The following is a 115,343-nucleotide window of genomic DNA, read 5'->3' as shown; positions in this document are numbered from 1 at the left end:
CCTTCAATATAGCTGTGTGCGCCTGCACCGATTCCATAGTACTCATTGTTTTTCCAATAAGTTATGTTGTGCTTGCTCTCATATCCCACTTTTGCAAAATTACTAATTTCATACTGCTTTAACCCTTCTGCTTCTAAACGTCTCATAAGAAGAGCATACATGTCGGCTTCTGCATCCTCCGTAGGAAGCGGCAGTTGCCCTTTCTTCCACTGATTATAGAAAACCGTTTTTCTCTCTACTTGGAGTGAATAAGAAGACACGTGGGTAATTCCTAAGCTGAGGGCTTTAGTAATCGATTCATCAAATTGATCAACAGTTTGTTCCGGGAGTCCAAACATCAAATCAAGCGAAAGATTTTTAAAATCAGCGGCTTGAGCCATCTGAACGATTTCTCTTATTTCTGCCACACTGTGCCCTCTTCCAAGTCTTGTTAATAAAGAATCCTGGAACGCCTGAGCCCCAATGCTTAATCTGTTAACTCCATTTGCTTTCATAATTCGAAGCTTCTCAGGGGTAACACTTCCTGGATTTGCTTCCATTGAAAATTCGATCTTATCGGAGATGTATGGTCCAAATTGATGTTGGACATCTTTTAAGAATCGTTCAAGCTGTTCTTCGCTTAGTGCAGTTGGGGTCCCACCACCAACAAAAATAGTGTCGATTCCATTAGTAGGGAAACGCTCCAGCGTATGCTTCATTTCTGTATTCATATGTTCTAAATAATCATCAACAGGCTGCCCCTGCATAAATACTTTATTAAAATCACAATAGTGACAAATATAGTCACAGAATGGGATGTGCAAATAAACAGCGTTTGCCATTTCGATCACTGCTTTCTAACATAATGTAAAGACCGCAGAAGCGCTCTGCGGTCTTTTTAACCTGAGGAACCAGGCCTTAACTATTTTTCGTATTATCCTGACGAAGCACGGCCATAAATGCTTCCTGTGGAACTTCTACTTTACCGACGGTTTTCATTCGTTTTTTACCTTCTTTTTGCTTTTCAAGAAGTTTACGTTTACGAGAGATATCTCCACCATAACATTTAGCAAGGACGTTTTTCCTCATTGCTTTAATGGTCGAACGAGCAACAATCTTTTGTCCGATGGATGCTTGAATTGGCACCTCAAATTGCTGTCTCGGGATTAGTTCTTTCAACGTCTCTGTAATGTCTTTTCCGCGGTCATAAGCAAAGTCTCTGTGTACGATAATTGAAAGAGCATCAATTTTCTCAGCGTTAAGCAGGATATCCATCTTAACTAAGTTCGATGCGCGATAGCCGATTAGTTCATAGTCAAATGACGCATAGCCTTTTGTGCTCGATTTTAAGTGATCAAAGAAATCATACACGATTTCAGAAAGTGGAATGTGATAAACAATATTCACACGACTTTCATCCATATATTGCATGTCGATGAAATCGCCACGCTTACCCTGGCAGAGTTCCATGATTGCCCCAACATAGTCGTTAGGTGCCATGATGGTCGCTTTGACATAAGGTTCTTGAACTTCTGTAATGGATTGAGCATCTGGCATCATCGCAGGATTATCGATAATCACTTCTTCTCCATCAGTTAGCTTAACCTGATAAATAACACTAGGAGCGGTCGTAATCAAATCAATGTTAAATTCTCTTTCAATTCGTTCTTGAACAATTTCCATATGAAGCAAGCCAAGGAAGCCACATCGGAAACCGAATCCAAGAGCCTGTGACGTTTCTGCTTCATACTGGAGAGATGAATCATTTAGCTCAAGGCGTTCAAGTGCCTCGCGGAGGTCATTATACTGAGCAGAGTCAACAGGATAAAGGCCGCAATATACCATCGGGTTCATGCGACGATAACCCGGAAGCGGATTTGTTGCAGGGTTCTTCACTGAAGTAATCGTATCCCCAACACGGGAATCCCCTACATTCTTAATTGCAGCAGTCAGGAAACCAACGTCCCCTACTGATAGCTCTTTCTTTGCCTCGGGCTTTGGATTAAACACGCCAAGTTCGTTAACTTCAAATTCTTTGCCGGTTGCCATCATTCGAATTTTGTCGCCAACTTTAACAGACCCTTCGGTAATTCGAATGTAAGCAACAACCCCTCTATATGGATCATAAAGGGAGTCAAAGATGAGGGCCTGTAAAGGTCCTTCTGGATCTCCTTGTGGAGCAGGAACTTTTTCAACAATCTGCTCGAGGATTTCTTCAATACCTATGCCAGACTTAGCTGAAGCAAGTACTGCTTCAGAAGCATCGAGTCCGATCACATCTTCTACTTCCTGACGAACGCGTTCTGGCTCAGCACTCGGCAAATCAATTTTGTTAATTACAGGTAGAATTTCTAAATCATTATCAAGAGCAAGATATACGTTTGCGAGCGTTTGCGCTTCGATTCCCTGTGCAGCATCTACAATGAGTAATGCACCCTCACAGGCCGCGAGACTTCTTGATACTTCATAAGAGAAGTCGACGTGTCCAGGTGTATCGATTAAATGAAAAATGTACTCTTCTCCATCTTTCGCTGTATAAGTAAGCTGAACAGAGTTCAGTTTAATCGTAATGCCACGTTCACGTTCAAGATCCATCGCATCTAGCGTCTGGTCTTTCATTTCACGGTCAGTTAACGCGCCTGTCCGTTCTAGAATACGGTCCGCAAGAGTCGATTTCCCATGGTCAATATGAGCAATGATGGAAAAATTTCGAATCCTGGACTGTCTATTTAACTTTTCTTCAAGGTTCATCTACAATCACTCCTAAGGCGAAACTACGCTATTATAGATTATAGCAATACCGCTGTCCAGATTCAATCAGCAATCCGCCTAACTATTGATCGCAATAAAGGAAATGCCCTTATACGTAAGCCTGAAGCTCGGTTCACATCAAAAAAACGCCATACAAAAAGGCCGCTAAATGCGACCGATTATGATTGAAAAAGAGATAGAAATGCTGTAATGATCGTTAATACAAAAGATAGAACAGCCTGAATGAAAGATGACAGCCATCGACTTAACGCAGCTCCAAGATCGCCCAGGACGTTAAATTCATTCGCATTTTCGAGCGTATCTTGCTTATGTTTAAGGTCTTCTCGAGTAAGAGAAGTTCCGAGAATTTCAGCCTCAACTCCAGTTGAAGCACTTTTCAATTGGAACGCTCCAGCTTCTTCTCGACCCTGCATATGATTCATATTTTTCGACGCCTGTTCCATTCCTAAAAGCACACCAAACAGAAGCAATGAAACAAGGAGAAAGCATTTCAGAAAAAAGGATGCCATTACTCCCAACCCCTTTCTCGGACCTGTCCTACTTCTTATCATTATGCGTTTATAACTTTTTCTATGTCTTAATGTGTGTACATCCCGCTATTTTGCTGATCAACTTCTCCATGAAGCGCACTGTTCAAACCCCCAGAAATGACATTTGCCATATCCTCTATAAAAACATCAACTTCTTTTGGTGTAACCATTAAATTATGCCCCATTGGTGCGAGCACCTCTCGGATTAAGTTCCGCTTCTCGCTATCTTCAAGCGTCCCAACCATACCAAGAAATGTCTGCCTTTTTGCTTCATCAGGAAGATCTTCTTCTGTGTATGTTTTTCTTTCACCAAATGTCATCCCTGCCGGGGCCAATGATTTTGAAGGTTTCCCCTTTTCGTTAAGCTCTCTGCCAAAATGCTTTAGAATAAAATCGATCGTATCGCTCGCAATAGAAACCGCATCGACTACTGTTGGAATTCCGATGGCGATAACTGGAATCCCAAGCGTTTGAAAGCTGAGTTCTTTTCGCTTGTTTCCAACCCCTGATCCTGGATGTATACCAGTATTTGAAATTTGAATAGTTGTATTTACACGTTCGATCGACCTTGAAGCAAGTGCATCAATCGCTAGAACGAAATCTGGTTTAGCTTTTTCAATCACACCGTGAATAATATCGCTCGTTTCGATGCCTGTAATACCCATTACACCGGGTGTAATGGCACTAACCGGTCGGAAGCCCTCTGACACTGTCTCAGGTTGCAGCTCAAATAAGTGGTTCGTAATAAGCAAATTAGAGACAACCAGCGGACCAAGTGAGTCAGGTGTTACATTCCAGTTCCCTAAACCAACAATGAGACAACTTGCCTCTTTCGTGATACCCTGTTGATCTAGAAATGCTGCAAACTCATGCGCAAAGACATCTTGAACGGTTTGCTGAAGCGCAGAATCTTTCCTCCTGATTCCCTGCGCCTCAAACGTTAAATAATGCCCTGCTTTCTTCCCAATTTCTTTCTCACCCTGTTCTGTAACCTCGACCGTCGTAATGGTGACACCCTTCTCATCTCTTTCTTTTACAATTACGCCTTGAAGTTGATTTGGCTGTTCAGATTTTATTTCTTTCGCTTTCTTTTCCTTAACCATTTCCTGCGCTTCAACTGCAAGATCTGTTCGCACCTGATACTTTTCTAAATCAAGCTCCATAAGATCACCTCGTCTTCCATCTGTTACCTGTTAGGGTAACCTCGAAATGAGCTTTTCATTCTCTATTGCATTTAATTGGTCTATTTGATAGAATGTTTCTTGTTCTATGCACGGATATGACATGGAATTGTTAAGCCTTGCAAGGAGGTGAAAGGTATGCCAAATATTAAATCTGCGGTTAAACGCGTTAAAACTTCATCAGATCGTCGCGCAAACAACCTAGCATTCAAATCTGAAATGCGTTCAGCAATCAAGACTTTTGAAGCTAAAGTTGAAGCTAAAGACGTAGAAGCTGCTAAAACAGCTCTTAGTCAAGCTTCTAAGCGTATTGACAAAGCTGCTGACAAAGGAATTATCCATAAAAACACAGTAGCACGTAAAAAATCCCGTCTTACTAAAATGTACAACGAGATTTCTGCGTAATTTACAAACGTTAAAAGCTGTTGGGGCAACCCAACAGCTTTTTTATGTGTTTTTAATTTTTGTTAATAATAGTTCAAGAATAAGCTTTTTATTCATCTTACCTGTTTTCATTTCATAATCTGACTCTGCAATTTGATCCAGAATGAAGAGAAGTTTTTCTTCCTCGAAGCTTTTGCTTTGCTGCTGAGCAATTTTCACAGCATAAGGATGAAGCTTAAGAGTTGATGCCATTTGTTTCTGCCCATAACCCCGTTTTGCAAGTTCACTCACCTGGTAGATAATCCTGAACTGTCTCCCAATCAGTGAAAGAATTTTAATGGGCTCCTCATTTATTTTCAGAAGATCATACAGGATACGGAAAGCTCGATTGAGATCCTTCTTCACAACTCGATCGATCAGTGCAAATATGTCGTTTTCAAGCGTTCTTGCCACAAGAAGATCAACAACTTCCTCATTGACAACACCGCCCTCTCCAACATAGAGCGCCATTTTATCAATTTCCTGCTGAAGAAGTAGCAAATGACTCCCCGTTAGCTGAACCAACCGCTCTTCTCCTGCTTGATCAAGCGTTACGTTAAGCTCCTTTGCACGCTGCTGGAGCCAATCTCCTAGATGACTTTCCTTGAGAGCCTCAACTTTCACGAAAGCACCAGAATTCTTTATGGTCTTAACCAATTTTTTACGCTCATCTAATTTCTCATAAGGCGCTTCAATAATGAGAATGGTAAAGGGGGAAGGATTCCCTGCATACCGCTGAAGGGAATCAAGATCATGTTCTACTTTGCTTTTGTCTTTAGCTGCTGTTAAGAAAAGAGGGTTTTTCAGGATAATCACTCGCTTTTCACCGAGAAAGGGCATTGTTTCGGCATCTTCAACAGCTACTTGAACAGGGGTTTCATTTAAATCATAGTAAGCAAGACCGAACTCCCTCTCCTCTTCTGGAAGAGCTTTTTCAATAATCATTTTCTGAAGCTCATCAATGAGAAAGGCTTCCGTGCCTATCAATAGATAAACCGGATCAAGCCTGTCCTGTTTAATTTTCTTTTTTAAGTCAGAAATGGACATGTATGTACACCTCGATTTTATTCGTCCATTCCTATCCTAATAGGAGACCGCGTTATTGGCAAGCAGAAAAGGGAAGCCGGCTGTAAGAACCAGCCTCCCATTTATAGTAAACGCTGATGAATGGGGCCTAGGACTTCCACCCAGCAACGATGTTCGGTGTGTAGTAGATAGGATATCCTATGCAAAGATAAAGTATCGGTGACAACTCTTTACAGGAAAGGGAGCGAATGATAAATTTTAAAATGTAAAAAGCGCTTCCATAGCTTATAGAGACATCGCACATAAAACATGTTACAATATGGTTTGAAGAGCACCGTTACAGGAAACCCCTACATAAAGACTACATCAGTGGTCATCCGTGAATACTAATGGGGAAGCAGGAGGGAAAGCCAAATGAACGAGTTTGAAAAGGATGTTCAGATGAAGTCCAATGATGCTGTTCAATCAGCAGTTGGATTCGTTGTACCATTTTTATTCTTTTCCATCATTTTCTTCACAGCTGTTATCATTAAAGCAATTGGCTAAATAGACTGCCTCACGCAGTCTATTTTCTATTTAACATCACTTTCCAACATGATCATCTAAATAACGATTTTGGTCTGTTCTTAGCACCTTAATACCAAGCTCATTCAGTCTATTGGTTACTTCAGGATCTGGATGCCCGTAGCGATTATTTACTCCAGCTGAAATGATGGCTAGAGATGGTGATGTTTCCTTTAAAAAGGCTACAGAACTAGATGATTGACTGCCATGATGCCAACTTTCAAAATATCGACCTTACGTAAAAGATCACTGAAAATAAGCCCTTTCTCTCCTGCTTCTTCCAAATCCCCTGTGAAAAGCCACTGAAATCCACCGAGATTTGCCCGAATCACAATGCTCCCATTATTCTCTTCCTCATCTTCAATCGCCTGGATAATTGAAAAGGAGGCATTACCTTCCTGCCATGACTGACCATTTAATGCCCGAGTTACTTTTGTTCCTTCAGCCCTGGCCAGTCGAATTAGATTTGTCTCTATATCCGATTGCTCAGGACTCCTGTCAATCAGCATCCTTTTGACTTCAAGTTCTCAGGTTAAGATTCATTATAGTGATAAAAGCATCATGAAAAAAAGAGATAAGATGCGAGAGAAAAGCCGCTATGATATCAAAAAAGATACCAATTGACAACATTTTCATTAATGCAAGCGTGAGAACCAATGGAAGAATGAAAACAGATACAATCGGAACATAGATGAGATTAAGCGGCAAACTAAGGATGGAAATTTGATGAAAGTGGTAAATAACAGCAGGAAACAAAGCAATTTGAGCAAGTGTTGAAAGGGAGACTAACTGCGCAAATGGCGTTTTATATTGTTTTAATATTACTTGTGAAGACACAATTAGCGCAAATGCGATGAGAAACGAAAGCTGGAAACCAATATGGAAAGCATAATACGGGTTAATAAGTAGGATGAGGATGCATGCAGAGGATATACCATCGAGAGGATGAATGTTCAATCGAAACCGTAAACTGGTTACTACAGCCATCGCCATTAACGATGCTCTCATAACTAAAGGAGTGCAACCGGTCATCACCATATAAAACGGATAAAACACGAATAGAAAAGCATATGTTCGCTCTCTCGGTATGCCGGAACGGATAAGCAACCAGAACAATAGACCACCTATCACACCAACGTGTAAACCGGATACAGCAAGAACATGGCTTAACCCAAGATCCTGATAAGCTTCCTCAATATCTGATGGTAATAAGCTCCGATCACCTATGAGAAGGGATGCCGCAATGCCCTGCAGGTCTTGTGGATACTCTTCAATAATATCAGTAAGGATTTGTTGCCTGAGCTGCTGAATTTTCAATATTAATGAGAGATCTTCCTGTTCACATAACGGTTCATTAGTAGAGTATAAAGCCAGTGGATTTTCTTATGGTAAAGATATTGCTTATAATCGAAGAGAGATGGAACACGAAAAGGAGATGGCGATTCAATTTCACCGGAGAACTGACACGTTAAGCCTACCTTTAGCTGCTGCAAGGCAGCTTTTTCTGCTTCAGAACTGATGTAATAATTCGCCAGTAGCTTCTCATCCGAAGTCTTCAGTTCAAATGTGAGATGATCGCCATCTATAGTAATTACTCGAAAAAAACAGCGTGGAAAGAAGCTGTACTTGCCACGCCAATCAATGCAGAAACTGCTAAAATCCAGAGCATCCCTGCCATTACATTTTGCTATACAGTTTAGAAGCTTTTTCGTATAACGGCTTCACTTCTTCAGGATCTAAACCAGCATCCGTTAGCTTAGAAAGTAAATCAGCCGTTAAATCAAGCTTTTCCTGACTGTTTGTTTCCAGAATCATCTCCTCAAGCTCTACCTGACGTACGGTAACGCCAGCATCTTGAAACAATTCAACCGCATAAGGATGGTTCTTATAATCAGCTGCGTAAATCACCGTTTTAATCCCGGCCTGAATAATCGCTTTACAGCAATTAAGGCACGGAAAATGAGTGACATAGATCTCAGCGCCTGTTGTTTGGACCCCAAACTTAGCACATTGGATAATAGCATTCATCTCGGCGTGGATGGTTCTAACACAATGATTGTCAATCACATAGCATCCTTCGTCTATACAATGGACTCCGCCTGATACAGAACCATTGTAACCGCCGGCGATCATTCGTTTATCTCTTACAATCGTAGCTCCAACCGTTAACCGTGTACACGTGCTCCTTAGCGCAAGCAAATGACTTTGCGCCATGAAATATTGATCCCACGAAATTCGATCCATGGATTTCCCCCCCAATGTTTTATCTTCTATTAGTTTGAGCGAAACACGTCGTCTCGTCAATCTCTCTTACTTTACCGTAATAACATCTTTTAGTTTCTCAAACGTTTTCTCGCCAATGCCACTTATCTTTTGCAAGTCTTCAATTACTTTGAATCCCCCATTTTCTTCACGATATTGAATAATAGCTTCGGATTTTGCATGGCCTATTCCAGGTAGCTCCTGCAGCTGACTGCTATCGACTGTATTGATTGAAATCAGATCACTTTCTCCTACCTGAAGACCTTGAGGAGGCAAGGTCAATTCTCCAACCACAGGAACGTAAATAACCATTTCATCCACAACTTTTCCGGCGAGGTTGAGTTTTGACTGGTCGGCATCTCCTATAAATCCACCAGCCTTTGCAATAACACCTTTCACTCGTCCTGTGGTTTGAAGCTCATAAACACCAGGACTTGCTACCGCCCCCTTGATATCTACCATAACGAAATCTGCGTCCGGTTCCTCATCTATTACCTTTGAGTTTGAAGCAGATTCTTCCTTGTCTCCTCCAAGCTCCTGCTGTACAAACATCGCTTCCTCCTTACCAGCTTTTAGAGGATCAATATATAGAAAAATACTGAGTACTATTCCTGCTATTGCGATCATAAGCAACCCTTTTTCACGAGCTGTAAAGCTTTTGGTAAACTTCATTCCATTGTTATCCTTTCGAATGTTTCGACGTGGTAAACATATAATGTAGTATTCTTACATATGTTTGTATGAGAAATGAGTATGGAAGGAGGGGAAGATGATTGAATATCGGTGTTATAGGTACTGGCAATATGGGAACAATTCTGATTTCTTCCTTTATTGATTCATGCGCCGTGAAACCTTCCCATCTCACAATTGTAAATCGCTCTATCGAGAAGGCATCCGCATTGAAAAAGCAGTATCCTGCTGTTTATTTGGCAGAAAATGCGAAGGAAGTCGTTTGCCGATCTGACATTCTTTTTATCTGTGTAAAACCACATGAATATTTCCCATTGCTGAAGCGAATCCGTCCAAGTTTAAGAGAGAACCACCTTGTTGTCTCGATCACGAGTCCGATTAAAGTAAGTGAACTCGAAGCTTTCGTTTCGTGTGACGTTGCCAGAGCGATCCCAAGCATTACAAACAGAGCGCTAAGTGGCGCCTCATTAGTGACTTTTGGAAGCCATTGCTCAGAGTCAAATAAAGAGAAGTTACTCTATCTCATGTCCCAAATTTCAACTCCAATCGAAACAGATGAAGAAGTCACAAGAGTATCGTCCGACATAGCTAGCTGCGGACCTGCATTCCTTAGCTTTTTAATTCAACAATTTATTGAAGGAGCCGTCGCGGAAACTGAAATATCTACGGAACAGGCAACTGTTCTAGCGACAGAAATGCTAATTGGGATGGGTAAATTACTTGAGAAGGATTATTTTTCATTAGAAACGCTCCAAAAGAAAGTAAGCGTTAAAGGAGGAGTAACCGGAGAAGGATTAAACGTACTAGAAAAAGAAACTGGAGACATGTTTAACAAATTAATTAAAAGAACTCATAAAAAATTTGATGAGGATCGAAGAGGAATTACTGTGCAGTTTAAAGAGGAATCGAGACAAAATTAATCGTGTATATAAGTTATTCTCTACAATATTTCATAAACCCTTCTGTAAAGTAGTAAAAAGGTTGATTTCACTTGAAATCAACCTTTTTGTGGCTTAAACGCTTTGAAAAAAATGCGCTCAGCCGAATCAAATGGCTCTTCCTCAGTGAAATCAGCAGTAATGGAGAGAGCTGTAAATCCCGAATAAGATAACCACGTTATATACTCATCAATCTCAAAGGTACGTTGAAGATGTATTTCGTCAAAGCGTTCATAAAGACCATCTTCATTTTCGAGAAAGAAACTGAGCTCGTGCTCTACGGCACCTGATTCTTCCCCGGCAAAGCTATGCCATATATATGATACGTCCTCCTGATTGTCAGCAAACGTTTGACCAATAAATAAATGGTCCATCTTATAAAGGGAATGGACATCAAAGAGTAAAACCCCACCAGGTTTTAAATGAGTGAAAGCCCGATTTAAAACCGATTGCACCCCTTCACGATCTGTAACATAGTTCAATGAATCACAAAAAATGGTTACAACATCATACAAATCTCCTGTTTCAAGCTCACGCATATCCTGCTGAATAAATTGGATAGGTAACTTACTTGCGATCGCCTTCTCCTGAGCTACAGAAAGCATGTGCTCCGATAAGTCAACAGCTGTGACGTCGTAACCTGCTTCGGCAAGGCGAATGGAACATTCACCAGTACCACACCCCAGATCAAGTACTTTCCCCGCTTTTCTTTCATTCATCACGAGTTTCGCCCACTCATCATAAGGAGCGTCTTCCATTAAACGGTCATAAACATAAGAAAAACGTTCATATGAAAGCATACTATGCTAGAATTTCATCCAGGGATATGTGTGGCGCATCGCCCCAGAGTTTCTCAAGGTTATAATAATTACGTTCGTCCTTATGGAAAATGTGCACGATAACTGATCCAAGGTCGACTAAAATCCAGCGAGCCTGGTCGTACCCTTCAAGACGCTTTACTTCCATTCCCTGTTCAAACGCCTGATCTTTCACTTCTTTCGCGATAGCTTGAACCTGTTTCTCTGAGTTACCATGACAAATTAAGAAATAGTCCGCAATTAACGAAACACCATTCATATTAAGTGCGACAATATCTTCTGCACGTTTATCATCAGCCGCTTTTGCAGCAAGGGTCACCATTTGTTTCTCATTCATTTCGTTTCCTCCTTTTCTTCTCAGGCTTTAGTGCTATTACAATGCTGTTATACGTATAGAATGTCGCCGGATAAACAGGCTGATTCTTTTTCATCAAAAACTGCACAGTATTCCTGAGAGACAACGCAATAGCGCGATCGATATCTTGTTGAACAACTTCCCTAACCTCATCGACGCCCGGAAATGTCCTTCCTGGTTCAATATAGTCTGCAATGAACACACACTTATCTATCAGGGTCATATCGGGACGCCCTGAAGTATGATACGTTATCGCATTAAGTATCTCTTCATCGGTAATTCCAATTTCTTTTCTAACAAGGAAAGCTCCAGCTGGTGCATGCCAGAGTTCTGAAGAGTGATCCAATAAATCTTCAGGAAAATTATTTTCAGCAATGATTTCTCTCATCTCATCTTTCGGACGAAACTTTGCATAATCGTGAAAAATAGATGCAAGTTCCGTTTTCTCACGATTTGCACCATATTTTACCGCTAGCTCGACCGCTGTATCCATCACACCGATCGTATGAATATAGCGATGCTCGGTTAAATGTGGCTTCACTAGCTCTAATGCTTCAGCTCGATTCATATAATCCCTTCTCTTCAATAAAAATACGAACAGACTCAGGAAGTAAGTACCTTCCACTCTTTCCCTCACTCAAGCCTTTTCTAAGGGCACTAGAAGATACATCAATCTGCGCGACATCAATTAAAGAAACCCTATACTGCTCTTTATCTGGGGTATAACCAGGACGATTAACCCCAATAAAAGAAATCATCTCTGACAGCTCGTCAATTCGATACCAGTTTGGAAGGTCCTCAATCATATCTCCACCGATAATAAAATAGAAATCAATTTTCGGATAATCCGCTTTTAATATTTCTATTGTATCAATTGTATAAGAACGTTCATTCCGTTCGAATTCAATTAAAGAAATGTTGAAGTGTGGGTTTCCATGAATTGCACGCTGAACCATTTCAACTCGATGGTGGTTCTCTGTAATGTCCGTTCCACTTTTATGAGGAGGACGGTGACTTGGTACGAACCAAATTTCATCAAGCTGACACCCCTCAAGCACTCCCTGTGCTACCGTCAAATGTCCAAGGTGAGGCGGATCAAATGTTCCACCAAGCAGACCGACTTTCATTCTTTTCTCGCCAGTCATTATGGAAGGATAATTTCTTTATTCTCTTCGGATTCTTTATAAAGTACAATCATATTTCCAATGATTTGTACAAGCTCTGCACCTGTTTCACTCGATAATTGTTCACCTACCGTATTGCGATCTTCATCACAATTTTGAAGGATGCTCACTTTAATCAGTTCTCTTGCTTCAAGAGCTTCCTCAATTTGCTTCGTCATATTTTCATTTACGCCACCTTTTCCAACCTGAAAAATCGGGTTCATTCGGTTGGCCTTCGCACGTAAATAACGCTTCTGTTTACCTGTTAACATAGTTAGCCTCCTAGCTCCTTTAAAACTGTTTTCCTCATACGTTGTCGATCAGGAGAAGCACCGGTCCAAATTTCAAATGCAAGAGCGCCCTGCTCTACGAACATAGAAATTCCGTTATCAGTTACTGCACCCTGTTTTTTTCCTAGCTTCATCCACTGCGTTTCAAGTGGGTTATAAATTAAATCACTGAGAACCGTACCTGGTTTCAATCTATCTACCGACAGTGGTATACGGTCTAAATGGGGGCTCATACCGATAGAAGTCGTATTGATAACAATATCATAGTTTCCGAGAGACTCTTCTGCTTCTTTAAGTGTGATCGCATACGTCTCTGAATACCTCGCACAAACGTTGCTTAACTCCTCTGCCTTTTCGAGCGTGCGATTGGCAATTGTTAATGATCTAACACCAGAATGAGAAATGGAAACAGATACAGCTCTTGCAGCACCACCTGCGCCAATGACTAGAACATTCTTTTCCTTAAGACTCTCTTCTCCAGTCATAGATAGGAGTGACATCAAGTAGCCTCTACCATCTGTATTAGTTCCAACATACTTACCATCCCGTTTGTAAACCGTGTTTACAGCGCCAATGTCTAAAGCCTCTTGTTCCACCTCATCCAACAGTGGCATAATAGCTACTTTATGAGGAATTGTAACGTTAAACCCTTGAATATCTAGCATTTTCATTGCTTCTACACCATCTTCGAGCTGCTCAGGCGAAAGTTCGAATGCATGATAATGATGTGAAAGCCCCAGTTCCATAAATTCACGGTTATGCATGATTGGTGACATTGAATGGCCTATTGGATGACCAATTAGCCCGTATAGTTTCCCCATTTACGACCTCCTAGATAAGCGATTTTCGTATCGATACTCCTACACCGTCCGGTGCATAAGCCTTAACGGTTGTTCCTTTTCCGGAAACTGTGACCCATCCAAGACCAGAAAACACAATATCCATCTTCTCTTCTTTGATTCTAAGCTCATGACTAACAAGCTTTGGAAGTTCTTTTTTGGACTGGTCTCCTGGTGGATAAAGAAGCTCACCTAAATGTTCTTCATATAGTTCATCAGCTTTTTCAATCTTTGTTCGATGTATATAAAGATCGTTCGAAACATGGCAAATAAAGGACTGACGACCGCCTTCTACAAAATCAAGACGTGAGAGCCCTCCAAAGAAAAGAGTCTGACCTTCATTTAGCTGAAACACTTTAGGCTTAATTTCTTTCTTCGGACTAATGATCTTTAGTTCTTCAGCGGTCACAAAGTGAGCCATTTGATGATGATTAATTATCCCTGGCGTATCATATAGCGTATTTCCATCATCAAGTGGAATGTCAATCAAGTCAAGCGTAGTTCCTGGGAACTGACTTGTTGTGATCATCTGTTCTTCGTCTCCACCAAATTCCTTGATGAGGCGGTTTACAAACGTAGATTTCCCAACATTAGTACACCCTATAATATAAACGTCTCTTCCATTTCTCATTTTATCGATTTCAGTAGCAACTTTCATTACGCCATCACCTTTAGACGCACTCATCAGCATCACATCAGCAGGCTTTAATCCATTTTCTTTAGAACTTGTTTGCATCCATTTTACAAGCTTGGATTGGTTAACAGATTTCGGGAGTAAATCGACTTTATTACCCACAAGAAGAACCGGATTAGTGCCCGCAAACCGCTGAATACCAGGGAGCCAACTACCATTAAAATCGAAGATATCAACGATTTTAACTATAAGAGCGTCGGTCTGACTAATTTCATTCAAGATCTTTAAGAAATCATCATCTGTCAGTGAGACATCCTGTAATTCATTATAATGCTTTAAACGGAAACATCTCTGGCAAATAATCACATCGCGTTTAAGTGCAGATGGTGGCGTAAAACCAAGTGCCTCCTTATCTTCTATTTGAATATGAACACCGCAACCGGCGCAAATAATTTCTTCATTTTCCAACCTTATTCCTCCCACTTTATCTTCCCTTTACGCTTCATCCATGCAAGAAATACAGTTTCCATCCTGCGATTGAATTTCGTGAAAAATCCGTCCGTTTTTGCTACTGGTACAACTAAGATCGTGTGAAGGCCCAAACGATTGCCCCCAACGACATCTGTAAAAATTTGATCGCCGATGACAACAGCATCTTCTGCTTTAATGTTCATGTCTTTTAATGCTCTTCGAAAGGCTTTTGTCATCGGCTTTCTTGCTTCATATATAAAAGGTATCTCTACAGGAGAAGCGAACTTTTCAACTCTTGTTCTATTATTATTCGAAACGATTGTAACAAGAATGCCCTCGTCACTCATTTGTTTAAACCATTTCATAAGTTCAGGCGTTGCTTCTGGCCTGTCCCACTCCACAAGTGTATTATCTAAATCAGTTATAATTCCCTTTACTCCTCGTTCCTTAAGCATACTGGGACTTATATGAAAAATATCCCGAACATGCTCGTTTGGCAACATCGTACTTAGCAAATAACAACACTCCTACTGTTTGTGACATTCCTATTGTATCAATATTTTCGCGGCGTACAACTACAATATTAGACCCAAAGCATAAGAATATTAGATCGGATACTAAAATTTTTCGACAAAATCTGATATTTCCAAAAGCTGTGGATAACTTTATGCACATTTTTAACCAACAAATCAACGTGAATACTTTGTCTATAAACACTATACCCACAAATTATCCACTTTTAACTGTGGATAACGGAACGGTTGTTCCATCCAGGTATCCGTGATACGCTAACTGCAAATAAAAGATCCACATAGATTATATGCGGAATATTCGGCTTATAGAACCTTAATCAGGAGGTGCTTAATCTTGGAAAAGTTATCAGATGATTTATTAATTGAATCATATGTTAAAGCGAAAGAACTGAAATTAAGCAATGAATTCATTGGATTGATTCAACGAGAAATTGAACGACGATGTCTAGATAAGCGAGTTACTTTAATTGGAATTTAGCTTGTGCCAGCCTTGAACATATCGGGGTGGCTTTTTTGTTTATTCAGCACTAAAATAATGACCCCATTCTGTCTCCCATTCCTCTCTGCTCACTTCCTCGACATCCTTTATTCGCTTCGCTTTGCGATACTGAGCTGGTTCAGTAAGGAGAACTGCCGCAATGCCCTCTTCCTTAAACCACTTGCTGTAAAGTAAAGGGTCTACATTGTTTCTTTGATAAGCATATGGTTTTAAAGCTACGACGGCCTGGCCATTGTGAGTCAGCACGATCACGTCCTTGACCGAAGGCTCATTCTTTATTTTGTCCTTCAGGGTTTCTACTGCATTTCGAACTTCAACTTCATTAAATATAGCCGCGCCAATTGGTTTAACTCTGTCAATTGAGCGGTAGTATTCTCTAGGGGCAAATGGTGACTTCTCCTCGTTCTGATAGATTGATTGACAGCCAGTAAGTACAGTGATCACCGTTAAAAGTATAGAAATGGATTTTATCATGTGCCTCCTCCTTTCGCAAATAGAATCGGCGAGGAATGGAAAACTTATACGAGAAAGTTTTATTTTCAAACATGAAAAGTTGATAAATGAGGGAGTTTTTGATTACAATTGATTTATTGCAATATGAGTTCATTTGAACTTTTATCATATTGAGCATTAGTAGGGAGGGTTTTGTAGAATGCTTCATGCAGCTGTCTTGCTACCTTTTCTGGCAGCGTTTTTCATCCCGTTGATTTATCGGGGCGTAAAACAGGTTCATTTAGGATGGGTTGTACTAGTAGTTCCGATTATATTATTCGGGTATTTTCTATCATTTATCAACGGTGTTTTACAGGGCGTACATACACTAAAAACGTTTGAGTGGATTCCTTCTCTCGGCGTTAACATTTCATTCTACATCGATGGTCTTGGCCTGTTTTTCGCGCTTTTGATCACTGGGATTGGTTCACTGGTTGTACTATATTCCATTTACTATTTAAACAAAGCCGAAAAACTTGGCCATTTTTATGTTTATCTCCTATTATTTATGGGAGCCATGCTCGGAGTGGTGTTATCGGATAATCTTTTCGTTCTTTACACCTTCTGGGAACTAACAAGTATTTCATCATTCCTTCTTATTGGTTACTGGTATCAAAGGGAGAAATCGACATCCGGTGCCCTTAAATCGATGATGATTACTGTATTTGGTGGTCTTGCTATGCTTGGTGGCTTCTTGCTAATGGCAGACATTACTGGAACGTCAAGTATTAGAGGAATAATCGAAAATGCTGGACTTATAGTCGAGTCACCCCTTTTTCCTTTCATTCTTGTGATGGTTCTACTTGGGGCCTTTACTAAATCAGCACAGTTCCCTTTCCATACCTGGCTTCCAGACGCAATGGAAGCACCTACTCCTGTTAGTGCCTTTTTGCACTCAGCAACAATGGTTAAAGCGGGAATATATCTTGTTGCAAGGTTAAGCCTTGTATTCGCAGGAACAGATCTCTTCTTTTTAATCGTAAGTGGATTTGGGCTATTAACTCTTTGCTGGGGCTCATACATGGCTGTCAGACAAACAGACCTGAAGGCCATCCTTGCATATTCGACAATCAGTCAGCTTGGAATGATTATGGCCATGCTCGGTTTCGGAACAGAAATAGCTGTACTTGCAGCTGTGTTCCATATTCTAAATCACGCTACTTTTAAAGGAAGTCTATTTATGGTAGCAGGTATTATCGATCACGAGACTGGCACACGTGACATTCGTCGGCTTGGTGGATTGTTCACATTTATGCCAATCACTGCTACGTTAGCCTTTTTCGGTACTTTCTCGATGGCCGGGTTCCCGCTTCCATTTCTGAACGGCTTTTTAAGTAAAGAGATGTTCTTTGAATCGTCTCTTCATTTCGAGGATGCATCAACAATCGTGGAAGCTGTTTCACCATTCTTTCCTTATTTAGCGGTAGGCGGAAGTATTTTCACCTTTGTTTATTCCATTATGCTTTTCTTCCGTACATTTACTGGGAAGCAGCGCGACAAGCTTTCGAAGCAGCCGCACGAAGCACCAATAGGAATGTTGCTCTCACCTATTGTTCTTGTTTTGCTCATTATTGTGATTGCTTTCGTTCCAAACCTCTTTGGAAATGCACTGCTTTCTCCAATGGTTGATTCAATTACTGGCGAAGCAATTACTACACACATTAAATTCTGGCACGGACTTGATACAATTGCGCTTTATATGAGCCTGGCAGTCCTTATACTCGGTACCGCTTTCTATTTAACACGAACGAAATGGGCTCGATCTTATGACGTAATACCTGGTAAATTATCTGCAGCAACAGCATATGACGGAATTATCAATGGCTTGATCAATGGATCAAAAAGGGTGACTAATGTCTATATGACAGGGTCACTCAGACATTACATGATCTACATTTTAATCTTCTTCATAGCACTTGTCGGTATTACTTTGGGCGCGACAGGTGGTTTCAAAATCGCATTTGATGACTTAGCGCCAATCGCAGTTCCTGAGGTGCTAATTGCCATTGTTATGGCTGTTGCGGCAATTGGGACTATCTTTATGAAAAACCGCATCGCCGCCATTCTAGTACTTGGTATTGTTGGATATGGATTATCTCTCTTATTCGTATTCTTCCGTGCACCTGACCTTGCATTAACGCAGCTTATTGTCGAGACTGTTACAGTTGCACTATTTCTACTTTGCTTCTATCATCTGCCCGATTTCAGTAAAGAGAAGCTTCCTAAACGTACGAACGTCGTCAACTGGATCATTTCTATCTCCGTTGGTGTGCTCGTCACAATGATCGGTATTGCTTCACATAGCACAAAGCTATTTGAACCAATCTCAGATTATTTTATTAAGAACTCTTACAAGCTCGGTGGAGGAGATAACATCGTTAACGTTATCCTTGTTGACTTTCGTGGTCTAGATACGATGCTTGAAATCCTTGTGCTTGGACTTGCTGCACTCGGGATCTTCACCATGATTAAATTACGTCCTGGCAAGAAGGAGGGGAATGATTAATGGAAATCATTATGTCAGTGCTTGCAGGGTTGCTCTTCACTGCAGGAGTTTACATGATCCTGCAAAAACAAATTCTTAAAATTGTCATTGGTACAGCGCTCTTATCACACGGAGCCCACCTTTTTATTATCACGATGGGAAAGTTGAACCGTGGAAAGCCTCCAGTATTAACTGAAGACGTATCGAACTATGTTGATCCGCTACCGCAGGCACTTATCCTGACTTCCATCGTCATTAGCTTCGGTGTGACATCATTTCTTCTGGTGTTAGCGTATCGGACATATCAGACGAACGGTACCGATAATATGGAGAAGTTGAGGGGTAACGATCATGAGTAATTTAGCTATACTACCAATTCTACTGCCACTATTAACAGGAATTTTTCTTGTATTTCTTAATAAGCGGCTGCCACTTGTTCGATTGATAACACGAATCATGGTGATTGTAAATCTGATTGTTGTCTCACTAATCACATATAATGTAGTTCAGAACGGAACTATTGTTCTTAAAGCAGGCGATTGGGCGGTTCCTTATGGAATTGTTCTGGTAGCTGATCCTCTTGCCATGATTCTTGTTTTAACAGCAAACATCATCTCGGTTGCATGTGCATTCTATGCTTTTAATTCTCTAGATGAAAAAAGAGAGCGATACTATTTCTATCCTCTCTTTCAGTTATTAATTACCGGGGTTAGCGGAGCTTTTCTAACCGGAGATCTCTTTAACTTATTCGTATTCTTTGAGGTTCTCCTCATTGCTTCTTATGGTTTAATTGTTCTGGGTGGTACGAAAGAACAATTTAGAGAGTCTTTCAAATACATTATTATCAACCTGTTTTCATCTATCCTGTTTGTTACGACTGTGTCATTCCTTTATGCTGTTGTTGGAACAGTAAACATGGCACAGCTTGCCGAACGAGTAGGTGAGGTTCAACAGGACGGTATATTAACAACGATTGCTATCCTGTTGCTAATCGTTTTTGCTACGAAAGGCGCGCTCTTCCCGCTATATTTCTGGCTACCGAAATCATATACGGTGCCACCTACCGTCATTTCGGCACTATTTGGAGCGTTACTTACGAAAGTTGGGGTATATTCTATACTAAGAGTATTTACGCTGATTTTTGTCTATAATCTGACCTTTACACATCAGATTTTACTCGTCTTAGCAGGATTTACACTCGTATTCGGAGTAATTGGGGCACTTTCCACTAATAATGTTCAGCTGATTATCGCGTATAACATTATTCCAGCGGTAGGCTATATGATCATGGGTCTCGGAGTATTCTCGACTACTGCACTGGCTGGTACGGTATACTACTTGCTTCACGATATGATTATTAAAGCGGCCCTCTTTTTCCTTGTTGGGGCGATGGTCGCTTATGCAGGTACTTCTGACTTAAGAAAAATGGGAGGGGTTATTAAACATCAGCCTCTTCTTGGCTGGCTTTTCTTCATAGCCACACTGGCACTGGCTGGCCTCCCGCCGTTCAGTGGATTTATAGGTAAATTATTGATTCTCCGCGGAGCATTCGAGGAAGGACATTACGTGCTCGCTATTATCGGCCTTGTGACAAGTTTGCTTATTCTCTTATCCGTGATTCGCATCTTTATTAACGGATTCTGGGGTGAATCGAAGCAAAAAGAAGTTCCACAAGTTAATCCCGTTAAAGGAAAAATTTTGCCCGCTGCGTTTCTTCTAATGTTCACGATTCTGCTCGGACTTGGGGCTGAGCTCATTTATCCAACGGTTCAAACAATAGCAGATCAGATGATAGATCCAGCTAACTATATTGACTCGGTAATGAAGGAGTAGATGGCATGCCAATTCAAATCATAATAAATCTCATTATTGCCGTTCTCTGGATGTTTCTCTTTGAAAGCTACTCATTTAGTACTTTCTTTGTTGGTTATTTATTTGGGATTGTATTGCTTCTCTTAATGGAGCGATTTATACCGGATCGATTCTACTTCTATCGTCTCTGGTCAATTACTAAATTACTGTTCCTTTTTATAAAAGAATTGATTATGGCCAACATACAGGTGGTTAAACTTGTCTATAGTCCGAAACTCAATATGCAACCAGGCATCATTGCTGTACCAATTGACGTAAGAACTAACTGGGAAATCACAATGCTTGCAAATTTAATTACATTAACACCTGGTACACTTTCTGTATCCGTTGCTTCTGATAATATGCATATTTACGTGCATGCGATGGACGCACCAGATGCAGACGAAGTCATTAAAGAGATTAAAGGCACATTCGAAAAAGCGATCATGGAGGTGACGAGATGACATCGTTATTATCAACCGTTTCAACGATCTGTATTGTTGTTATTGCCATCTCTACCCTTTTTCTTCTTTATCGTGCAATCAAAGGGCCATCTAATCCAGATCGTGCTGTAGCACTGGATACAATCGGTATTAACCTGATGGCAATAGCAGGTATTCTGGCAATCAAGCTTGAAACCCCGTATTTTAACGATATTATCCTGTTGATCGGGATTCTTGCTTTCATTGGCACAGTAGCTATTGCTAAATTTCTAGAAAAGGGTGTTATCATTGAAAGAAGTCGTGATTAGCATCATTATGCTTATCGGAACGTTTTTTCTTTTCTCTGGAGCGCTGGGAGTTTTCAGACTCCCAGATGTTTATACACGTCTTCATGCTGCTTCTAAGAGTGCGACCCTTGGTGTAGCCGGCATCTTGATTGCTGCGTTTCTTTTTTTCATTTTTGAGGCGCAAATGGTTAGCGGAAAACTGATTCTTGGAATTATTTTCATCTTGATGACAGCACCAGTCTCCGGCCATATGATTTCCAGAGCTGCCTATCAGAAAGGCGTACCTTTATGGGAGAAGACGACGAGAGATGATCTTGATAAAGCAAAACAAAAGAAAGCGAGCACAAAAGGTTAATCCTTTGTGCTTGCTTTTTTTATGGATAACGAACTTATCCAAACAAAAGAAAGATAGCCCAATTAGACTACCTGTACTTATTATAATGGTTCGTATAATAGTAATAGCCTCCACCAATCACAAGCAACAACACAAGCAATATAACGATTAATGCAAAATATCCACCGCCATAGCCCGGGTAACCATATGGGTATGGGTATCCACATCCATAGCCGTAACTCATGCTCCCCCTCCTTCTCTCCTACTACATCAATCTGCTAGATAATACAGTCTATGAATGGCTAGCCAAAATTGTATGGGGATTTGCGGAGTTTTCTAAATTCATTCCTGCTGCTGTTCATCTCTTCACCAATGCTCTACAATGAAAGAAGGCACTGAGCCACCTATATACATAAAGGGGTCGATTCCTATGACATCAATAATGAAAACTATTACACCTACCTATGACCCATGGGAAGCTTATATGGACGTTGAAGAACACGGAAGCATGGTTCTTTCTAATATTGAACTAACAACTACTACGCTCTGTAATATGAGATGTGAACACTGTGCAGTCGGTTATACACTACAACCTAAAGATCCGTCCCCACTTCCTTTAGAGCTTCTAACTGAGCGTCTTGATGAAGTAGAACAGCTACGAGCGTTGAGTATCACTGGCGGTGAACCGATGCTTTCAATGAAATCAGTCAAACAATATGTGGCACCACTTCTCGAATATGCCCATCGTAGAGGGGCAAGGACACAAATCAACTCCAATTTAACACTCGATCGAGAACGGTATGATCTGATTCTTCCTTATCTTGATGTTCTTCATATTTCTCACAACTACGGAAGCATTGAAGATTTTACAGATATCGGATTCGCAGTTATGGATAGAAAACCATCAATTGCTCAACGTGAAGCTTATTTCCATCGTATGGTAGAGAACGCAATAGACTTAACCTCACAGGGGGTGATTGTATCAGCTGAAACGATGATCAATCGAAGAACACTTCCTAACATTGAGAATATACACAAACAAATTGTAGAGATGGGCTGTCAACGTCATGAAATCCATCCTATGTATCCTTCAGATTTTGCATCTGATTTAGATATTGCCTCACTTAAAGAAATTCGAAAAGGTATTCACCGTCTCCTGGATCACCGCGATCCGGATGTTTGGCTGCTATTTGGTACCCTTCCTTTTTATCCATGTAGTTCTGATCCGGAAGATTTGAGATTGCTTGAAAGACTATATGCTGAACCAAATGTAACGGTACGTAATGACCCTGATGGTCGCTCTCGTTTAAATATGAATATTTTCGATGGGGACATAATCGTAACAGATTTTGGTGATACTCCTCCACTTGGAAATATACATGATACGAACCTTAATGATGCCTATCGAAAATGGAAGGAAAGTAACATTGCGAAGTCACTCAGCTGTCATTGTCCAGCTGTTAAGTGCCTTGGACCAAACCTACTTGTAAAAGATGCTTATTATAAGGACATTGACTTTTTGAAACAAAAAACAAACATTTTCCTTTAACCCTTGAATCAAGGGTTTTTTTTTACTATTTTTCAAAATGACAAGCACTTTTCCCTTTCACCTGGATGAAGATAGGGTATAATGGCTATCGTAATCTATAGGAGTGTGATTGGTTTGAAAAGAAAAACATGGATCCTGGTATTTATCGCCGGGTCTCTCGCTATTTTGCTTGCCCTTGCAGAAAATCAGACTGATTTTCTAAGAACAAACGCAAATGAAATGCCAGAGAACGATTCAGAATCCAGGAAGAAGAACATTACGTATTATACGAAATATTACCAGACGAAGAAAAGTATTTATGATTCTTATACTCATAAAGATAGTGAAACAATCTTCCTTGGTGATAGTCTGACTGATTACTTCGAGTGGAGCGAAGCACTCAGTGATCACGAGGTATTAAATCGTGGTATCGCAGGGGACACAACTACCGGGGTACTAAACCGAATGGAAGAAGTTGTAAAATCAAATCCTGACCGAGTTTATTTGTTAATTGGCCTCAATGATGTGATTGCTGGACAGTCAGTTAACAGAATTGAAACAAATTATAAACAAATACTTGATACGATAAAAACTCGTTCTCCCAACACAGAGGTTTACGTGCAAAGTCTATTTCCGGTTAATACTGCATTAACGGGTCACCCCATTAATAATTCAGTGATTCAAGAGTTAAATGAAAGAATTAAGGATCTATCTCTTTTGTACGACTATCACTATCTAGACTTGTACCCGAAGTTAGTAGAATTTGGTCAACTTAATAAAGATTATACGTTTGATGGAGTTCACCTCAATGGAGAAGGTTATAAAGTCTGGACACGTGAAATTCTCTCTACTTACAACACAAATGAAGAAGCAAAGCAGTAACTGATGGGTTTTCCGTTGCCTATTTCTTGGAAGGTTCCACTCATTCCCTCCATTTTATTAGATTCTCCATAATAATATTAAACACTTTATTGCTTTTTTGCTTTTATGTGTTAAACTAATAGTGACCAACCTTAAAATAGCTTCGGAGGGAGACCTTCGGAGCTATTTTTTTAAAAAGGAGAACGGGAACGTTTCAAGCAAGTATGAGTTTCTTTTACTAGGTACCATGGAAGGGTAAACTGATAAGATGTGATCAATCTTAAATGTTCGAACACTGCGTCTTAAAGGACAGTATCCTTTAACTTCTTCTCCGCTTATCTCATACACTGTGAGAGTTCGCTCCGAAATGGAATTCTTTTTTGATAAATAAATCATATCCACTGGTGACTGAGTGAGTAGTCCTTTCCTCAAAACGTTTAGCATACATGTTCACTCCCATACAATCATACGTTCTTAAAAACTTTTTTTCACCCGTTTGGTATGATTACTGTGAATAGAAAAACAAAAAGAACCCCACTTATTTAGTAGGGTTATGCTCCGTTCTCTTTTTCTTTCCTATTTCGATAAAACTCATGAAATAGCTTCATTAGCGCACGTTTTTCAATACGTGAGACGTAACTTCGTGATATCCCTAGCTGTCTTGCTATTTCACGCTGAGTTAGCTCTTTTTCCAGATTTAACCCGAACCGACCAACGATAACTTCCTTTTCCCTGTCGTCGAGAATATGGATATATTCATAAATCATCTTCTTCTCCATATTAAGCTGGATTAGTTCCACAATATCTTCCGTTTCGGCTTTAAGCACATCGATAAGGGAAATCTCGTTCCCTTCTTTATCCTGACCTATAGGATCATGGAGAGAAACGTCTTTTTTCGTTTTCTTAAGCGCACGGAGATGCATTAGAATTTCATTCTCAATGCATCTTGCTGCATAGGTTGCTAATTTTGTACCTTTGTCTGTGGAATAACTTTCAATGGCTTTAATCAAACCGATTGTACCAATGGAGATAAGATCTTCGGGATCTTCACCTGTGTTTTCAAATTTCTTTACAATGTGTGCTACAAGGCGAAGATTATGTTCTATCAGGCGATTTCTTGCGTCTTCATCACCTTCTGCCATTAATTCTAAATACATTCTCTCATCTTTTCTTGAGAGTGGCTGTGGGAAGGCATTGTTTTTCACAAAAGAGACAAAGAAAAGAACTTCCTTGCAAATGTAAGCAAGCGCTGCCAGTAAAGACACATACTCACCTCCCGATAATGGGCTCCTACTATACCTTAAGTTTATGTATTCGCCTATCGGGTTGTGTCTGTCCATTGTCATTTCTATATCTTAAAAAGAAAAACGCCTTCTGGCAACCAGAAGCGTTTAAAGGTTAATCATCTTCAATTTTTCTTTCTTTTGACCACTTCTCCAACATAACTTCTTCTCTCAAATGTTGATGATGCGAAGAATGACGCCCATATTTCAGTCGGATGAAAGTAAGTATTGCGATAGCTCCACCTATACCTGTGATTTCAAACCATTCCATCACTTTCACACTCCTCTAGTGTCAGTGTATTCAACACACAAGAGAAGTGCTACGTGATTTAATGTTTAAATAACAACTGACGGAGTTTATGATCATTAACAATCAGATCAGCCAGTGTATAGCCATCAAGTACTTCAAAGTAGGCAGAAAGCGCTTCGTGCAGGACATGTTTCAGATGACAGGCCGGACTTATAATACACGCATTGCGCTCACTATCAAAGCATTCCACAAGGTTAAAGTCCTCTTCTGTGCTTCTTATTACTTTTCCAATATTAATGTCCTTTGGAAGTTTTGATAGGCGCATGCCTCCATTTCTTCCACGTATCGTTTCTATATATCCCTTTTTTCCAAGCTCATGCGCCACCTTCATGAGGTGGTTTTTAGAAATTTGATAAGCATCAGCAATTTCTTGAATACTTGTTAGTTTGTCCTCTTTCATACTGCCTAGATAGATCAGCATTCGAAGAGAGTAGTCTGTGTAGTTTGTTAAACGCATATGAGCTTCCCCCATTTCAATCCGATCTTCATAAAACTATTTTATCACACCTGTACTTTAATAAAGAACGAATAGACTCTCAGTAAATTGTGACAAAACCATTAAAGATGTATAAAACATATTGCTTTTATCTTTTGTTCTCGATACGATAAAGATGTATTTTAAATACATCTTTAATGAACCGGAGGTTTACGTATGCTTTCATCAAAAACGATTGCCACTATTAAGTCCACTGTACCTGCTTTAGAAGTTCATGGTACTGAAATTACGAAACTTTTCTATAACATGCTATTTACACATAATCCAGAGCTATTAAATATCTTTAATCATGCTAATCAAAAACAGGAACGTCAACAACAAGCACTCGCTAACGCAGTATACGCTGCTGCAAAAAATATTGATCAGTTAGAAGCCATTCTTCCTGTCGTTAAACAGGTTGCACACAAACATCGTAGTCTCGGAGTGAAGCCGGAACACTATCCTATTGTAGGAAAGTACTTATTACTTGCGATTAAAGAAGTGCTCGGGGATGACGCTACTGACGACATTCTAAATGCATGGGAAGAAACGTATAGTGTTATCGCTGGAGTATTCATAGAGGTAGAACAGGAAATGTACACAGAAGCTGCAACGCAGCCAGGTGGCTGGGAAAACGAACGGAATTTTGTTGTTGATCGAAAAGTAAAAGAAAGTGATGTTATCACCTCCTTTTATTTAGTCCCATCTGACGGTAAAGCTATCGCACCTTTTAAATCAGGACAGTATATTAGCGTAACAGTTGATATTCCAAACGATGACTTCACTCACATTCGTCAATACAGCCTTTCTGACGCACCAGGCAAACCTTATTATCGAATTTCAGTCAAAAAAGAAACAAATCCGTCTAAACCGGATGGGGTAGTTTCAAACTATTTACACGAACATATCGATGCTGGTGATCGTTTAAAAATCACAGCACCTGCTGGAGATTTCTATTTGAAAGACGATTCGAGTCCAGTTGTTCTACTTAGCGGAGGTGTTGGTATCACACCGATGCTTAGTATGTTAAAAAGTAGTCTAAATCAGAATAGAAAAACAACATTTATTCATGCTGCGTTAAACGGAAAGGTTCATGCTTTTCACGATGAAATCATCGGTCTTGATCACCCTTCTCTCGACTATTATGTATGTTATGAAACCCCAACGAATAAGGATAGGGAGGACGGTCTATTCAACAGAGAAGGTTATATAGAGAAAGATTGGCTTGACGAAACGCTTCCAATGGATCCTGACACGCATTATTATTTCTGTGGACCCCTTCCCTTTATGCGCGCTATAAAAGAATCTCTAACAAAGCTTGGCGTAAAAGAAGAAAAGATACACTTTGAGTTTTTTGGCCCGGCTGTAGCACTAGAACCAGCGGAAAGTCAAAAGTAAGAATAACTAACGATTTTCTATACTATGAAAAAAGCACCTCAAATAACGAGGTGCTTTTTCAAATGGAAATGGTCACTGATTGATTTCGCTCTTTAATATAGGAACTAATTTCTTCCCAATCTTTTTCAAAAGGAATGTATGGAACAAACGTAAGCTTCTGATTATTTTTGTTTTCAATTGCCACAACAGGAGAACCGTTTACTTTTCCAAATCGAACCGTTTTAACAGAAGAAAAGGAAACACTTCGACGATTAAAGCCTAATAACTTATGGTGTATCTCATTTTCTGTTAGTTCGATGCGTTGGGTTCTAATACAAAAGCTCAGCAGTATGCAAAACGCAACATAAATGAATCCTATGAGCATAAACGTACGCCATCTTCCGAATGTTAAATCACCTTTTGACCATAGTAGCAGTGTGCCAAAACAAACGACAATACTATACACCAGAAACATGAACAGTTCGATGGCTTTCACCCTGGGATAATACGTTTTGATTACCTTCACTACCTTCACACCTTTATTAAAGTTGCATAGGCTTTTGTCTATTCTAACAAGGTAATCTGATTTCGTATATTATTTTTAGAATAATCTGTTTATTTAACTTGTATAGATTTATGCAATTCGAGAGAACGTTCCATGACAATATCCATAACCGACGAGAGATGAGGGACTAATTTTCTTGCATAATTCCATGCATTTACTTCAATCGAAAGCGTAATCTCTTTCTTTTGGATCAAGGTAGAAGCTGTCTTTCGCCTTTTTGCTAGATCATGAAGAAATGGATCAGCAGCATGACCAAGTTCATGGGCAACGATTACTGCAAAATAATCTAGTACGCGCTCATCTGAACCAAACAATAAAACACATTGCTTTCTCACTACTTCGATATAGATTGTAATCGTATTCGTCTCAATCGAATATTTCCCCCCAATCATTCGTCCTCCAGGAAAGAAACGTTCTAATCGGATAGGAAGTTTCAGTCCTGATACTTCACTTAACTGTTGAATTAGCTTCTGGAATTGATGGTCACTCTCACGCAATGAGCGTTACCCCTTTTAAGTGGAATGGATGAAACACATCACATGCTTACTTATTCATTAAGTATCCTGTTCTATTCCTATTTATACGCAAAAAAAGAGACCTTATTCAGGTCTCTTTCCTTCACTACTTCCACCAGTTATCGAAAATAGTAGCTGCCATATTTCGCTTATGGCGCGTCTTTAAGAAATGACTTTCTATCATTTCGGCTGCCTCCTCAGGAACTTCACGTCCCTCAAGGTAATCATCAATGTGCTTATAACTTACACCCAGTGCTTCCTCATCTGCAAGTGCAGGTCGGTCATCCTCCAGATCTGCAGTTGGAACTTTTTCTACAAGATGATCTGGCATTCCAAAGTGTTCAAGAATGGCACGGCCCTGACGTTTATTTAATCCAAAGAGCGGTGCTATATCACAAGCACCATCACCGTGCTTGGTGTAAAACCCAGTAACAGCTTCTGCGGCATGATCCGTTCCAACTACCAGCTTCTTTTCATCTCCAGCAATATTGTACTGAGCAATCATACGCTCTCTCGCTTTATTATTACCTTTAGTGAAATCCGTAAGGTCATTGCCAGTTGCTTCAAGATAAGTTGAAACTGAAGCATCAACCGCAGGCTTAATATTAATTGTTACGGTATGATCTGGTTTAATAAATTTCAAAGCAGCCTGTGCATCTTCTTCATCCTTCTGCTCGCCATACGGAAGACGCACAGAAATAAATGAAGCATCCGTTCCTTCCTCACGCAACTCTTCAACTGCAAGCTGTGCGAATCGTCCAGCTAGAGAAGAATCCTGACCGCCTGAAATCCCGAGAACAAACCCCGTCATCCCACTCTTTTTAAGATAATCCTTTAAAAAAGTCACTCTTTTGCTAACTTCCTCATTCACATCAATCGATGGCTTTACCCCAAGCTCATCCACAATTTCTTTCTGAAGCTCTCTCATTCTATAACACTCCTTTTCTTACCACTCTTTTTATTTTATACATTCTGCTCTAGTTATCAATACCCATTCAACCTTTTTTAAAAACTAACGAGAAAAGCGAAGACGAGCGTTTAGAAACGGAGATATTGGAGCTCTTGAACGGGAACACGCTTTTGTGTTCCTGTGAAAGAGTGAAATATCAGAGTTTCTGCGAGTCGTAGCTGGATCACGAAAAGCGAAAGTGGCCGATTAGACCCGGCAGGCACTGGAGGCATTCAATTTGAACACGTTTTTTGTGTTCCTATGAATGAGTGAAATATCGGAGTTTCTGCGAGGCGTAGCTAGATCTGAAAAGCGAAGACGATGCGCTTCTCGACGTTCCTATCATTTAATTTTTCTATGTAAAAAAGCAGGGAAGCCCCTGCCTTTCAAATTAACGATGGATATAGAAGCTCTGTTTATATTCGTTTGCTTCGATCAGATTTCTTCTTCGGATACCGTCCAACTCCTGTTCAAGCGATTTCCGATTGCGCTTGATTGAAATCGTGATGGTTGCAAACAATAGATTTAAAGTCATTCCACTCCACTCCTTTCCTTTAAAATCCCTTCAGGTCAAGCCTTTCTCTACTGTGATCCATTCTTGAATAGCTAACTGATTAGGAGCTCTCATCATTGTCCTCATCCTTCCTTTTCTTTGAATTAATACAACCAGGGCTGACTTTCGGCTATCCGCTCAGCTTGACAAGCCATGTGCCCTTTTACATTTAAATAATGCTCTTCTTCTCTTAGTGTTTTTTCATGTACACGAATACCAATTGTGACAAATACTAAATGAATCGTTAACATGATCATTTCTCCTTTATTTTTTAGATTAGGACAGCCACATCGAAGCGCGGTTTCGTTTGGCTTCAGTTTGTTCCAAACGATTTTTAATTGAGCGCTGATGGAGTTCGGAAGATAGGCTTCGATTAAAGACACTCTTCACTCTGGTTATGATCACTAAGTGGAATGACAACATGTTAACGACCTCCCTTCTTTATTAAATGATCAGGGGACCCATTTTCTCCTCTGGTGTTCCTTTTCTTTCCTCGTTCTTACGTTCATTATCTTTCCTCCTCTCAATTTTTGGACACAAAAAGCCGCAGGTCATGTGCCCGCGGCTAAAAAAGCATAGAAATACCGCAGGCGTCGACCTGCGGCTTTTCAATCCGTTAGTAAAAAAGGATTCCTCTTATCGAGGCGCTGGTCGAACAAAATTTACATATTCAGTTACAGCTACTTTGGTGTTCATCAGACTCTTCATCATTCTGTTCGACCTCCTTTTTTCAAATTTGATTTCATAGGTAAGTATATCCATCACTTTCCACTTTGTAAACCTTTTTTACTAAATTACCTAAATATTTTATAAAAAATATGATTTCCGACAATTATCATCAATAATCGATTCCGTCAGGTTCGTTAGTTAGAAAGGAAGAAAGTTCTGATAAAAAAGGACATACATATATACAAAGCGGAGGTGAATATATGCTGAACGTCACAAGTATCGTTCTCTTTATTATTGGGTTTCTGGCCATTTTTGGAATAACAGCCACCATTCAAATAAGTCTTCAAATGAAACGGTGGCTAAGAGATATTGAAAATGCAGAAGTCCAGCAAGAGACAAGTGTCCATACCGCCCCATGGATTCAAAACGTTATGAAAGAATACACGACTTATCATCTAGCAGGGGTTTCACCAGTTAATACTCAAGCACTGATTGAAAAACACTTTTTCAAAGAATCAGTTCCGCTTTTCGGGTTTGCTCGTGTACCTGCAGGTGGAATGATGCGATTCATGCAACAGCTGCCACCGACTTCTATCATCATTGGTATTCTTGGTACCTTTATTGGATTAACGATGGCCATCTCTTCTATGCAAGAAACGCTCATGTTTTTGTCACAGAAACCTGATGATGCTAATCTGAACCTTGCTTCCGTCATTGAAGCCATTTCAAGTCCATTTCAGGGTATGAGTGTCGCTTTTATTACGAGTATTGCCGGCATAGGCAACGCGCTATTTTTGACATTGATACAGAATGGCGTTTTAACAGGAGGACGAACCACTGCGTATTATCTCGAGAAAATCATTTCCGATTGTGAATCGCTGCTTGACCACAATTTAAATGCCAGTCTTAGTAAGGAAAAACCACACGATGAAATGGAACGAATTTTAGACCGACTTGCTGGTAGAATTCAGGACAGTTTTCAAGAAACTCTTGGTGACTTCTCTACGAGTATGGTTACTTTCACGGCAGGGTTAGAGCAGGCTATGAAAGATGTTCAGGCCACTCTCTCCTCACAGCGAGCGTATACCGAACAGTTTGCTTCAAGCACATCAACATTAGAAGCTTTTGGTGTGAAACTTCAGGAATCTTTTACACAGCTTGATGGGGTTCAAGAAAAAGCAACAAATGGTGTCATTGAGCTTGGAAATCGTTTAAAGACGCTCGAAAATCAGCTCCAAGCGTTATCAAGACATCATGAAACCGGGCAGCGGAAATTTGAACAGCTTGTTCAACGATCTGATCAGCTTATTAAAGAAACTCAGAAGAAAGCGGAAGAATCAGGTCAGAGCTATTTAAGAGGACTCGATGAGCAGATGCAGCGGTACCAGGGATCACAAGAGGAACTGGAAAGGCGCGTTCATCAAATGCAAGATGAATGGTATTACCGTTATCAAGAAAAGCAAAATCAATATGGAAGGGCTTCCCAGGAATTTGCTGAGTCAGTTTCACAGCTTGAAAAAGCATGGTATACCTCATTAGATAAAATAAAACGAGAGGCGCTTGAACCCATAATGTATAAAATGGAGCGAGATCAACGAGACCAGCCACTTCAGCATGAACTGAGGGCTCTTTCAACTAGCATTGATTCGTTATATCAGGGGCTCGCGCGTGAGTTGAAAGATATTCAGCATCAGCTGGCTGAATCTCACCAGATTCAACTTCGTCTTTATGAAGAACAAATGAGACGTCAATCAGCAGAGCAGCATATTCAATCCCGAATGATCGGTGATAACCGATGAAAAACCGAAAAAGACGATTTCAAATAGAGAGTGATGAAGAGCATTACTGGCCCAGTTTCGCTGACATGATGGCGATGATCGTGCTTGTTATGCTTTTCATTGCCATTATTGCCTTCGTACAAATGATTTATGACGCTTATGATCAAACTGTCATGAAAGAGGAGCTCGCTAAAGTAGCCGATGTAAAAAAGCATATTAGTGACTTAATTGAACAACAGCTAGAAGAAAATGTAGGAAAAGATAAAATTGTTCGCGGACCAAATAACACAATTTCCGTTGAGGGAGACATTCTTTTTGATACGGGGAGTGCAGAAGTTAGTCCTGAAGGGAAAAAAGTATTAAATGAACTGGCAGATGTGTTTGCAAGTTTAGTAGAGGAAGAAGACATCAGTCAATATCTCTATATTATTTTGATTGAGGGGCATACGGATAAAGTTCCATATGATAATTGGACACTTTCCGCCGATCGCTCTGTTGCCGTTGTAAAAGAGCTAATGAAAGCGAATCCGACACTTGCCACTCCAGAGTATGCAAAATACCTTGCAGCTACTGGCTATTCAGAATATAAACCTGTCGTGGCTGAAGAAACGGAGGAAGCCTTTAAGAAAAATAGAAGGATCTCTTTTCAAATCATTCTTGATGATGAGAAATGGCAGGGTAGGTTGAAGGACATAATGAAGTATTAATTAAACTTACCGTTGACTTCAAATGATTTAAAATAAGTAAATAAGAGGCCATTTCCGAATGGAAATGGCCTCTTATTTAAATGCTTATATTATACAGAATCAGAGCGTAGTCGAACTGACCCGTAACTGCAATCTTTATTTCCCTGCATCTTCATGCTCATTTAATTTCTTTTGGATGGCAATTGCACGCGAATAAAAGAACAATGCAATACCAACTAGAAGGAAGCCTCCACCTGTCAAAATCAGCGTTCCAGCATCCGTTTTCCCCTGAACTGGAAGGAATGAACCAATGTATAAGAAAACACTTAGACTAAGCAAAACAAACGCGAAACGTTTATAATCTGTCATTTTATCTTGTAGTTGTTTCATAACGCGCTCACCTCTCCTGTCTCTTATTCTATCATACGAAGGGCTATTCTGAGAGATGTAACTCTTTCCAGTAAAAAGGAAAATCCCCTTTTCCATTGCCTGAAGAAAAGGGGATTAAAACCATTATTTTAGTGCGTTTGAAAGGTCTTCAATTAGATCATCCGCATCTTCAAGTCCAACAGATATACGAACTAGACCTTCCGTAATACCAAGCTCATTGCGACGATCTTCAGGAATAGAGGCATGGGTCATTCTTGCAGGAACGGAAATTAAACTTTCCACAGCACCGAGACTTTCGGCTAATGTAAAGTATTTTATTTTACTTAACAGTTCATCCGCTTTTTCAGCACTGCCAATATCAAACGAGATCATCCCGCCGAAGCCTCGAGACTGATTAACCGCAATATCATTTCCGGGATGTGTGCTTAGTCCGGGGTAGTATATTTTACCGACTGCAGGATGATCACTTAGAAACTGAACGATCTTAGCCGTGTTTTTCTCATGCTCTTCCATCCGAACTCCGAGTGTTTTTAAGCCACGAATTAACAGCCATGAATCCTGTGGCCCTAAAATAGCACCTGCAGAATTCTGAACAAAATGCACTTCTTCTGCAAGCTCTTTCGAATTAACAACAACGAGTCCAGCAACGACATCACTATGTCCACCCAGGTATTTGGTTGCGGAGTGAAGCACAATATCTGCACCGTGATCAATTGGATTCTGCCAGTATGGCGTGTTGAACGTATTGTCGACAATTGATAATAACTCGTGTTCTTTAGCAAGGTTTGAAATTGCCTGAATGTCAGTCACTTTCAACAGGGGATTTGTGGGTGTTTCTACGTATATAGCTTTTGTGTTTTCTTTAATAGCCCCTCTTACAACATCAAGATCCGTTGTATCCACGAATGTTGATTCAATCCCAAGACGGTTTAACACTTTCGTCATTACGCGATACGTTCCGCCGTATACATCATCTGTCATTACCACATGATCACCGGAACTAAATAGCATCATAACTGAAGAAATAGCTGCCATCCCTGATCCAAATGCAAAACCAGATTCACCATTCTCAAGATCTTTAATAAGTTCTTCAAGTGCATGACGTGTAGGGTTCCCAGTACGTGAATATTCATAGCCGTTGAATTTTCCAACTGCTTCTTGTTTATACGTGCTTACTTGATAAATTGGCACAGAAACCGCGCCCGTTTGTGGGTCACCGGTAATGCCCCCATGAATAAGTTTTGTTTTTGGCTTCATTAGTCAAATGCCTCCCTGATAAATCTTCTTACTTAAGTAACGTTCACTACTATCTGGAAAGATGGTAGCAATATTCGTTCCAGGACTTGCTTGCTGTGCTTCAATAAGTGCTGCCTCAAGTGCTGCACCTGAAGAGCTTCCAACGAGAAGACCTTCTTTTGCAGCAAGTTCTTTAACTCTCCCGAAAGCAACTTGATCCGTAATAGTATGAATACTGTCAAAATATGCAGCGTCCATATATTCAGGTAAAAATTCCATCCCAATTCCCTCGGTTTTATGTGGACCCGAATCTCCCCCATTTAAAATAGAGCCTTCAGGTTCGACAATAACCGTTTTTACTTTAGCGTTCTGTTCCTTCAAGTATCGGGCTGTCCCCATAAAAGTACCCCCCGTTCCAGCACCTGCTACAAACACATCAAGTTCCCCATCAAGCTGATTCCACAACTCAGGACCTAGTGTTTTATAATAGGTAAGTGGATTCGCCGGGTTACCAAACTGCTGTGGCATATAGGAATTCGGGGTTTCTTTATGAAGTTCTTTCGCTTTAGCAATGGCGCCTTTCATACCCAGCTCTGTTGGCGTATTCACAATGACCGCACCGAGCGCGCGCATCAGATCCTGTTTTTCCATACTGAACTTCTCAGGTACGACGAACATCACAGTATAACCACGGTTAACTGCAGCAAGCGCAAGACCAATACCAGTATTGCCTGCAGTCGGTTCGATAAACGTTCCGCCTGGTGCTAATCTTTTGTTTTTAATCGCATCTTGCAACAATTCCTGTCCTAAACGGTCTTTAATACTTCCGCCCGGGTTATAGAATTCAAGCTTTGCGAAAAGTCGAACCCCATCAGGTACAGCAAAATGATTGAGCTCGATGACCGGAGTGCGGCCGACGAGCTCATGTACATTACGAAAGATTTCCATCTTACTAAATCCTCTCTATTCAGCGAATACGATGTTCCATTCATTGCGGTGTGAAAGCATATCTTCAGCGATTTCCTTTGCACCTTCTAAGCTATGGTTTGCAGCCCATCCGCACTGGACTTCATTGCATGCTGGAACTTCATCAGCTTTTAAAACATCCTGCAATGTTTTCTCAAGCACTTCCAGGATTTCATCATAGTTTGAGTGATTTAGAACGGCTAGATAAAAGCCAGTCTGACACCCCATTGGCCCAATATCTACAACATTTTCCATATGATTACGGATATTTTCAGCCATCAAATGTTCAATGGAATGTAGTCCAGCCATTTCCATGTGTTCCTTGTTTGGTTGTTTAAAACGAATATCATACTTATAGATCTCATCACCATTCGGTCCTTTTGTAACACCTACAAGACGAACATATGGCGCAACCACTTTTGTATGATCAAGATTAAAACTTTCTACGTTCATTTTTTTAGCCATTCTTTCTCAACTCCTCCACTAGATTTAAAATTAGGTTTGCTGAATTAATTGCCGCAGTATCAAGAAATTCTTCAAATGAAATGTTAGATTCTTTTCCTGCAATATCAGATAACGAGCGAATGATGACAAATGGTGTACCAAATTGATAGCACACCTGCGCAATCGCTCCCGCTTCCATTTCTGCAGCATCAAGGTTCTCAAGTTTCGACCTAACGTACTCCACTCGTTCAACGTCATTCATAAATGAGTCTCCTGTAGCGATCATTCCTTTTATCACTTTATGTTCTGTCACTTTCTCAGCACTTCTTTCAGCAGCTTCTACAAGCATGCTGTCTGGTTCATAAAGAGCCGGCATTTGTGGAACCTGGCCGTATTCGTAACCAAAGATTGTAGCATCTACATCATGGTAACGAACCTCAGCAGAAATTACGATATCGCCTACTTTTAACTCAGGATTGAATCCACCTGCAGAGCCCGTGTTCAAAATATAATCTGGTTTAAACAGCTGGTTCATTAAAGTGGTTCCTATCGCCGCATTCACCTTACCAATTCCGGATTTAAGGAGAACAATCTCCTGGCCATCTATACTTCCAGTGGTGAATTCCGATCCTGCAATCACCTGTTCTTCGCGATGATCAAGGCGATCCCGCAAAATTCTAACTTCTTCTTCCATAGCTCCAATAATACCGATCTTCATGACGTACTCCTTTACAAGTTCAATTTTTTACTGCTTCCATCAGCCATACAAAATCATTCAATTGGCGAAATGCCACTTGAAATCCATGCTTCTGAAATAATTCCTCAAGCACCGGAATCGTTGTATAATATTCCGTTTGTAAGTCCTGAAGCAAATTGTAAAACCCTTTTGCCTTCATTTTCTCTTGCATCTGAGTTCTGGCATTCTCATCTTTGAACACCGTATCTGCAAATACAATTTTATCATTTTGAGCCAGCAGTTGGCTATATTTGTGAATGGCCTTATCTTTCTCTAGGTCAGTCAGGTGATGAAATGCATAGGTACTCACGATCGTTTGAACCGACTGCTCAAGTTCCGGATAGTTCATAAAATCACCGTCTAGCAAAGCAAGATTCGGAAAACGAGTCTTCGCTTTCTCTCTCATTGCTTTAGATGGCTCTATACCGGTAACGTTAAGTCCTTTTTTTAATAGAACAGCAGTTAGGTTACCTGTTCCAACTCCAAACTCCAAGACATGGCCTGAGGAAGCTTGAGCGACCGCAGATAGAATCCCATCGTAATCTTTAAATACATCACGATATTCTTCATCCTCACCGGATACTGTGGTGTCATATGAATCCGCCCAGCGCTCAAATAAATCAATAAACTCTCTTCCCATTTCTGTCACATCGCTTTCCTGATTTTAATTCATACTATTAAGGTATGAATAATATGCATTATAGTTCTAACTTATCACATTCTTTTTTTAATATCAATTTGTCTGATTCCATATTTATGTGTAAACTATTACCTATATATATATAAGGGGGAACAAAAATGGGTTTTTCACTCGAACGTATAGATGATAAAGTAGAATTTTTCGAAGGATTCTCACTCGAAGAAATTGAAAAAAAGATTCAAACGCAAATTGATAACAATCGTGCCCTCCTTCTGCAAGTGCACTCGGTTCAGCATCATGCACTAACACATGAGAAAACAGGTAGACCTTATTACTCAGTAGTAGTGCATTTTAAAGCAAAATAAACACAAGAAGGAGCACCCCTTATGGAGTGCTCCTTCTTAGTTTATTGTTCAGTTGCACTAACTGCTTTCCAGCCTTTTCCGTCTACCCACTCAAGTTCAACAAGGTACTTAGTGTCGTTAGCACCTTTTTGGCTCACAGTAGCCTTTGACTTCTGGGGACCACCATTCCCACCTAACCAATGGACAACCATTTCTTGAGGTGGAAATCCAACAACCGATTCAACAGCTTTTAGCTTTTCGTTCCAGTCTACGCTACCCTGTGTATAATCTGATGCATGAGGACCAGACTGTGAAGTTCCAACAGGTTGCCATGGACCTTCCAAATTCGGTTCTCCAGGACTAGCTTGTTCTGATTCTTCTTTTTCTTTTTCTTTCTCTTGTTCTTTCTCTTTTTCTTCATTTTCTTTTTTTTCTTCTTTTTCTTTAGCCTTTTCCTGATCTTTATCTTCGTCCTTACTGTCTTCATTCGCACTATCTTCACCAGCGTTCTCGCTATTAGCTGCTGATTCATCTGAAGCTTCTGAATCAGCTTCATCAGATGTAACAGCATCTTCGCTGTTGCTATCGCCTGAATTAGTAGAAGACTCGGATTGCGTTCCCTCTTCTTCACCGGCTGTTTGTTGCCCATTACCAGTAAAAACGATATTTGCAACGAGAACTAGTATAACTGCAATAACAATTCCAATTAAACTATTTAAGATAATATTTTGTCTTCTCTTTGAATGACGGGCACCATACCGCGATCTCACGTCCATCCACTCCTCTATTTAGCTGTTGTGTTTATTCTATCATCTCTAGAGGATTCGTAGAAGACTTGACTTTTATTTCGTTCTTGACCTGTTTTTCATTTAAACTTCTGACGATTTTCGCAAATGCCTCGTAGGTCCTGTATTGCTTATCTTTTCGTTCGAAATCAACAACAACGAGCGCATATTTAGGCGACTGAAATGGAAAGTAACCTGCAAACCACTGATGGTCATAAGGGACTTTTTCTCCGAGCTCAGCTGTGCCGGATTTCCCTGCAACAGGTAAGTCCTTTAAGTACGAACGTCCCGTGCCGCTAAGCACTACTTCTCGTAATGAATCCTGTAATAATTTCACAACGTCAGACGATAACGGATTGGATCCGATCTTCTTTTCATTGAAACTCAAAAAAGTAGTTTGATTTCGATATAAGATATCAGTAACAGTTCTAACTTGCTTCGCCTCTCCCCCCCTCCCGATCGTAGCCATCATGTTCGCTATAGCAAGAGGGCTCAGTTTGACATTTAATTGGCCAATAGCGGTCTGATCAACAGCTTTTTTGATTTGTTTATCTTTATCATCTTTAAAGAAAACTGGATCAGATTCTTCAGGAAATTGTTTAAAATTCTCATAGTGATAAAGGGAATCATTCCATCCAACTGTTTCAGAAATCCCGAGTTTTTCCGCAGTCTTTTCAATAATCATCGAATCTTGCTTTATTAATTCCTCCGCAAGTTCCGTAAACGTAGCATTACAGCTAGCTGCAAAGCTATCCTTAACATTCAGTTTGCCTAGTTGACGATCACCGGGCCCTTCTCGATATAAATTTTGGTTACAATCAAACATTCGCTCGTTCGAAATTCCTTTTTCATATGCAGCAGCAAGAATGACCGTTTTAAATACCGAGCCAGGGAAATAACCTTTTAGCATTTGATTAACAGCACCATTCCCAAGTGGATCTTCCCGCTCAAACATTGGGCGACTTACCATACCAATCAAATTGTTTGTTTTAATATCTACTAGGACTGCTCCACCGTTCGTTATCCCAGCCTCATCAATTGCCCGCTCTAGCATTTTCTGAATATCTAAATCAACCGTCGTCTTAACTTGGAGTGGATAAAACGAATCTGTCGTCGAAAATAGTTTCACATCGAGGCCAAGGAGGGGGTTTCCCATTCGATCAGCATGAAAAAGAAGTTTTGTATCCCCTTCTGAAATCAGGAAAGGATCAAAAGCCCGTTGAAGACCTGATATCCCCAATTTTGTATCCTTGTTAACAAGACCTTCATTCCATTTCTCGGGATATGTTGCTTTTATAAGATGAGGGTTTGGTCTCACACTTCCAATAATGTGAGACCCTATTTCTTCCTCCTCACCGGCTTTAAACACCGCATACACGCCAGGTATACTTAATTGATTGATCTTCTCCATTGCTTCTATTGATAGTCCCTGTTTATATGTAAACGGCTTCTTTTCGCCTTCAAAAGCTTTTTCTATTTCTTCAGGTGAATCCTGTAAAATGGAAGCTACTTTGTCAATCGGCCACTCTCTTTCCTTTAAAAACGGAAACAAAATAAGAGATGGAATAGAACTGGTCATCGGTATACCATTTCGATCGAGCAGGATACCTCTTCCTTCATTTAGAACATATGACTGTGTCCGCTGCTCGATGCTCGATGCAATGAGGTTGATGTTGTGAGTAGAGTAGGACTCTGTATCAATGAGCTGTAGTTGAACAAGACGACCGATTAGTACTAGAAATCCAAATAGAAAAATGATACCTATCCCTACTATTCTTTTCTTCCTCATGCTCTTCACCTCAGTAAGAGTGTTGACGGATGTAATTATTTTCAAACTTAGCAATAAAAATCGAGTAGGAGGGGGTGACTAACCCCCGACCTCTCACACCACCATACGTACGGATCCGTATACGGCGGTTTCATGAAAATCTAACGTGCTTCTAACGATTTTAATCCTAACTGACGCCACTACTTGTCATTGAAGGTACGGTGGAGGATCGGGCTACTGGCAATTCGCCAGTAGCCTTTTCTTGTGTTGCTCCATTCAAAAGCTTTCGCTTTTGTAACACCTAATGAAAGGAGTTCTTTCCTTCTTGTTTTAGGTGTTTTCCATTCCTTCCACCGGATCATTCGTAATCTCCTTCTCAACCATGCCATTAATTCTCTAAAAGTTGATGTCGTTTCAGCGAGCTGGAAATAGTTTCGCCACCCTACAATGAATTTGTTTAATTTCTTGATTCGATCGGACATCGCTAAACTCCACTTTCGTGATGTTAAGCGTCGAAGTTCCTGTTTTGCTCGTTGGATTGATTGTTTCGCGACCCTGATTTTCGAGTCTCGGTGGAGCGTGAAACTAAACCCAAGGAACGTTCGTTTCCACGGGCGGTCAATCGCACTCTTTTCCTTATTAACTTTTAGTTTTAATTTCTTCTTGATAAACTGGCTGATATTTCAAAGGATTCGTTCGGCTGCTCTTCTTGAGCCTACGTAAATCTGACAATCGTCGGCGTATCGAACGAAACGAATACCTCTTGACTCCAATTCCTTATCCAGTTCATTTAACACGATATTTGATAGAAGTGGACTTATAGGACTTCCTTGCGGTGTCCCTGCTTGGTTCGTCTGTGTTAGGCCGTTCTCCATAACCCCAGCCTGGTCGGAACCCGTAGCTTGAGTTGGAAAACGACGGATCGTAGATCCGTTGAAGATAAAGGTTGATAGCTTGTTGGATGAAGCGATCCATGGCTGTTGGAATGCCTAGCTTTCGTTTGCCTCCGTTCGGTTTCAGGATTTCGACACGACGGACGGGTGACGGTTGATAGGTTCCATCCAGAAGTTGGGCTTCAATCTCATTCCAGGACTCCGAGATCTGGGATTTCAGTTCACCATCTCGAGTTTGGAACGGTACTATGACCTCGGCTGACTTCTGATGGTTCAGTGACTTCTCTTGAAGACAGTTACCATAGGTGTATGGCGTGACCGTCAGACCTCCCCGGGTAAGTGCACAAACTTCCTCTCCATTTACCCGCCTCATTTACTGCCATTTCCTTTGGTCATTTGGACTTCGATGTGTGTTGCCATCTCATCCAAAAATGACAGCCTTGTATGAGATTCGTGTTCCTCGGGTCGGAGATTTGCCTCTGGCTTCCTTCAGATTCCGAGTCGCCTCGGACACCCTTGCCTTTGGCTAACGGCTACAATGACCTTTGCCGTTCGGGACTTGAACCCTATAGCGTATGCACATGCCGGGCACACAACTAAAGAAGGACAACCAGAGCTGGTTGTCCTTCACAGTTAATTTATATTAGCTTACTTCTAGAATCTCAACACGAATTTCTCCGCCCGGTGTTTGTACATTAACCTTTTCACCAATCTGACGGCCAAGCAGGCTTCTCGCCATCGGTGAATCGTTAGAAATTTTACCTTCAAACGGATCGGCTTCTGCACTACCTACGATGATATACTCCTCTTCATCACCATCAGGAATTTCAACAAATTTAACACGCTTACCAATTGAGACAACATTCGAGGAACTATGATCCTCCTCAATGATTTCAGCGTTACGAATCATGTTCTCAACTGTCTGAATACGAGCTTCTACAAATGCTTGCTCATCCTTCGCTGCATCATATTCAGAGTTCTCAGAAAGATCACCAAAACTACGTGCTATTTTAATTCGTTCGACTACTTCTTTTCGTTTTTCGGTTTTGAGAAGATCTAATTCTTTCTCAAGTTTTTCTTTCCCATCCTGGGTCATATAATACTTTTTATCCGTTGCCATTTCTTTCACTCCTTCATCTATTAAGGGCATCAATCGTAATAAACTGTATGAAAAAAAGAGGTAATTATACCTCGTTTTATCGTTATAGCATTGCTTTTTCTTCTAGAATTGTATGAATCTTTGTAACCATAAGATCGATGGCTACGATGTTTTGGCCACCTTCAGGGATAATAATATCAGCGTAGCGTTTCGTTGGTTCAATGAATTGAAGATGCATCGGGCGAACAACTGATGTGTACTGTTCTACTACAGAATCCAGCGTTCTTCCACGGTCTCGGATATCCCGGACCATTCTTCTCAAGATTCGAAGATCAGCATCAGTATCAACAAAAAGTTTAATATCCATTAAATCACGAAGACGTTCATCTTCTAAAATAAGGATACCTTCCAAAATAATGACATCTTTTGGTTCGACAGGGATAATTTTATCAGATCTTGTGTGAACTGTATAGTCATAAACTGGTTTTTGAATTGAGTTATATAACATTAACTCTTTCACATGCTGAATTAATAAGTCATTGTCAAAAGCGAGCGGATGATCATAGTTTGTTCCCAGTCTTTCTGGCATTGATTTCTCACTCTGGTCTTTGTAGTAAGAATCTTGTTCAATAACTAACACTGACTGATCAGCAAACTGTTTAAATATTTCTCTTGTAACAGTGGTTTTGCCTGAACCTGAACCACCGGCAACACCAATTACTACGGGTCTATTAACCATAATCCTTCCCCTTCTATTATAGAAAAACCGCTCGTACAGAAGTACGCCGGCTTTCCATCATCATGAGTTTCTACGCTGACTAACAGCAAGTCCATCTCCGACTGGATAAATAGTTGTATCCAGTTCTGGATGTGATATTAAAAATTCATTATATCGACGGAGCTTCTTTACCATCGATTTAAACCGCTTTTCTTCAACTTCTTCTTCCGCTACCATACCGCGAAACAGAATGTTATCGGAAAGCACTATTCCCTGCACTTCTAGAACAGTAAAGAATTCGTCAAAGAATCTCTGGTATTGTCCCTTGGCCGCATCAATAAATAGTGCCTGATATGGACCATATTGCTTCAGTTCATCTGCAAGCTCGAAAGCATCTCCAAATAATACTGTTATTCGATCAGAATATCCCGCTCTTTCGATATTTTCTACAGCTTCTTTATAGCGTATTTCATCTCGTTCTACGGTTATTATAACAGTTTCAGGTAGAGTCTCAGCCATCCTTATGGCTGAGTAACCAATAGCTGCTCCTATTTCCAAAATACGTTCAGGCTTCAAAAAAGTGAGAATCTGTAGCATCACATCAAGGCTAGTTTGTTCCATAATTGGAACATGATTCTCAATGGCATACAATTCCATCTCTTTTATTAATCCTTCCCGTTTTGGCCGCAAAGATTCCAGATATTGTTCCACATGATCGGATATCATGATCGCTCCTCCTTCATGTAACCCGAATAATTTTATCATAATCAAAAGGGGGATGGTAGTATAACTCCCCCTTCCTCTGCAAATTTCTTATTCCTCACTATCTTCTTCTTTCTTCTTGTAGTACACGTCCCATTCTTCTTTGTACTTTGCGACTTTCTTATTATGTTCCTTATTCGTTTCTGAAAACAGGGTTTCGCCGCTTGGACGAGCGTAGAAATACAAAGCATCTGTTTTAGCAGGCTCAATTGCCGCTTTAATGGATTCTTCGCCAGGGTTCGCAATTGGTCCTACCGGAAGACCTTTTTGCTTGTACGTATTGTAAGGTGATGCTGCATCAAGGTCCTTCTGGAAAATCTCACCTGATTGTTCACCTCTAGCATACAGAACCGTCGGATCGGTTTGTAAGAGCATATCCTCTTCGATGCGATTATAAAACACTTTAGAAATTTTTGTGCGATCCGCTTTTGCTGATGCTTCCTCTTCAATCAGTGAGGCTAACGTTATCAATTCATGGATTGATAACTTACTATCTTCAACTTCAGAACGATAATTTTTCAATACGCTATCGGTTTTATCAAGCATTTCTTTCACAACTAATTCAACTGTAGGCTCTTCTTCGAAATCGTAAGTAGCTGGAAACAGGTAGCCTTCTAGAGGATGGCGTATGTCATCTTCTAGAACGGCATCCGTTAAGAACCAGTATTCATTAATCAATGCCTTCACATAATCTTCATCATCAAGCTTGGCCATGACATCCTTTTGTTTCATATCAAGCTCTTTTGCAATTCGGGCTGAAATGTCTTCAAGCCAGATTCCTTCTGGCACAGAAATCTTTGCAACCGTTTCTTTCATCACTTTCCCGCTTTTTATGATGGCAATGATTTCATCCATCGTCATTGAAGGTGAAAGCTCATACTCCCCTGCTTGAAAACCACTCTCGTTTTTGTATTTCACATAGTAGCGGAATGCAGTACCGTCTTTGATAATCCCCTCTTCTTCAAGCGTTTGACCAATTGATGAAGTGGAAGAACCAATAGGTATGGAAACAGCCGTCTGCTGATTGCTTCCCGGTTCAACGGGCTCAAGAATATTTTTTATGTAGAAATAGCCACCTGTTATGATAGCAGCCACTGTTATCGTTAATAACAGTAAAATAATAAAAACGATCTTTCTCACTGTTTTATTCTCATTCTGGCGCTTTATAAGCTTCTCTTTGTACAACTCTTTAAAGTCAGGCAACGCCCTGTCCCCCTTTCAGTATTCTCCCATTATACTATAAGTCGACATATTGTCAGCTGTAATGCCAACGTTCGTCACTTTTTCCCCATTAAGTATTATACAAGGTAAGCAGTAAGGTTTGTAGTCATTTCCTAATAATAGATAAGGAAATGATCCATAAAGTGAAACTACCATTAGTGGTGGTCTTACTGCCCTTAAGGGTGGGATCAAGAAAAAAAGCTACCGATGTATTTACCGGTAGCCTTCTGTTCTATTATTCGTTTTCTTCTTCCTCTTCAGAGAAAGTGTTTAGCATTTCTTCAACCATTTCCCACTCTTTGTCAGACTCAATTGGGAATAGTTTATAATCACGATCTTCATTATCTTCTTCTTCATAACGGAAAGCGTAAACTTCGACTTCTTCCTCGCTGTCCGCTTGATCAGCAGGAACAACTGTCATATAAGATTGTCCATTTTCTGCTACATCGAATGTAAAGAGAACTTCAAATAGATGCTCATCGCCGTTTTCATCTGGAATTATAATGCGTTCTTTCTCTTCCATGTTTTCACCTCATTAATTTTGCTTGCTGTCTAAATATCCTTGCAGAATCATAACAGCAGCCATTTTGTCGATCACTTTTTTGCGCTTCTTGCGGCTTACATCAGCACTAATTAGCATGCGTTCTGCTGCAACGGTTGTAAGACGTTCATCCCACATTTCGATAGGTAAGCTGGTATTCTCCCCGATTAGGTTAGCAAAAGCTTTGCACGCTTCCCCACTCGGACCGATCGAACCATTCATATTCTTCGGGAGTCCAACTACAATCTTGCTGACATCATTCCCGTTAATGATTTCCATTAAACGGTCAGGGATTACATCCTGTTGATCAGGATCACGTTTAACGGTTTCTAATCCCTGAGCCGTCCAACCCATCGGATCGCTTAAAGCAACGCCAATTGTTTTTGTACCGACATCCAAACCAAGTGTTTTCATGCTGTCTCCTTATCCTTGATGATGAGTAAGATACGATTTCACAAGCTCTTCAATCAATTCGTCACGTTCAAGTTTACGAATTAAGCTTCTCGCATCATTGTGTCTCGGAATGTAAGCCGGATCCCCAGAAAGGAGGTAACCCACGATCTGGTTAATAGGATTGTAGCCCTTTTCTTGAAGAGCGCTGTAGACAGTGAGCAACACTTCCTGGACATCGTGATTGTATGCGTCGTCTGGAAAATTAAATTTCATTGTTTTGTCCATCGAACTCATTCCTTACACCTCTTTCTTCGATCCCCATCTAGAATCGTAACTAGTCATGTAATTCTTATTGTACACTACTGAAACCGAATTAGGAAATGGATTTCACCCATTCAGTTGTGTAAGCCAGGGCATCATCTAATTTCTCTGGATTTTTACCACCTGCCTGGGCCATATCAGGACGACCGCCGCCCCCGCCGCCGCAGCGTGTAGCAAGTTCTTTAATCAACTTACCTGCATGATATCCTTCTTTTACAAGGTCATCAGTAATTCCTGCTGCAAGCTGGACTTTTCCTTCAGAGCCGCTTCCGAGTACGACAATCACGCTGCCGATCTGTGCTTTCAAATCGTCTACGATACTGCGCAGGTTGTTCATGTCTGTGTCAATTCGTTTTGAAACAACTTTCACGCCATCCACTTCCTGAACATCACTGGACATTTGCTTTGCTTCTACATTTGCAAGCTTCGATGTTAGCGAATCGTTTTGTCGCTGTAAGTCACGAATCTGACCAAGCAATGCTTCTGTTCGTGTTGGAACATCCTTCACATTTGATTTTAACAAGTCAGCCGTGTTTTTCAAAATCGACACTTGTTGATTCAGAACCTGATATGCTCCCTCACTTGTGACAGCTTCAATTCGGCGCGTGCCTGCTCCGATTCCGGACTCAGATACAATCTTGAAAAGACCGATTTCAGCCGTGTTTAGCACATGCGTACCACCACATAACTCTAGGCTATAATCACCGACACGGACTACTCGTACAGTATCACCATACTTCTCACCAAACAGAGCCATTGCTCCCATTGCTTTCGCTTCAGCAATAGGCTTAACCATTGTGTTAACCGGTATGTTAGCCCAGATCTGGTCATTCACCCGCTTTTCAATCTCTTCAAGTTCATCAGTCGCTATCTGACCGAAGTGTGAGAAATCAAAGCGTAGACGTTCGGAACCAACAAGCGATCCCGCCTGATTAACATGATCACCAAGTACATCTTTTAATGCTTGATGAAGCAAGTGTGTAGCGGTATGGTTTTTCACTATAGCAGAGCGGCTTGTGCGGTTAATTTCTGCTGTTACCTTTGCACCTGTTTTGATTGAGCCAGACTCTACAATAGCTGTATGCACATGCTGCCCGTTTGGCGCTTTCTGTACATCCGTTACTCGAATTTGAACGTCTTCTCCATGAATCACCCCAGGATCTGCAACTTGTCCGCCACTTTCTGCATAGAAAGGCGTTTGTTGAAGAATGACCTGAATTTCATCGCCTTCAGAGGCTTCTTCTGTTAGCTCTTTGTCTTTTACAATTGCAACGATCTCGGTTTCAATCGAACGCTCTTCATATCCAACAAAATCACTTGCAACCGAAATATCACCAAGTGCACCACCCTGGACTTGCATTGAACCCATATCCTGCCGTGCTTCTCGTGCCCTTTTGCGCTGCATATCCATCTCTTGCTCAAATCCAGTGCGGTCAATTTCCATGCCCTCTTCTTCTGCATATTCCTCAGTAAGCTCAACAGGAAATCCATAAGTGTCGTATAAACGGAAAACATCACTACCTGAAATCACTGTGTTTCCAGCTTCTTTTTCCTTCTTCATAATTTCAGAGAGAATCGCCAGTCCTTCATTCAAGGTTTCGTAGAAGCGATCTTCCTCGTTTTTGATCACTTTCTGGATGAATTCCTTCTTCTCTGTCACTTCTGGATAGAATTCAACCATGATATCCCCAACCACAGGAACGAGTTCGTACATGAATGGACGGTTAATTCCAATTTGCTTTGCAAATCGAACGGCACGGCGGAGAAGTCTTCTTAGAACATACCCTCTTCCTTCATTTGACGGAAGTGCTCCGTCACCAATAGCAAAGGTTACTGTTCGAATATGGTCCGCTACAACTTTAAATGCTGTGTCTCCTTCTCTAGAGTCGCCATATTTTTCCGTAGCCATTCGTTCAGTTTCTCGAATGGTTGGCATGAAAAGATCTGTGTCATAGTTTGTTTTTGCATCCTGAATAACAGAAACCATGCGCTCAAGACCCATTCCTGTATCAATGTTTTTCTTTGGAAGCGGTGTGTAAGTCCCATCCGGATTATGATTAAACTGTGAAAAAACAAGGTTCCAAATTTCAAGATATCGCTCGTTTTCACCGCCAGGATATAGCTCTTCTTCAGGGTCCTCTAAACCGTATTCTTCGCCTCGGTCGTAGAAAATTTCTGTATTCGGTCCACTTGGCCCTTCACCTATGTCCCAGAAGTTCCCTTCCAGACGAATGATTCGTTCTTCAGGAAGACCAATTTTTTCTTTCCAGATTGTATAGGCTTCCTCATCTTCTGGATGGATCGTTACTGATAGCTTATCTGCTTCAAATCCGATCCAATCTGTGCTTGTGAGAAATTCCCATCCCCATTCAATAGCCTCTTCTTTAAAATAATCTCCAATTGAAAAATTACCAAGCATTTCGAAGAACGTGTGGTGTCGTGCCGTTTTCCCGACATTTTCAATGTCATTTGTTCGAATCGATTTTTGCGCGTTAACAATTCTCGGGTTATCAGGAGTGACGCGACCATCGAAGTATTTCTTTAGCGTTGCGACACCACTGTTGATCCAGAGCAGTGTTGGGTCCTCATGCGGCACAAGTGATGCACTCGGTTCAACCGAATGATGCTTTTCTTTAAAGAAATCGATAAACATCTGCCTTACATCAGCTGAAGTTAGGTTTTTCAAAATAAACATCCTCCTCTAAAAATGGTTTATGATTGGTCCTTTCAATAGGTGGGGTGTATTTTTCCATACAAAAAAACTCCCATCCCTGAATATATCAGGGACGAGAGTTTTATATATGCTCACGCGGTACCACCCTGGTTATAGGCAAACGACGCCTATCACCTCTAGCGACCGTAACGAGGTCGAAACGGCGGGGATTAATCCGCACTCAGGATTAGCGTTCTGCTGTACTTGTTCCTAAAGCTCTTCCAGCCAGTGGAGCTTCTCTCTGATGAATACATTCGTACTCATAGGAAAAGATTCAACATACTCGATCCGTCAATGTGTTCAATTCTTAATCTCTGCGATTATTATAGTCAGAGCATCATTCGTTTGTCAATCGTTTGTATCATGCTCATTGCGGTAAAGAACAAGGGCTTTTAGTATTGCAAGCACAGGCACCGCAAGAATAAGGCCAATCACTCCAGCTATTTCACCACCAGCGAGAAGTCCGAAAATAATAATAACCGGGTGAATATGTAGACTTCTACCCACAATATATGGTGATAGAATATTGCTTTCTATGAACTGCAGTACGATGATCACAACTAGTGTAATAATAACCATCTTAAAGGAAACAGTACTGGCAATTAATAGTGCAGGGGCAGCACCAAGGAATGGCCCGAAATAAGGAATGATATCAGTGACGCCAATGATAACACCAAGTAAAATACCGTACGGCAGCTTAATAAGCCAAAAGCCAAGGGCGGCAAGAACGCCCAGTACGGTAATGACAAACAATTGGCCTCTAATGTAATTGCCAAGTGATTCATCAATCCTTACCAGAAGATCTTTTCCTGGTTTACGCCACTTAGAAGGTGTTATTTTCCATGCCGTTTTCTTCAGTGTTTCAAAATCTTTAAGAAGATAGAAAACGATGAACGGGATAATCATGATAATAAAAAATGAGCTTAAAAGTTTTTTCGCCAGCTCCACTGCTAAGGTTAGTGTGTTATTTACTGCTCTTTCAACATCTTGAAACACCTGGTCAATCTTCCCCTGAAGTGCAGGCGGTAAATTGGACGTGTAATCATACGCTTGATGAACGGTATCACGATACAGATCCATAAACATCGGCACGTTCTCCATTAGCTCTTGAGACTGCTTTACGATGTGCGGTACACCTTTGAAAATCGCATAACCGGTTCCACCGAAAAACAGAAAATAGATTAAGAGAACAGCGATTGACCGTGGAAGGCCTTCTTTATGAATCTTTTCAACGATCGGGTGGAGTAAATAAGTGATGAGTGAGGCAATCAGAAAAGGAACTGTAAGAACAGTGATTACATCAATTACCGGCTTCCAAATCGGTGAAAGCTTTAAAAGCAAATAGATGCACAGAAAAACAAGTAGAAGGGTAGTTAAATAAATAAGCCAATTAAGATTCCATTCTCTTTTCACTGCCGTTCCCTCCCGCAACAGGGGTGCCTACAACTCCGCTCGCATATCATACTCTTCGAATAAATCGTCAAGTGATGTTAGAGAACCGTCTTCTTCCACCTGGTGAAGAGAAAGCATCCCTTTCACAATCGACATCTCGACGAAGCAGTTCCAACAGTAGAACTGATTGGCTCCGATTTTACCTATGTTTTTACTTTTACAATTTGGACATCGCATCCTCATATGCCTCCTAAGTCAGCTATTTAAGACGATATACACAATCCTGTCCAAATTAAACATTTTCTATACTGAGAACAACATGAAGATAGAGAGTTATCCTGGAAATAAAAAAAGCCAGAGTAATCTCTAGCTTCTAAGTCAGTTCTTCAATTGCAGAATTATTACCAATCATTTCTTGCAATTTTTTAGTTAGGCGGGTGTTCCTAACCTGATCGTCTTCTGTCTGAATCGCATGCTTAATCGCATCTTCTTCTCCACATAGAATTAAGAAGTCTTTACTGCGTGTAACTGCCGTATAGAGAAGGTTCTTACGTAGCATTCGATAGTACCCTCTTATAATCGGAAGAACAACAATCGGAAACTCGCTTCCCTGTGACTTGTGAATGGAGCAGCAGTAGGCATGAGTTAATTGATTGAAATCAGGTCGATTATACACTACTTCCTGCCCATCAAACGACACAACGAGCTGATCCTGTTTTTCTACATTTTCTTTTGCAAAGAAAATTGCTACCACTTCTCCCATGTCTCCGTTATACACGTTTTCCTCAGGATTATTTACGAGTTGAAGGATTTTATCGCCAACACGATAGACTAGATCACCATGAGAAAGCTCTCTTCTCTGATCTGAGTGTGGGTTAAAAAGTTTTTGAAGCTCCTGATTCAAACGATCGACCCCCGCCGAACCTCTGTACATCGGTGCAAGGACCTGGATATCTCTAGGTGAATAGCCTTTTTTCAAAGCATTATCACATACCTGGGACACAACCTCGACAATTTGCTGCTGCGAACAGGGAAAGAACCTTCGATCAGGTGTAGGTTTTCGAAACGCTTCAGGCAGGTTTCCATCTTTAATCGAGTGAGCGAGATCAATAATGGAAGACCCTTCAGCCTGTCGATAAATATCAGTCAGCTTACTTACTGGAACAGCGGCGGAATCAATCATATCTTTCAGCACCTGCCCTGGGCCGACTGAAGGAAGCTGATCTTCGTCACCAACAACGATCACCTGAATTTGTTCAGGTAAGGATTTGAACAATTGATTGGCAAGCCATACGTCCACCATTGAGACTTCGTCTACAATAAGCAGTCGTCCTTCAATCGGATTATTTTCATCATGTTCAAACCCTGCCTCACCTTTCCATCCGAGTAGCCTATGTATCGTGAAAGCAGGCAGTCCTGTTGCTTCACTCATTCGCTTTGCAGCCCTTCCAGTCGGCGCAACAAGAAGGACCGGAAAAGGATTGTCTTTCGAGTAATCTTTCGGATCAAGCGATAGACCATTCAACTCGGCATACAATTCTACGATTCCTTTAATCACTGTCGTTTTCCCTGTACCCGGTCCACCTGTTAGGATCAGAAAGGGGGAAGAAATCGCTTTTTGTATCGCTTTACGCTGAGACGGCGCATATTGAATACCAAGCCGTTCTTCAAGCTCGCCGAGCGCTCGATAGAATTCAGATTCCGGAAAAGAATCAGTATATTCCGTTTGTCCCATAACTTTATTGAGCCCTGTCACAAGACCTTTTTCAGCATAATAAAGCGAGTGAAGATAGATCCGTTCTCGATCAAGAATCAATTTATCATCTTCATAAAGGGAGATAAGCTCACGAGAAATATCAGCTTCATCCATTTGTTCACCAAGCAGTTCATTGACAGATTGAACAAGCGCATCGTATTCAAGATACACATGCCCCTCCTGAAGCGTTTGCTCATTTAGGGTATGCAAGCATGCAGCTCTAATGCGATCAGGATGCTTCCCCTCTATACCAATGGAACTTCCAAGGACATCAGCGCGTCTGAAACCTATTCCTTCTACATCTTGAATAAGCTGATATGGATTTGATTCAACAATCTCAAGCGTCTCCTGTTTATAAGCTTTAAAGATTTTCATTGATAGCTTAGGACCAAACCCAAGTTCTGTGAGGCGAATCATGATTTGATCAAGTCCCTGGTGCTCCATAAGGGAATCGTACAAACCCTTTGCCTTTTCTTCTGAAAGCTTTGGTACTTGACTAAGAACAGATGGATCGCGCATGATTTTAGCTATAGCACGTTCACCAAGCTTATCAACGATTGCTTCTGCCGTTTTCTCCCCGATCCCATGAAATAAATCGCTTGATAAATATTGAATGAGCCCTGGCTTGGATTCAGGCAATTGCCTTTCAAACGATTCAACCGCATACTGTTTTCCATAGCGAGGATGGTCGGTAAAACGACCGTAGAAAATATATGTCTCGTCTTCAAGTAGCCGAGGAATCATTCCATTAACGACGACTTCACGCTCATCATATGCTTCATTCGTCTTTGCGATACGAAGCCTGGCCACCCCATACAAACTATCTTCGTTGAAGAAAATCATTTGAATCGGTCTTCCTTTGATATATCCTTTTTGCGGCTCAACCATAAGATCTTCTCTCCAATAACATAAATTTTAATCGTTATTGTTCATCGCTTGTTCCATTTGCTTCTTGCCGTTGCCTGCGAGGAGATGATCTGGTTGAATAGCAAGTGCACGGTCAAAGCAACTTATTGCTTTTGTTATATCCTCCTGATAAGCATAGCTAACACCGAGATTAAACCAGGCATCGGCATGATCAGGATCTTCTTCCACTACTTTCTCAAAATGAGGAAGGGCTACTTCGACTGCACCTTCTTTTGCAAGACAGAGGGCATATTGAAAACGGGCTTCAGTATCTTCTTCGTTAAGTTCAACCGCACGCTGGAAGAACGGGAGTGCTAACCGCATTGCATCCTGCATTACGAAGCATTGCCCAATCATGAAGTGAACATCGCTTTGATCAAGACCTTTTTGAATCGCGTTTTGATACATCTCAGCTGCATCTTTGTACTGTTCAAGCTCGAAGAAAGCATTACCTGCACCGAAATAAGCCGTCGCTTGAGTCTCATCAAGCTCAATTGCTTTTTCGAAATACGCAATAGCTTGCTTAACCTCCCCTGCCTGTGCAAGTAAATTACCTACATTCGTATATGCAATGGGATCTTCAGGATTCTCTTCAATTGCTTCATAAAGAAGTGTAACTGCCTTTTCTAATTCACCATTGTTCATTGCTTGTATTGCAAGTTCATTCTTATTACTCATTGTAAAACTCCTTATTTCTTATTCCTATTGTCTAGTGTAGCATAGCGAATGGTTTCCTCACATCATTAGAAAACACTTGACTTATCGCCAAGTTCTTAAAGACGAAAGCCTTAGTTTACATTATATTTTCATCCTTTAATATAGTTAAACGGCATTAAGTATAAAACAGCCTCATTTCACGTTGAAATGAGGCCAGATGCTAAACATATGTGAGTTCAGTTGCATTTTTGTATACTTGATCGATTGTAGCACCACCAAGACATACATCACCGTTATAAAAAACAACAGCCTGTCCTGGTGTAATCGCACGAACGGGTTCATCAAACGTAACCAGTAAGCGATCTTCATCAATCTTCTTCACTGTCACTCCTGAATCTTTTTGACGGTAGCGGAATTTCGCAGTGCATGAAAACTCATCCTGAATCGGAAGATCTGAAACCCAGCTGGAATTCAATGCAACAAGTGAATCAGAGTATAGTAGTTCATTATGGAATCCTTGATCAACGTAAAGCACGTTGTCTTCAAGGTTTTTACCAACCACAAACCATGGTTCACCATCGCCCCCAATGCCCAGGCCATGACGCTGTCCAATTGTGTAGTACATCAATCCATCATGGTTACCTTTCAATTCGCCGCCAAGCGTCATCATCTTACCGGGTTGAGCAGGAAGATATTGCCCAAGAAATTCTTTGAAATTTCGTTCGCCAATGAAGCAAATGCCTGTGCTATCTTTTTTCTTAGCAGTAGCGAGTCCTGCTTTCTCAGCAATCTCACGAACTTTCTTCTTTTCAATGCCTCCAAGTGGGAACATCACTTTAGAAAGTTGATCCTGTGTAAGCTGATTTAAAAAGTACGTCTGATCTTTGTTATCATCGACGCCTCTTAGCATTTTGATTTCTCCATCCCGTTCCACTACCTGCGCATAGTGACCCGTTGCAAGATAGTCGGCCCCAAGTGTCAGCGCATGATCAAGAAATGCTTTAAACTTGATTTCTTTGTTACACATCACATCTGGATTCGGTGTACGTCCACCTTTATATTCATCTAGGAAATAAGTAAACACTTTATCCCAGTATTGCTTTTCGAAGTTGACTGCGTAGTACGGAATGCCGATCTGGTTGCATACACGAATGACATCATTGTAATCTTCAGTCGCTGTGCATACCCCGTTCTCGTCGGTGTCGTCCCAGTTTTTCATAAAAATGCCGATCACATCATAGCCCTGTTCTTTCAACAAAAGGGCAGCAACTGATGAGTCGACGCCTCCGGACATTCCAACCACGACTCGTGTGTCTGCATTGTTTCGTTCTGTCATGGTTGCACCTCCTCTTCATTAACACAAAATGTGTCCTGACTATTTTATAACTTCTTTAACCGATTGACAATTTTAACGACTTCTTGTGCTGTACGAGCTGCATCTTCAATCGTATTGCCAAATCCAAAACTAAATCGAATCGCCGTTTGCGTACGCTCGTTATCTCCAAACATTGCCGTTAAGACGTGTGAAGGTTCATGTGATCCCGCTGTACAAGCGGAGCCGCTCGAGACAGCTATCCCTGCAAGATCGAGGTTCATTAGCATTGGTTCCACTTTAGCATCAGGAAAGCTGATATTAAGGACATGTGGAAGACAATGATCCCCATCACCGTTCACAGAATATGCGATCGCTTCTTTATCAAAAAGAGCCAGCATTGTTTCTTTCATTTGACGATAGAGTGCTACTTTCTCTTCTCGATCTGCTTGCATTAATTTCACTGCTTTTTCCATTCCTACAATACCTGCCACATTCTCAGTTCCCGCTCGTCGCTTTCGTTCTTGATCCCCGCCGTATGAATAAGGCGCAACCTTCGTCCCATCTTTCACATATAAGAAACCGACACCTTTAGGGCCATTTATTTTGTGAGCAGATACAGACAGCATATCGACACCGAGTTCGGTTACGTCAAGTTCAATTAATCCGTAAGCTTGAACAGCATCCGTGTGAAAGAGAATCTTCTGTTCCTTTGCAAGCTGAGCGATTTCATACACAGGTTGCAATGTTCCTACTTCATTGTTGCCGTACATAACTGTTATTAATACCGTTTCTGGACGGATAGCGCTTTTTAGATCCTCGATAGAGATTCTACCATTGATATTAACAGGCAAATATGTCACGTCAAACCCTTCACCTTCAAGACCTTTGCAGGCATGAAGTGCAGCGTGATGCTCAATTGAGCTTGTAATAATGTGATTTCCTTTTGCCTGATTTGCTTTAGCAGCACCAATAATAGCAAGGTTATCAGCTTCAGTTCCTCCACTTGTGAAAATTATTTCATTCGAATGAGCCTGAATGCTTTTAGCGATATTACTTCTTGCTTCATCAAGCGCATGTCTGGTTTTGCGACCGAACTGATGAATGCTCGAAGGGTTTCCATAATCATTCTGTAACGAAGCTACCATGGCTTCAATCACATCGGGATGAACCGGTGAGGTCGCAGCGTGATCCATATATATTGAGTTCATTATTCTTCACCTCTTCAATACTAGCAAAAGCCATTTTCATTAAATATAGAACATATAGCTATCCTGCTCGCCTTCACCTTCATAGTTTGCAAGGTCCTCAAGAGTAGTCGAGTCCAGTACATCTTTAACGGCATCTCTAATTTTGAGCCAGAGATCTCTCTTTGCTGGTTCTTCATCATCCATTACTTCAACAGGGCTAATAGGACCTTCAAGGACACGAATAATATCCCCTGCTGTAATCGTATTTGCCTCCTGAGCTAGAATATACCCTCCGTACGCCCCGCGAACGCTTTTGACTAAACCCGCGTTTCTAAGTGGTGCGACGAGCTGTTCAAGATAGTGCTCAGATAAGTCTTTGCTTCGTGCAATAGATTTAAGCGAAATCGGGCCATCACCGTGCTTTTTTGCTAATTCCATCATAATTGTTAATCCGTATCTTCCTTTTGTCGATATCTTCATTACTTCCACCTCTTTCTATCAATCGAGCCACAAGGTTTTTGCATTGAGGCAAGGAATAGCCCACAATGGGACCGATCGTTAAACAAAACAGCAACGTTCCGACATTAACCGGTCCTTTTAAAATCCAGCCAAGAGTAAGCACAACAATTTCCATTGATAATCTGATGTGCTGTACTTTTAAACCTGTTCGCTCTGTGAGCACAAGCATAAGGCTATCTCTTGGACCAGCGCCTCTGTCTGCCGCAATGTACAATCCAATGCCATACCCCATAGTAAGAATTCCTATAACGAGCATGACTACTTTCCCTATTAGATGATCTGGGGTAGTCATAATCGGAAGCCATAGATAAATATCAATAAACAATCCGACCAGGAGCATATTGAGAAAAGCACCAGGTTTTGGCCATGCACGCTCCATAATTGACGTTGCGCCAATAATGAATAAACCAATAATGATTGACCAGGTACCGATGGTTAATCCAAACTGCTGATAAAGTCCTATATGAAACACATCCCACGGTGCGCTCCCCACTTCCGCTCGAATCATGAGCGCAATTCCGAAGGCCATAACGAGTAGCCCAACTGTGAAAATCAACCAGTTTAGCCAAAATGTAGAGTTGCTTTTGATACCTGGTTTCATTTTATCCCTCTTAACTGATTATTAACTCCTAATCCACGAATCATTCTGTTAGTAAACCTTCGCTATTATAGCATGAACGGCTTTTTCTTGCATTTCAAAAAGCCATATAGTATGTTTCAACTATCTATGAAAGGACGGGTGTTTTATGGATTTATTTGATTATTCTTCTAAAAATAACACAACTTCCTCAGGACCACTTGCAAGCAGGATGCGTCCAAGATCCATTGAAGAATTTATCGGCCAGGACCATATAATTGGTGAAGGAAAGCTTTTAAGAAGAGCCATTGCGGCAGACCAGCTAACACCGATGATTTTTTTTGGACCTCCAGGCACTGGGAAAACAACACTCGCACGAATCATAGCTAACACAACTTCCGCTCATTTCGAGCAGTTGAATGCTGTTACTTCAGGTGTTGCTGATATTAGACGTTTAACATCAGAAGCGAAAGATCGATTGAAGCTTGACGAAAGGAAAACGGTGCTTTTTATCGATGAAATCCATCGATTTAATAAGTCACAGCAGGATGCCCTCCTGCCCTTCGTGGAAGATGGAACCATCGTATTGATTGGGGCTACAACCGAAAGCCCTATGTTTGAAATCAATCCGGCTCTGCTTTCTCGTTCAAGGTTATTCCGATTTGAACACCTTACTGAGGCGACCATTAAAGAGATAATTGAACAGGCCATACATGATGAAGAACGTGGATTTGGTAGATATGATATTGAACTTCTTGACCCTGCAATTGATCACCTGATCGACGTTTCAAATGGCGACGCCCGAACTGCCCTAAACGCACTTGAACTTGCTGTATTAACAACAACTCCTGATAAGGATGGCAAGCTTATTATTACGCTTGCCATCACAGAAGAATCGATTCAGCAACGCGTTCTACAATATGATAAAGATAGCGACAATCATTATGATACCGTTTCAGCTTTTATTAAAAGTATACGAGGATCAGATGCCGACGCTACTCTTTACTGGCTTGCAAAGATGATTTATGCAGGCGAAGATCCCCGCTTTATCGCAAGAAGATTATATGTTCATGCGGCTGAAGATATTGGTCTAGCTGATCCAAATGCCCTTCTGGTGGCGCATGCAGCAAGCTATGCAGTCGAATTTATTGGAATGCCTGAAGCGCGCATCCCTCTCGCAGAAGCGGCGCTCTATCTTGCCACAGCACCAAAAAGCAACGCTGTGATTAAAGGCATTGACACTGCTCTTGAAGCCGTTAAAAAAGAAAAAAGCGGAACCGTACCTATTCATTTGAGGGATTCTCATTATAAAGGTGCTTCCGAACTGGGGCACGGAATAGGCTATAAATTCCCGCACGATTACCCTGGAGGCTATGTTCCTCAACAGTACCTACCGGATCATATGGTCAGAAAAACGTTCTATAAACCTACTGACCGAGGACATGAACGGACTGTTCAGAAACGGCTTGATTACTTTGCTGATCGAATCAAAACAGATCATAAGAAAAGCTAAAAGCAGTGCAGATGCACTGCTTTTTGTTTACTAACTCTCCCAATCTACCTCCTTTTACAAGAGTTCTGTATAAATTCTTTCATACTGGCAAAGCTATTATTACTTTCAAAAAAGCTATGAAGTTAACAGGATAAAGGAGCTGAATTTATATGAAAGTTAGACAGGATGCATGGTCACACGAAGATGATCTACTTCTTGCTGAAACTGTGCTCAGGCACGTTAGAGAAGGAAGTACACAATTGAAAGCTTTTGACGAAGTGGGTGATCGACTCAGCCGCACGTCAGCTGCCGTTGGTTTCCGCTGGAATGCGATCGTACGTGACCGATACGAGCAAGCTTTAAAGCTAGCTAAAAAACAACGAAAAGAAATGAAACGAGCCGAACGCAGACAGCCAGAATATGTACAAAAAGAAAACAGAACAAACATTTCTCAAACTGATAAAACAATCACTCAACCCGCGGCCATAACACATACTTATCAACAAGAGCAGCCAATCAACCAGAAGCCAATGACAATAAAAGACGTGATCTCATACTTATCAACTCTAGAACAATCCGCCTCTTCAACAAGTAGACTAAAATCAAATCTCGAGAAACTAGAATTGGAGAATCAACACCTAACAGAACAAAACACCCTTCTCCATCAGAAAATAAAAACCCTCGAGAACGAACAACAAGTCATGAAAGAGGATTACCAATCTCTCATACAAATCATGGACCGAGCCCGTAGAATGGTCGTCCTAAACGACAACGAAGAACAAAACGTCCCAACCTTCAAAATGGATAAGAATGGAAATCTAGAAAAATTGGCTAGGTAATACCGAAAAGCGAAGACGAGCGTTTAGAAACGGAGATATTGGAACTCTAGAATAGGAACACGTTCTTTGTGTTCCTGTGAAAGAGTGAAATATCGAAGTTTCTGCGAGTCGTAGCTAGACACGAAAAGCGAAAGTGGCCGGTTTAAATCCGTTGGGCGTTGGAGCCCGTGAAAATGAGACGTTTTGTGTCTCAATCGAATGGGTGAAACGACCGAAGGATTTGACCACTGTAGCTGTATCTCATAAAAAGCGGAGACGAGCTTAAACCGCAAAAAAAAGCATCAGTTCGATCGAACTGATGCTTTGTTCATTTTAATCAAATAGAAGAGCCCCAACTGTGCCGTCCTTTCCATAATCGTTGAACCTGCATTGGCAGGTGGGTGCCCTATTCCATTCTTCGTACGTCCTCAGCTACCGAGGCATGTACTCTGAACGGAAAGAATCAGGCTCCCGTTGTAAAAGTGTTGGCTCAAATTATTATGGAAGTAAACGAACACTTCAGGACTCTTCGTTAACTTGTAATTGAATTATAGCAGACCTACAAAATGATTTCAATCATCTCGTTTTAGGTCCTTTTAATTATTTTAAAATCGATTTAGAGCGCTATTTCTACTTTTTTTCAGCAGCGACAGGCTTTTTAGCAAGCTCAAGATTCAGCTCCTTAAGCTGTTCTTCACTGACAGGAGAAGGTGCCTCTGTTAACAGACAGCTTGCACTCGCTGTTTTAGGAAACGCAATAGTGTCTCGTAAATTCGTTCTTCCTGCGAGCAGCATGATAAGACGATCGAGCCCAAATGCAATTCCTCCATGGGGTGGTGTACCATATTCGAAAGCTTCAAGAAGGAAACCAAATTCTTTTTCAGCTTCTTCTTTTGTAAATCCTAAAGCTTTAAACATTTTCTCTTGAATGTCGCGCTGGAAGATTCGCTGAGAACCGCCACCTAGCTCATATCCATTCAACACAAGATCATACGCATCAGCACGGACTTTACCTGGCTCGTCCTCAAGAAGGTGAAGGTCTTCTTTTAATGGCATTGTAAATGGATGGTGCTCTGCGAAATAACGATCCGCTTCTTCATCATAGCTCATTAACGGGAAGTCCATTACCCAGAGGAAGTTGAATTTCGAGTGATCGATCAGATCAAGCTCTTTTCCAAGCTTCATACGGAGGGAACCTAGGCTGTCAGCTACAACAGACTTGCTGTCAGCTACAAACAGGAGAAGATCTCCCGCTTCAGCGTCAAATACATCCTTCAGCTCAGCAGCAAGCGTTTCATCAAAGAACTTAGAAATAGGCCCTTTCAAACCATCTTCTTCGACTTTCAGCCACGCGAGTCCTTTTGCTTTGTACGTCTTCACATATTCAGTTAATGCATCAATGTCTTTACGAGAGTAACGACTTGCTGCTCCCTTGGCATTAATCCCTTTAACTGCTCCGCCTGATGAAACAGCTCCTGAAAACACTTTGAAGTCAGAGTCTTTTACAAGCTCAGATACATCAACAAATTCCATTTCAAAGCGCGTATCAGGCTTATCAGATCCATAGCGACTCATCGCTTCGGCATATGGCATACGCTGGAAAGGCGCTTCAATTTCTACACCCCTTGTTTCTTTTAAAACAGCTGTCATCATTTCTTCCATCATTGAAATCAGGTCTTCTTTCGGAAGGAAGGAGGTTTCAATATCCACCTGTGTAAATTCTGGCTGACGATCAGCCCGAAGGTCTTCATCACGGAAACACCGGACGATCTGATAGTACCGTTCAAAACCAGAAACCATCAACAGCTGTTTGAAAAGCTGCGGCGACTGTGGGAGCGCGTAAAATTCACCCTCATGCACTCGACTTGGTACAAGATAATCGCGCGCGCCCTCTGGCGTGCTTTTCGTCAGCATCGGTGTTTCAATTTCTAGAAATTCGTTATGATCAAGAAAATCGCGAATCACCTTCGTTGCGCGATGGCGAAGTTTAAACGTCTCCTGCATCACTGGACGCCTAAGATCAAGGTAACGATATTTCAGTCGAATATCTTCACCAACCTCTACATCATTTGCAATGCTAATCGGCGGGTTTTTAGCAGCATTAAGAATTTCTAGTGAATCTGCATGCACTTCAATTGCTCCAGTTGGAATATTCGGATTCACGGTTCCTTTCGCACGTTCTATTACCGTTCCTGTAATTCCTAGAACGTATTCACTTCTCACTTTTTCGGCAAGCTCAAGTGCTTCTTTTGAGAGATCCGGGTTAAAAACAACCTGTACGATACCAGAACGGTCTCTAAAATCGATAAAGATTAAGCCACCGAGGTCACGTCGTTTTTGCACCCACCCTTTTAGTTCTACTTTTTCCCCTACTTCACTTTCACGTAATTCTCCGCATGAATGGCTTCTTCCGATCATTCTCCATCTTCCTCCTTTAATTTCTCTATAAGATACGTCGCTATGTCAGTAAGACTAACTGCTTGCTGTTCACCAGTGTCCATATCTTTTACATTAATTTCATTTCGTGCGATTTCTTCATCACCAAGAATGGCGACGTACTTAGCTTGAAGACGATTTGCCGTCTTAAACTGGCTTTTCATTTTCTTATTGAGATAATCACGTTCTGTTGAAATCTCAGCTTTTCTGAGTTCCTGAACGAGGCCATTGGAAACCGTCTCTGCTTCATCGCCCATAGTCACAACATAGCAATCGATCGTTTTTTCAATCGGGAGTTCGACACCTTCCGCTTCAAGAGCCATTAACAATCGTTCAATACTCATCGCAAAACCGATGCCAGGTGTTGAAGGGCCACCCATTTCTTCTACTAGACCATTATAGCGACCACCACCGCTAAGTGTTGTAATCGCACCAAAGCCGTCAGCGTCACTCATGATTTCAAATGCTGTGTGATTATAATAATCAAGTCCGCGTACTAAACGATCATCCAATACGTAATCGATGTTCATATGATCGAGCGCTTCTTTCACTTTCGCAAAATACTGAGCTGATTCCTCATTCAAATAATCAATAATGGAAGGAGCTGTGCCCATTAATTCGTGATCACGGTCTTTTTTACAATCAAGAATGCGAAGCGGATTTTTCTCCAGACGATTCTGGCAGTCACTGCAAAATTCGTCGATGCGAGGTTCAAAATGATTGATTAAAGCTTTACGATGAGCTTCGCGACTTTCTCTATCCCCAAGACTATTTAAGTAAAGCTTGAGCTTCTTAAGTCCCAACTCTTGATATAATCCCATTGCAAGCGCAATAACTTCCGCATCAATTGATGGGTTGTTGCTTCCAAGTGCTTCTATACCAAATTGCACAAACTGCCTCATTCTTCCTGACTGTGGACGTTCATAACGGAACATCGGACCAATGTAATAAAGTTTAACCGGCTGTTCAGGTAAACCGTACATTTTATTGTTTACATACGCCCGAACCGCTGATGCGGTTCCTTCAGGGCGGAGTGTCAGACTTCGATTCCCACGATCTTCAAAAGTATACATTTCCTTTTGTACGATATCAGTTGTGTCTCCTACCCCACGCTGAAACAACTCTGTATGTTCAAAAATTGGTGTGCGAAGTTCATGATAATTATATCTACGGCAAATGTCTCTCGCTTTATCTTCAACGTATTGCCATAACTCAGATGTACCAGGGACAATATCCTGTGTACCTCTAGGGATTTGAAAACTCATCTCTATATTTCCTCCTTTAATCACTACCGAGAAGCCTACAGTCACGTTAGATTAAGTTCATATTCTTTTTTTGCGTACAAAAAAACTCCCATCCCTGAATCGAAATTCAGGGACGAGAGTTACCCGCGGTGCCACCCTAATGGAAGAACTAAGTCCTTCCGCTTAAACAGTTAACGCCTGTTTACGTCGTTCCCTACTGAGCTAACTGTTCGGAAACGATCCTTGGAAGTGTCTTTCAAAAAAGCGGTATCGAGAAATGCTCTCAGCCTAGCGGCATTTCCTCTCTGATCAACCCGGTGTTTTTTTACTTTTCTTCCTCATCGGAGCTTCGTATCGATTTACTGAATTGTTTTCTATAATACGAGTCGGCGATTTTTTTGTCAAGCCTTAGCGCTTCATTTTTTGTTTCATGATTTTTATGCTTTTTAATGAGAGACCAAATTCTTCCGCTAGTTCCATGTTTGACAAACACTGTTCCTTTTGCAGAAAATCTTGAAAGTTAACGCCAAACTCTGGCTCGGATAAATTGTAACTCATCATTTCTTTATTCGTTGATCTCATAAGTGTCATCCTCTTTTATATGAACTGTTTTTCTAGCTTTTCCAAAAAGAGAACGTTTTACAACTAAACGAAGGATTCTTTTCAGCCGATAAAGAAATTATCTTGTATAACTTGATGAACACCATGAGAATTCGAGAGGAGTTTCAAATTGAAAAAAACCATCGTTATTCTGTTATTTATTTTGATAGTCGGAATTCCTACAAAAACACTCGCTGAGAAGAAAGCCAATATTACCACTATCTCATCCAACATAGATGATGATTTGGCTTCGATTGAAGCTACAGTGACTGACCTTCATGTTCGTTCAGGTCCAGGTAGCAATTTCAGCGTACTCGGAAGCATTAATCCAGGTAAGCACTGGACCATAAACAGGAAAGGAGCGGGACTGGATTGCACTTGAATATAACGGTGACACAGGATCCTCCTGGCTTGTAACGAAAACCAATGCCCCAACCAGTACGGCGACTCATCTCCACACAAAAGAAGTTCAAGCGAACATACTAAATGTCCGCGAATTTCCCGGGACAGAGAATCTAATCCTTGCTCAGCTCCCATCAGGCTCAATTGTTAAAGAAATGGAGAAAAAGAACGGCTGGAGCCTTATTAGTTATCATAATGGAAAAGCAGGTTGGGTGGACAGCAAGTATATACGTGGAACAGACAAATCAGGCGGCGGATCAGCCTATGTCACGATTCTTTATCAGGCAACCAATTTACGAAGCGGTCCTGGCACAAGCTATAACGTTATATCCCAGGCACCTATTAAGAAGCGCTTCAAAATAATTGGTAAAGAAGGTAAATGGTATCGAATCCTTCTACGTGATGGCTCTACTGCATATGTAGCTGATTGGGTTGTTTCTACTGCTTCTAATCTATCTATCCTGCCACCATTACGAACTGGGAAAACCGTCGTTCTGGATGCCGGTCATGGCGGCCATGATAGCGGGGCACTTGGTATCTCTACTTTTGAAAAAATTCTTACGCTTCGAACATCGGACGCCATAGCAGAGAAGCTCAAAAATGCTGGCGTCCGCGTTATCACAACGAGAGACAGTGATACGTATATCTCTTTATCGGAGAGAACTCATCTCCCTGAACGGTATCAAGCAGATGCATTTGTTAGTATTCATTTTAATAGCACCGTAGACCCTACTGCGAACGGCGCGACGACTTATTATTACGATCCGAGTGATCTATCTCTAGCATCATCTATCCACAGGGAAATTGGAAATGAAACGTCTTTACAGGACCGTGGCATTCGCGTTGGGAATTATTATGTACTACGAAATAACGATCAGCCTTCTATATTACATGAACTTGGCTTTTTATCTAACCCATGGGAAGAACAGCTCGTAAACCGTATCGATTATCAGGCCAAAATTACTACTGAAATCTCTAATGGAATTCTTGCCTATTTAAACTAATGCAAAAAAAAGCCCGGTTCATTCCACCGCGGCTTTTTCCTACACTATTCCCTGCTATCAATTACAAGAGTAACAGGTCCGTCATTTGTTAGCTGAACATCCATCATGGCTCCAAAGACACCTGTCTGGACTCTAAGACCTTGATCCTGCAAAGACGCATTAAATTTCTCATATAACACGTTCGCTTCATAAGGCTTAGCTGCCTTCATAAAGTTGGGGCGTCTCCCTTTACGGCAATCCCCGTATAGAGTGAACTGTGAAATTGAAAGAATGTCACCTCCAGCTTCCTTGACAGAATGGTTCATTTTCTCGTTTTCATCCTCGAATATACGAAGGTTGGCTATTTTGTCAGCAAGATAGGTTGCATCCTTTTCTGTGTCTTCATGTGTTACGCCTAGAAGCACCACAAGACCAGATTTAATCCTTCCGGTTACATCACCCTCCACGGTAACAGACGCCTGTTTTGATCGCTGTACAACGACTCTCATGAAGAACTTCCTTTCTACTCTACTGCATAATTCTGCGAACAGCATAAATGTCAGGAATTCGTTTTACTCGTTCAACTACTTTTTGTAAATGAGCTGTATTACGAATCGAGACGGTCATGCTAATTGTTGCCATTTTATTATTATCAGATCGCCCTGATACGGACGTCATATCGGTTTTGGTTTCTGCCACGGCCTGAAGTACTTCGTTTAACAGGCCTCTGCGGTCAAAGCCACTGATCTCAATGTCAACATTGTAATTCTTAGGGGAATCGCTTTCCCATTCTACTTCAAGTAGACGCTCCTGTGCATTCTCCTCATTCACATTCGGGCAATCTTTCCTGTGAATTGAAACACCACGGCCTTTTGTGATGTATCCAACTATATCATCCCCTGGAACAGGATTACAGCACCTTGAAAGTCGAATCAACAGATTATCAATGCCCTTCACACGGACTCCAGACTCCGCTCTTTTTGGAGCACGAGATGGCGTATGCGTTTTTCCTTCAATAATTGATCTGGCTAGTTCTTCTTCCTGTTCTTTCGTCCGTTCTTTCCTGGCCTTATCAGTCAATCTTGTCGCAATTTGTGCAGCTGTAATGCCGCCATATCCCACGGCTGCATACATGTCCTCTTCACTTGTGAAATTGAATTTCTTCGAAACATTAGCAATGTTATCTGCTGTTAAGACTGCCTTTAACTCAAAGCCATGACTTTTAATTTCTTTCTCAACAAGCTCTCTGCCTTTATCAACATTCTCTTCGCGTTTTTCTTTCTTAAACCATTGCTTGATCTTGTTTTTGGCATGAGAACTCTGACTAATTTTGAGCCAATCTTTACTCGGGCCATAGGAATGTTTGGACGTTAAAACTTCGACGATATCACCTGTTTTCAATCGATGATCCAGCGGAACCATTTTTCCATTCACTTTCGCACCAATACAATGATTTCCGATTTCTGTATGAATGCGATAAGCAAAATCAAGTGGTACTGAACCAGTAGGCAGCTCAATGACATCACCTTTAGGAGTAAAAACAAATACCATATCGCTGAATAAATCGATTTTGAGAGACTCCATAAACTCTTCGGCATTAGAAACGTCATTCTGCCACTCAAGAATTTGTCTGAACCAGGAAAGTTTCTTCTCAAAAGAGCTATTAACCATATTCTCGTCGCCCTCTTTATAAGCCCAGTGAGCGGCAATTCCGTATTCAGCTACTTTGTGCATATCAGACGTTCTAATTTGAACCTCAAGCGGGTCACCTTTTGGTCCAATAACCGTCGTATGAAGAGACTGGTACATATTTGCTTTTGGCATTGCAATATAATCTTTAAAACGACCCGGCATCGGCTTCCAGCAGGTGTGAATAATACCCAAAACAGCATAACAATCCTTAATACTGTCAACGACGATCCGCACGGCAAGCAAGTCATAAATTTCATTGAACTGCTTATGCTGCTTAGCCATTTTACGATAAATACTGTAAATATGCTTTGGGCGTCCAGAAATTTCTGCATCGATCGAAACATCTTTAACACGCTCTTGAATTTCATCCACGACTTCATGAACAAATCCTTCACGTTCTGCTCGCTTCTTCTGCATCAGATTTACGATCCGGTAATACTGCTGCGGGTTTAAATAGCGAAGTGCCGTGTCCTCTAACTCCCACTTAATCGTTGAAATACCGAGACGATGAGCAAGCGGGGCAAAGATTTCAAGCGTCTCATTCGCCTTTTGAAGCTGCTTTTCCTTCGGCATATGCTTGAGTGTACGCATATTATGAAGACGGTCAGCAAGCTTGATTAAAATGCATCTGATATCCTGTGCCATGGCAATCATCATCTTCCGATGGTTCTCGGCCTGCTGTTCACGCTTCGATTTATATTTGATTTTCTTCAGTTTTGTTACACCATCAACGAGCATGGCAAGTTCAGGACTGAATTCATCAGATATTTGTTCGAGCGTCACATCAGTGTCTTCGACGACATCATGAAGAAAACCCCCTGCGACAGTGACTGGGTCCACTTCAAGATTAGCAAGAATGCCAGCAACCTCAATTGGATGAATAATATAGGGTTCACCCGATTTGCGGTACTGGCCTTCATGTGCGTTTCGCGCGTATTCATAAGCTCTATTAAGATAGGAGAGATCGTCCGAAGACAAATACTGCTCCGCTCTTTCCATTACTTCTTCTATGGTCATCAAATCACCTTGATTACTGTTGGTATATTGGTTCTATTATCGTTAAAAAAAGTCAGCATGTAAAGAGATTATGAAAAAAATGTCGTTTTCCCTAACTTGTAAGCACTGGATAAGCATTCATAAAGAGAAAGAGCGTCCGGCAATTCGGACACTCCATTCTATTAGTATGTCATTAATGTGAAAATATCATGACGGTCAAGGTTTTTGCGTCCTTCGAGATAGGAAAGTTCAATCATGAAGGCAAGACCAACTACCACACCACCAAGCATTTCAACTAATTCGATCGTTGCGTTGATCGTTCCTCCAGTTGCAAGCAGGTCGTCAGTGATTAACACTCTTTGTCCCGGCTTAATAGCGTCCTTATGAATGGTAAGGACATCTTTCCCGTATTCAAGACCGTAGTCTACTTTTGCAACTTCACGCGGAAGCTTTCCTTCTTTACGTACAGGTACAAAACCAATACCGAGAATGTAAGCAACAGGACATCCTACGATAAACCCTCTCGCTTCTGGTCCAACAATAACATCGATGTTTTTATCTTTTGCGAAGTCCGCAATGTCATTAACGACAGCGCTATAAGCTTCTCCGTTTTGCATAAGAGGAGTAATATCTTTAAAACGAATTCCCTCTTTCGGATAGTCTTCAACTACTGCAATATAATCTTTATAATTCATTTACTTTATGGCCTCCTCAGTGCTATTGACACAGTTAACTGATTGATCGAACCAACTTTTCAAAGCATGATAGGAGGAATAGCAAAAATCATTTTCAAGTTTTGCCTGTTCTAGCTTACTCCTATAAGTTTTAGAAGAAGTTAATTCACTTTTTACAGATTGTGAATTCAGAGAAATCAGTCCATCATCCATTGTAACAAAATTCAACTCAAAAAACACCTCTGACATAAAGTGAACCGTTTCTTTCGACCACCCTTTATGCTTAGCAAGCCTTTCAGCGTCTCTTAAGTGAAAGCTCTCTCGTTTCATTAAAAATGCATAATACCATTTAAAATCTTCTCGTGATGGTAAGGTTGAAAAGAAATGATCTTCTTCATGTTCAAAAACGGCATACGTCCGATCAGGCAAACCACCGAATCGAAATAGCTCAATTAAATCTTCTTCTAAATCTGGAAGATCCAGTAGCATGACATATTTGTTTTGGAATGCAAGGTTTTGACCCTGGAAAGGTGGGCTTATAATATATTCCTGCCAATTTTCAAGCTTAAGCTTACTAACTGTATTCTTCTGAAAGGAGACCATTATAAGCTTGTTGAGCAGAAGTCCCTCGAGTCGTTTTTTCAAGTCTCGGATGCCTCGATAGTCAAAGAGCTGCCACTCATTAACAGCAATATCTTTCACAAAAATTTGCGGTTTGCGCAGTCCATTCCATTCGTTAACTGAAAGCTGGCCAATCACACTGACTGCAGCCCTTGACGCAATCTCCTCAAACGCATAGCCAAAATGAAAACCAACACCATCAAGAGTAGAGCCATTCTCTTCAAGTGCTACCTTCAAATGATTGTCTTTGCTACCAATTCTTCTGATTTGGGAAAGATTAACTTCTTTTAACATAACAATTGGTTTAGGATTACTAACACCAAATGGAGCCAATAGATTCATCTCTTCAATTGTTTCAAGAGTTACATCTTCAACACGACAGTGCAAATCCACTTTTGTAAGTGGAGTTAAGTCTTCTTCCGTTAACTTCTCTAATGCCTGCTCATTCAATCTTGAACGGAGACTTTCAAGATAATCAAGGTCAATTGTCATACCAGCTGCCATTGGATGACCACCGAAGTTAGGAAGAATGTCTCTACATTCAGAAAGGTTGGCAAACATATCAAAAGCTTCAATACTTCGAGCAGAACCTTTAGCAACCCCTTTCTCACGGTCAATACTCATCACTATCGTAGGTCGATAATATTTTTCAACGAGTCTTGAAGCAACAATCCCGATCACACCTGCATTCCAACTCTCTTTAGCAATAATAAGGACACGATTGTTTTCATCAGAGAGGTATTTTGATTCTACCTCTTCAATCGCTTCCTGTGACATTGTATTCACAAGTTCCTGACGGGTTTTGTTCAGTGCATCTATGTCAGTTGCTAGTTGTTCTGCAAGTTCAGAGTCATCGGTTGTGAGAAGTTCTACTGCCGGATCTGCGCTATCAAGTCGCCCAGCTGCGTTTAGACGCGGACCGATTCCAAAGCCCAGGTGCTCTTCGTTCAGCTCCTGTCCTTTCAATCCGCAGACTTCTAGAAGTGCTTTAATCCCCGGCTTCGTTGAATTCTGCAATGCACGAATGCCTTCACTGGCAATTAAACGATTCTCATCCTGAAGGGGCACAAGATCAGCAATTGTACCCATTGCGGCAATTTCTAGCAAATGCCCTGGAATGCGTTCAAGGAGTGCCTGTGCAAGCTTAAATGCAACACCAACGCCTGCCAGTCCTTTAAAGGGATACCCACAGCCTGGTTTCTTCGGGTTGATTGTAGCAAAGGCGTCCGGCAAAACTGGTGGTGGCTCATGATGGTCAGTAATAATAAGATCAATACCTATTTCTTTTGCCACTTCCGCTTCATGAACACCCGAAATACCGGTATCTACAGTGACAATTAGCTGATATCCCTCTTCCTTCGCCTGACGAAAAGCTGCTTCATTTGGTCCATACCCTTCCGTAAAACGATTAGGGATGTAGTAATCAAATGTTGCACCAAGTTCTTTTAATGTATATACGAGCACTGTCGTACTACTAACACCATCCGCATCGTAGTCACCGAAAATCAAAATGCTCTCATTATTCGTTATCGCCTGTTTAATCCGATCAACAGACTCTCTCATTCCGTCCATTAGAAATGGATCATGATAGGAGAGGTTTTCCTTATATAAAAATTTGCGTGCTTCTTCCTTTTCAGTAATTCCTCGATTTACTAACAGCGAGGAAGCTAGTCGGGAAACTCCCAGTTCACTCTGGAGCCGATCGATGCTTGTTTCATCAGATTCAGCAACTCTCCATCGTGTTTTAGATCTTAACATCGAATCACCTCTTAACCTGTTCATTATATATAGTTTAAACATTTTTGACTATAGTTTAGAAGGAGGAATCTCTTTCCGTTTAATAGATATAACATTCGCAGTATTAATAGGCGAGAGAAAATATCGTAGTATATATCCTGGTCTGAACAATAATTATCATAGCCCATTAAAAAAACCCCGGTCATCATCTTCGGGGTTTCTTACTTTGTCTATTTTCCAGTTTCAGAAACTGTTTTTTCTTCAGAAGCTTCAGTTGTATCTACCGGAGTAACAACTTCCGGTTCAGTTGTAGTGGTTTGAAGCTTTACATTTTCCTTCTTCAGAGCTTTGAGCTCTCTTTTCAACCTGTAATATTTCACCATACCAAACCCAAGTACAAGAATAGCACCCATTAATACTGATCCTAATATAACGAGTACAAGCGGCCAATCTGATGTACCGAATACATAGTTTACTTGTACCGGGTCAACGTTCACTACGGAAAAGACTGCAATAATAAGTGCAAAAGTAAGAGCAACTACAAGTCCCCACTGTCCTTTCATTCACATCTACCTCCCCTTCTTCAAATACTTTATTTCATTAACTTTTTTTTATGCTCTTTGGTTCATAGGGATTAATATGGACAAGTACATCGTGTACTTCTTCCTCTTCTAGCAACCGTTCTTTTACAGACTTCCCGATGTCATGTCCTTCTCTTACCGTCATATCTGGATCGACACCTAGTTTAATATCAATAATAACATAGTGGCCGTGCTCTCTCGCAAAGAACTCATCAAGGTTTACGACGCCAGGCATGCTTTTAATCACTTCTTTGTACACTAGCGTATCTTCTTCATGCAATACATGATCAAGTGTCGTATGGATCGATTCAAATCCCAGTTTGACTGCCATTTGAGCAATGAGGATTGAAACAAAGATGCCCGCTACTGGATCTGCGTAAACGAGCCAGGGCAAATTGAATTTACTCCCGAGGATAGCACCTGCAATTCCGATTAAAACTGCTATAGAAGAATACACATCTGAACGGTGTTCATAGGCATTAACAATTAATGCATCACTCTTAATCTTTTTACCCAAACGATACTTATATTGAAACATGACTTCTTTTGTAATGATGGAAATAAGCGCACCATAAAGAGCAAGAGTCCCTGGAGCTTCAATGGGTTCAAAAAGCGCCTTACCTGAACTAATACCAATTTCAACCCCTACGAGGAGCAGTAGCACAGCTACAATAATCGCTGCGATCGATTCAGCTTTTCCATGACCATAAGGGTGATCTTTATCAGGTGGAAGTTTGGCAGCTCGAAGCCCAACAAAAACAGCGAAAGATCCGGCAACATCTGAAGCAGAGTGTGCTGCATCAGCAATTAAAGCCCGACTATTCGCGATCGAACCGAGAACACCCTTTAAGACCGCAAGCGCAATATTGCCTAATATCCCTATAATTGCGGCAATTTCAGCTTTTCGAAATCGTTCTTCTTTGTTCATCTCTTTCACCTCATACCATTCCAGTTCATTATAGCTTCTCCCATATTCAGGTATCTAAATCAAGGATATAGACATGTAAAAGCCATGGCGTGGCCATGGCTTTTATCTCATTTCATCCACCTTAGCTTTCTTGTGGAACGCACACTTTATACTTCACTTTCAACAGGCGTGAATTTCTTCTTTTTTAATTGTTTCCCTTTCCAAACTGCCCATAACTGAGAGGCAATAAAGAGAGAAGAATACGTTCCGGCAACAAGACCGATCAACAGCGCAATAGCAAATGGACGGATAGCTTCTCCACCAAAAATGGTTAGTGCAAGGGCCGCAAATACAACTGTCAGTACGGTATTAATTGAACGGGCAAGCGTCTGAACAAGGCTTTTATTTACAACACGTGCAACATCTTCAAACGTTTTCACTTTCTTCTCAAACTTCATGTTCTCTCGGATACGGTCAAACGTTACGATGGTATCGTTAATGGAGTAACCAACAATTGTGAGCACCGCAGCAATGAATGTAATATTCACTTCGATTTGCAAGATGCTGAATACTGCAATAATAAAGAATGCATCGTGAAATAATGCAACAATAGCAGCAAATCCCTGCAACCACTCAAACCGAAGGGCAACATATAGGATAATCCCAACTGAAGCAATTGCGACCGCAATAAAGGCATTTTTAGCAAGGTCTACTGCTACATCAGGTGATACGGTGCTAATACTTGGTTCAGTACCGTATAAATCTGTAAAGTGAGTTTTGATTTCTGCTACTTCATTCTGTTCAAGTTCATTTTTGAACGCCGCTACCGCAATATCTCCGCCACCTGCGAGCGTCACTGACTCTGGTTCAAACCCAAGTCCGTCAAATTCATCGGTCACTTCTTCCACGGTTAACTTACTGTCTGATTGAATGTCCACACGTGAACCACTTGAAAAATCAATCCCAAGATTCAAACCAAAGATCGCAATAGCCAGTCCACCAAGAACGATTAGCGCAAGCGAAATCGCAAAGAACTTATTCCGATGTTTAACAAAGTCAAACGTGATATCTCTCACTTTAGAGCTCATCGATTTCACTCTCCTTCACGCCAAAAAATCCAGGCTTCTTATTTAAAGCCCTGCTCTTGACCCACAGTCCGAGAAGAATTCGTGAACCCCAAACAGCAGTCAAAAAGCTAACAACAATACTTGTAATCAGCATTACCGCAAATCCTTTAACTGAGCTAGTCCCATAAGCAAAAAGAACTCCTGCTGCAATTAGGGTTGTAATATTAGCATCGAAAATCGTTGTAAATGAACGTCTTCCTCCGGCTTTAAATGCGGATATCACTGACTTACCTGAACGAATTTCTTCTTTAATCCGCTCATATGTGATGATATTTGCATCAACAGCCATCCCTACACCAAGAATTAGAGCAGCGATACCAGGTAGGGTAAGGACTGCATTCATCCAGTTAAATACAACAAGGATGAGGTAAATATAAACGCTAAGGGTGATAACCGCAATAACGCCTGGTAATCGGTAGTAAAACAACATAAATAAGAAAATCAAGCCGATACCAATAAATCCTGCGATTACCGTTTTATCTAGCGACTGTTCACCAAATTGAGCACCAACAGATGTTGAATAAATTTCTTCAAGTTGAACAGGAAGAGAACCTGCGTTTAATAGCTCTTTTAAGTTTTCTGCTTCTTCTAGCTGAAACGGAGGTCCAGAAATTACAACGGTATTTTGTGACAGTACCTTGTTTACAGCAGGATCCGAAATGAACTTCTGTTCATCCGCAGGTTTTGTGATTTCCTCTTTATAGGAATCCCCTTCTTCATAATCAAGCCAGATCACAAGACGATTGTCTGGTGGTGGTAATTGACTTAATTCTCGGGTAATATTCGCAAATTGCTCAGGATTTTTAAGCGTTACCTGAACAACAGGTTGGTTATTATCAAATACAACCTTTGCTGCGCCTTCCTTCAAGTCAGCGCCACTCATTTTCTCTTCATCATCAGTAGTTCTAAACGTGAGCTCTGCCTGTGTGGATAGAAGCTCACGCGCCTGGTTCTGATCTTTAACGCCAGCGAGCTGGACGCGAATGCGATCGTCTCCTTCGATTGTGATTCGCGGCTCAGATACACCGAGAACGTTAATACGTTTATACAGTGCACTCACTGTACTGTTTAACAGATCCTGACTGATCTCCTGGCCTTCGTCAGCTGGCTTCACTTCATAAAGAACTTCAAATCCGCCCTGCAAGTCAAGACCGAGCTTGATGTCCTTTGTTACACCCATAACCGTTGTTCCGATCAATCCACCAAGTAAAAGGACGATCAAAAAGAACGCTACAATACGGCCTTTTTTTACCATGGAACAAAAACTCCTCTCTAAACCCCTGGCATTCATTCTTATGTACGTTGAAATGACACAATACTACTTATTATACAGAAATATGAATTTTTCTGTCAATTTCAGTCTAAGCGTCCTGCTGCTTACTGAACATATCAGTTCCTTTATAGGCGTGTATCGTCAGCCAATTCATATATTCATTAACAGAAAGCCTCATAATCTCATTAACAAGACGGTGCAATTGGATTTCCTCTAAATCTTTGTTTCGTTTCAGACGTGCAAGGAGACAATCCCAGATCTCATCCATGCTTGCCCCATTGTATCCCAAAAAATGAAATTCGTCCTGCTTGCTTTCAAGGGCAGGATAAACTTCCTTCTTCCACTCTTCCATCCTAACGTCTCCTCTTTTAGAAAATTGAATAAATCGCCGCGCCAACCCCGAGTCCAGCAATAATGACACCGGTAAGGATCGATAGAAAGGCGTATTTAAATCGAATAGCAAAAAGCGCAGCAGCAACACATGCGCTGTATGCACCTGTCGTTGGAAGTGGCACAGCCGTAAATAGAATGAGGCCGATCGCTCCATATTTATCTACATTCTTACTTTTGCTAAGCGTTCTTTGATAGAGCCAATCATAGAAACGATTGTACCATTTAAATCGCATTAACCAGTTACTGAGCGGTTGAAAAAGCAACAGCAATGGGATGATTGGCAATGCATTCCCCAACAAGCTTAAAAGAAAAGCCTTAAGGAAAGGAAAATCAAAGGTATATGCCAGTGGCAATCCACCTCGCAACTCCAATATTGGAAGGGCAGATACAATAACAACGACCGCTTCCTGTGGAAGAAAACCAAGGTTATCTACCACAAAATGTTTAATCTCTTCTTTCATAGAAACACTCCTATATGCCTGTCATGCTTTGTCCCCTAATAAGCATATACATAGTGATAAAAAATATCTAGACTTTTCTACAATTTTGAAGGTGTACTCTGGATGGAAAGTAGGGTAAATATGTCAAAGCAAACCTTTTTAAGAGGGACGCTCTTTCTCATTCTTGCTGGCTTAATTACGAAAATCCTTGGATTCATTAATCGAATTGTGATGTTCCGTATCATGGGTGAAGAAGGTGTTGGTCTATACATGATGGCCGTCCCAACATTAATCTTAACCATCACCCTAACACGTCTCGGACTTCCTGTCGCTATTTCTAAAATGGTTGCGGAGGCAGATGCGGAAGGGGATAGACAAAAAATCAAACGTATTCTGATCGTTTCCCTTTCAATCACTACCGTATTGAGCATCATATTCACCACAGTGATGGTGCTAGCTGCACCGATTTTATCAAATGTGTTCTTTACCGATGAACGTACCTTCTATCCTTTAATTGCCATTGCCCCTGTTGTGTCCATCGTGGCTTTATCCTCCGTTTTAAGAGGCTATTTTCAAGGGCTTCAGAACATGCGTCCATCTGCCTATTCTCAAGTCATCGAACAAATTGTCCGCATCTGTCTCGTTGCGCTTTTAACTGGTGCTTTTCTACCTTATGGCGTAGAATATGCTGCAGCAGGCGCAATGATCTCAGTCGTACTTGGTGAACTCGCTTCCCTTCTCTACATGTTTTCAATGTTCAAAATGAAGAAACGAATCAAAATCCGTAGCGATTTCTTTCATTATTTAAAAGGTGGCAGAAAAACATTTAACGATTTAATGAAAATTTCATTGCCAACAACTGGAAGTCAATTAATTGGATCTATTGCTTATTTTTTCGAACCCATTATGGTCGCAAGAAGTTTAGCTGTAGCAGGTGTGGCCACTACTCTCGCTACCAAGCAATATGGACATTTATCGGGACTAGCGATTCCGCTACTCTTCCTTCCAACATTTATCACATACTCGCTACAGGTTTCCCTGGTTCCGGCCATTAGTGAAGCACATGCCCAAAAGCAGTACAAGCAAATCCAGCATCGCTTAAGTCAGGCCATTCGTCTTTCGATGGTCGTGGGAGGACTCTCAGTAGTTGTGACATATATTTTTGCAGTTCCTCTAATGGACATCATGTACAACGCTCCACACGTGGCGATCTATGTCCAGGTCATGGCCCCTTTCTTTTTCTTTTACTATTTCCAGGGGCCACTCGCAGCCGCTCTTCAAGCACTTGATTTAGCAAAAGCAGCTATGATTAACAGCTTTATTGGAGCAGTTGTAAAACTTCTGGCCATTTTCTTACTTGCCACAAGACCAGAGCTTGGCATTATGGGAGCAGCACTTGCGATTGTGATCGGCATACTACTCGTGACCCTTCTTCATTTCGCTACGCTAGTTAAAGCGATTGGCTTTTCAATTGTTGTTAGCGACTTATTAAAAGGGGTGATCATCATCATTCTCGCTGCTTTTGCAGGGCACCTTTTCTATCAGACATTGACAAGTTCATCCTCTGATATTATTGGTACGACGTTAGCAATCGCATTTACTTCGGTGGTCTATGCGATCTTACTTTTGCTACTGGGACTTATTAACCGTAATGATCTCAGAAGACTTCCTGTTATAGGGAAATTTGTTCATTGATCCGCATACTGACGATCTGGAAATAAAAGCATTCAGAAAAAGTAACCATAACGGTTACTTTTTCTCGTTTTTCAAATCAATAAAGAAGCTGCCGTTTCGATGAAGGGAACAAAAGGAGATGCGTTTAATATCTTTATGTCCAACTTTCCTCAACTCCTGACGAAGCCATAACGCCGTCTTACCAATACGCTCAAGATGTTCCTCCTGTACTTTCCCATCAAGAATGAGAGGTAGAGGCATGAGCGTTTGAGGATCGTTATTCTTGTTATCATTTTCTTTTTTAATAACGGATAGCTTTCCAGAGGGCTCAAGTATAGCAAATTCCACATCGGAGACTGACGCAATGTTGTTTTCCCTCAGCTGAACGAGCAGATCATCAAAGTTATACCTCTGTTTCTTCATTTCAGTCTCATCTATTTTGCCTCGATCAATTAAGACAGAAGGTTTCCCATCAACAATCTCTCTCACTTTCTCGCTTTTCAGTGAGATAAAAGCCATTAGGATTTGAATCATCACGAGAATGCTCATTGGGATAATCGTATTTAACATCGGCGTCTTTGGGTCTTCAATTGACATCACCGCAAGCTCCGCTATCATAATGGATACCACAAAATCCAGGATGCTTAGCTGACCAATTTCTCGCTTCCCCATAATTCGAAACACAATGATGATGACAAAATAAAGAACGAGTGTCCGTGAAATTATTGTCATATATTCCATTTCCGAGCCCTCCCTTCATCCTTCTTTTGCTTAGTGTGACCATGAGAATGGATGAGCATGATGGAAGGTGTTGGAAATAGACAAAAAAAGACTCCCTCTAGTAATAGGGAAGTAAATAACGAAAGTATATGTAGATGGTACTGATGATGAGAGATAAACAAACAATAGGGATACCAATCTTCATAAATTCAATAAAGCGCACTTCCTGCTTTTCCTTTAATGCCAGGCCCGCTACAACGACGTTAGCAGATGCACCGATCAGCGTTCCGTTCCCACCAAGGCACGAACCAAGAGCAAGTGACCACCAGAGCGGATCAAGGTTTGTCATGCCGTATCCTGAAAACTCTGTTATCACAGGAATCATTGCCGCAACGAATGGAATATTATCCAGAAATGCAGATAGAAAGCCCGCACCCCATAAAATGACCAGTGATGTTTTTGGCATATCTCCATCCGTATATAGTAATATTCCTCTTGCGATTTCATCTATTATACCTACCTCTTCCAATCCTCCGATTAAAATAAATAGTCCGATGAAGAAGAACAGTGTCACCCATTCAATTGATTCAAACACTTCCTCGATTTTATGCTCATTCTGTGTCAATAATAAAAGAAGAACTGCGCCTGCCATAGCGATGTTGGTCAGCTCTGTATGGAGAATAGGATGTAAAAGGAACCCTGCAATTGTCATAAGAAGTACGATTAAAGACTTATAAAGAAGTGGACCCCTTCTCAAATAGTCTTCAGCATTCAATAGTAACAGTGCTTCTCGATGCCGATCATTTACAGTAAGACTTTTCCGGTAGAAGAAGACAAGACCAGCTATTGTAATGCCATAAATGATGACAACAATTGGGGCAAGATTATATAGAAAATCATTAAAATCAAGATGGTCTACCGCCTGACCAATCATGATATTCGGAGGATCTCCGATTAGCGTAGCTGTGCCACCAATATTAGAGGATAGAATAACCACTACGAGAAATGGGAGGCTCGTGACTTTCAAAATCCTAGTAAGCGTTAAGGTGACCGGGACGAGAAGTAGCACTGTTGTAACGTTATCAAGGAGGGCAGATCCTAAAGCGGTTAGCGTTCCAATAACAGCTAGTAGCGGCAGAGGCTTTCCGTGTACCTGCTGAGCAAGTTTAATGGCAATATACTCAAAAATACCGTTCTGGCTTGTAATGGATACAAGGATCATCATTGAAAATAGAAGAGCGATAGTGTTCCAGTCAACGTGGTTCGTGAAGGCTGAATTTGTAGTTGTTATTCCAGAGAGCAGCATGAGTAACCCGCCACCGCAGGCAACAAGGGCTCGATTTATTTTTTCTGTAATGATGCCAACATATGCAAGAACAAATATGGTGAGTGCGATGATCATTTCCAATCCCTGCTGCCCCTTCCCTGTCCTGTTTCTAACATCGTATGACGGGCTGTCCGAAATCATGATTGGACTTCTATTTCGATCTTGAATGAATAGAATGTACAAACCATTCATAATAAGGGGGAGTTCGATGAGGTCTAAACATGCACTCTCAAGTATGGGATCAGGTTTACTCGCAATCGTCGTTATCGTTCTAGCGACAGGTGTACTTTTCTCACTTATTCTTCGGTTTACTTCCGTTTCAGAACAGGGTATTAGTCCATTTGTCATTGTCGGTTCTGTTGTCGCCTTCTTTGTAGGAGGATTTATTTCGGGTGGTAAAGGCGGAGAACGGGGGTGGATGCTTGGTGCTGGTACAGCCTGTTTGTATGTCCTCCTTCTATTTTTGATTCAATACCTTGGCTATCGGATCAGTTTGAATCTTGAACAGCTTCTCTATCACGCTGGCTATGGTGCCGTTTGTGTACTTGGTGGGATTATTGGAGTTAACGTAAAAGGTGGAAATCATCGAGAAGGCTAATAAAAGAGCGCCCTCAAACTGAGGACGCCTTTTGCATGTCTTACTTTACTTGCTATATTCAGTGATTGATTCGCGAATTGCCGCTCGGTCAAACACCATCTTTGTACCGTCAGTTGTGCGGATTGTGATTGTACCTTCATCCATTGCATCAATAATTCCGTGCATACCACCGATGGTAACAACTTTATTACCTTTTTCAAGGTTTGCTTGCATCTCTTTCGTTTTCTTTTGACGCTTCTGTTGCGGTCGGATCAAAAGGAAATAAAAAATCGCAAACATTAAAAGAAGCGGAATTAAATTCATTAACGTAGAACCCATACTCATTTCACCCCTTTCCAGCAAAAAACAAATCTATGGATTAAAAGTTTTTTGCGTTCGGCTTATTAAAACCATACTGTTCAAAAAACTCATCCTTAAAGTCCAGGAGACGATCATCCATAATCGCCTGCCTAACTTGCTTCATCAAGTTTAACAGAAAATAGAGATTATGGTAAGTCGTTAATCTGAAGCCGAATGTTTCGTTGGCTTTAACTAAATGTCGGATATATGCTCTTGAATAATTACGGCACACATGGCAATCACAATTTTCATCAAGCGGTCGAAAATCACGGGCAAACTTTGCATTTCTCACAACAAGACGACCGTTGCTTGTCATAAGTGTTCCATTCCGTGCAATACGCGTTGGCAGTACACAGTCAAACATGTCAATTCCGCGAATGGCACCATCAATCAATGAATCTGGAGAACCAACCCCCATTAAGTAACGAGGCTTCTGGCTTGGAAGATGTGGCGTAGTAAATTCTAGCACACGGTTCATGACATCTTTCGGTTCACCAACCGAAAGACCACCAACCGCATAACCTGGAAAATCTAACGAAACAAGATCCTGTGCACTTTGTTTTCTTAACTCTTCATACTCTCCACCTTGCACAATACCGAACAATCCCTGGACATCCTTACGTTCATGAGCAGTCAGACATCGTTCCGCCCAGCGGCTTGTACGTTCTACAGAGCTCTTCATATAATCAAATTCAGCAGGATATGGCGGGCATTCATCAAATGCCATCATGATATCAGAACCAAGAGCGTTTTGAATTTCCATTGCGCCTTCAGGAGAAAGGAACAGCTTCTCTCCACTAAGATGATTTCGGAAGTGAACCCCTTTCTCTTCAATTTGTCTGAGGTCACTTAAACTAAATACCTGGAAGCCACCTGAATCAGTTAAAATCGGCTGATCCCAATTCATAAATTTGTGAAGTCCGCCTGCCTCTTTTACAATATCGTGACCCGGCCGAAGCCAGAGATGATACGTATTACTTAAAATCACGCCTGCGCCCATTTCTTTTAACTCTTCAGGACTCATCGTTTTAACTGTCGCAAGCGTTCCGACAGGCATAAACATCGGCGTTTCAAACGTGCCATGCGGGGTGTGTAGCTTACCGAGACGTGCTCCGCTTTGCTTACACGTTTTAATTAATTCATAGCGAATTGGATCTGTCATGCTTTTAAACTCCCTTCCAAGATCAACATCGCATCACCAAAACTGAAGAAGCGATATTCTTCTTCAACAGCAGTACGATAAGCGGAAATGATAAACTCTCTTCCCGCAAGGGCACTTACGAGCATGATCAATGTTGACTGAGGCAAGTGGAAATTTGTAATCAGTCCATCGATTGCTTGAAAGGTGTAACCCGGGTAAATAAAAATATCTGTCCATCCAGAAGCTTCTTCAAACTGACCTTCATGTGCTGACGCAACCGTTTCAAGTGTGCGGGTTGAAGTGGTGCCGACCGAAATAATTCGTCCGCCCTCTTCCCTCACTCGATTTAATAGCTCAGCCGTTCCTTTTGTAAGTTGATAAAACTCTCCATGCATTTCGTGCTCAAGAATGTTATCTACTGACACCGGTCGGAATGTGCCAAGACCTACATGCAACGTAATAAAGGCTACATGAACGTCTTTATCTTCTAAGCGCTGCAGCATTTCTTCTGTAAAGTGAAGGCCAGCTGTTGGCGCAGCAGCGGAACCACGGTGCTTTGCAAACACCGTCTGATACCGCTCCTGATCATCAAGCGTTTCTGTAATATAGGGTGGTAATGGCATCTCCCCCAGCTGGTCAAGCACTTCATAGAAAACCCCATCATATTGGAATTCAAGAACACGTCCACCATGCTCAAGCGACTCCTTACACACAGCAGTAAGCCTGCCATCGCCAAACGTAATAACCGTACCTGGTTTCACGCGTTTCGCAGGCTTCACTAGCGTTTCCCACTCGTCTTCTTCTAACTGTTTCAGAAGAAGCACTTCAATTTTAGCTCCTGTTTCTTCCTTCATTCCATAAAGTCTTGCTGGCATCACTCTTGTATCATTCAGAACAAGACAATCCCCTGGCTCTATGTAGTCTTCGAGATTGGAAAATTCCCGGTGTTCCATCTTCTCATTCTGCGGATCAAGTACCATCAAACGGGACTTTGTACGTTCTTTTAACGGCGTTTGAGCAATCAAACGTTCTGGAAGTTCAAAATCAAAATCATTTACGTTCATTTTATTCACCACTGTTCTTCAAGTATATCAACTTTTATGATTTTACCACAGCTTACATGGATAGAGAAAATTTCACTCTATCGGAATTTACCGATGATAAAAAAGAATAAGGTAAGCAGTATGCTTACGACAATAGATGTAACGATTGGAAAGAAAAACGTTGTGTTTCCTTTCTTAATAACAATATCTCCTGGCAATTTCCCAATAAAGGACCAGAGAATTCCTATAAGGAGAAATGCAATTCCAAGGACAATAAATAGCTTGGATATGCCCATCGTTAATCAGGCACCTCCATACCAAAATGATCATAAACGAGATGAGTAACCATTCTACCACGTGGCGTACGCTGTAAAAAACCGATTTGAAGAAGATACGGTTCATACACGTCTTCGATGGTATGACTTTCTTCCCCAATTGTAGCGGCAATCGTATCAACACCCACCGGGCCGCCGCGAAACTTTTCAATAATAGAAAGGAGAAGCTTATGATCAATGTGATCCAGACCTAGAGGATCGACCTGCATCATTTCTAAAGCCTGTGAGGCAAGTTCAAGTGAAATAATGCCATCCCCTTTTACTTGAGCAAAGTCTCTTACTCTTTTAAGTAATCGGTTCGCAATTCGCGGTGTTCCCCGAGACCTTCTCGCAAGTTCTACTGCTGCCGCTTGTTCCATCTCAACTTCAAATATATCTGCTGTTCGCATTAGAATCATCTGCAACTCATCTTCAAGATAGTATTCGAGTCTACTGAGAACGCCAAAGCGATCTCTTAGAGGGGCTGTTAACAGACCGGCCCGTGTTGTAGCACCAATCAATGTAAATGGAGGAAGGTCCAGTCTCACAGAGCGAGCCGTCTCCCCCTTCCCAATCACAATATCAAGACAATAATCTTCCATCGCAGGATATAGAACTTCTTCTACACTCCTCGGCAAGCGATGAATCTCATCAATAAAAAGGACATCGCCTGGTTCTAGTGCTGTCAGGATGGCCGCAAGATCACCCGGACGTTCAATGGCGGGACCTGACGTTGTTCTAAGATTGACTTCCATTTCATTTGCGATAATGGCAGAAAGGGTTGTTTTTCCAAGACCAGGAGGACCGTAAAGAAGCACATGATCCAGTGGCTCATTTCGCATTTTGGCTGCTTCAATAAAAACTTCAAGGTTACGCTTAACCTTTTCCTGTCCGATGTACTGACTTAAACGCTGAGGACGGAGGCTATATTCTACGGAAGAGTCATCGCTGAGCTGCTCACCTGATAGAATTCGATCTTCCACGTTGCTCCCTCCTTATTGCTTCAGCATAAGCTGAAGTGCCTTTTTAATATATTGATCTGTGGTAAGAACCTCAGCATCAAGCTGTGGCTTGATTTTCTTAATTTCACGCTCAGCATATCCGAGTGCTTTCAGGGCTTCTATCGCTTCGCTAAGCTCATGAACACCTTCTGCTTGCGTTTCCTCCACAGCAAAAAGTCCTACTTCAGAAGCGCCAAAACCTTTTAATTTCCCTTTCAAATCAAGAATTATCTGCCGCGCTGTTTTCTTACCAACGCCAGGAAACTTTGTTAGAAACTTCTCATCTTCCATTTCAATCGCACTGACTACCTTATCAGGTTCACCAGTCGCCAGGATTGCAAGCGCCCCCTTAGGACCAATCCCAGAAACGTTCAACAATTTTTCAAACAAAAGACGCTCTTCCCGTGTCGGAAAACCGTAAAGTGCAATCAGATCTTCTCTTACATAATGATGCGTGAAAATCTGAATCGATTGATTTCGGTATTTCTGAAACGCAAAAGCGTTTCCACAATAGATTTTATACCCAATCGCATTTGACTCAACTACGATATACTCTGTATCAATATACTCAACCGTACCTTTAACATATTCAATCAAAGCTTCTCTCTCCCCTGTACATACGAACGTGTATTTCTATCTCTCCATTCTACCACAGGGTTAACGAAAAGCGTAGACGAGCGTTTGGAAACGGAGATATTGGAATTCTTGAATGGGAACACGCTTTTGTGTTCCTATGAAAGAGTGAAATATCGGAGTTTCTGCGAGTCGTGGAGCGGTGGGGCCAGGCACTGACCTGACCCCTCTCGCACTTGAACAATACACAAAAAACCTGTCCTATCGGACAGGTTGCGCTGTTTTCACTTTATAAAACGATTGAAGCATATCCTCGAACTGATACCAGGATTCAACAGGAATCCCGTCCATGAGCTGATCGCGTCTTTTGCTTTCTAATCTTCCAACGTCAATTTGAAAAAATGTTTGAATGACTTTCTTATCTGAAGGGTTTCCATCGAAGATTGTTATGATTCCATCCTTAGTTAATCCGAAGTACCCGTTCTCCTTACTAGCAGGAGAGATATCCTCAATATTTTTCTCGAAAATCATTCGACCCTCTTCTTGATCCACGAGTTGCCAGTCCATATACTGACTCCAGAAGTCTTCCATTGCCCAGATGGTTTCATAAACCGTTTGGTCTACAGATATGCCATCCGCGTAATTTGTTCTTAGAATGACTTCAACTTCAAGAGGGGCGTTCACACTAATTTGCGACCGGGTAACCTTTTCCGATTGCTGCAATCCTTCGTAAGCTAATCCAGAAGCTTCTCCATAAGTTAAGAAAAGCGCTAAACAGAGGATCAGATAAACGTTTTTCATCACGCCTTTATCCCCTTTCTTCCATATTAAAGAAGTTTATTTTGTTAGCGTAACCTACTTATGGATAACTATTCAGCTTAAATTTGATCATAAACATGATCGCTTATTTCTGCATTATGATACACTTCCTGTACATCATCATTATACTCAAGCATGTCAATCAGCTTCAGCATTTTTAAACCATCGCTATCTTCAAGTGGAGCGTAAGTTTCTGGAACCATCGTCACCTCAGCTGAAGAAAATTGAAGGCCGCTTTTCTCGAGTCCATCTTTTACTTCCTGAAACTCTTCTGGACTTGTATAGATTTCAAAGGAGTCCTCATTCGTTATCATTTCCTCTCCCCCAACTTCAATCACTTGAAGCAGTAGCTCCTCTTCATCGCTCTCATTTTCTAAACGCTCAATAACAAGCAACCCTTTCCGATTGAACATAAAGGAAACGCACCCATTTTCACCCATGTTCCCATTGTTCTTACTAAACGCATGACGAATGTCGGCTGCTGCTCGATTTTTATTATCGGTTAGTAGCTGCACCATAACCGCGGCACCACCTGGTCCGTAACCTTCATAGGTTACATTCTCATACCGCACGCCATCTAAATCGCCTGCGGCTTTCTTAATAGCACGTTCAATATTTTCATTCGGCATATTCGAGGATTTCGCTTTATCAATCGCAAGCCTTAATGATGGATTTGTTTCCGGATCGCCTCCACCATTTTTCGTAGCTACAAAAATCTCCTTTGCAAGCTTCATGAAAACTTTTCCACGCTTCGCATCCTGTGCATTCTTTCTCCGCTGGATATTTTTCCACTTTGAATGTCCTGCCAAGACTATCCTCTCCTTCCAAATGTTCAATTTCCCCACTATAGCACAGAGCTAATAAAGGAGAAAAGAATCGTGCATAAAGGAAAAAGAACAGGCATCTGCCTGCTCTTCTTAAGGTTACTTATTGTTTTCAAATGGTCTTTTTGCAGCATTTCCAATGTCATTTAAAATGCCATTGACGTCTGTTTGAACTTCTTCAAATCCATCTCCATTTTCTAGACGATCATTTACATTTCCCATTCTGTCAAAGACATCTTCGTCTGTTGAGATGGAAACATTTTTTTGCTTCGTGACTTTAGCGACTTCACTGCGAACTTCATCTTTGACGTCAGCATCATTTTTATCACCTGTATCAACGCCGATCATAATTTGATCACCATACACGATCACACGGGCATCTTCTATATTTTTAATTTTTTCAATACGGTCTGTAAGGCGTGTAGAAAGCTCATTATCATACCCTGAATAGTTATCATCTGTTCGCATATATCCAGGACCATTCATGCCGTTCCGCGCATCAATTTGTTTTTTATCCGGTGATTTTACACCGTTCGTATAATCGCGATCAACCATATCGGTCACAGGACCTTCACGATAGTCACCGTTATTGTCCTCACTCGTGTAATACCCAATCGGTCGTGAAGAATCATTGTAACGTGTATCCATAGCTTCATCATCGGCAGTACAGCCCATTAAGCCACCTGCGAGTAGCAAGCCTGAAAGCGCAAGCGTTGATTTAGTCATCTTTTAAAACCTCCTTTCATCCTTAGAATGTCAGGAGGCCAACTGTTTTAATCTGTTAGATACAGGTAACAAAGGAACCTATTGAAGCATGCGCCACATAAATTTAGATCTAAGCTCATCTTGTTGTCCTGTTTGTCGTAAAAGGAGTTCTCTTCCGTCTGGATCCACCAACCATTCCCTGTAAAAATCGGCTGGATAAGCAAGTAAACGCCGCAGGGAAGGATTTGTCAAACAATGTTTTAAAGGAGGGATTTCAAATGCCATCCATTCATCAAGTGACCAGTCACAATAGGGCAGCATGCGGATGATAAGCTGTAAAAAGTCATATTCATGTGGGCCATAAGTAAGAAGATCGCCATCTATTAACCGCAAGTTATTACAATGAAAGATAAAATTATGATGTGCTGGATCACCATGAACAATACGTTTATGGTGAAAAGCTGATATTTCTAATTCATCAAGAAAGCTCATCTTAGCTAAAACTTCTCTACCTGTTTCCACATATCTTTGGATAAGCTTATTATGTTCGGAGCAAAATAACGATGACTGGATACTCTGCTGAAAACGGATAAAGCGGTTCATCCACTTATGCTTAAGAGAAATACGAGGAATGAATTTGCTATCAAACCCCTCTGTTTCCTGATGAAAATGCGCAATCTTTTCAAACGCAAGCTGCCGTTCTTCTCGCCTTGAAAAGTTGAGAGCTCTTCCACTCTCAAATTTCATGCATGCAAAGTAAACACCGTCACTCTCCTTAACCCAATCACCATCAGAAAATGGTATGAATTGAATAAAAGAAACTGACGTGTTCATCGAAGTTTCGATTTGTTTCCAGATTACATCTTTTTTCAAGAAACCTTTTACGATTATCCTCGTCCCATTTTGATACTGTACCAACCAGACCATAGGCTTTATACACTTCATACCAAGAAAGAAAGGACGTATTCCTTTCAGGAATCCGCCCCTATCCTCTCTATCGTGATTCTGCATAGCTACTTTCCATTCCCATGTAGTCCATCATCGGAGCTTTGCTTGCCCCCTGCACATATCCTGGATTCGCATAATTCGGCATTTGCTGCTGATAAGGGGACACCTGATTATTTCCTCCACATCCACAATCATGCTGCTGATACGGAGAAACCATTGGCTGGTTCGGATAACCAGGCTGCATCATTCCTCCTACTTGCTGGTTTGGATAGCCAGGAAGCATCATTCCTCCTACCTGCTGGTTTGGATAGTCCATCATTCCTCCTACTTGATCATTAGGATAGCCTCCGTAAGCTCCCATAACAGCTTCCGGATATTCTTCGTTGCCTTTATTAGCATATGGAGATTGCATTCCGGCAACCCCCGGATATCCTGGATTACCATAGCCATTCATTGAAGCCCCCGCCACATTGCCCGGATACCCCATGTTCATCGAATTAGAAGAAGCTCCTGCTACAGATCCAGGATAGCCGGTGTTCCCATAACCCTGAGTGGTTCCAGCTACATTCTGATTTGGATAACCAGATTGTGCTCCTGCGACTGAACCAGGGTAGCCTGGCATAGCATTATAACTGTTATTAGCATAGGTACCCGCTACATCTGGGCTTTCCTCACCTTTTTGACCGTAATCATTCATTTCAGCACCGGCCACATTCTGATTCGGACCATTTCCGTAATCATATGTCCCCATTACTGACCCCGGATAGCCTCCGTTATTTCCTTTTTGACCATAGTCACTCGCGCCGGCCACATTCTGATTTGGACCATTTCCGTAATCATATGCCCCCATTACTGACCCCGGATAGCCTCCGTTATTTCCTTTTTGACCATAGTCACTCGCGCCAGCCACATTCTGATTTGGACCATTTCCGTAATCATACGCACCCATTACTGAACCTGGATAGCCTCCGTTATTTCCTTTTTGACCATAGTCACTCGCGCCGGCCACACTCTGATTCGGACCATTTCCGTAATCATACGCCCCCATTACTGAACCTGGATAGCCTCCGTTATTTCCTTTTTGACCATAGTCACTCGCGCCGGCCACATTCTGATTCGGACCATTTCCGTAATCATATGCCCCCATTACTGACCCCGGATAGCCTCCGTTATTTCCTTTTTGACCATAGTCACTCGCGCCAGCCACATTCTGATTTGGACCATTTCCGTAATCATACGCACCCATTACTGAACCTGGATAGCCTCCGTTATTTCCTTTTTGACCATAGTCACTCGCGCCGGCCACATTCTGATTCGGACCATTTCCGTAATCATACGCCCCCATTACTGACCCCGGATAGCCTCCGTTATTTCCTTTTTGACCATAGTCACTCGCGCCGGCCACATTCTGATTTGGACCATTTCCGTAATCATGCGCACCCATTACCGAGCCCGGATAACCTTCATTGTATGCTTTATTAGCATAACTCTGAGCTCCTGCAACCTCTGTATACCCTTGATTCATAGGCATATTTGGTGGTGGTGGCATTTCTATCGAAGACGATTCATACTCGCTCAATACTTCTTCATCATTCATCGGATAGAATAAGTTCTCTGCTTTACCTTTTGCCTTCTCTACGGGTTTCTTCTCTGATTTCTTTGCTTCCACTTTCTTCTCAATTGGTTTTGCTTTCTCTACAGGCTTTGTTTCTTTAGGTTTTACTTTCTTTGGTTTTTCTTCAGCTGGCATCATGTTCATGTTCATATTTAATCCCATATTCAATTCATTGTTAATAGGCATATTAATAGATGGCTTTTCTTTTGGTTTCTTCATTGGCGCTTCTTTTTTCTTAGGCATTTCTTTCTTCATTTCTTTAATCGGCATTTCTTTCTTCATTTCTTTCTTCATTTCTTTAATCGGCATTTCCTTCTTCTTAACTGGCACTCCGCCTGAAGGTATTTTCACTTTCATACCCGGCATAATCATATCCGGATTTTTAAGCTGCGTATTAACAGCCTTAAGTTGTTCAAAGTTAACGCCATATTTTTGGGCGATTTTCCATAACGTATCGCCTTGTTGAACGACATGTATTTTCAAGCTAAAAAACTCCCTCCTGTACAATATCAGTACATTCAAATTCAGTACATTGTATGCATGACTAGGCAGATTGCTACCTTTTTTAAAGGCTAATATCATCACATTAATATGCAGGAGGGACCTTTACTATGTGTGACAGAGATTGATTGGAATAGAAAAAAGAATCGGACTAACTGTCCGATTCTTTGCATTTTCATGCCCGTTCAAGCATTCGATCCAGTGCTTTTATCGCATACAAAGAAGTGTCACGATCCACTTTAATTTGATTGGTTTTCCTTCCATCCAGCACTTCTTCAAGTGCCCATAATAAATGAGGAAGATCAATTCGGTTCATTGTAAGACAAGGGCACATATTGGGGTTTAAAGAAACGATTTCTTTATCAGGATGCTGCTGAATAATACGATTTACTAAGTTCATTTCAGTCCCAATTGCCCATTTCGATCCTTGTGAAGCTTGTTCAATCGTTTCAATAATCATTTTCGTTGAACCGGAAAAATCTGATTGCTCAACGACCTCATAACTGCACTCAGGGTGAACAATGACGTTGATGCCCGGATGCTTCCTACGTATATCTGAAATGTTTTCCAATGTGAACTTCTCATGAACGGAGCAATGCCCTTTCCAGAGAATCACTTTTACATCATCATAGTTTCCTTCATACTCAAGCGTATCGTTAATGGGATCCCACACTGCCATAGCTTCAAGGGAGACGCCGAGTTCATAAGCTGTATTGCGGCCTAAATGTTGATCCGGTAAAAAGAGAATTCGTTCTTTTTGCGTGAAAGCCCAGTCTACCATTGCCATTGCATTTGAAGAGGTAACAGTTGCCCCACCATGCTTCCCAACAAAAGATTTAATTGCTGCTGTTGAGTTTACGTAAGTTAGTGGCAGCATCGTATTACCAAAAAGAGTTTTAAGCTGTTTCCAAGCCCGCTCCGTTTGATAAATATCTGCCATGTCTGCCATAGAACAACCGGCTCGCATATCAGGAAGAATAACAGTTTGATTGTCTTCAGTCAGAATGTCAGCTGTTTCTGCCATAAAGTGAACACCACAGAATACAATCGTTTCTGCTTGTTTATTTTGAGCCGCGAGCTGAGCTAACTGGAGTGAATCCCCTGTATCATCAGCGAACTGAACCACTTCGTCTTTTTGATAATGATGGGCAGGAAGATATAACCTGTCACCCATTACTTTCTTAATGGTTGAAATCTGCGTTTTCATTTCCTCAATAGGTAATTGCTTGTATCGTTCAGGAAGGCCACTTGGGACTGTTAACGTATCCAGAATGCTCATTCTACTTCTCCCTTCATTCGAAGACTTATATCAAGACTATTAACCGAGTGTGTCAGACAACCGAGTGAAATATAATCAATGCCTGCCTGTTGATAAAAGGCGAGATTCTCAAGTGTGATGCCCCCTGATACCTCGGTTACAATGTGATCCGGTACAAGTGTTGCATAAGCAGCTGCGTCTTTCGGTATGCAATTATCAAACATAATAATGTCTGCATTAGCTTTAACTGCATCGTACACTTCAGCTTCAGACCCTGTTTCCACCTCTATCTTTGTCATGTGTCCAAGCCGGGCTCTCACATGGGCAACAGCTTTCTGAATGCTTCCAAATTGAGCAATGTGATTGTCTTTTAACATTACTCCTCCATCTAATGTGATTCGATGATTAAAGCCACCACCGCACCTGACTGCATATTTTTCATACATTCGAAGACCTGGAGTTGTTTTGCGCGTATCACAAATCCTTGTATGTTTACTATTTAACGTTTCTACAGCCTTTTTCGTCATCGTTGAAATCCCGCTCATACGCTGAATCATATTAAGAATCACGCGTTCTGCTGTAAGAATGGAGGAAACACGCCCTTTTACAGAAGCAATCACTTCTCCTAAATGAACAGGGTCACCATCTTCCACGTAAACTTCGACGGATAACTGATCATCTATTAAAGAAAACCCTTTTACAATGACGTCTTTCCCACAAAAGATCCCGTCTTCTTTAACAAGAACTTCCGCTTCAGCCTTTGTATCCCCTGTAAACAATAACTCGCTGGATAAATCGGTGCATCCAATATCTTCAATAAAAAACTGCTCGAGATCTTTCTTAAGTTTGAACCCAATCATCCTGTGAAACCCTCCTGATTATACGTTTTTTCTTAAATTCCTGTTTAAGATTAGGATAATCTTTCCGAAAATGTCCGCCCCGACTTTCGATCCGGAGATAAGCAGAAGTAGCGATAAGCCAGCTGACTTGAAGCATATTGTAGCGAAGGATTTCTTCACTATTACTTGCATTTTTACGTGCCTGTATGAGTGGAGCTTCAAGTTTTTGAATGGCCGTGTTCAAACCAGCCCCATTACGGATGATACCAACTTTCCTGTTCATCAGTTCCTTTATGTAATTCACTTCTGGCATGTCTTCAGGAACTTGAAGGCTTTGGGCTATAAGGTTGCATACTTGTTTCCTTGTATCGTTTTGAATCCACCGTGCGGCTGCATTTGCAAAAACAACACCTTCTAGAAGAGAATTACTCGCAAGGCGGTTTGCCCCGTGAACACCCGTATTCGCCACTTCTCCAAGTGCAAGTAGACCATCTATGGACGTCCTGCCATGTCGATCAGTCATGACACCACCCATCAAAAAATGAGCTCCTGGCTTTACTGGAAGCTTCCCATCTGAAAGAGATAAACCATGCTCATAGCATAAAGACGCAATCGTAGGGAAACGCTGATCAAACTGATTAATCATTGAGATATCGAGATAAACATCGGATTTTTCCTGATAGATCGCTCTTGAGACAACATCTCTCGGGGCAAGCTCCATCTGTTCGTGCTTGCCCTTCATTAACCGATCCCCCTTAGCAGTAACTAGTATTGCACCTTCTCCCCTGACTGCCTCGGAAATCAAAAACGACTGATTCCTATCTCCTGCAAACATCGTTGGATGAAATTGAATAAATTCTAGATCAGATAAAATGGCTCCTGCTCTGTAAGCGATAGCGATCCCGTCTCCCGTGATTGATGGATCATTCGAGGTGACAGGATAAAGCTGCCCCGCCCCTCCTGTTGCAAGAATCGTATGAATAGCGGTTATTGATAGTGCCTCATTATCCCCATTTAGTACAACCGCTCCGTTACAAACCCCTTCATCCATTAGCAAATCCACAGCAAAATGGTGCTCTAATATGGTGCATTTCATTTTTACGCGATTGATCAGCGTTTCGATTATTTCCTTACCAGTCGCGTCACCACCTGAATGAAGAATGCGTGATGTGTTGTGTGCTCCTTCCTTACATCTCAGATAGGTGCCATCTGACCCTTTATCAAACTGCACTCCAAAATTGATTAGCTGTCGGATTTGTTCAGGTCCACTTCTAACTAGGAGTTCTGTTAGCTCTTCATCATTATGGAATGCACCCGCACGAATCGTATCAAAAAAATGATTAGTCCAGCTATCATCCTTTGTCGTTACGGCTGCAATCCCTCCCTGCGCCAGCCGAGAATTACTTTGACCTAGCGCTGACTTTGTGATAATTGTCACATTCTTTTTCGCAGAAAGAAGGTCAGCAGCCATCAAGCCGGCAATCCCACTTCCAATGACTAGTACTTCTGTCGTTAATTGTGTCATGAAACCCCTTCTCTCACAGACGAATATAAAGATATTGGTTCCTATGTGTTAACATGTGTCTTGACATCTATATTTACATATAATTAAATAAATGACAAGACTGAATATTTGTGAGGAGAAATGAATGATCTATTTAGACAATGCTGCATCTACCCCAATGTCTGATAATGCGTTACTTGCTTATACCAAAGCTGCTAAAGAATATTTTGCTAACACCCAAAGTTCTCATGACGCCGGCACGAGAGCAGCCCAACTTCTTGAATCAGCTCGTACATCCATCGCTCAAATGCTTAATGGAGATCCTTCCGGTATCTATTTCACTTCCGGCGGAACAGAAGCAAATGTTCTTGCGTTAACAGGCCTTGTTAAACGCTATCAAACAGGACATCTTATCACCGCTCAAGCAGAGCACTCCTCTGTTCTTCACACATTCGAAAAACTAGAACGTGAGGGATACCGCGTTACTTTCCTTTCATATGATGCTGAAGGTCACATTCGAATAGAAGAACTGTTAGAAGCTATTTGCGAAGATACCATTTTAGTTTCCCTTGCACATGCGAACAGTGAAACGGGAACGACTCAACAGATTAAAGAAATTGGTGAAGAGCTTTCCAAACGAAATATCCTTTTTCATACTGACATGGTTCAGAGCTTTAGCAAAATCCCAATTGATGTTCGCCAGATGAAGATCAATGCCCTATCCATATCCTCTCACAAGCTTCATGGTCCAAAAGGGGTGGGCGTTTGTTACATCTCGCCTCCTATTCCATGGGTCTCGGGCCTTCCTGGCACAATCCACGAAAAAGGCTTCCGTCCGGGAACTGTTAACGTTCCTGGTATATGCGCGTTTATCGCCGCCGCAGAAGAAGCGGTTGCCCTAATGGAGGATGAAGGGAAACGATTAATGAACTTTCGAAATTACCTCACCAATGCACTCGCTCATCCGAATATTGTATTCGAAGGACATCAGGGGCTTCCTCATATTTTAGGAGTTCGTGTTAAAGGCCTTGAGGGCCAGTATGTCATGCTTGAACTTAATCGGAGGAATATTGCAGTTTCAACTGGCTCTGCCTGTTCGATCGGGCAGCAAAAGCCTTCCAAAACGCTTCTTTCAATGGGAAGAACCCTTGATGAAGCGAGAGAGCTTATTCGAATTAGCTTTGGAAGAGAGACAACACAGGACAATCTTGAAAAAACAGTGAGCGTTTTTCACGAGATCCTTACACGCTGTTCCTCAACAAAGCTATAATAGGAATACACATGAGGTTGATGGAAAGGGGTTTTCTTGATGGGACAAGAAGGAGAAAAAATACTCGGTGAAAACAGGAGAATGCTTATTCTGAAATGGCTTAAAGAAAGCGAAAAGCCTTTGACAGGTAGTGATTTATCTAAACGAACAAAAGTGAGTCGTCAAGTGATTGTACAGGATATATCCCTATTAAAAGCGAGAAACGAACCGATTATTGCGACATCACAAGGATATATCCTTTTCGATGTTGAAAGAAAGGAAACGCAAAAAGAACAGGTAATTGCCTGCCAACATACACCTGAGGATACGAAAAATGAATTGTATACGATCGTGGATAACGGAGGAACGGTAAAGGATGTCACCGTCGAACACCCCCTTTACGGCGATCTAACCGCCTCACTTTTCGTGAGCAACCGTCTTGAAGCCGATCAGTTTCTTGCAAAGCTTTCGGTAACAAACGCATCACTATTGTCAGAGCTTACCTCTGGTGTTCATCTTCATACGATAGAAGCAAGCTCCACTACACAGCTGGCTGCAGTTTGTCAGGCATTAAAAAAAGAAGGTTTTCTGTTGGAAGATTAGAAAAGAACGGCGAAAAACGCCGTTCTTTTCTTTACTTAGCTGTTACTACGAAGCAAGGATACTCACCAAGAACGGTTATCCCTATTCCAAGTGCCTGTATTTCTTCCATTACGCCCTGAAGAAGTACTTCACGATTTGGTCGTTCTACATCAATAATAAAGAAATAATTTCCAAGACCTGTTTTCATAGGACGGGATTCAATCTTCGTTAGATTAAGGTTTCGCCACGCAAAGGCAGCAAGTACCTGGTGAAGGGCGCCTGGATAATCGGATGGGAGAATGATTTTGTAGGTAACGCGATCTTCACGAAATAAAGCTGTGCGAGGAAGGGCAGCGGCTGTTTTATGTAACACAAGAAAACGCGTATCATTATCTTCTGTGTCATGGATATCGGATTGGGCGATCGTTAATCCATATTTTTCCGCAGCAAGCTCATTCCCAATCGCAGCTTCATACACTTTGTCAGAACCCTGAACATATTCTGCTGCTGCACTTGTTGACGCTGCATTGCTGAGTTCAGCATTAGGCAGCTCCTTTTGCAGGAAAATATGGCATTGTGCAATCGCATGAGGATGCGAAAGAACACGTGTAACTCGTTTCCAATCATCTAATTCTGGATGAACGAGTAAATGTTGGCGAATTGGTAAAACAAGCTCTCCAACGATTGGAAGTGATACTTGCTGAGACAGGAGGTCAAGTGTCATATTAACAGAACCTTCAATTGTGTTTTCAAGAGGCACAACGCCGTATTCAACAGTTCCATCATCAACTGCTTCAAGGCAGGCTCTGATGGTTGGAAACGGCATTCTCTCCTCCTCTTGAAACAGCGTTTTTGCTGCGATTTCTGTGAAGGTCCCTTCTGGTCCTAAAAAGCCAATTCTTTTTTGATTGTCCATTGTTTTTCCTCCTATGCTCCTGATCCGATAATTTCCGCATTGTTTACTGCTTCAATTTCTTTTATTTTTTCAATTAGACTGCTCAGACGTAAATTGGCTTCACCGATTTCCATTGTTAAAATTACCGTAGCGTAGCCCTGTAGTGGAATGGTCTGGTTAATGGTCAATATATTACACCGTAAAGAAGCTACCTTACTCAGCACCCGTGAAAGTGCACCGGAACGATCCTCCAGATGTACAGATAGTGTGACGATCTGTTCAATGATCATGGTATGAAATGGGAGAATCGTGTCGCGATATTTGTAGAATGCACTGCGACTGACCCCGACTTCGTCGATCGCTTCACGAACAGATTCTACCGTCCCACTCTCAAGTAACAGCTTGGCCTCGAGCGTTTTTATCATTGAATCTGACAAGACATCTTCTCGCACAAGATAGAAATTCTTATCTTCCTTACTCATTACTCCTCTCACCTCCATGCCGACCAAACGCTGGCCATATAGTTTCACATGTGCTTTAACATCCTGTACAAAAAAGACCGTCCTTTTTTTAAGGACAGTCTTCTCCGATTATCAGTCTACGAACTCAAATTCGAACTCCAGAATTCGAACCGCGTCTCCATCTTCAGCTCCACGCTCTCTTAACGCATCATCAATTCCCATGCTACGCATTTGTTGCGCGAATCTACGGACGTTGTCTTCCCGGTTAAAGTCTGTCATCTTGAATAGCTTTTCAATACGAGGTCCATTAACGACAAATGTTCCGTCAGAATCCCGTGTAACAAAGAATTCAGGTGCACCTTTTTCATGACGATACATCACTCGAGTTTCTTCTTCTTTATCTTCATCAAGAGGGAACTCAGGAGTTGTTTCTAGCTTGTCAGCAATTTCAAACAACACTTCTTGAACACCTTGACGTGTCACAGCTGAAATTGGATAGATTGGGAAATCGTCCTCAAGCTGCTCCTTAAAGATCTCAAGATTTGCTTCTGAATCCGGAAGATCCATCTTATTCGCCACGATAATTTGTGGTCGTTCCATCAGCCGCATTTTGTACTGCTTCAATTCATCATTAATTTTCAAATAATCTTCATAAGGATCGCGGCCTTCCATGCCGGACATATCAATCACGTGGACAATAACACGTGTACGCTCAATATGACGAAGGAACTGGTGTCCCAGTCCAACACCTTCATGGGCGCCTTCAATAAGTCCCGGAAGATCAGCCATAACAAAACTACGCCCATCTTTCGTATCAACTACTCCTAAATTTGGAGCAATTGTCGTAAAGTGATAAGCTGCAATTTTCGGTTTTGCTGCAGAGACAACAGAAAGAAGCGTGGATTTTCCAACACTCGGGAAACCTACAAGTCCAACATCCGCAAGTACCTTAAGTTCAAGCGTAACGTCTTTCTCTTCTCCTGGCTCCCCATTTTCTGATAGCTCTGGAGCAGGGTTCGATGGTGAAGCAAAACGGGAGTTCCCGCGTCCACCACGTCCGCCACGTGCAACAGTGGCACGCTGGCCATGCTCGGTGAGGTCAGCAATGACTTCACCGGTTTCTGCATTTGATACGATTGTACCAGGTGGAACTTTGACAACCATGTCATCTGCGTTACGACCGTGCTGATTCTTCGAACGTCCATGTTCACCTGTTTTGGCTTTAAAATGACGATTGTAACGAAAATCCATTAACGTACGCAATCCTTCTTCAACTTCGAAAATGACGCTTGCGCCTTTTCCGCCGTCTCCTCCAGCTGGTCCACCGTCCGGTACATATTTTTCTCTTCGGAATGCTACCATCCCGTTACCGCCATCGCCTGCTTTTACAAAAATTTTGACCTGATCTACAAACATTCTTTCACCTCATTTAATCAAAAACGTACTAACTAGCTCCTGATCCGTTTGCTCTAATTCAATCAATTTAGCGCTATTAACACCAGGATTTTCAAACGCCAGTTTCAGCCTGTTTTGATCGGAAACTTCACCTTGAAAGTCAAAGACAAGACGAATTTCTTCGTGGTACAACTGAAGCGTTAATAGCAAATGATGATCGGAAGGTACATGAACCTGTGAATCGATCACCTCTGTGCATCGAGCAATTAACTCGATTAAATCAGCTTCATAAGCGCAAATATCATACTCGTCTCCGATCACTTCAAAATCCAACTGAAATAAATGGTTACACCAGTTAAACGTTAATATATATTCTGCAAGTTTCGGAGCATTTAAATTCGATAATTTTGCTTCCTGTCTCGACTGAATAATAATTTCTTCAATAATCTCCTTTGCCCTGTCTACATGATCGAGAGCAATGTTTCCTTTGATTAACTGCAAACGATTTAACCAATCATGTCGAGAATGGCGCAGAACGTCAAAGGTATTCCACTTTTTAGACATAATTGCACTCCCAATGCTCTAACCATTTCCTTCATTATAACAATTTATCATTTCTGTATGTTATTTCCCCTAAAAGAAAACGATCTAATGCGAATTCTTTGTGCGTCGTCATTGATCTATTTTGCTTCGTTAACAGCCTGTTTTAATTTTAAACTCATTTCTCCATAAGGCGATTGAGTCTAAAATCGCGCTTTCACTAAAAACGATTATCAAAAGCGATTATCCGAACCATGCCTAACCAATTCCATTATATCAAAAAACTCTAACCGAACGGTTAGAGTTTTTCTTAGGTTGCTTATGCTTCCTTAGCAACTGGATATACACTTACTTGTTTACGGTCACGTCCAAGACGTTCGAATTTCACGATACCGTCGATTTTCGCATATAGAGTGTCGTCTCCACCGCGGCCAACGTTAGCACCAGGGTAGATCTTAGTTCCGCGTTGACGGAAAAGAATAGAACCGCCGGATACGAACTCGCCGTCTGCGCTCTTCGCGCCAAGACGCTTGGAGATTGAATCACGGCCGTTTTTTGTACTACCTACACCCTTTTTAGATGCGAAAAACTGTAGATTCATTTTCAACATGTTGTCCCACCTCCTATGTGTGAGTAATTTGGATATGCTTGCCGTAATCTTCGGCAATAGCAGAAATGGAAACTTCCATTCCCTGAAGGAGAAGTTGAACGTTCTCATCCGTACGCTGCTCCAGACGTGCTGGAACGGCACAGCTGAGATAGCCGCCTTCATCCTCCATATCAATTATGAGTTGTACATCGCAGAGGGATTCAATCGCATTCACAGTCCCAATCGACACGGCAGAAACACCTGCACAGACTAAATCATAACCGTATGGTCCTGACTCAGCGTGACCTGAAAGAGAAAATGAGATAATGCGATTGTCAGAATCTCGTTTCAGCTTGAAACGTATCATCTTAATAACCCTTAAGCGTTAATTTTGTCGATAACTACTTTAGTGTAAGGTTGACGGTGTCCTTGCTTACGACGGTAGTTTTTCTTTGGCTTATATTTATAAACCGTGATCTTCTTACCTTTGCCGTGCTTGTCAACTTTAGCAGTAACAGTAGCGCCATCTACGATAGGAGAACCAACTTTAACGTCATCTCCACCTACCATTAGCACACGGTCAAAAGTAACCGTTTCACCTGCTTCTGTGTTAAGAAGCTCGATGTAAATTTCCTGACCTTCAGTAACTCTAATTTGCTTACCACCAGTTTCAATAATAGCGTACATTACGTGCACCTCCTCTAATACTAAGACTCGCCATTACAGGTGCTAGAAACTAGCTTGAAAACCTGATTTTGAGCGGTTGTAGCTCTTTGGGTGCTTCCAAACGAACTAACCACTAAATCATACCACAGCGAAAATTACTGTGTCAATGTGATAAAATTTCTTTTTTTATTCGTCGTTTCGAGTAATTTTACTTAAAGGAAGTCCAGCCTTCTTTCTCTGCAATTCAAACAGGCCAAGTTTTGTAAACCCTACTACCTGAAGACGGGGGTCGTTTGTTTCTTTGCTCTTCATCAGTTCAAATAGAATAGCCTGATCCTCCCGCTCTACGCGAAGAAAGTCTATTACAATCATTCCGCCTATGTTTCGCAATCTGATCTGTCTTGCAATTTCATCTATCGCTGCTATGTTAACGGCGTAATGCGTTTCTCTTTTACTTCCAAAATCTGCCCCGCCTGAATCAACATCTATTGCGGTAACGGCCTTTGTCTCTTCGATATGAAGGTTGGCTTTGGCAATTTTCACCGTTTGCTGCTGCAAGCTTGCTAATGTCTCTTTAAGCTTTCCTGTTTTCTTTTGATGATGGGGTGGCAGTGAAACCTCCACTTGTTTTGGAAGATATGGCATAAACGCCGTCAGTGCATCAGGGGAATTGGAAATGAATCCAGTAACGTGATGAAGTGGAAACAGGTTACTCACTTGTTCGCTTAACCCTTTACCTTTCTTTAGTAAAGCTGGGGGAAGCATACCTGTCGACATCTCCAGAAGACGATTAAACTCTGCACGATGAGTTTCTAGTTCTCGATTTAACTGTACGTCATTCGCCTGACCTGAACTCGTTCGAAAAATAAGACCTTCCTGCTCTATGCAACGCTGCTCGGCAAAAGACAAAAGACGCTCTCTCTTCGCAGTAAGTTGTTTAGAAACTCCAGAGTACCCCGCATAAGGCATGTAAACAAGTTTTTCACCTGTAAATGTGATTAGTTCAGTAAGAATCGGACCCTTACGATCAGCACCCGGATATTTAACTTGAACAAGAACAGGCTGTCCTTCTTCAAGACAGTCTGAAACAGCCGGCTTTGATTTCCCGACTGTCTTCTGGCGCTGCGAAACCACTAACTCATCTCCATTTAATAACCCCGGTTTTCCACGGCCGAGGGATACAAAGGCTGCATTTTTACCATCCAGCACCGCTGAAACTTTCCCGAGGATCAGATCTCCATGACCAGGTTTCCCCATATCTATTTGTTCTGCCCAAATATCTGTAATTCTGTTTTCTATTTCAATAGCGGCTGCCCACCATTTCTTTTCTTCAAGGACGATTAACTGCATAGCTTTCTCCTTTAATGCGTTTTCTCTATTTTATCGAAATAATGATCCAACTGCACATCCGACCTGATTATTCTTGAAATATGCTTCGAGCAAGAGGTGCTCATCCGCTATTATATCCATGTTCTGAACGAGAATTTGATAGTGCTTTCCACGAGAAAATTTTGAAAGTACTTCATTTACCTTCATATCCGGCAAGACGGAAAGTGTCTCTTTCTTTCCAACATATGATTTTGAATACCGTTCAAGCAAAAAGCGCAAATAAATATAAGGATGATGTTTCCATTCTTTAAAGTGAGCAGTGCATAGAAATACGATAACCATCCACAAATTCAGGTGGAAGGGGAAGAAATAGAAAGTCATCACTATCATAATGAAGAGAAATATAATTGAGGTTCGAAGCATAAGACGATGTGCAGCTTTAAATGGATAAAACAATGTGATCAACAGAAAAAGCAATTTGCCACCATCAAGGGGCCAGATTGGTAACAAGTTAAAAAGTAAAACCATAATGTTGTGAAGGATAAAGAGGCTATACATGTCGTCCATCATACCGATCCGATGAAGATACATAGCCAGACCAATCATCCAGACATGCTGCAAGGGGCCTGCAAGAATCACAATAAATTCTTCTTTAACTGGACGATTTCCATGTTCATCCACTACAGCTACACCACCAAAGGGTAAAAGGACAATTTCTTTTACCCGCCACCTAAAATAAAGTGCAGCTGCTGCATGACCACCTTCATGAATGAGGACAACTAAAAACAAAAGCAGCATCTCACGAAACCTACCCGTTAGAATAGAAAGTCCAATCGTCATCCAAAACAATGGATGAATCGTTACCATTTTCAGCATTATTCAATAGGGACAACTTGAAGCGGATCGATGAAGGTCTCGTTCTGCTTGATAGCAAAATAGAACGTCCCGGTCTTTCCATCTTCAGAGTTTGTCACGCTTCCAAGTTTGTCCTTTGACTTAACAAAGTCATAAAGCGCTACATCGATTGAATCCAGCATACCATACCAGGATTCACTTCCGTCAGTGTGCTGAATAACAACGGTTTGACCGATTCCTTCCTTATTTGCTGCATACGTCACAACACCGGCATCTATCGCTTCGACTTCAGTACTTAACACGGTTTCGACCATTATCCCTTTCCCTGTCGTTTCAAAATTCTCTAGAACTTTCCCACTTGCAGGCAGCGCATAAAGAGGCTGTTCTCCCGCGGTATCCTCCGGTGCTGTTGGAAACAAAGCGACCGGGTTTCCGAATTTCCCTTCATACCAATTCTTCACAGCAGCAAACTGAAATTCCTGCTCCATCATATCGGAAACATAACCCTGCACAGGAGCAAGACGTTCACTCTCTGCTTTAAATAAAATTCCCGCAGCAAGAAACAGGCAGCCAGCCATCATCGAGCGAATTAAGAAACTTTGCTTGTTAAATAGAGGATGTATTTTCACCTCCGTATTTTGATAGGAATAAGAATGATTATCTTCTTTTTGATCAAGACGTTCCACCATACGAAGCGGTTGACGATGCTTTTTTCTTGAATGAAGCCGCTTTCTCATTTCATCCAGATCTTTCCCCATTGCTCACCCTTCCTTCCTGTAGGTAGTATACAGTTTATGACTTGTCCGGAAGGGTTATGTCACCAGCATCCCTTTGCAATAAAAATGAAAAAAATCTCGGCCAATTGGCCGAGATTCATGAACGCATCCCAAAAAACTTTTTCACCTTACTTAACATGCCTCTCTCTTCTTGCAGAGAAAGAAGTGGTACAGACTCGCCAAGAATTCGTCTTGCAATATTTCGATAGGCGATCGATGCTTTGGAGCTCGGGTCAAGTGCAATTGGCTCCCCTTTGTTCGATGCGGTAATCACTGTGTCGTCGTCCCCTACAATTCCGAGTAAATCAATCGCAAGTATCGATACGATTTCATCGACGTCCAGCATATCTCCACTCTCCATCATATGGTTCCGAATTCGGTTAACGACAAGCTTTGGAGCTTCAATACCCTCTTCTTTTTCAAGAAGTCCAATAATCCGATCCGCATCACGAACGGCAGATGTTTCAGGTGTTGTCACAACAACTGATTTATCAGCGCCGGCGATCGCATTCTTGAAGCCCTGTTCAATTCCTGCAGGACAATCAATTAACACGTAATCATAATCCTGCTTTAATTCATCTATAATCCTCTTCATCTGCTCGGGTTGAACAGCAGACTTATCTTTCGTCTGAGCTGCCGGAAGCATATAAAGAGCTTCAAATCGTTTGTCTTTAATTAAAGCCTGGTGAAGCCGGCACCTTTCCTCCGCCACATCAACGAGGTCATAAATGATCCGATTTTCAAGTCCCATGACAACATCGAGATTACGAAGTCCAATATCCGTATCTACCAGACATACCTTTTTCCCCGATAGTGCAAGAGCTGTTCCGATGTTTGCTGTCGTTGTGGTCTTACCCACACCACCTTTTCCGGAAGTAATTACGATAGCGTCTCCCACACAACATTCCCCTTTCTGTCTACAACCTTGTCAAATTCGGTCTTACTTTAGTCAGTATTTGAATTCGATCAACGCTAATTTCTGCATAACCACCCCTAACGAATGCACATTCAGCCTCATGAACTGCTGTCCCCGCTTGATCTGGGGGTCTGCTGATTAACTCTGAGATTCTTAGCTGTGAAGGTTTCATGACAGCTGCTGTAATTACAGCTTCTAATTCACCATCAGATCCTGCATGTGCAATGCCACGGAGGGAGCCCATTACAAAAATGTTTCCAATTGCTTTTACAGTTCCACCTGGATTGACATCTCCAATTAAAAGGAGGTCCCCTTCCACTTCAAGAACCTGTCCAGAACGAACTGTCCTTGTTATCGTTGTAACCGTCGATCGTTTTCGTTCTGCTTCCGCTTCTTCCCTTGAAATCACATTTGAATCAATGCGGTCCACGGCAAGGTTCTGTTTAGAATGGATCATCGAGCGAAGCTCTTCTTCCTGTTCGGTCGTTAAATAGCGATTACCGAGTTTAAGTGTGACGGTAATCGTGTAGCCTTCCGTCTGCTGAATATGACGTGCGGAAAGCTTTTCATCAAGTTCATTTATAACATCACGAAAAGCGCAAGAATCATCTAAAATCAGATTCAAGCCGTTTTTCGTTCCTTTAATTGTGACAAAATGCTGTGTTTGCTTTTGTGCCATAGACAATTTCATTCACCTCAACATAGAATAATTCAACGCTGCTAAAGGAAACTCCTCTTTTTGGACTGATTTTCTTGTCTACGGCTTTCCGATAATTCTTCTAGCAACCGCTTAACAGGATAGTAAACAATAAGTAAAAAGACACCATTTAGGATTAAAGAAGGCAGATAGCGCTTATAGAAAAATGAATCGAATGCAAGGTCAGTCACATTAATCAGAGCAAACAGTTCGTACACATAAAATTCCACCATTGATACCCCAAGCAAACCTAGAATGAGCGTTGTAAACCAATTCAGGTGAAAAGCTTTAGAGAAATACCCGATTATGTAAGCTGCTACCGCAATTCCAAACATGTACACACCAACGAGATCTGTATAAATTAAGTCGTGGAGAAGGCCAAATATGATGCCATATAGAACTCCATATGCAGGACTGAGAATCATACCGATCATCACAACAATCACGGTTACAAAACGTGGAATAAGTTGAAAGCCGAAATCATACTGTTCAGGGGCAAAGACCTGAAATACGGTACCCTCGATTAAAAAGAGGACGAAGAGCGTTCCGGATAAAAGAAGGCGCTTCATTCCCCTTCACCTTCTCCGCTATCCGGCGTTACATTTTGTGCCCCACGATCAATAACCATTACATTGTTAATATCGTACAAATCGGCCGCAGGTTTTACGTGAGCTGTTTGTGTTGTTCCTACGTTATCTGTTTCCACATCAACAATTTCACCGATCACAATGCCTCTAGGAAAAATCCCACCATTCCCAGCAGTAATTACGGTCTGACCCTTTTCAACTTTAATGTCAACTGGGATTTTCGAAAAAAGCAGAACTTCTTTTTCTGTATCGTACCCTTCAATGGTTCCGAAAACATTCTCATCTTCCTGCGTCATTGCCGCTATCCGATTCGTACGATCTACGTCACTAATAAGTTGGACAGTGGAAGAAAACGGCTGAACGTTCTTTACCTTACCGATAAGCCCATCAGCAGTAGCAACCGCCATATTTGCAGCTACACCATCTTGTTTCCCTTTATCAATGGTTAATAAATCATTCCATCGGTCTGGTGAGCGGGCGATCATATTAGCGTGATAGGTCTCATAATTCGATAACCCTGTCGATGAATCTATATTTAATTCACTTTTCAGTTCTTCGTTTTCATTTTTAACAGTTTTCAGCTCTTCAGATAATGATACGAATTCATTAAGCCTGGATTTCAGAAGCTTATTTTCTTCGTACATATCTTTCATATCACCTATACTCTCAAATAAACCCGCTACTGAATTAGCGGGTTTATAGAAAATCGATTGCAGCCAGCCAACTGAATCTTTGAAAAATTGCTCTGGCATCGTTAATGCATCGCGTTCTTTCATTGACGTTCCAATCAGAGCAACGAGGATAATGATGCTAACTAGTAATACAATTAGTCGTTTATTCGAAAAAAATTGTGGCATGCCTTACACCTTCCAACTACTTCTGTTTTGAGCGGGAGGTAATACCAGCTCTAGATTTGAACAGATGAATATTTTCGAGCGCACGCCCTGTACCAATCGCCACGCACTCAAGTGGATTTTCAGCAACAATGACAGGCATTTTAGTTTCATCACTAATCACCTGATCAAGGTTTCGAAGTAATGCACCGCCACCGGTTAAGACAATGCCACGATCCATAATGTCAGCAGCAAGTTCTGGTGGTGTTTTCTCAAGTGTCACTTTAACTGCTTCCATAATGCTGTTCACTGTATCGCGAAGAGCGCCGGAAACTTCATCAGCTGATACGCTAATGGTCTTGGGTAGCCCCGTCACCAGGTCTCGTCCACGAATATCCATCGCTTCAATACCTTCAGTTGAACCTGCAGATCCAATTTCTAGCTTAAGTTGTTCAGCTGTTCGTTCACCAATCATCAAATTATATGTCTTTTTCACATACTGAATAATAGACTCGTCCATCTCGTCGCCCGCAATACGGATCGACTCGCTTGTAACAATTCCACCAAGTGAAATAATTGCAACTTCAGTTGTTCCTCCACCAATATCAACAACCATGCTTCCTGTTGGTTCCCATACAGGTAAATCAGCACCAATTGCTGCCGCAAAAGGTTCTTCAATTGTATAAGGTTCACGAGCGCCTGCCTGACGTGTCGCATCTTCTACAGCTCTTTTTTCGACTGCCGTTATTCCAGAAGGGACACAAACCATAACATTTGGCTTGCGGGCAAATACTGAACGATTCTTTTGTGCTTGCTGAATGAAATACTTCAACATTGTTGCTGTTGTTTCAAAATCGGCAATAACGCCATCTTTCATTGGACGAAGAGCTACGATATTTCCCGGTGTACGTCCAATCATGTTCTTCGCGTCATTCCCTACAGCCTCGATAGAGCCAGTATCTGTTCGAAAGGCCACAACTGAAGGCTCCCTAACAACGACGCCTTTACCCTTTACATAAGCCAGCGTATTTGCTGTACCCAAATCTATTCCCATATCTCTTGAAAATCCACCAAACATTTATGTTAAATCTCCCTTCAATTCAAGCAAAACTCATAACTATGATTATACTGCAACAATACGTAAAACGGTAGTGGGAAAACAAATCCATATCCGATTTATACATACCCTTTTTCTTTTAAACTAACAAACTTCTGATCTCCAATAATAATATGATCTAACATATCAATTCCAAGCATTTTACCACATTCAGTTAAACGTTTTGTCACTTCAATATCTTCTCTACTCGATGTAGGATCCCCACTTGGTTAGTTATGAAAACAAATTAATGATGCTGCTGATCGTCTAAAGGCCTCACGAAAAACCTCCCGTGGGTGCACGATTGAAGCATTTAAACTGCCAACAAACACGGTTTGTCGATGAAGCACCTGGTTTTTCGTATTTAAGTATAGGCAAACAAAATGCTCTTGTGAAAGAAATCGCATATCTTCCATCACATAGTTTGCTCCATCTTCCGGTGAGCGTATGGTATAACGTTCCTCCTGCTGAAGCCGACTTACTCTTCTGCCAAGTTCCATTGCAGCAATAAGTTGTACGGCCTTCGCAGGACCGACCCCATTAAGAGCGGTTAACTCTTCAATACTCGCATCTTTAAGGAGACGAAGACCTTCAAAATTCTGAATGATGCGATAAGAAAGCTGCAGGACAGATTCCTGCCTTGTTCCAGTCCTGAGTATAATCGCTAGTAGTTCCTGATTAGAGAGCGTCTCAGGACCATCCTTCACAAGACGCTCTCTCGGACGCTCTTCTTCAGGATAATCACGAATCATTAATGGTGTTTTCAGCAACAAACTTCCTCCCTGGATTCATCTTCATGTCTGACTAACGCTGAATCTCCGGTACTATTCCGAACGACGCAAGTTCACGTAGCGTTCTGGAAATAGGAAGCCCTACCACACTATAATAATCGCCATGAATACGTTTCACAAAGGCGGCACCAAAGCCCTGAATGCCATAACCTCCCGCTTTATCATAAGGTTCTCCGGTATCAAGGTAATTTTCAATTTCTTGATCAGTTAGTTCCCAGAAAGTCACTTCAGTCGCTTCGTGAAACACAGACTCTCTTTCCTTCGAAAGAATGGCTACACCTGAATAAACGATGTGTTTACGGCCAGAGAGTGCTTTTAGCATCTGCCTCGCATGCTCGCGACTTTCTGGCTTTACTAGTACATCATGATCAAGTGTAACGACTGTATCTGCGCCAATAATAACAGCATCGATCACGCGAGACCGGACATCGTTTGCTTTACCAGCTGCAAGCTGTTTCACGAGTTCTGAAGGAGGAATGGTTAGAGAAATATGCTCTTCAAAGCGGCTTACCATGATATCGAAATTGAGGTTCATTTGCTCTAGAAGTTCTTTTCTTCGCGGAGACCCTGAGGCTAAGACGAGGCGCTTCATTATACCACCCTTTTTTGTAAATGATTCACAAGTGGGAAAAGGGCTTGATAACAGCTTATCAAATCCCTTTTCTTTCCACAATTTAAATTTTGACGTTCCTCTACATTTTTCGTTCAATGCTATGCATGTATGTGCATAAAGAATAAATTTCTTGTCATAACTTTTCATATCTTTCTATTCGTTTAAAAAATTCATTCAGGAGGGTCCTCTTCCACTCATATCGTACCTTTAATTTCATCGCTCCGCAAATAACTGATTATTTCATACTTTCTACTAGTTCTTGATAAGCGCTCAGTCCATCAAGTAAGTGCTGCTGCGCGATCCAGAGAGAAGAAACTGTTTCTTCTGAAGAATAAGCTTGCACTTCTTCCAATCCACCATTAATCGAATCTGATAATTCCTGACCACCATTTTCCTCCCATTGCTCAATTCCAGCGCCGCCTTTTTCCTCCCAGGATTGAATCGCTTCAGCCGTTCTCTTAAGATCATCCTCTGAAAGTCCGTTATCAGATAAAGCAGCTATATCAAGGGCTGCAAGTTCTTCAAGAAGTACCTTACCTTTTAAGAGATGCTCACCTTCTTCGCTACTTAAAACAGCATCTTCTCCATTGATACTCCACACTTTCTTGTAAACATCCTGACCCTTGCTTGTAAAATAGTCACCAAGCGCGTCCTGACCTTCTACAGTAGACGAGACACCAATGAGCAAATAGTACTTTTCACCTCGAAAAACGGCTGCAGGAATTCCTTCACCTTTTATCTTTTGTTCAAATTCTTTAGCAGATTCTTCTGTTTCATACGCACCGGATTGAACAACATGGAGATCAAGTGATAGATCCGTTTTTGACCCTGTTACTGATCCCATATCTTCCTCTTTTGTTGCTGTAATTGTAGGTACGGCATGATCTCCAGCGAAAACCATTAGCAAGCTTGCTCCGAATAAAACGCCAAGAACAATGGCAAGGCCGGCTGAGGCGATCACCTTTTTCTGAAGTGTTATAACGGGCTTGCTCGCTATGGGGGGCTTTTTCTTCTTCCGCTTCACCGGGAGTTTTGAGCGCTTCTTTGGAAGGTCATAAACGGAATACGTTTTTTTCTGAAGATGACGTCTTTTAAATTCCACTACCTTTTTCGAATCACGTCGTTCTGGAAGAATCCACTCAAATTCCTTCTCTTCAGCCGCTGCGCTTTCTTCTTTATGTGTTGAGGGAGGCTTCTTCACATCCTCACCATTTAAACGAATTGAAATCGTCCGCTTCTCATTGTCCATAACCATCCTCCTCGTTTCAGGCTTGTACTATAGTCTATGAAACGTGCGGAAATGCTAGAACGAAAGTTACTAGATTTGTTGATTACTTTATAAAGATATGATTTTCTTCATAAAAAAAGCGACCATAACAGGCAACTTTTCCCTTATCCTATCGAAAAAGTATACTTGATATATCGCTAAAGTAAATTCACATACCATTCTAAAATTCGGCTGGAAAAGTAATAGGTAATAAGGCTTCCAATTGCAATAGAAGGACCAAATGGTACCGGTTGTTTTCGCTTTACTTTTCCAGTTAATAATGCCCCTAAGCCAATTATTGTTCCGCATAGAGTAGAAAAGAAAAACACCAGCAACAGTTGTTGATAACCAAATACTAAACCCAGGACTGCAAACAGCTTGATATCTCCCCCACCCATACCGCCTTTACTTATAATAGCAATTAGTAATAGAAATATGAATCCTACAGCTGCTCCAAGAAACGGACTATACCATAAATCCAAAGGAACAATAACTCTAACGAGAATAAAGTAACCGCCAAAAAATAATAACACCTTATCTGGTATTATCATATAAACAAAATCAGAAATTGAAACTATTATTAAAAGTGATAAAAGACCATAAGCAACCAATAATTCATGAGACCATCCGATTAAATGTGGTGTGATCATAAAAAGAAATGCTGTTATAAATTCTATCACAGCATATATGGGAGAAATTTTTGATAAACAACCTTTACATTTTCCTTTTTGAAATAGAAAAGAAACAACAGGAATTAATTCAAGGGGACCCAGATTTCTCTTACAGCGGGGACAAGAAGAGCGTGGTCTCACTATGGATAGTTTCTTCGGAACACGCAGGCCCACAACGTTAAAAAATGACCCCATAACCAAGCCAGATAAAAATAAATAACTGTATATTATACCCAAACCAGGTTCAGTCCTTTATCAGAAATTATTAGAAAGAAATTATCACTATCTCTGAATGAATAACATTGTAACTTTCTTAAATAAATGAGTGAAAGCATCAATTATACCTATCCAACGTATCCAACGTAGCTTGCAACACGATTGCGCCCTCGTTGCTTCGCACCTGTGTACATGGCCCGATCCGCATTTCGGATCAACGTTTGAGCGTCGTCTCCCTGATCAGGAGCGGTTGCAACTCCAATACTCGCTGTAATATAGATCACCTGTAGGTTCCCGTTTCCAAGATCGTTAAAAATTTCAAATGGGCGATCTGCTATTGTACAGCGCAGCTCCTCGGCTTTTTGTAGGCTGTCTTCATGCGAGTGGTTTTCTAACAGAACAACGAATTCTTCTCCCCCAAATCTCGCTACCGTTCCTTTAGTCCCTATCTCTTCGACAAGACGATTGGAGAGCCCGCATAGCACTTCATTTCCACTATGATGTCCGAATGTATCATTCACCTTTTTAAAATGATCTAGATCAAGAAGAATGATTGAAAATGACGATGGCATTTCATCCAAACACTTGTACTTCTCTTCTAACAATTCACTAAAGAAGCGGAAATTATATAAGTTGGTCAAAGGACAGCGTTCGCTTCTTCGCTTCGTTTCTTCGTAATTTTTTGCATTATCAATGGCAACAGCTAGATAGTTGGCTAAAATTTGAAGGACGAGAATGTGGTGTTTTTCGTAAGAACGGATTTTATCTGAAGCCAGTGTAATAATGCCCACAACGTTTTTATTACGCTTCATTGGAACTGAAATAACCGAGTTGGTTGACTCAGGCAGTACTTCAAGAGTTATGTTTTTCCATTGTGAACGTTTTGTATATAATCGACTTCTTCCACTTCTCCAAACTCTCGAGCTAATTCCTTCTTGAACGTTGCTACCTACAGGACCAGCTATAACGCCATAATCCTTATCAAGGCATTTAATAATAGATAGCTTCTTCACATACTCAGCATCCATAATATAAGCATAGTCGACAACAAACATATCTTTAATTTCATCTAAGAATAAGTTTAATATTTCGTCAGTATCAAGAGATTGGGTAATCTGCTGACCGATTTCACTTGTTTTCTGCAGAAGATCGTTTACTTTTTGGCTTGAGTAATACAAACGAATCATTAAAGAAGCAAGAACAAATGGAACTCCAACAAAAAAGATGGCGATTGCACCTAAGTATGTATGAAGCATGTAAAGCAGAAAACCAACTGGAAGAGTAACGGCTGTTGATATCGCTTCCCAGAGCATGTCTTTTCCAAAAAACTTCGTATTGGTCTCTTTATAGACGTAAATCCTCAAGAAGTGAAGCAGGATCTGGTTAATAAAAATTAGAGAAAAAACATACATGATTGACGGTACTAGCTGGGAAACGACATTTCCTGAGAACTCCCCTGTTGACCCACCTACCAAGTAGAAAAGACCACCGGATATTAGTGATATCAACATAAACATTAATAGATTAACAGGATAGCGATAACTATCTTTTCGTGTTACGCGAAGATTCATTAGAAAGACAAGTATGGAAAGCTGGGTCAGGAACATCTCGATAAACAGACCATACCTCAAGAATACGGCTAGAGAAATCCCCTGTATAAAAAAAAGATCTGTCCCCTTAACATTAATAGGCATCATCGCAACGACAGCAAGTAACCCAAATAAAGCGAGAACATCTGCAAAATTTCCTTTAAAGTCCGGGGGAAAGAAATAGAAGGTTGCAAAAATGAGTAGTGGCCCAAACAAAAGCCATACAATCCAAACAAGCCGCTTCCTAGTTGCAGTCAATTGTTTCCCCCTTCATCTTCCCTCTTCCGGAAGAATATTTTTCCATATCCGCAATGGTTAACTATCATTTTAGCAATAAATGGCGAGAAAGTCCTAGTTTTTTACGTTTTATTCTAATTTTTTAGATAATTCCTTATTTCAGAAACGAAGTAGAGAGATCCTGTAATTAAAACCAGGTCATTTTCTTCTGCACTTTCACAGGCAGATTGAATGGCCTTATGCCAGTTTTCTTCATAAGATTTATCTGAAGCTGTTGAGCGGTCAAATAAAGCTCTCGCTGAAATCGCTCTCGGGAAATCAAACGTAGTAAATGTGATAGATCGAATGAGTGGGTATAATGGTTGAAGCATAGACTCAATATCTTTATCTCCTAAAGCGCTGAACACAGCATGAATATTGGTATCAGGATAGTGTGTCCTCAAAGTTTGCGCAAGACTTTCCACACCTTCAGGATTATGCGCTCCATCCACAACCACATCTGGATGTGACTTTAACTTTTCAAATCTTCCAGGCCATGCAGCGCGAGCAAGTCCTATTTTGATCATGTCTTCTTCAATATGCAGCCCATAAAACACCCTTAAGTATTCAAGTGTCATGAGTGCAGCTGAAGCATTTTTAACTTGATGATCACCTTTCATTCCGATGGAGAGATCTTCAATCGTTCTGTAAGGAGATTCGAACGTAAAACGTTCTCCCTCGTTTGTGCTTGAGATATGACTCACTTTAAATTCGTTATTCATGCGATAAATTTTCGTTTTTTGCGTTCTCGTTGTTTGCTCTAGAAGGGCGAGCACCCCTTCTTTTTCCGCTGTGGTGATCAGTGCAACACCTGATTTAATGATTCCAGCCTTTTCAAATGCAACCTGCTGAATATCACTACCTAGAATATGTGTATGATCATATCCTACGTTCGTAATGACAGAAACAAGAGGATGGATGACATTGGTTGAATCCAGACGTCCACCAAGCCCTACCTCCATAACAACAAGATCCGGATAAGAGATGGTCCCGAAGTAGAGCAAAGCAATAACTGTAATGACCTCAAACTCTGTTGGGGAACCAAGCGGTGAGGCAGCCGCTACCTCGACAAGAGGCTGAACCTGGTTGCATAACTTGATAAGATCTTCTTCGCTAATAGGTTGTCCATTCAATGAGATACGTTCTGTAAATGTTTCGATATAGGGTGAAGTAAATGTTCCTACTTCGTACCCGGACTCTTCAAGTACTGTTCGGAGATAGGTGACGGTTGAGCCCTTTCCATTCGTTCCGCCAACATGAATGGTTTTGAGACGACGTTCTGGATTTCCGAGCTGATCCAGCATCCATTCCATTCGTTCAAGTCCTGGCTTCATGCCATGATTCAGCAAACTATGGATCCAACCAACTGCTGCATCGTAAGAATGAAACATATTCTAAAACCCCTTCCTTAAAAGAAGACGAACCTCCTTTAGAGATTCGTCCTATCCTTATTTTTTTAATTCGTTGATACGACCTTCAACGTTGCTTCTTCTTTCAAGATAGTCTTTTTCTTTTGCTCGTTCTTCGTCAACAACCTTCTCAGGTGCTTTGCTTATGAATTTCTCATTCGCTAGCTTTTTCTGAACACGCTCTACTTCTCCATCCAGTTTCTTCAACTCGCTTTTAAGGCGTTCAATTTCTTCGTCAATGTTAATTAATCCTTCAAGTGGCAGGAACAATTCTGCACCTGACACAACTGCTGTCATCGACTTTTCAGGAGCCTGAAGATTAGCGGAAACTGTTAGTGTTTCAGGATTACAAAAACGCTCGATATATTGACTGTTCTGTTCAAGCTTGCTCTGGGCTTCTTCTGACTTCGGCTTAATCCGAAGCTCAATCGGCTTGCTTGGCGCAACATTCATTTCAGCACGAATGTTACGTACAGAACGAATTACTTCTGTCAATAATGCCATGTCAGCTGCTGCCTCAGGGAAATGCAGCTCTTCATTTTTCACAGGCCAGCTTGCAACTGTAATTGACTCGCCTTCATGTGGAAGGTGCTGCCAGATTTCTTCCGTTAAGTACGGCATGAATGGGTGCAAAAGACGCATCGTTTGATCAAGTACATACGCTAGAACCGAACGAGTGGTCTTCTTCGCCGCTTCATCTTCACCGTATAGAGGCAGCTTAGCCATCTCAATGTACCAATCACAGAAATCATCCCAGATAAAGTTATATAGGTAACGTCCAACTTCACCGAATTCATAGTTATTAATGAGACGGGTTACCTGCTCAACCGTTTCGTTTAAACGAGTTAAAATCCATTTATCTGCTGTTGTTTTTTTCCCAGTCAAATCTAATTCTTCATACTTAATCCCGTCCATGTTCATGAGCGCGAAACGAGAAGCATTCCAGATTTTATTTGCGAAGTTCCAAGTTGATTCCACCTTTTCCCAGTAGAAACGAAGGTCCTGTCCTGGCGAAGATCCTGTTGATAAGAAGAAGCGTAGGGAATCAGCGCCATACTTCTCGATAACATCCATTGGGTCAACACCGTTACCTAGCGATTTACTCATCTTGCGGCCTTCAGAGTCACGAACAAGTCCATGAATCAAGACATCGTTAAAAGGACGCTGCTCTGTAAATTCAATGCCCTGGAAGATCATAC

The 115,343-nt window shown here is 41.3% G+C and carries 124 protein-coding genes, 1 other RNA gene, 3 pseudogenes and 2 other annotated features (2 of these 130 only partly in view); of the genes and pseudogenes, 24 read left to right on the top strand and 104 right to left on the bottom strand.

The genetic code is table 11. The features are described from left to right. The 4 genes from hemW to gpr all read right to left on the bottom strand — a co-directional run. Positions 1-821: the 5' portion of a radical SAM family heme chaperone HemW gene (gene hemW, locus ABFG93_RS18700; protein ID WP_347549531.1), read on the bottom strand. The gene continues 322 nt to the left of window position 1, outside the view; the window shows 821 of its 1,143 coding nt (coding positions 1-821); its start codon is at positions 819-821; its stop codon lies beyond the left edge, outside the window. A 76-nt stretch (positions 822-897) separates the two neighbouring features. Beyond that, positions 898-2,730 carry a translation elongation factor 4 gene (gene lepA / locus ABFG93_RS18695; RefSeq protein ID WP_347549530.1) on the bottom strand — a complete coding sequence of 611 codons (1,833 nt, stop codon included), beginning with the start codon at positions 2,728-2,730 and terminating at the stop codon, positions 898-900. 179 nt (positions 2,731-2,909) lie between these two features. Continuing rightward, positions 2,910-3,260, bottom strand: coding sequence for a DUF3679 domain-containing protein (locus ABFG93_RS18690; RefSeq protein ID WP_347549529.1), 351 nt, complete (start codon positions 3,258-3,260; stop codon positions 2,910-2,912). A 68-nt stretch (positions 3,261-3,328) separates the two neighbouring features. Beyond that, positions 3,329-4,444 (bottom strand): GPR endopeptidase, encoded by a 1,116-nt coding sequence (gene gpr, locus ABFG93_RS18685; protein WP_347549528.1) that lies wholly within the window; start codon positions 4,442-4,444, stop codon positions 3,329-3,331. A 156-nt stretch (positions 4,445-4,600) separates the two neighbouring features. On the opposite strand from gpr, the gene rpsT reads away from it, so the two are divergent. Continuing rightward, positions 4,601-4,867, top strand: a complete 267-nt coding sequence (gene rpsT / locus ABFG93_RS18680; RefSeq protein WP_347549527.1) for a 30S ribosomal protein S20 — start codon at positions 4,601-4,603, stop codon at positions 4,865-4,867. A 42-nt stretch (positions 4,868-4,909) separates the two neighbouring features. Here the strand turns inward: rpsT and holA are convergent, their stop codons facing one another. Then, on the bottom strand, positions 4,910-5,932 hold the full coding sequence (gene holA / locus ABFG93_RS18675; RefSeq protein WP_347549526.1) for a DNA polymerase III subunit delta: 1,023 nt from the start codon (positions 5,930-5,932) through the stop codon (positions 4,910-4,912). A 393-nt stretch (positions 5,933-6,325) separates the two neighbouring features. Here holA and ABFG93_RS18670 point away from each other — a divergent pair, with 393 nt between their 5' ends. Further along, positions 6,326-6,457: a YqzM family protein gene (locus ABFG93_RS18670; protein WP_048312757.1), complete on the top strand. Its 132-nt coding sequence runs from the start codon at positions 6,326-6,328 to the stop codon at positions 6,455-6,457. Between the two features lie 200 nt (positions 6,458-6,657). On the opposite strand, the gene ABFG93_RS18665 is transcribed toward ABFG93_RS18670, so the two are convergent. From ABFG93_RS18665 to ABFG93_RS18650, 5 genes are all read right to left on the bottom strand, one after another. Then, the gene (locus tag ABFG93_RS18665; protein ID WP_347549525.1) at positions 6,658-6,984 is read right to left on the bottom strand and encodes a hypothetical protein; all 327 of its coding nucleotides are present in this window, start codon (positions 6,982-6,984) and stop codon (positions 6,658-6,660) included. A gap of 10 nt (positions 6,985-6,994) precedes the next feature. Further along, on the bottom strand, positions 6,995-7,792 hold the full coding sequence (locus ABFG93_RS18660) for a ComEC/Rec2 family competence protein (RefSeq protein ID WP_347549524.1): 798 nt from the start codon (positions 7,790-7,792) through the stop codon (positions 6,995-6,997). A 2-nt stretch (positions 7,793-7,794) separates the two neighbouring features. Continuing rightward, entirely contained in the window at positions 7,795-7,968 is a 174-nt protein-coding gene (locus ABFG93_RS23175; protein WP_431522020.1) for a DUF4131 domain-containing protein, read from the bottom strand. Positions 7,969-8,152: 184 nt separating this feature from the next. Beyond that, positions 8,153-8,719: a ComE operon protein 2 gene (locus ABFG93_RS18655; protein ID WP_347549523.1), complete on the bottom strand. Its 567-nt coding sequence runs from the start codon at positions 8,717-8,719 to the stop codon at positions 8,153-8,155. A 66-nt stretch (positions 8,720-8,785) separates the two neighbouring features. Then, entirely contained in the window at positions 8,786-9,409 is a 624-nt protein-coding gene (locus ABFG93_RS18650; protein ID WP_347549522.1) for a helix-hairpin-helix domain-containing protein, read from the bottom strand. 101 nt (positions 9,410-9,510) lie between these two features. Here ABFG93_RS18650 and comER point away from each other — a divergent pair, with 101 nt between their 5' ends. Further along, positions 9,511-10,347: a late competence protein ComER gene (gene comER / locus ABFG93_RS18645; protein WP_347549521.1), complete on the top strand. Its 837-nt coding sequence runs from the start codon at positions 9,511-9,513 to the stop codon at positions 10,345-10,347. Positions 10,348-10,424: 77 nt separating this feature from the next. Here comER and ABFG93_RS18640 read toward each other — a convergent pair whose 3' ends face one another. The 8 genes from ABFG93_RS18640 to ABFG93_RS18605 are packed head-to-tail and all read right to left on the bottom strand — an operon-like array spanning position 10,425 to position 15,450. Continuing rightward, positions 10,425-11,165, bottom strand: a complete 741-nt coding sequence (locus tag ABFG93_RS18640; protein WP_347549520.1) for a class I SAM-dependent DNA methyltransferase — start codon at positions 11,163-11,165, stop codon at positions 10,425-10,427. A gap of 1 nt (position 11,166) precedes the next feature. Beyond that, entirely contained in the window at positions 11,167-11,520 is a 354-nt protein-coding gene (gene rsfS, locus ABFG93_RS18635; RefSeq protein WP_347549519.1) for a ribosome silencing factor, read from the bottom strand. Next, a complete protein-coding gene (gene yqeK / locus ABFG93_RS18630) occupies positions 11,513-12,106 on the bottom strand; it encodes a bis(5'-nucleosyl)-tetraphosphatase (symmetrical) YqeK (protein WP_347549518.1) in 594 nt (197 codons plus the stop codon). Before yqeK ends, rsfS begins: the two co-directional genes overlap by 8 nt. Beyond that, positions 12,093-12,665, bottom strand: a complete 573-nt coding sequence (locus ABFG93_RS18625) for a nicotinate-nucleotide adenylyltransferase (RefSeq protein ID WP_347549517.1) — start codon at positions 12,663-12,665, stop codon at positions 12,093-12,095. The genes yqeK and ABFG93_RS18625 overlap by 14 nt, the downstream gene beginning before the upstream one ends. Before the next feature lie 17 nt (positions 12,666-12,682). Then, positions 12,683-12,973, bottom strand: a complete 291-nt coding sequence (gene yhbY / locus ABFG93_RS18620) for a ribosome assembly RNA-binding protein YhbY (RefSeq protein ID WP_347549516.1) — start codon at positions 12,971-12,973, stop codon at positions 12,683-12,685. 2 nt (positions 12,974-12,975) lie between these two features. Further along, positions 12,976-13,812: a shikimate dehydrogenase gene (gene aroE / locus ABFG93_RS18615; RefSeq protein ID WP_347549515.1), complete on the bottom strand. Its 837-nt coding sequence runs from the start codon at positions 13,810-13,812 to the stop codon at positions 12,976-12,978. 10 nt (positions 13,813-13,822) lie between these two features. Next, on the bottom strand, positions 13,823-14,932 hold the full coding sequence (gene yqeH / locus ABFG93_RS18610; protein WP_347549514.1) for a ribosome biogenesis GTPase YqeH: 1,110 nt from the start codon (positions 14,930-14,932) through the stop codon (positions 13,823-13,825). Between the two features lie 2 nt (positions 14,933-14,934). After that, positions 14,935-15,450, bottom strand: coding sequence for a YqeG family HAD IIIA-type phosphatase (locus ABFG93_RS18605; RefSeq protein ID WP_347549513.1), 516 nt, complete (start codon positions 15,448-15,450; stop codon positions 14,935-14,937). Positions 15,451-15,802: 352 nt separating this feature from the next. Here ABFG93_RS18605 and ABFG93_RS18600 point away from each other — a divergent pair, with 352 nt between their 5' ends. Beyond that, on the top strand, positions 15,803-15,946 hold the full coding sequence (locus ABFG93_RS18600; protein ID WP_347549512.1) for a sporulation histidine kinase inhibitor Sda: 144 nt from the start codon (positions 15,803-15,805) through the stop codon (positions 15,944-15,946). Between the two features lie 39 nt (positions 15,947-15,985). Here the strand turns inward: ABFG93_RS18600 and ABFG93_RS18595 are convergent, their stop codons facing one another. After that, positions 15,986-16,441, bottom strand: a complete 456-nt coding sequence (locus ABFG93_RS18595; protein ID WP_347549511.1) for a hypothetical protein — start codon at positions 16,439-16,441, stop codon at positions 15,986-15,988. A 178-nt stretch (positions 16,442-16,619) separates the two neighbouring features. Here ABFG93_RS18595 and ABFG93_RS18590 point away from each other — a divergent pair, with 178 nt between their 5' ends. From ABFG93_RS18590 to mnhG, 6 genes are read left to right on the top strand one after another with little or no spacing between them, the layout of a single operon-like run. Next, entirely contained in the window at positions 16,620-18,965 is a 2,346-nt protein-coding gene (locus ABFG93_RS18590) for a Na+/H+ antiporter subunit A (RefSeq protein WP_347549510.1), read from the top strand. Further along, positions 18,965-19,303 (top strand): Na(+)/H(+) antiporter subunit C, encoded by a 339-nt coding sequence (locus ABFG93_RS18585; protein ID WP_347549509.1) that lies wholly within the window; start codon positions 18,965-18,967, stop codon positions 19,301-19,303. The genes ABFG93_RS18590 and ABFG93_RS18585 overlap by 1 nt, the downstream gene beginning before the upstream one ends. After that, positions 19,296-20,777: a Na+/H+ antiporter subunit D gene (locus ABFG93_RS18580; protein WP_347549508.1), complete on the top strand. Its 1,482-nt coding sequence runs from the start codon at positions 19,296-19,298 to the stop codon at positions 20,775-20,777. Before ABFG93_RS18585 ends, ABFG93_RS18580 begins: the two co-directional genes overlap by 8 nt. Positions 20,778-20,782: 5 nt before the next feature. After that, positions 20,783-21,259 (top strand): Na+/H+ antiporter subunit E, encoded by a 477-nt coding sequence (locus tag ABFG93_RS18575; protein ID WP_347549507.1) that lies wholly within the window; start codon positions 20,783-20,785, stop codon positions 21,257-21,259. After that, positions 21,256-21,546: a Na(+)/H(+) antiporter subunit F1 gene (locus ABFG93_RS18570; RefSeq protein WP_347549506.1), complete on the top strand. Its 291-nt coding sequence runs from the start codon at positions 21,256-21,258 to the stop codon at positions 21,544-21,546. Before ABFG93_RS18575 ends, ABFG93_RS18570 begins: the two co-directional genes overlap by 4 nt. After that, a complete protein-coding gene (gene mnhG / locus ABFG93_RS18565; RefSeq protein ID WP_347549505.1) occupies positions 21,527-21,880 on the top strand; it encodes a monovalent cation/H(+) antiporter subunit G in 354 nt (117 codons plus the stop codon). The genes ABFG93_RS18570 and mnhG overlap by 20 nt, the downstream gene beginning before the upstream one ends. 67 nt (positions 21,881-21,947) lie before the next feature. Here mnhG and ABFG93_RS18560 read toward each other — a convergent pair whose 3' ends face one another. Next, positions 21,948-22,103 (bottom strand): hypothetical protein, encoded by a 156-nt coding sequence (locus tag ABFG93_RS18560; protein WP_347549504.1) that lies wholly within the window; start codon positions 22,101-22,103, stop codon positions 21,948-21,950. A 186-nt stretch (positions 22,104-22,289) separates the two neighbouring features. Between ABFG93_RS18560 and yfkAB the strand changes: the two genes are divergently transcribed. Beyond that, the gene (gene yfkAB / locus ABFG93_RS18555; protein WP_347549503.1) at positions 22,290-23,408 is read left to right on the top strand and encodes a radical SAM/CxCxxxxC motif protein YfkAB; all 1,119 of its coding nucleotides are present in this window, start codon (positions 22,290-22,292) and stop codon (positions 23,406-23,408) included. A gap of 114 nt (positions 23,409-23,522) precedes the next feature. After that, a complete protein-coding gene (locus tag ABFG93_RS18550) occupies positions 23,523-24,269 on the top strand; it encodes a GDSL-type esterase/lipase family protein (RefSeq protein ID WP_347549502.1) in 747 nt (248 codons plus the stop codon). Between the two features lie 530 nt (positions 24,270-24,799). Here ABFG93_RS18550 and sigK read toward each other — a convergent pair. From sigK to ABFG93_RS18535, 3 genes are all read right to left on the bottom strand, one after another. After that, entirely contained in the window at positions 24,800-25,513 is a 714-nt protein-coding gene (sigK, locus tag ABFG93_RS18545; protein ID WP_347549501.1) for an RNA polymerase sporulation sigma factor SigK, read from the bottom strand. 133 nt (positions 25,514-25,646) lie between these two features. Beyond that, the gene (locus ABFG93_RS18540; RefSeq protein WP_347549500.1) at positions 25,647-25,802 is read right to left on the bottom strand and encodes a hypothetical protein; all 156 of its coding nucleotides are present in this window, start codon (positions 25,800-25,802) and stop codon (positions 25,647-25,649) included. 58 nt (positions 25,803-25,860) lie between these two features. After that, positions 25,861-26,298: an Rrf2 family transcriptional regulator gene (locus ABFG93_RS18535; protein ID WP_347549499.1), complete on the bottom strand. Its 438-nt coding sequence runs from the start codon at positions 26,296-26,298 to the stop codon at positions 25,861-25,863. Positions 26,299-26,493: 195 nt separating this feature from the next. Between ABFG93_RS18535 and hmpA the strand changes: the two genes are divergently transcribed. After that, positions 26,494-27,714 (top strand): NO-inducible flavohemoprotein, encoded by a 1,221-nt coding sequence (hmpA, locus tag ABFG93_RS18530; protein ID WP_347549498.1) that lies wholly within the window; start codon positions 26,494-26,496, stop codon positions 27,712-27,714. 58 nt (positions 27,715-27,772) lie between these two features. On the opposite strand, the gene ABFG93_RS18525 is transcribed toward hmpA, so the two are convergent. The 5 genes from ABFG93_RS18525 to ABFG93_RS18505 all read right to left on the bottom strand — a co-directional run bounded on the left by ABFG93_RS18525 (position 27,773) and on the right by ABFG93_RS18505 (position 30,658). Continuing rightward, complete coding sequence (locus tag ABFG93_RS18525; RefSeq protein WP_347549497.1) at positions 27,773-28,219, bottom strand: hypothetical protein; 447 nt, start codon at positions 28,217-28,219, stop codon at positions 27,773-27,775. An 89-nt stretch (positions 28,220-28,308) separates the two neighbouring features. Continuing rightward, entirely contained in the window at positions 28,309-28,755 is a 447-nt protein-coding gene (locus ABFG93_RS18520; protein WP_347549496.1) for a hypothetical protein, read from the bottom strand. Between the two features lie 124 nt (positions 28,756-28,879). Then, on the bottom strand, positions 28,880-29,701 hold the full coding sequence (gene nadE, locus ABFG93_RS18515; protein ID WP_347549495.1) for an ammonia-dependent NAD(+) synthetase: 822 nt from the start codon (positions 29,699-29,701) through the stop codon (positions 28,880-28,882). Between the two features lie 412 nt (positions 29,702-30,113). Next, a complete protein-coding gene (locus ABFG93_RS18510; RefSeq protein ID WP_347549494.1) occupies positions 30,114-30,257 on the bottom strand; it encodes a YrzI family small protein in 144 nt (47 codons plus the stop codon). Between the two features lie 122 nt (positions 30,258-30,379). After that, positions 30,380-30,658: a hypothetical protein gene (locus ABFG93_RS18505; RefSeq protein ID WP_347549493.1), complete on the bottom strand. Its 279-nt coding sequence runs from the start codon at positions 30,656-30,658 to the stop codon at positions 30,380-30,382. 546 nt (positions 30,659-31,204) lie between these two features. Here ABFG93_RS18505 and ABFG93_RS18500 point away from each other — a divergent pair. Next, positions 31,205-32,743, top strand: coding sequence for a hypothetical protein (locus ABFG93_RS18500; RefSeq protein ID WP_347549492.1), 1,539 nt, complete (start codon positions 31,205-31,207; stop codon positions 32,741-32,743). Further along, positions 32,740-33,429, top strand: coding sequence for an OmpA/MotB family protein (locus ABFG93_RS18495; protein ID WP_347549491.1), 690 nt, complete (start codon positions 32,740-32,742; stop codon positions 33,427-33,429). The genes ABFG93_RS18500 and ABFG93_RS18495 overlap by 4 nt, the downstream gene beginning before the upstream one ends. A gap of 135 nt (positions 33,430-33,564) precedes the next feature. Here ABFG93_RS18495 and ABFG93_RS18490 read toward each other — a convergent pair whose 3' ends face one another. From ABFG93_RS18490 to ABFG93_RS18465, 6 genes are all read right to left on the bottom strand, one after another. After that, positions 33,565-33,798 carry a YrhC family protein gene (locus ABFG93_RS18490; protein ID WP_347549490.1) on the bottom strand — a complete coding sequence of 78 codons (234 nt, stop codon included), beginning with the start codon at positions 33,796-33,798 and terminating at the stop codon, positions 33,565-33,567. A 123-nt stretch (positions 33,799-33,921) separates the two neighbouring features. Continuing rightward, positions 33,922-35,055, bottom strand: coding sequence for a bifunctional cystathionine gamma-lyase/homocysteine desulfhydrase (locus ABFG93_RS18485; RefSeq protein ID WP_347549489.1), 1,134 nt, complete (start codon positions 35,053-35,055; stop codon positions 33,922-33,924). Positions 35,056-35,058: 3 nt separating this feature from the next. After that, a complete protein-coding gene (locus ABFG93_RS18480) occupies positions 35,059-35,982 on the bottom strand; it encodes a PLP-dependent cysteine synthase family protein (RefSeq protein WP_347549488.1) in 924 nt (307 codons plus the stop codon). A 15-nt stretch (positions 35,983-35,997) separates the two neighbouring features. After that, entirely contained in the window at positions 35,998-36,465 is a 468-nt protein-coding gene (locus ABFG93_RS18475; RefSeq protein ID WP_347549487.1) for an S-ribosylhomocysteine lyase, read from the bottom strand. Continuing rightward, a complete protein-coding gene (gene mtnN, locus ABFG93_RS18470) occupies positions 36,458-37,162 on the bottom strand; it encodes a 5'-methylthioadenosine/S-adenosylhomocysteine nucleosidase (protein WP_347549486.1) in 705 nt (234 codons plus the stop codon). The genes ABFG93_RS18475 and mtnN overlap by 8 nt, the downstream gene beginning before the upstream one ends. A 19-nt stretch (positions 37,163-37,181) precedes the next feature. After that, complete coding sequence (locus tag ABFG93_RS18465) at positions 37,182-37,820, bottom strand: class I SAM-dependent DNA methyltransferase (protein WP_347552890.1); 639 nt, start codon at positions 37,818-37,820, stop codon at positions 37,182-37,184. 158 nt (positions 37,821-37,978) lie between these two features. Between ABFG93_RS18465 and ABFG93_RS18460 the strand changes: the two genes are divergently transcribed. Further along, complete coding sequence (locus ABFG93_RS18460) at positions 37,979-38,185, top strand: YrzA family protein (protein ID WP_347549485.1); 207 nt, start codon at positions 37,979-37,981, stop codon at positions 38,183-38,185. 41 nt (positions 38,186-38,226) lie between these two features. On the opposite strand, the gene ABFG93_RS18455 is transcribed toward ABFG93_RS18460, so the two are convergent. The 19 genes and pseudogenes from ABFG93_RS18455 to ABFG93_RS18355 all read right to left on the bottom strand — a co-directional run bounded on the left by ABFG93_RS18455 (position 38,227) and on the right by ABFG93_RS18355 (position 57,711). Beyond that, positions 38,227-38,934 carry a YrrS family protein gene (locus ABFG93_RS18455; protein WP_347549484.1) on the bottom strand — a complete coding sequence of 236 codons (708 nt, stop codon included), beginning with the start codon at positions 38,932-38,934 and terminating at the stop codon, positions 38,227-38,229. A 31-nt stretch (positions 38,935-38,965) separates the two neighbouring features. Further along, complete coding sequence (locus tag ABFG93_RS18450; RefSeq protein ID WP_347549483.1) at positions 38,966-40,738, bottom strand: peptidoglycan D,D-transpeptidase FtsI family protein; 1,773 nt, start codon at positions 40,736-40,738, stop codon at positions 38,966-38,968. A 179-nt stretch (positions 40,739-40,917) separates the two neighbouring features. Continuing rightward, positions 40,918-41,860: pseudogene (locus ABFG93_RS23170) on the bottom strand (reverse transcriptase domain-containing protein). A gap of 393 nt (positions 41,861-42,253) precedes the next feature. Further along, positions 42,254-42,730 carry a transcription elongation factor GreA gene (gene greA, locus ABFG93_RS18430; protein ID WP_347549480.1) on the bottom strand — a complete coding sequence of 159 codons (477 nt, stop codon included), beginning with the start codon at positions 42,728-42,730 and terminating at the stop codon, positions 42,254-42,256. An 82-nt stretch (positions 42,731-42,812) separates the two neighbouring features. After that, complete coding sequence (gene udk, locus ABFG93_RS18425; protein ID WP_347552889.1) at positions 42,813-43,451, bottom strand: uridine kinase; 639 nt, start codon at positions 43,449-43,451, stop codon at positions 42,813-42,815. Between the two features lie 57 nt (positions 43,452-43,508). Further along, complete coding sequence (locus ABFG93_RS18420) at positions 43,509-44,153, bottom strand: O-methyltransferase (RefSeq protein ID WP_347549479.1); 645 nt, start codon at positions 44,151-44,153, stop codon at positions 43,509-43,511. 87 nt (positions 44,154-44,240) lie between these two features. Beyond that, a complete protein-coding gene (gene mltG, locus ABFG93_RS18415) occupies positions 44,241-45,392 on the bottom strand; it encodes an endolytic transglycosylase MltG (RefSeq protein WP_347549478.1) in 1,152 nt (383 codons plus the stop codon). 253 nt (positions 45,393-45,645) lie between these two features. Further along, positions 45,646-45,933 (bottom strand): DUF1292 domain-containing protein, encoded by a 288-nt coding sequence (locus tag ABFG93_RS18410; protein ID WP_347549477.1) that lies wholly within the window; start codon positions 45,931-45,933, stop codon positions 45,646-45,648. A 12-nt stretch (positions 45,934-45,945) separates the two neighbouring features. Next, entirely contained in the window at positions 45,946-46,365 is a 420-nt protein-coding gene (gene ruvX / locus ABFG93_RS18405) for a Holliday junction resolvase RuvX (RefSeq protein ID WP_347549476.1), read from the bottom strand. A gap of 9 nt (positions 46,366-46,374) precedes the next feature. After that, a complete protein-coding gene (locus ABFG93_RS18400; RefSeq protein WP_048312684.1) occupies positions 46,375-46,638 on the bottom strand; it encodes an IreB family regulatory phosphoprotein in 264 nt (87 codons plus the stop codon). A 79-nt stretch (positions 46,639-46,717) separates the two neighbouring features. Continuing rightward, complete coding sequence (gene alaS / locus ABFG93_RS18395) at positions 46,718-49,351, bottom strand: alanine--tRNA ligase (RefSeq protein ID WP_347549475.1); 2,634 nt, start codon at positions 49,349-49,351, stop codon at positions 46,718-46,720. 375 nt (positions 49,352-49,726) lie between these two features. Continuing rightward, complete coding sequence (locus ABFG93_RS18390) at positions 49,727-50,791, bottom strand: AI-2E family transporter (RefSeq protein ID WP_347549474.1); 1,065 nt, start codon at positions 50,789-50,791, stop codon at positions 49,727-49,729. Positions 50,792-50,818: 27 nt separating this feature from the next. Further along, a complete protein-coding gene (locus ABFG93_RS18385) occupies positions 50,819-51,007 on the bottom strand; it encodes a hypothetical protein (protein WP_347549473.1) in 189 nt (62 codons plus the stop codon). 136 nt (positions 51,008-51,143) lie between these two features. Next, positions 51,144-53,414, bottom strand: coding sequence for an SF1B family DNA helicase RecD2 (gene recD2, locus ABFG93_RS18380; protein ID WP_347549472.1), 2,271 nt, complete (start codon positions 53,412-53,414; stop codon positions 51,144-51,146). 27 nt (positions 53,415-53,441) lie between these two features. Further along, positions 53,442-54,110, bottom strand: coding sequence for a tetratricopeptide repeat protein (locus tag ABFG93_RS18375; RefSeq protein ID WP_347549471.1), 669 nt, complete (start codon positions 54,108-54,110; stop codon positions 53,442-53,444). 199 nt (positions 54,111-54,309) lie between these two features. Continuing rightward, a complete protein-coding gene (mnmA, locus tag ABFG93_RS18370) occupies positions 54,310-55,425 on the bottom strand; it encodes a tRNA 2-thiouridine(34) synthase MnmA (RefSeq protein ID WP_347549470.1) in 1,116 nt (371 codons plus the stop codon). A 44-nt stretch (positions 55,426-55,469) separates the two neighbouring features. Continuing rightward, positions 55,470-56,612 (bottom strand): cysteine desulfurase family protein, encoded by a 1,143-nt coding sequence (locus tag ABFG93_RS18365; RefSeq protein WP_347549469.1) that lies wholly within the window; start codon positions 56,610-56,612, stop codon positions 55,470-55,472. A gap of 39 nt (positions 56,613-56,651) precedes the next feature. Further along, positions 56,652-57,071, bottom strand: a complete 420-nt coding sequence (gene cymR, locus ABFG93_RS18360; protein ID WP_347549468.1) for a cysteine metabolism transcriptional regulator CymR — start codon at positions 57,069-57,071, stop codon at positions 56,652-56,654. After that, positions 57,004-57,711, bottom strand: coding sequence for a YczE/YyaS/YitT family protein (locus ABFG93_RS18355; protein WP_347549467.1), 708 nt, complete (start codon positions 57,709-57,711; stop codon positions 57,004-57,006). Before ABFG93_RS18355 ends, cymR begins: the two co-directional genes overlap by 68 nt. Positions 57,712-57,856: 145 nt before the next feature. Between ABFG93_RS18355 and ABFG93_RS18350 the strand changes: the two genes are divergently transcribed. Together ABFG93_RS18350 and ABFG93_RS18345 are read left to right on the top strand one after the other, a co-directional pair. Then, positions 57,857-59,200, top strand: coding sequence for an AAA family ATPase (locus tag ABFG93_RS18350; protein WP_347549466.1), 1,344 nt, complete (start codon positions 57,857-57,859; stop codon positions 59,198-59,200). A 149-nt stretch (positions 59,201-59,349) separates the two neighbouring features. Next, positions 59,350-60,018 carry an RsfA family transcriptional regulator gene (locus ABFG93_RS18345; RefSeq protein WP_347549464.1) on the top strand — a complete coding sequence of 223 codons (669 nt, stop codon included), beginning with the start codon at positions 59,350-59,352 and terminating at the stop codon, positions 60,016-60,018. 324 nt (positions 60,019-60,342) lie between these two features. Here the strand turns inward: ABFG93_RS18345 and ssrS are convergent. From ssrS to ABFG93_RS18325, 4 genes are all read right to left on the bottom strand, one after another. Further along, a non-coding RNA gene (ssrS, locus tag ABFG93_RS18340) (6S RNA) lies at positions 60,343-60,526 on the bottom strand. Between the two features lie 101 nt (positions 60,527-60,627). Continuing rightward, positions 60,628-62,415, bottom strand: coding sequence for an aspartate--tRNA ligase (aspS, locus tag ABFG93_RS18335; RefSeq protein WP_347549463.1), 1,788 nt, complete (start codon positions 62,413-62,415; stop codon positions 60,628-60,630). Further along, on the bottom strand, positions 62,412-63,698 hold the full coding sequence (gene hisS / locus ABFG93_RS18330) for a histidine--tRNA ligase (protein ID WP_347549461.1): 1,287 nt from the start codon (positions 63,696-63,698) through the stop codon (positions 62,412-62,414). Before hisS ends, aspS begins: the two co-directional genes overlap by 4 nt. A 105-nt stretch (positions 63,699-63,803) precedes the next feature. Further along, positions 63,804-64,028: a binding site (T-box leader), on the bottom strand. 57 nt (positions 64,029-64,085) lie between these two features. After that, positions 64,086-64,259 carry an RNA polymerase subunit sigma-70 gene (locus ABFG93_RS18325; RefSeq protein ID WP_347549459.1) on the bottom strand — a complete coding sequence of 58 codons (174 nt, stop codon included), beginning with the start codon at positions 64,257-64,259 and terminating at the stop codon, positions 64,086-64,088. Positions 64,260-64,407: 148 nt separating this feature from the next. Between ABFG93_RS18325 and ABFG93_RS18320 the strand changes: the two genes are divergently transcribed. Both ABFG93_RS18320 and ABFG93_RS18315 read left to right on the top strand, forming a co-directional pair. Beyond that, complete coding sequence (locus ABFG93_RS18320; RefSeq protein ID WP_347549458.1) at positions 64,408-64,659, top strand: hypothetical protein; 252 nt, start codon at positions 64,408-64,410, stop codon at positions 64,657-64,659. Continuing rightward, positions 64,649-65,683: an N-acetylmuramoyl-L-alanine amidase gene (locus ABFG93_RS18315; protein WP_347552888.1), complete on the top strand. Its 1,035-nt coding sequence runs from the start codon at positions 64,649-64,651 to the stop codon at positions 65,681-65,683. Before ABFG93_RS18320 ends, ABFG93_RS18315 begins: the two co-directional genes overlap by 11 nt. A 44-nt stretch (positions 65,684-65,727) precedes the next feature. Here ABFG93_RS18315 and dtd read toward each other — a convergent pair whose 3' ends face one another. The 9 genes and pseudogenes from dtd to ABFG93_RS18270 all read right to left on the bottom strand — a co-directional run bounded on the left by dtd (position 65,728) and on the right by ABFG93_RS18270 (position 76,124). Then, entirely contained in the window at positions 65,728-66,171 is a 444-nt protein-coding gene (dtd, locus tag ABFG93_RS18310; protein ID WP_347549457.1) for a D-aminoacyl-tRNA deacylase, read from the bottom strand. Between the two features lie 19 nt (positions 66,172-66,190). Next, positions 66,191-68,353: a RelA/SpoT family protein gene (locus ABFG93_RS18305; protein WP_431522100.1), complete on the bottom strand. Its 2,163-nt coding sequence runs from the start codon at positions 68,351-68,353 to the stop codon at positions 66,191-66,193. A gap of 179 nt (positions 68,354-68,532) precedes the next feature. Continuing rightward, positions 68,533-69,045 (bottom strand): adenine phosphoribosyltransferase, encoded by a 513-nt coding sequence (locus ABFG93_RS18300; protein ID WP_347549455.1) that lies wholly within the window; start codon positions 69,043-69,045, stop codon positions 68,533-68,535. After that, on the bottom strand, positions 69,046-71,403 hold the full coding sequence (gene recJ / locus ABFG93_RS18295; protein ID WP_347549454.1) for a single-stranded-DNA-specific exonuclease RecJ: 2,358 nt from the start codon (positions 71,401-71,403) through the stop codon (positions 69,046-69,048). A gap of 209 nt (positions 71,404-71,612) precedes the next feature. Continuing rightward, on the bottom strand, positions 71,613-71,945 hold the full coding sequence (locus ABFG93_RS18290; protein ID WP_347549452.1) for a LapA family protein: 333 nt from the start codon (positions 71,943-71,945) through the stop codon (positions 71,613-71,615). A 37-nt stretch (positions 71,946-71,982) separates the two neighbouring features. Beyond that, positions 71,983-72,891 (bottom strand): cation diffusion facilitator family transporter, encoded by a 909-nt coding sequence (locus ABFG93_RS18285; RefSeq protein WP_347549451.1) that lies wholly within the window; start codon positions 72,889-72,891, stop codon positions 71,983-71,985. A 146-nt stretch (positions 72,892-73,037) separates the two neighbouring features. Beyond that, positions 73,038-75,252: pseudogene (gene secDF, locus ABFG93_RS18280) on the bottom strand (protein translocase subunit SecDF). A gap of 106 nt (positions 75,253-75,358) precedes the next feature. Continuing rightward, positions 75,359-75,622, bottom strand: a complete 264-nt coding sequence (locus ABFG93_RS18275) for a post-transcriptional regulator (RefSeq protein WP_347549450.1) — start codon at positions 75,620-75,622, stop codon at positions 75,359-75,361. Between the two features lie 16 nt (positions 75,623-75,638). Continuing rightward, positions 75,639-76,124: a COG2426 family protein gene (locus ABFG93_RS18270; protein WP_347549449.1), complete on the bottom strand. Its 486-nt coding sequence runs from the start codon at positions 76,122-76,124 to the stop codon at positions 75,639-75,641. A 120-nt stretch (positions 76,125-76,244) separates the two neighbouring features. Here ABFG93_RS18270 and spoVB point away from each other — a divergent pair, with 120 nt between their 5' ends. Further along, on the top strand, positions 76,245-77,798 hold the full coding sequence (spoVB, locus tag ABFG93_RS18265; protein WP_347552887.1) for a stage V sporulation protein B: 1,554 nt from the start codon (positions 76,245-76,247) through the stop codon (positions 77,796-77,798). Between the two features lie 54 nt (positions 77,799-77,852). Here spoVB and ABFG93_RS18260 read toward each other — a convergent pair whose 3' ends face one another. Next, entirely contained in the window at positions 77,853-78,518 is a 666-nt protein-coding gene (locus tag ABFG93_RS18260; protein ID WP_347549448.1) for a DUF421 domain-containing protein, read from the bottom strand. Between the two features lie 97 nt (positions 78,519-78,615). Then, positions 78,616-79,899: an ArsB/NhaD family transporter gene (locus tag ABFG93_RS18255; protein WP_347552886.1), complete on the bottom strand. Its 1,284-nt coding sequence runs from the start codon at positions 79,897-79,899 to the stop codon at positions 78,616-78,618. A 133-nt stretch (positions 79,900-80,032) separates the two neighbouring features. On the opposite strand from ABFG93_RS18255, the gene ABFG93_RS18250 reads away from it, so the two are divergent. Next, positions 80,033-80,422: a TIGR04086 family membrane protein gene (locus ABFG93_RS18250; protein ID WP_347549447.1), complete on the top strand. Its 390-nt coding sequence runs from the start codon at positions 80,033-80,035 to the stop codon at positions 80,420-80,422. 45 nt (positions 80,423-80,467) lie between these two features. Here the strand turns inward: ABFG93_RS18250 and yajC are convergent, their stop codons facing one another. The 14 genes from yajC to nadB form a co-directional block, all read right to left on the bottom strand. Then, positions 80,468-80,740: a preprotein translocase subunit YajC gene (gene yajC, locus ABFG93_RS18245; RefSeq protein ID WP_347549446.1), complete on the bottom strand. Its 273-nt coding sequence runs from the start codon at positions 80,738-80,740 to the stop codon at positions 80,468-80,470. Between the two features lie 40 nt (positions 80,741-80,780). Then, the gene (tgt, locus tag ABFG93_RS18240) at positions 80,781-81,923 is read right to left on the bottom strand and encodes a tRNA guanosine(34) transglycosylase Tgt (RefSeq protein ID WP_347549445.1); all 1,143 of its coding nucleotides are present in this window, start codon (positions 81,921-81,923) and stop codon (positions 80,781-80,783) included. Further along, on the bottom strand, positions 81,920-82,966 hold the full coding sequence (gene queA / locus ABFG93_RS18235) for a tRNA preQ1(34) S-adenosylmethionine ribosyltransferase-isomerase QueA (RefSeq protein WP_347549444.1): 1,047 nt from the start codon (positions 82,964-82,966) through the stop codon (positions 81,920-81,922). Before queA ends, tgt begins: the two co-directional genes overlap by 4 nt. A 77-nt stretch (positions 82,967-83,043) precedes the next feature. Then, positions 83,044-83,241: a DUF2905 domain-containing protein gene (locus ABFG93_RS18230; RefSeq protein ID WP_347549443.1), complete on the bottom strand. Its 198-nt coding sequence runs from the start codon at positions 83,239-83,241 to the stop codon at positions 83,044-83,046. Between the two features lie 2 nt (positions 83,242-83,243). Continuing rightward, entirely contained in the window at positions 83,244-84,242 is a 999-nt protein-coding gene (ruvB, locus tag ABFG93_RS18225) for a Holliday junction branch migration DNA helicase RuvB (protein ID WP_347549442.1), read from the bottom strand. Between the two features lie 12 nt (positions 84,243-84,254). Next, the gene (gene ruvA / locus ABFG93_RS18220) at positions 84,255-84,857 is read right to left on the bottom strand and encodes a Holliday junction branch migration protein RuvA (protein ID WP_347549441.1); all 603 of its coding nucleotides are present in this window, start codon (positions 84,855-84,857) and stop codon (positions 84,255-84,257) included. 237 nt (positions 84,858-85,094) lie between these two features. Further along, the gene (locus tag ABFG93_RS18215) at positions 85,095-85,634 is read right to left on the bottom strand and encodes a BofC C-terminal domain-containing protein (RefSeq protein ID WP_347549440.1); all 540 of its coding nucleotides are present in this window, start codon (positions 85,632-85,634) and stop codon (positions 85,095-85,097) included. A 77-nt stretch (positions 85,635-85,711) separates the two neighbouring features. Next, the gene (locus ABFG93_RS18210) at positions 85,712-86,461 is read right to left on the bottom strand and encodes a YebC/PmpR family DNA-binding transcriptional regulator (RefSeq protein ID WP_347549439.1); all 750 of its coding nucleotides are present in this window, start codon (positions 86,459-86,461) and stop codon (positions 85,712-85,714) included. A 114-nt stretch (positions 86,462-86,575) separates the two neighbouring features. Beyond that, positions 86,576-87,202 carry a YhcN/YlaJ family sporulation lipoprotein gene (locus ABFG93_RS18205; protein WP_347549438.1) on the bottom strand — a complete coding sequence of 209 codons (627 nt, stop codon included), beginning with the start codon at positions 87,200-87,202 and terminating at the stop codon, positions 86,576-86,578. A 78-nt stretch (positions 87,203-87,280) separates the two neighbouring features. Then, the gene (locus tag ABFG93_RS18200) at positions 87,281-88,108 is read right to left on the bottom strand and encodes a phosphotransferase (RefSeq protein WP_347549437.1); all 828 of its coding nucleotides are present in this window, start codon (positions 88,106-88,108) and stop codon (positions 87,281-87,283) included. A gap of 67 nt (positions 88,109-88,175) precedes the next feature. Continuing rightward, positions 88,176-90,227 carry a SafA/ExsA family spore coat assembly protein gene (safA, locus tag ABFG93_RS18195; protein WP_347549436.1) on the bottom strand — a complete coding sequence of 684 codons (2,052 nt, stop codon included), beginning with the start codon at positions 90,225-90,227 and terminating at the stop codon, positions 88,176-88,178. Between the two features lie 193 nt (positions 90,228-90,420). Beyond that, positions 90,421-91,524, bottom strand: a complete 1,104-nt coding sequence (gene nadA / locus ABFG93_RS18190) for a quinolinate synthase NadA (protein WP_347549435.1) — start codon at positions 91,522-91,524, stop codon at positions 90,421-90,423. Continuing rightward, a complete protein-coding gene (gene nadC, locus ABFG93_RS18185) occupies positions 91,521-92,363 on the bottom strand; it encodes a carboxylating nicotinate-nucleotide diphosphorylase (protein WP_347549434.1) in 843 nt (280 codons plus the stop codon). The genes nadA and nadC overlap by 4 nt, the downstream gene beginning before the upstream one ends. After that, a complete protein-coding gene (gene nadB / locus ABFG93_RS18180; RefSeq protein WP_347549433.1) occupies positions 92,344-93,867 on the bottom strand; it encodes an L-aspartate oxidase in 1,524 nt (507 codons plus the stop codon). The genes nadC and nadB overlap by 20 nt, the downstream gene beginning before the upstream one ends. A 124-nt stretch (positions 93,868-93,991) precedes the next feature. Here nadB and ABFG93_RS18175 point away from each other — a divergent pair, with 124 nt between their 5' ends. Together ABFG93_RS18175 and ABFG93_RS18170 are read left to right on the top strand one after the other, a co-directional pair. Further along, on the top strand, positions 93,992-95,116 hold the full coding sequence (locus tag ABFG93_RS18175) for an IscS subfamily cysteine desulfurase (RefSeq protein WP_347549432.1): 1,125 nt from the start codon (positions 93,992-93,994) through the stop codon (positions 95,114-95,116). Between the two features lie 39 nt (positions 95,117-95,155). Further along, positions 95,156-95,698: a transcription repressor NadR gene (locus ABFG93_RS18170; protein ID WP_431522019.1), complete on the top strand. Its 543-nt coding sequence runs from the start codon at positions 95,156-95,158 to the stop codon at positions 95,696-95,698. A gap of 31 nt (positions 95,699-95,729) precedes the next feature. Here the strand turns inward: ABFG93_RS18170 and pheA are convergent, their stop codons facing one another. From pheA to ABFG93_RS18060, 22 genes and pseudogenes are all read right to left on the bottom strand, one after another. Continuing rightward, positions 95,730-96,593 carry a prephenate dehydratase gene (gene pheA, locus ABFG93_RS18165; RefSeq protein ID WP_347549430.1) on the bottom strand — a complete coding sequence of 288 codons (864 nt, stop codon included), beginning with the start codon at positions 96,591-96,593 and terminating at the stop codon, positions 95,730-95,732. 11 nt (positions 96,594-96,604) lie between these two features. Then, positions 96,605-97,054 carry an ACT domain-containing protein gene (locus ABFG93_RS18160; protein WP_347549429.1) on the bottom strand — a complete coding sequence of 150 codons (450 nt, stop codon included), beginning with the start codon at positions 97,052-97,054 and terminating at the stop codon, positions 96,605-96,607. A 111-nt stretch (positions 97,055-97,165) separates the two neighbouring features. Beyond that, positions 97,166-98,449, bottom strand: a complete 1,284-nt coding sequence (gene obgE / locus ABFG93_RS18155) for a GTPase ObgE (protein ID WP_347549428.1) — start codon at positions 98,447-98,449, stop codon at positions 97,166-97,168. 9 nt (positions 98,450-98,458) lie between these two features. Further along, positions 98,459-98,992 carry a Spo0B C-terminal domain-containing protein gene (locus tag ABFG93_RS18150; protein WP_347549427.1) on the bottom strand — a complete coding sequence of 178 codons (534 nt, stop codon included), beginning with the start codon at positions 98,990-98,992 and terminating at the stop codon, positions 98,459-98,461. A gap of 295 nt (positions 98,993-99,287) precedes the next feature. Then, positions 99,288-99,578, bottom strand: a complete 291-nt coding sequence (gene rpmA / locus ABFG93_RS18145; RefSeq protein ID WP_347549426.1) for a 50S ribosomal protein L27 — start codon at positions 99,576-99,578, stop codon at positions 99,288-99,290. Positions 99,579-99,591: 13 nt separating this feature from the next. Further along, positions 99,592-99,924 (bottom strand): ribosomal-processing cysteine protease Prp, encoded by a 333-nt coding sequence (locus ABFG93_RS18140; protein WP_347549425.1) that lies wholly within the window; start codon positions 99,922-99,924, stop codon positions 99,592-99,594. 11 nt (positions 99,925-99,935) lie between these two features. Next, a complete protein-coding gene (gene rplU, locus ABFG93_RS18135; protein WP_347549424.1) occupies positions 99,936-100,244 on the bottom strand; it encodes a 50S ribosomal protein L21 in 309 nt (102 codons plus the stop codon). A gap of 13 nt (positions 100,245-100,257) precedes the next feature. Further along, positions 100,258-100,332: a sequence feature (ribosomal protein L21 leader region), on the bottom strand. A gap of 77 nt (positions 100,333-100,409) precedes the next feature. Beyond that, positions 100,410-101,573: a ribonuclease E/G gene (locus ABFG93_RS18130; RefSeq protein WP_347549423.1), complete on the bottom strand. Its 1,164-nt coding sequence runs from the start codon at positions 101,571-101,573 to the stop codon at positions 100,410-100,412. Positions 101,574-101,603: 30 nt separating this feature from the next. Beyond that, positions 101,604-102,428 (bottom strand): M50 family metallopeptidase, encoded by an 825-nt coding sequence (locus ABFG93_RS18125; RefSeq protein ID WP_347549422.1) that lies wholly within the window; start codon positions 102,426-102,428, stop codon positions 101,604-101,606. Continuing rightward, complete coding sequence (locus ABFG93_RS18120; RefSeq protein WP_347549421.1) at positions 102,428-103,165, bottom strand: M23 family metallopeptidase; 738 nt, start codon at positions 103,163-103,165, stop codon at positions 102,428-102,430. Before ABFG93_RS18120 ends, ABFG93_RS18125 begins: the two co-directional genes overlap by 1 nt. A gap of 115 nt (positions 103,166-103,280) precedes the next feature. Further along, a complete protein-coding gene (gene minD, locus ABFG93_RS18115) occupies positions 103,281-104,081 on the bottom strand; it encodes a septum site-determining protein MinD (protein WP_347549419.1) in 801 nt (266 codons plus the stop codon). 19 nt (positions 104,082-104,100) lie between these two features. After that, positions 104,101-104,778: a septum site-determining protein MinC gene (minC, locus tag ABFG93_RS18110; protein ID WP_347552885.1), complete on the bottom strand. Its 678-nt coding sequence runs from the start codon at positions 104,776-104,778 to the stop codon at positions 104,101-104,103. A 41-nt stretch (positions 104,779-104,819) separates the two neighbouring features. Next, positions 104,820-105,365: a rod shape-determining protein MreD gene (gene mreD / locus ABFG93_RS18105; protein ID WP_347549418.1), complete on the bottom strand. Its 546-nt coding sequence runs from the start codon at positions 105,363-105,365 to the stop codon at positions 104,820-104,822. Continuing rightward, on the bottom strand, positions 105,362-106,240 hold the full coding sequence (mreC, locus tag ABFG93_RS18100; RefSeq protein WP_347549417.1) for a rod shape-determining protein MreC: 879 nt from the start codon (positions 106,238-106,240) through the stop codon (positions 105,362-105,364). Before mreC ends, mreD begins: the two co-directional genes overlap by 4 nt. A 16-nt stretch (positions 106,241-106,256) precedes the next feature. After that, positions 106,257-107,294 carry a rod shape-determining protein gene (locus ABFG93_RS18095; protein ID WP_347549416.1) on the bottom strand — a complete coding sequence of 346 codons (1,038 nt, stop codon included), beginning with the start codon at positions 107,292-107,294 and terminating at the stop codon, positions 106,257-106,259. Between the two features lie 98 nt (positions 107,295-107,392). Continuing rightward, positions 107,393-108,064: pseudogene (gene radC, locus ABFG93_RS18090) on the bottom strand (RadC family protein). A 52-nt stretch (positions 108,065-108,116) separates the two neighbouring features. Next, on the bottom strand, positions 108,117-108,695 hold the full coding sequence (locus ABFG93_RS18085; RefSeq protein WP_347549415.1) for a Maf family protein: 579 nt from the start codon (positions 108,693-108,695) through the stop codon (positions 108,117-108,119). Positions 108,696-108,951: 256 nt separating this feature from the next. After that, positions 108,952-109,965 carry a hypothetical protein gene (locus tag ABFG93_RS18080; protein WP_347549414.1) on the bottom strand — a complete coding sequence of 338 codons (1,014 nt, stop codon included), beginning with the start codon at positions 109,963-109,965 and terminating at the stop codon, positions 108,952-108,954. Positions 109,966-110,141: 176 nt separating this feature from the next. Next, on the bottom strand, positions 110,142-110,891 hold the full coding sequence (locus ABFG93_RS18075; protein ID WP_347549412.1) for a prepilin peptidase: 750 nt from the start codon (positions 110,889-110,891) through the stop codon (positions 110,142-110,144). A gap of 107 nt (positions 110,892-110,998) precedes the next feature. Continuing rightward, positions 110,999-112,717 carry a sensor domain-containing diguanylate cyclase gene (locus tag ABFG93_RS18070; protein WP_347549411.1) on the bottom strand — a complete coding sequence of 573 codons (1,719 nt, stop codon included), beginning with the start codon at positions 112,715-112,717 and terminating at the stop codon, positions 110,999-111,001. A gap of 113 nt (positions 112,718-112,830) precedes the next feature. Further along, complete coding sequence (locus ABFG93_RS18065) at positions 112,831-114,126, bottom strand: bifunctional folylpolyglutamate synthase/dihydrofolate synthase (protein WP_347549410.1); 1,296 nt, start codon at positions 114,124-114,126, stop codon at positions 112,831-112,833. A 57-nt stretch (positions 114,127-114,183) separates the two neighbouring features. After that, a protein-coding gene (locus ABFG93_RS18060; RefSeq protein ID WP_347549409.1) for a valine--tRNA ligase crosses the window boundary here: on the bottom strand, positions 114,184-115,343 show its final stretch. Its footprint extends 1,483 nt past the window's final position; the window shows 1,160 of its 2,643 coding nt (coding positions 1,484-2,643); the start codon falls outside the window, past its right edge; the stop codon is at positions 114,184-114,186.

The organism is Pseudalkalibacillus hwajinpoensis (assembly GCF_039851965.1).
Classification (GTDB): domain Bacteria; phylum Bacillota; class Bacilli; order Bacillales; family Guptibacillaceae; genus Guptibacillus; species Guptibacillus hwajinpoensis_E.
This window is presented reverse-complemented; position numbering and strand designations above follow the sequence as displayed.

Bases quoted from the DNA above. Each gene is read 5' to 3' on its own strand.
- lepA (WP_347549530.1), bottom strand. From the start codon at position 2,730: ATGAACCTTGAAGAAAAGTTAAATAGACAGTCCAGGATTCGAAATTTT.
- ABFG93_RS18690 (WP_347549529.1), bottom strand. From the start codon at position 3,260: ATGGCATCCTTTTTTCTGAAATGCTTTCTCCTTGTTTCATTGCTTCTG.
- gpr (WP_347549528.1), bottom strand. From the start codon at position 4,444: ATGGAGCTTGATTTAGAAAAGTATCAGGTGCGAACAGATCTTGCAGTT.
- rpsT (WP_347549527.1), top strand. From the start codon at position 4,601: ATGCCAAATATTAAATCTGCGGTTAAACGCGTTAAAACTTCATCAGAT.
- holA (WP_347549526.1), bottom strand. From the start codon at position 5,932: ATGTCCATTTCTGACTTAAAAAAGAAAATTAAACAGGACAGGCTTGAT.
- ABFG93_RS18670 (WP_048312757.1), top strand. From the start codon at position 6,326: ATGAACGAGTTTGAAAAGGATGTTCAGATGAAGTCCAATGATGCTGTT.
- ABFG93_RS18665 (WP_347549525.1), bottom strand. From the start codon at position 6,984: ATGCTGATTGACAGGAGTCCTGAGCAATCGGATATAGAGACAAATCTA.
- ABFG93_RS18655 (WP_347549523.1), bottom strand. From the start codon at position 8,719: ATGGATCGAATTTCGTGGGATCAATATTTCATGGCGCAAAGTCATTTG.
- ABFG93_RS18650 (WP_347549522.1), bottom strand. From the start codon at position 9,409: ATGAAGTTTACCAAAAGCTTTACAGCTCGTGAAAAAGGGTTGCTTATG.
- ABFG93_RS18640 (WP_347549520.1), bottom strand. From the start codon at position 11,165: ATGCTTTCATATGAACGTTTTTCTTATGTTTATGACCGTTTAATGGAA.
- rsfS (WP_347549519.1), bottom strand. From the start codon at position 11,520: ATGAATGAGAAACAAATGGTGACCCTTGCTGCAAAAGCGGCTGATGAT.
- yqeK (WP_347549518.1), bottom strand. From the start codon at position 12,106: ATGAATCGAGCTGAAGCATTAGAGCTAGTGAAGCCACATTTAACCGAG.
- ABFG93_RS18625 (WP_347549517.1), bottom strand. From the start codon at position 12,665: ATGAAAGTCGGTCTGCTTGGTGGAACATTTGATCCGCCTCACCTTGGA.
- yhbY (WP_347549516.1), bottom strand. From the start codon at position 12,973: ATGTTAACAGGTAAACAGAAGCGTTATTTACGTGCGAAGGCCAACCGA.
- aroE (WP_347549515.1), bottom strand. From the start codon at position 13,812: ATGGGGAAACTATACGGGCTAATTGGTCATCCAATAGGCCATTCAATG.
- ABFG93_RS18595 (WP_347549511.1), bottom strand. From the start codon at position 16,441: ATGATAAAATCCATTTCTATACTTTTAACGGTGATCACTGTACTTACT.
- ABFG93_RS18590 (WP_347549510.1), top strand. From the start codon at position 16,620: ATGCTTCATGCAGCTGTCTTGCTACCTTTTCTGGCAGCGTTTTTCATC.
- ABFG93_RS18585 (WP_347549509.1), top strand. From the start codon at position 18,965: ATGGAAATCATTATGTCAGTGCTTGCAGGGTTGCTCTTCACTGCAGGA.
- ABFG93_RS18580 (WP_347549508.1), top strand. From the start codon at position 19,296: ATGAGTAATTTAGCTATACTACCAATTCTACTGCCACTATTAACAGGA.
- ABFG93_RS18575 (WP_347549507.1), top strand. From the start codon at position 20,783: ATGCCAATTCAAATCATAATAAATCTCATTATTGCCGTTCTCTGGATG.
- ABFG93_RS18570 (WP_347549506.1), top strand. From the start codon at position 21,256: ATGACATCGTTATTATCAACCGTTTCAACGATCTGTATTGTTGTTATT.
- ABFG93_RS18560 (WP_347549504.1), bottom strand. From the start codon at position 22,103: ATGAGTTACGGCTATGGATGTGGATACCCATACCCATATGGTTACCCG.
- yfkAB (WP_347549503.1), top strand. From the start codon at position 22,290: ATGACATCAATAATGAAAACTATTACACCTACCTATGACCCATGGGAA.
- ABFG93_RS18540 (WP_347549500.1), bottom strand. From the start codon at position 25,802: ATGGAATGGTTTGAAATCACAGGTATAGGTGGAGCTATCGCAATACTT.
- ABFG93_RS18535 (WP_347549499.1), bottom strand. From the start codon at position 26,298: ATGCGTTTAACAAACTACACAGACTACTCTCTTCGAATGCTGATCTAT.
- hmpA (WP_347549498.1), top strand. From the start codon at position 26,494: ATGCTTTCATCAAAAACGATTGCCACTATTAAGTCCACTGTACCTGCT.
- nadE (WP_347549495.1), bottom strand. From the start codon at position 29,701: ATGAGAGAGCTTCAGAAAGAAATTGTGGATGAGCTTGGGGTAAAGCCA.
- ABFG93_RS18510 (WP_347549494.1), bottom strand. From the start codon at position 30,257: ATGACTTTAAATCTATTGTTTGCAACCATCACGATTTCAATCAAGCGC.
- ABFG93_RS18500 (WP_347549492.1), top strand. From the start codon at position 31,205: ATGCTGAACGTCACAAGTATCGTTCTCTTTATTATTGGGTTTCTGGCC.
- ABFG93_RS18495 (WP_347549491.1), top strand. From the start codon at position 32,740: ATGAAAAACCGAAAAAGACGATTTCAAATAGAGAGTGATGAAGAGCAT.
- ABFG93_RS18490 (WP_347549490.1), bottom strand. From the start codon at position 33,798: ATGAAACAACTACAAGATAAAATGACAGATTATAAACGTTTCGCGTTT.
- ABFG93_RS18485 (WP_347549489.1), bottom strand. From the start codon at position 35,055: ATGAAGCCAAAAACAAAACTTATTCATGGGGGCATTACCGGTGACCCA.
- ABFG93_RS18480 (WP_347549488.1), bottom strand. From the start codon at position 35,982: ATGGAAATCTTTCGTAATGTACATGAGCTCGTCGGCCGCACTCCGGTC.
- ABFG93_RS18475 (WP_347549487.1), bottom strand. From the start codon at position 36,465: ATGGCTAAAAAAATGAACGTAGAAAGTTTTAATCTTGATCATACAAAA.
- mtnN (WP_347549486.1), bottom strand. From the start codon at position 37,162: ATGAAGATCGGTATTATTGGAGCTATGGAAGAAGAAGTTAGAATTTTG.
- ABFG93_RS18465 (WP_347552890.1), bottom strand. From the start codon at position 37,820: ATGGGAAGAGAGTTTATTGATTTATTTGAGCGCTGGGCGGATTCATAT.
- ABFG93_RS18460 (WP_347549485.1), top strand. From the start codon at position 37,979: ATGGGTTTTTCACTCGAACGTATAGATGATAAAGTAGAATTTTTCGAA.
- ABFG93_RS18450 (WP_347549483.1), bottom strand. From the start codon at position 40,738: ATGAGGAAGAAAAGAATAGTAGGGATAGGTATCATTTTTCTATTTGGA.
- greA (WP_347549480.1), bottom strand. From the start codon at position 42,730: ATGGCAACGGATAAAAAGTATTATATGACCCAGGATGGGAAAGAAAAA.
- ABFG93_RS18420 (WP_347549479.1), bottom strand. From the start codon at position 44,153: ATGATATCCGATCATGTGGAACAATATCTGGAATCTTTGCGGCCAAAA.
- ABFG93_RS18410 (WP_347549477.1), bottom strand. From the start codon at position 45,933: ATGGAAGAGAAAGAACGCATTATAATTCCAGATGAAAACGGCGATGAG.
- ruvX (WP_347549476.1), bottom strand. From the start codon at position 46,365: ATGAAAACACTTGGTTTGGATGTCGGTACAAAAACAATTGGCGTTGCT.
- ABFG93_RS18400 (WP_048312684.1), bottom strand. From the start codon at position 46,638: ATGAGTTCGATGGACAAAACAATGAAATTTAATTTTCCAGACGACGCA.
- ABFG93_RS18385 (WP_347549473.1), bottom strand. From the start codon at position 51,007: ATGCGATGTCCAAATTGTAAAAGTAAAAACATAGGTAAAATCGGAGCC.
- recD2 (WP_347549472.1), bottom strand. From the start codon at position 53,414: ATGGTTGAGCCGCAAAAAGGATATATCAAAGGAAGACCGATTCAAATG.
- ABFG93_RS18375 (WP_347549471.1), bottom strand. From the start codon at position 54,110: ATGAGTAATAAGAATGAACTTGCAATACAAGCAATGAACAATGGTGAA.
- mnmA (WP_347549470.1), bottom strand. From the start codon at position 55,425: ATGACAGAACGAAACAATGCAGACACACGAGTCGTGGTTGGAATGTCC.
- ABFG93_RS18365 (WP_347549469.1), bottom strand. From the start codon at position 56,612: ATGAACTCAATATATATGGATCACGCTGCGACCTCACCGGTTCATCCC.
- cymR (WP_347549468.1), bottom strand. From the start codon at position 57,071: ATGAAGATATCGACAAAAGGAAGATACGGATTAACAATTATGATGGAA.
- ABFG93_RS18355 (WP_347549467.1), bottom strand. From the start codon at position 57,711: ATGAAACCAGGTATCAAAAGCAACTCTACATTTTGGCTAAACTGGTTG.
- ABFG93_RS18350 (WP_347549466.1), top strand. From the start codon at position 57,857: ATGGATTTATTTGATTATTCTTCTAAAAATAACACAACTTCCTCAGGA.
- ABFG93_RS18345 (WP_347549464.1), top strand. From the start codon at position 59,350: ATGAAAGTTAGACAGGATGCATGGTCACACGAAGATGATCTACTTCTT.
- aspS (WP_347549463.1), bottom strand. From the start codon at position 62,415: ATGATCGGAAGAAGCCATTCATGCGGAGAATTACGTGAAAGTGAAGTA.
- hisS (WP_347549461.1), bottom strand. From the start codon at position 63,698: ATGAGTTTTCAAATCCCTAGAGGTACACAGGATATTGTCCCTGGTACA.
- ABFG93_RS18325 (WP_347549459.1), bottom strand. From the start codon at position 64,259: ATGAGATCAACGAATAAAGAAATGATGAGTTACAATTTATCCGAGCCA.
- dtd (WP_347549457.1), bottom strand. From the start codon at position 66,171: ATGAGAGTCGTTGTACAGCGATCAAAACAGGCGTCTGTTACCGTGGAG.
- ABFG93_RS18305 (WP_431522100.1), bottom strand. From the start codon at position 68,353: ATGGAAAGAGCGGAGCAGTATTTGTCTTCGGACGATCTCTCCTATCTT.
- ABFG93_RS18300 (WP_347549455.1), bottom strand. From the start codon at position 69,045: ATGAATTATAAAGATTATATTGCAGTAGTTGAAGACTATCCGAAAGAG.
- recJ (WP_347549454.1), bottom strand. From the start codon at position 71,403: ATGTTAAGATCTAAAACACGATGGAGAGTTGCTGAATCTGATGAAACA.
- ABFG93_RS18290 (WP_347549452.1), bottom strand. From the start codon at position 71,945: ATGAAAGGACAGTGGGGACTTGTAGTTGCTCTTACTTTTGCACTTATT.
- ABFG93_RS18285 (WP_347549451.1), bottom strand. From the start codon at position 72,891: ATGAACAAAGAAGAACGATTTCGAAAAGCTGAAATTGCCGCAATTATA.
- ABFG93_RS18275 (WP_347549450.1), bottom strand. From the start codon at position 75,622: ATGGAAGAGTGGAAGAAGGAAGTTTATCCTGCCCTTGAAAGCAAGCAG.
- ABFG93_RS18270 (WP_347549449.1), bottom strand. From the start codon at position 76,124: ATGAAAGAAGAGATTAAACATTTTGTGGTAGATAACCTTGGTTTTCTT.
- spoVB (WP_347552887.1), top strand. From the start codon at position 76,245: ATGTCAAAGCAAACCTTTTTAAGAGGGACGCTCTTTCTCATTCTTGCT.
- ABFG93_RS18260 (WP_347549448.1), bottom strand. From the start codon at position 78,518: ATGGAATATATGACAATAATTTCACGGACACTCGTTCTTTATTTTGTC.
- ABFG93_RS18255 (WP_347552886.1), bottom strand. From the start codon at position 79,899: ATGATCATCGCACTCACCATATTTGTTCTTGCATATGTTGGCATCATT.
- ABFG93_RS18250 (WP_347549447.1), top strand. From the start codon at position 80,033: ATGAGGTCTAAACATGCACTCTCAAGTATGGGATCAGGTTTACTCGCA.
- yajC (WP_347549446.1), bottom strand. From the start codon at position 80,740: ATGGGTTCTACGTTAATGAATTTAATTCCGCTTCTTTTAATGTTTGCG.
- tgt (WP_347549445.1), bottom strand. From the start codon at position 81,923: ATGACAGATCCAATTCGCTATGAATTAATTAAAACGTGTAAGCAAAGC.
- queA (WP_347549444.1), bottom strand. From the start codon at position 82,966: ATGAACGTAAATGATTTTGATTTTGAACTTCCAGAACGTTTGATTGCT.
- ABFG93_RS18230 (WP_347549443.1), bottom strand. From the start codon at position 83,241: ATGGGCATATCCAAGCTATTTATTGTCCTTGGAATTGCATTTCTCCTT.
- ABFG93_RS18215 (WP_347549440.1), bottom strand. From the start codon at position 85,634: ATGAAAAACGTTTATCTGATCCTCTGTTTAGCGCTTTTCTTAACTTAT.
- ABFG93_RS18205 (WP_347549438.1), bottom strand. From the start codon at position 87,202: ATGACTAAATCAACGCTTGCGCTTTCAGGCTTGCTACTCGCAGGTGGC.
- ABFG93_RS18200 (WP_347549437.1), bottom strand. From the start codon at position 88,108: ATGGTCTGGTTGGTACAGTATCAAAATGGGACGAGGATAATCGTAAAA.
- nadA (WP_347549435.1), bottom strand. From the start codon at position 91,524: ATGAGCATTCTGGATACGTTAACAGTCCCAAGTGGCCTTCCTGAACGA.
- nadC (WP_347549434.1), bottom strand. From the start codon at position 92,363: ATGATTGGGTTCAAACTTAAGAAAGATCTCGAGCAGTTTTTTATTGAA.
- nadB (WP_347549433.1), bottom strand. From the start codon at position 93,867: ATGACACAATTAACGACAGAAGTACTAGTCATTGGAAGTGGGATTGCC.
- ABFG93_RS18175 (WP_347549432.1), top strand. From the start codon at position 93,992: ATGATCTATTTAGACAATGCTGCATCTACCCCAATGTCTGATAATGCG.
- ABFG93_RS18170 (WP_431522019.1), top strand. From the start codon at position 95,156: ATGGGACAAGAAGGAGAAAAAATACTCGGTGAAAACAGGAGAATGCTT.
- pheA (WP_347549430.1), bottom strand. From the start codon at position 96,593: ATGGACAATCAAAAAAGAATTGGCTTTTTAGGACCAGAAGGGACCTTC.
- ABFG93_RS18160 (WP_347549429.1), bottom strand. From the start codon at position 97,054: ATGAGTAAGGAAGATAAGAATTTCTATCTTGTGCGAGAAGATGTCTTG.
- obgE (WP_347549428.1), bottom strand. From the start codon at position 98,449: ATGTTTGTAGATCAGGTCAAAATTTTTGTAAAAGCAGGCGATGGCGGT.
- ABFG93_RS18150 (WP_347549427.1), bottom strand. From the start codon at position 98,992: ATGTCTAAAAAGTGGAATACCTTTGACGTTCTGCGCCATTCTCGACAT.
- rpmA (WP_347549426.1), bottom strand. From the start codon at position 99,578: ATGTTGAAAATGAATCTACAGTTTTTCGCATCTAAAAAGGGTGTAGGT.
- ABFG93_RS18140 (WP_347549425.1), bottom strand. From the start codon at position 99,924: ATGATACGTTTCAAGCTGAAACGAGATTCTGACAATCGCATTATCTCA.
- rplU (WP_347549424.1), bottom strand. From the start codon at position 100,244: ATGTACGCTATTATTGAAACTGGTGGTAAGCAAATTAGAGTTACTGAA.
- ABFG93_RS18130 (WP_347549423.1), bottom strand. From the start codon at position 101,573: ATGCAGTTAATCGTCCTTGAAGAAAAGAAATGGTGGGCAGCCGCTATT.
- ABFG93_RS18125 (WP_347549422.1), bottom strand. From the start codon at position 102,428: ATGCTGAAAATGGTAACGATTCATCCATTGTTTTGGATGACGATTGGA.
- ABFG93_RS18120 (WP_347549421.1), bottom strand. From the start codon at position 103,165: ATGGGGAAAGATCTGGATGAAATGAGAAAGCGGCTTCATTCAAGAAAA.
- minC (WP_347552885.1), bottom strand. From the start codon at position 104,778: ATGGCACAAAAGCAAACACAGCATTTTGTCACAATTAAAGGAACGAAA.
- mreD (WP_347549418.1), bottom strand. From the start codon at position 105,365: ATGAAGCGCCTTCTTTTATCCGGAACGCTCTTCGTCCTCTTTTTAATC.
- mreC (WP_347549417.1), bottom strand. From the start codon at position 106,240: ATGCCACAATTTTTTTCGAATAAACGACTAATTGTATTACTAGTTAGC.
- ABFG93_RS18095 (WP_347549416.1), bottom strand. From the start codon at position 107,294: ATGTTTGGTGGATTTTCAAGAGATATGGGAATAGATTTGGGTACAGCA.
- ABFG93_RS18085 (WP_347549415.1), bottom strand. From the start codon at position 108,695: ATGAAGCGCCTCGTCTTAGCCTCAGGGTCTCCGCGAAGAAAAGAACTT.
- ABFG93_RS18080 (WP_347549414.1), bottom strand. From the start codon at position 109,965: ATGGACAATGAGAAGCGGACGATTTCAATTCGTTTAAATGGTGAGGAT.
- ABFG93_RS18065 (WP_347549410.1), bottom strand. From the start codon at position 114,126: ATGTTTCATTCTTACGATGCAGCAGTTGGTTGGATCCATAGTTTGCTG.